This is a genomic window from Ruminococcus sp. RTP21204st1_B2_RTP21204_210225 (genome assembly GCF_040914135.1).
Classification (GTDB): Bacteria; Bacillota; Clostridia; order Oscillospirales; family Ruminococcaceae; genus Hominimerdicola; species Hominimerdicola aceti.
Genome location: NZ_JBCPGA010000001.1, coordinates 1 through 115,343 on the forward strand (window position 1 = coordinate 1; position 115,343 = coordinate 115,343).

The 115,343-nt window shown below is 43.5% G+C and carries 100 protein-coding genes and 1 other RNA gene (1 of these 101 running past the window's edge); 24 read left to right on the forward strand and 77 right to left on the reverse strand.

All coding sequences use genetic code 11. From position 1 onward, the window contains the following. Positions 1-338: 338 nt before the first annotated feature. Complete coding sequence (locus tag AB5123_RS00005; protein WP_117923365.1) at positions 339-1,412, forward strand: GGDEF domain-containing protein; 1,074 nt, start codon at positions 339-341, stop codon at positions 1,410-1,412. Positions 1,413-1,461: 49 nt separating this feature from the next. On the opposite strand, the gene AB5123_RS00010 is transcribed toward AB5123_RS00005, so the two are convergent. Beyond that, on the reverse strand, positions 1,462-1,905 hold the full coding sequence (locus tag AB5123_RS00010) for a hypothetical protein (RefSeq protein ID WP_278945989.1): 444 nt from the start codon (positions 1,903-1,905) through the stop codon (positions 1,462-1,464). A gap of 151 nt (positions 1,906-2,056) precedes the next feature. Here AB5123_RS00010 and AB5123_RS00015 point away from each other — a divergent pair, with 151 nt between their 5' ends. Together AB5123_RS00015 and AB5123_RS00020 are read left to right on the forward strand one after the other, a co-directional pair. Then, positions 2,057-3,274, forward strand: a complete 1,218-nt coding sequence (locus AB5123_RS00015) for a hypothetical protein (RefSeq protein WP_337812323.1) — start codon at positions 2,057-2,059, stop codon at positions 3,272-3,274. Positions 3,275-3,343: 69 nt separating this feature from the next. Further along, the gene (locus AB5123_RS00020; RefSeq protein ID WP_325207005.1) at positions 3,344-3,745 is read left to right on the forward strand and encodes a hypothetical protein; all 402 of its coding nucleotides are present in this window, start codon (positions 3,344-3,346) and stop codon (positions 3,743-3,745) included. Between the two features lie 391 nt (positions 3,746-4,136). On the opposite strand, the gene AB5123_RS00025 is transcribed toward AB5123_RS00020, so the two are convergent. Together AB5123_RS00025 and AB5123_RS00030 are read right to left on the reverse strand one after the other, a co-directional pair. Beyond that, positions 4,137-6,710, reverse strand: coding sequence for a right-handed parallel beta-helix repeat-containing protein (locus AB5123_RS00025; RefSeq protein ID WP_368364430.1), 2,574 nt, complete (start codon positions 6,708-6,710; stop codon positions 4,137-4,139). 243 nt (positions 6,711-6,953) lie between these two features. After that, the gene (locus tag AB5123_RS00030; RefSeq protein WP_337812326.1) at positions 6,954-7,742 is read right to left on the reverse strand and encodes a ZIP family metal transporter; all 789 of its coding nucleotides are present in this window, start codon (positions 7,740-7,742) and stop codon (positions 6,954-6,956) included. Positions 7,743-7,968: 226 nt separating this feature from the next. Here AB5123_RS00030 and AB5123_RS00035 point away from each other — a divergent pair, with 226 nt between their 5' ends. Both AB5123_RS00035 and spoIVA read left to right on the forward strand, forming a co-directional pair. Then, positions 7,969-9,528: an SPOCS domain-containing protein gene (locus AB5123_RS00035; protein WP_337812327.1), complete on the forward strand. Its 1,560-nt coding sequence runs from the start codon at positions 7,969-7,971 to the stop codon at positions 9,526-9,528. 12 nt (positions 9,529-9,540) lie between these two features. Further along, a complete protein-coding gene (spoIVA, locus tag AB5123_RS00040) occupies positions 9,541-11,016 on the forward strand; it encodes a stage IV sporulation protein A (protein ID WP_022288481.1) in 1,476 nt (491 codons plus the stop codon). An 84-nt stretch (positions 11,017-11,100) separates the two neighbouring features. Here the strand turns inward: spoIVA and AB5123_RS00045 are convergent, their stop codons facing one another. The 8 genes from AB5123_RS00045 to AB5123_RS00080 all read right to left on the reverse strand — a co-directional run bounded on the left by AB5123_RS00045 (position 11,101) and on the right by AB5123_RS00080 (position 17,753). After that, complete coding sequence (locus AB5123_RS00045; RefSeq protein WP_022288482.1) at positions 11,101-11,439, reverse strand: hypothetical protein; 339 nt, start codon at positions 11,437-11,439, stop codon at positions 11,101-11,103. Positions 11,440-11,460: 21 nt separating this feature from the next. Further along, positions 11,461-12,426, reverse strand: a complete 966-nt coding sequence (gene prmA / locus AB5123_RS00050; RefSeq protein ID WP_022288483.1) for a 50S ribosomal protein L11 methyltransferase — start codon at positions 12,424-12,426, stop codon at positions 11,461-11,463. Between the two features lie 177 nt (positions 12,427-12,603). Then, positions 12,604-13,338: an ABC transporter ATP-binding protein gene (locus tag AB5123_RS00055; protein WP_038670818.1), complete on the reverse strand. Its 735-nt coding sequence runs from the start codon at positions 13,336-13,338 to the stop codon at positions 12,604-12,606. Positions 13,339-13,365: 27 nt separating this feature from the next. After that, positions 13,366-14,220, reverse strand: coding sequence for an ABC transporter permease (locus AB5123_RS00060; RefSeq protein ID WP_147338411.1), 855 nt, complete (start codon positions 14,218-14,220; stop codon positions 13,366-13,368). Between the two features lie 5 nt (positions 14,221-14,225). Further along, entirely contained in the window at positions 14,226-15,350 is a 1,125-nt protein-coding gene (locus AB5123_RS00065; RefSeq protein ID WP_117923369.1) for a CDP-glycerol glycerophosphotransferase family protein, read from the reverse strand. Continuing rightward, positions 15,350-16,186, reverse strand: coding sequence for a glycosyltransferase (locus tag AB5123_RS00070; protein WP_022288487.1), 837 nt, complete (start codon positions 16,184-16,186; stop codon positions 15,350-15,352). Before AB5123_RS00070 ends, AB5123_RS00065 begins: the two co-directional genes overlap by 1 nt. 463 nt (positions 16,187-16,649) lie before the next feature. Beyond that, positions 16,650-17,015 carry a MerR family transcriptional regulator gene (locus AB5123_RS00075; RefSeq protein WP_117891291.1) on the reverse strand — a complete coding sequence of 122 codons (366 nt, stop codon included), beginning with the start codon at positions 17,013-17,015 and terminating at the stop codon, positions 16,650-16,652. A 15-nt stretch (positions 17,016-17,030) separates the two neighbouring features. Next, a complete protein-coding gene (locus tag AB5123_RS00080) occupies positions 17,031-17,753 on the reverse strand; it encodes a carboxymuconolactone decarboxylase family protein (protein WP_117957675.1) in 723 nt (240 codons plus the stop codon). A 247-nt stretch (positions 17,754-18,000) separates the two neighbouring features. Here AB5123_RS00080 and AB5123_RS00085 point away from each other — a divergent pair, with 247 nt between their 5' ends. Then, positions 18,001-18,735, forward strand: a complete 735-nt coding sequence (locus AB5123_RS00085) for a D-alanyl-D-alanine carboxypeptidase family protein (RefSeq protein WP_256320349.1) — start codon at positions 18,001-18,003, stop codon at positions 18,733-18,735. 166 nt (positions 18,736-18,901) lie between these two features. Here the strand turns inward: AB5123_RS00085 and AB5123_RS00090 are convergent, their stop codons facing one another. After that, on the reverse strand, positions 18,902-19,774 hold the full coding sequence (locus AB5123_RS00090) for a LysR family transcriptional regulator (RefSeq protein ID WP_329963335.1): 873 nt from the start codon (positions 19,772-19,774) through the stop codon (positions 18,902-18,904). Positions 19,775-19,973: 199 nt separating this feature from the next. Here AB5123_RS00090 and AB5123_RS00095 point away from each other — a divergent pair, with 199 nt between their 5' ends. The 3 genes from AB5123_RS00095 to AB5123_RS00105 are packed head-to-tail and all read left to right on the forward strand — an operon-like array spanning position 19,974 to position 24,102. Continuing rightward, complete coding sequence (locus AB5123_RS00095; protein WP_022288492.1) at positions 19,974-20,405, forward strand: MarR family winged helix-turn-helix transcriptional regulator; 432 nt, start codon at positions 19,974-19,976, stop codon at positions 20,403-20,405. A 25-nt stretch (positions 20,406-20,430) separates the two neighbouring features. Beyond that, positions 20,431-22,188 carry an ABC transporter ATP-binding protein gene (locus AB5123_RS00100; RefSeq protein ID WP_195249237.1) on the forward strand — a complete coding sequence of 586 codons (1,758 nt, stop codon included), beginning with the start codon at positions 20,431-20,433 and terminating at the stop codon, positions 22,186-22,188. Positions 22,189-22,200: 12 nt separating this feature from the next. Next, complete coding sequence (locus tag AB5123_RS00105) at positions 22,201-24,102, forward strand: ABC transporter ATP-binding protein (RefSeq protein WP_278945997.1); 1,902 nt, start codon at positions 22,201-22,203, stop codon at positions 24,100-24,102. A gap of 101 nt (positions 24,103-24,203) precedes the next feature. Here AB5123_RS00105 and AB5123_RS00110 read toward each other — a convergent pair whose 3' ends face one another. From AB5123_RS00110 to AB5123_RS00160, 11 genes are all read right to left on the reverse strand, one after another. Continuing rightward, positions 24,204-24,452, reverse strand: a complete 249-nt coding sequence (locus AB5123_RS00110) for a hypothetical protein (protein ID WP_022288495.1) — start codon at positions 24,450-24,452, stop codon at positions 24,204-24,206. A 79-nt stretch (positions 24,453-24,531) separates the two neighbouring features. Further along, on the reverse strand, positions 24,532-27,315 hold the full coding sequence (locus tag AB5123_RS00115; RefSeq protein WP_337812328.1) for a right-handed parallel beta-helix repeat-containing protein: 2,784 nt from the start codon (positions 27,313-27,315) through the stop codon (positions 24,532-24,534). A gap of 206 nt (positions 27,316-27,521) precedes the next feature. Further along, a complete protein-coding gene (locus AB5123_RS00120; RefSeq protein WP_117957683.1) occupies positions 27,522-28,331 on the reverse strand; it encodes an RnfABCDGE type electron transport complex subunit B in 810 nt (269 codons plus the stop codon). A gap of 22 nt (positions 28,332-28,353) precedes the next feature. Beyond that, the gene (locus AB5123_RS00125; RefSeq protein WP_368364431.1) at positions 28,354-29,625 is read right to left on the reverse strand and encodes a 2-hydroxyglutaryl-CoA dehydratase; all 1,272 of its coding nucleotides are present in this window, start codon (positions 29,623-29,625) and stop codon (positions 28,354-28,356) included. A 15-nt stretch (positions 29,626-29,640) separates the two neighbouring features. Continuing rightward, the gene (locus AB5123_RS00130; RefSeq protein ID WP_022288499.1) at positions 29,641-30,210 is read right to left on the reverse strand and encodes an electron transport complex protein RnfA; all 570 of its coding nucleotides are present in this window, start codon (positions 30,208-30,210) and stop codon (positions 29,641-29,643) included. 2 nt (positions 30,211-30,212) lie between these two features. After that, on the reverse strand, positions 30,213-30,896 hold the full coding sequence (gene rsxE / locus AB5123_RS00135; protein ID WP_368364432.1) for an electron transport complex subunit RsxE: 684 nt from the start codon (positions 30,894-30,896) through the stop codon (positions 30,213-30,215). After that, complete coding sequence (locus AB5123_RS00140) at positions 30,889-31,449, reverse strand: FMN-binding protein (RefSeq protein WP_022288501.1); 561 nt, start codon at positions 31,447-31,449, stop codon at positions 30,889-30,891. Before AB5123_RS00140 ends, rsxE begins: the two co-directional genes overlap by 8 nt. Continuing rightward, positions 31,446-32,387, reverse strand: coding sequence for an RnfABCDGE type electron transport complex subunit D (locus tag AB5123_RS00145; RefSeq protein WP_038670794.1), 942 nt, complete (start codon positions 32,385-32,387; stop codon positions 31,446-31,448). Before AB5123_RS00145 ends, AB5123_RS00140 begins: the two co-directional genes overlap by 4 nt. A 13-nt stretch (positions 32,388-32,400) precedes the next feature. Then, a complete protein-coding gene (rsxC, locus tag AB5123_RS00150; RefSeq protein ID WP_038670792.1) occupies positions 32,401-33,705 on the reverse strand; it encodes an electron transport complex subunit RsxC in 1,305 nt (434 codons plus the stop codon). A 27-nt stretch (positions 33,706-33,732) separates the two neighbouring features. Further along, on the reverse strand, positions 33,733-34,731 hold the full coding sequence (locus tag AB5123_RS00155) for an FAD:protein FMN transferase (RefSeq protein WP_368364433.1): 999 nt from the start codon (positions 34,729-34,731) through the stop codon (positions 33,733-33,735). Between the two features lie 75 nt (positions 34,732-34,806). Continuing rightward, on the reverse strand, positions 34,807-35,400 hold the full coding sequence (locus tag AB5123_RS00160; protein WP_117927711.1) for a helix-turn-helix transcriptional regulator: 594 nt from the start codon (positions 35,398-35,400) through the stop codon (positions 34,807-34,809). A gap of 173 nt (positions 35,401-35,573) precedes the next feature. On the opposite strand from AB5123_RS00160, the gene AB5123_RS00165 reads away from it, so the two are divergent. From AB5123_RS00165 to AB5123_RS00175, 3 genes are read left to right on the forward strand one after another with little or no spacing between them, the layout of a single operon-like run. Next, on the forward strand, positions 35,574-36,233 hold the full coding sequence (locus AB5123_RS00165) for a histidine phosphatase family protein (RefSeq protein WP_337812332.1): 660 nt from the start codon (positions 35,574-35,576) through the stop codon (positions 36,231-36,233). Between the two features lie 44 nt (positions 36,234-36,277). Further along, positions 36,278-37,111, forward strand: coding sequence for a hypothetical protein (locus AB5123_RS00170; RefSeq protein ID WP_117905619.1), 834 nt, complete (start codon positions 36,278-36,280; stop codon positions 37,109-37,111). Next, positions 37,108-37,953 carry an RluA family pseudouridine synthase gene (locus AB5123_RS00175; protein WP_022288509.1) on the forward strand — a complete coding sequence of 282 codons (846 nt, stop codon included), beginning with the start codon at positions 37,108-37,110 and terminating at the stop codon, positions 37,951-37,953. The genes AB5123_RS00170 and AB5123_RS00175 overlap by 4 nt, the downstream gene beginning before the upstream one ends. On the opposite strand, the gene AB5123_RS00180 is transcribed toward AB5123_RS00175, so the two are convergent. From AB5123_RS00180 to AB5123_RS00190, 3 genes are read right to left on the reverse strand one after another with little or no spacing between them, the layout of a single operon-like run. Further along, on the reverse strand, positions 37,934-39,079 hold the full coding sequence (locus tag AB5123_RS00180; protein WP_278634327.1) for a Ger(x)C family spore germination C-terminal domain-containing protein: 1,146 nt from the start codon (positions 39,077-39,079) through the stop codon (positions 37,934-37,936). The genes AB5123_RS00175 and AB5123_RS00180 overlap by 20 nt on opposite strands. Continuing rightward, positions 39,066-40,133: a GerAB/ArcD/ProY family transporter gene (locus AB5123_RS00185; RefSeq protein ID WP_337812333.1), complete on the reverse strand. Its 1,068-nt coding sequence runs from the start codon at positions 40,131-40,133 to the stop codon at positions 39,066-39,068. The genes AB5123_RS00180 and AB5123_RS00185 overlap by 14 nt, the downstream gene beginning before the upstream one ends. Then, entirely contained in the window at positions 40,130-41,629 is a 1,500-nt protein-coding gene (locus AB5123_RS00190; protein ID WP_038670772.1) for a spore germination protein, read from the reverse strand. Before AB5123_RS00190 ends, AB5123_RS00185 begins: the two co-directional genes overlap by 4 nt. Positions 41,630-41,739: 110 nt before the next feature. Between AB5123_RS00190 and AB5123_RS00195 the strand changes: the two genes are divergently transcribed. The 3 genes from AB5123_RS00195 (at position 41,740) to AB5123_RS00205 (ending at position 45,057) form a co-directional block, all read left to right on the forward strand. Then, positions 41,740-42,426, forward strand: a complete 687-nt coding sequence (locus AB5123_RS00195; RefSeq protein WP_287214364.1) for a DUF421 domain-containing protein — start codon at positions 41,740-41,742, stop codon at positions 42,424-42,426. A 13-nt stretch (positions 42,427-42,439) separates the two neighbouring features. Further along, the gene (locus tag AB5123_RS00200) at positions 42,440-42,814 is read left to right on the forward strand and encodes a DUF4363 family protein (RefSeq protein ID WP_118162147.1); all 375 of its coding nucleotides are present in this window, start codon (positions 42,440-42,442) and stop codon (positions 42,812-42,814) included. A 203-nt stretch (positions 42,815-43,017) separates the two neighbouring features. After that, positions 43,018-45,057, forward strand: coding sequence for a zinc ribbon domain-containing protein (locus AB5123_RS00205; protein WP_287214362.1), 2,040 nt, complete (start codon positions 43,018-43,020; stop codon positions 45,055-45,057). Positions 45,058-45,211: 154 nt separating this feature from the next. On the opposite strand, the gene AB5123_RS00210 is transcribed toward AB5123_RS00205, so the two are convergent. Then, positions 45,212-45,631, reverse strand: a complete 420-nt coding sequence (locus tag AB5123_RS00210; protein WP_022288517.1) for a hypothetical protein — start codon at positions 45,629-45,631, stop codon at positions 45,212-45,214. Between the two features lie 60 nt (positions 45,632-45,691). Here AB5123_RS00210 and AB5123_RS00215 point away from each other — a divergent pair, with 60 nt between their 5' ends. The 3 genes from AB5123_RS00215 to AB5123_RS00225 all read left to right on the forward strand — a co-directional run bounded on the left by AB5123_RS00215 (position 45,692) and on the right by AB5123_RS00225 (position 48,507). Next, positions 45,692-46,453, forward strand: a complete 762-nt coding sequence (locus AB5123_RS00215) for a serine/threonine-protein kinase (protein WP_267300569.1) — start codon at positions 45,692-45,694, stop codon at positions 46,451-46,453. Continuing rightward, a complete protein-coding gene (locus AB5123_RS00220) occupies positions 46,437-47,432 on the forward strand; it encodes a zinc ribbon domain-containing protein (RefSeq protein ID WP_337812335.1) in 996 nt (331 codons plus the stop codon). Before AB5123_RS00215 ends, AB5123_RS00220 begins: the two co-directional genes overlap by 17 nt. A 94-nt stretch (positions 47,433-47,526) precedes the next feature. Next, a complete protein-coding gene (locus tag AB5123_RS00225) occupies positions 47,527-48,507 on the forward strand; it encodes a M15 family metallopeptidase (RefSeq protein WP_347503285.1) in 981 nt (326 codons plus the stop codon). A 101-nt stretch (positions 48,508-48,608) separates the two neighbouring features. Here AB5123_RS00225 and AB5123_RS00230 read toward each other — a convergent pair whose 3' ends face one another. Then, the gene (locus AB5123_RS00230; RefSeq protein ID WP_038670764.1) at positions 48,609-49,643 is read right to left on the reverse strand and encodes a hypothetical protein; all 1,035 of its coding nucleotides are present in this window, start codon (positions 49,641-49,643) and stop codon (positions 48,609-48,611) included. A gap of 197 nt (positions 49,644-49,840) precedes the next feature. Here AB5123_RS00230 and pap point away from each other — a divergent pair, with 197 nt between their 5' ends. Then, positions 49,841-51,352 carry a polyphosphate:AMP phosphotransferase gene (pap, locus tag AB5123_RS00235; RefSeq protein ID WP_368364434.1) on the forward strand — a complete coding sequence of 504 codons (1,512 nt, stop codon included), beginning with the start codon at positions 49,841-49,843 and terminating at the stop codon, positions 51,350-51,352. Between the two features lie 48 nt (positions 51,353-51,400). Here pap and AB5123_RS00240 read toward each other — a convergent pair whose 3' ends face one another. Further along, positions 51,401-51,556 (reverse strand): hypothetical protein, encoded by a 156-nt coding sequence (locus tag AB5123_RS00240; RefSeq protein ID WP_022288524.1) that lies wholly within the window; start codon positions 51,554-51,556, stop codon positions 51,401-51,403. 231 nt (positions 51,557-51,787) lie between these two features. Here AB5123_RS00240 and AB5123_RS00245 point away from each other — a divergent pair, with 231 nt between their 5' ends. Both AB5123_RS00245 and AB5123_RS00250 read left to right on the forward strand, forming a co-directional pair. Beyond that, positions 51,788-54,142: an ATP-dependent Clp protease ATP-binding subunit gene (locus tag AB5123_RS00245; protein ID WP_337812407.1), complete on the forward strand. Its 2,355-nt coding sequence runs from the start codon at positions 51,788-51,790 to the stop codon at positions 54,140-54,142. Positions 54,143-54,240: 98 nt separating this feature from the next. Beyond that, the gene (locus AB5123_RS00250) at positions 54,241-55,110 is read left to right on the forward strand and encodes a DegV family protein (protein ID WP_278946478.1); all 870 of its coding nucleotides are present in this window, start codon (positions 54,241-54,243) and stop codon (positions 55,108-55,110) included. A 60-nt stretch (positions 55,111-55,170) separates the two neighbouring features. On the opposite strand, the gene AB5123_RS00255 is transcribed toward AB5123_RS00250, so the two are convergent. From AB5123_RS00255 to AB5123_RS00270, 4 genes are all read right to left on the reverse strand, one after another. Continuing rightward, complete coding sequence (locus AB5123_RS00255) at positions 55,171-57,129, reverse strand: cellulase family glycosylhydrolase (RefSeq protein WP_337812408.1); 1,959 nt, start codon at positions 57,127-57,129, stop codon at positions 55,171-55,173. A gap of 87 nt (positions 57,130-57,216) precedes the next feature. Further along, on the reverse strand, positions 57,217-59,379 hold the full coding sequence (locus tag AB5123_RS00260; RefSeq protein ID WP_337777459.1) for a bifunctional diguanylate cyclase/phosphodiesterase: 2,163 nt from the start codon (positions 59,377-59,379) through the stop codon (positions 57,217-57,219). 180 nt (positions 59,380-59,559) lie between these two features. Beyond that, an RNA gene (gene rnpB / locus AB5123_RS00265) (RNase P RNA component class A) lies at positions 59,560-59,906 on the reverse strand. Positions 59,907-60,029: 123 nt separating this feature from the next. Next, complete coding sequence (locus AB5123_RS00270; protein ID WP_368364436.1) at positions 60,030-65,840, reverse strand: S8 family serine peptidase; 5,811 nt, start codon at positions 65,838-65,840, stop codon at positions 60,030-60,032. 236 nt (positions 65,841-66,076) lie between these two features. Between AB5123_RS00270 and AB5123_RS00275 the strand changes: the two genes are divergently transcribed. Together AB5123_RS00275 and AB5123_RS00280 are read left to right on the forward strand one after the other, a co-directional pair. Continuing rightward, positions 66,077-67,081, forward strand: a complete 1,005-nt coding sequence (locus tag AB5123_RS00275) for a zinc ribbon domain-containing protein (protein WP_278460298.1) — start codon at positions 66,077-66,079, stop codon at positions 67,079-67,081. Between the two features lie 434 nt (positions 67,082-67,515). Beyond that, positions 67,516-70,245, forward strand: coding sequence for a glycosyl hydrolase (locus AB5123_RS00280; RefSeq protein ID WP_368364437.1), 2,730 nt, complete (start codon positions 67,516-67,518; stop codon positions 70,243-70,245). Between the two features lie 318 nt (positions 70,246-70,563). On the opposite strand, the gene AB5123_RS00285 is transcribed toward AB5123_RS00280, so the two are convergent. From AB5123_RS00285 to AB5123_RS00395, 23 genes are all read right to left on the reverse strand, one after another. Beyond that, positions 70,564-71,400: a MerR family transcriptional regulator gene (locus tag AB5123_RS00285; protein WP_117923394.1), complete on the reverse strand. Its 837-nt coding sequence runs from the start codon at positions 71,398-71,400 to the stop codon at positions 70,564-70,566. Positions 71,401-71,429: 29 nt separating this feature from the next. Further along, positions 71,430-73,091: an ammonium transporter gene (locus tag AB5123_RS00290; RefSeq protein ID WP_117923395.1), complete on the reverse strand. Its 1,662-nt coding sequence runs from the start codon at positions 73,089-73,091 to the stop codon at positions 71,430-71,432. 78 nt (positions 73,092-73,169) lie between these two features. Next, positions 73,170-74,792, reverse strand: a complete 1,623-nt coding sequence (locus tag AB5123_RS00295) for an ABC transporter substrate-binding protein (RefSeq protein ID WP_117923396.1) — start codon at positions 74,790-74,792, stop codon at positions 73,170-73,172. 32 nt (positions 74,793-74,824) lie between these two features. Then, positions 74,825-75,820 carry an ABC transporter ATP-binding protein gene (locus tag AB5123_RS00300; protein ID WP_117859517.1) on the reverse strand — a complete coding sequence of 332 codons (996 nt, stop codon included), beginning with the start codon at positions 75,818-75,820 and terminating at the stop codon, positions 74,825-74,827. Next, complete coding sequence (locus AB5123_RS00305) at positions 75,813-76,814, reverse strand: ABC transporter ATP-binding protein (protein ID WP_117891262.1); 1,002 nt, start codon at positions 76,812-76,814, stop codon at positions 75,813-75,815. The genes AB5123_RS00300 and AB5123_RS00305 overlap by 8 nt, the downstream gene beginning before the upstream one ends. 19 nt (positions 76,815-76,833) lie before the next feature. After that, positions 76,834-77,736 (reverse strand): ABC transporter permease, encoded by a 903-nt coding sequence (locus tag AB5123_RS00310; protein WP_117891261.1) that lies wholly within the window; start codon positions 77,734-77,736, stop codon positions 76,834-76,836. A gap of 13 nt (positions 77,737-77,749) precedes the next feature. Beyond that, on the reverse strand, positions 77,750-78,694 hold the full coding sequence (locus tag AB5123_RS00315) for an ABC transporter permease (RefSeq protein WP_117864256.1): 945 nt from the start codon (positions 78,692-78,694) through the stop codon (positions 77,750-77,752). Positions 78,695-79,073: 379 nt separating this feature from the next. Next, complete coding sequence (locus AB5123_RS00320; RefSeq protein ID WP_347503290.1) at positions 79,074-80,471, reverse strand: MATE family efflux transporter; 1,398 nt, start codon at positions 80,469-80,471, stop codon at positions 79,074-79,076. A gap of 32 nt (positions 80,472-80,503) precedes the next feature. After that, positions 80,504-81,418 carry an arginase family protein gene (locus AB5123_RS00325; RefSeq protein WP_117923401.1) on the reverse strand — a complete coding sequence of 305 codons (915 nt, stop codon included), beginning with the start codon at positions 81,416-81,418 and terminating at the stop codon, positions 80,504-80,506. Positions 81,419-81,439: 21 nt separating this feature from the next. Beyond that, the gene (gene speB / locus AB5123_RS00330) at positions 81,440-82,402 is read right to left on the reverse strand and encodes an agmatinase (RefSeq protein ID WP_368364438.1); all 963 of its coding nucleotides are present in this window, start codon (positions 82,400-82,402) and stop codon (positions 81,440-81,442) included. Beyond that, entirely contained in the window at positions 82,395-83,357 is a 963-nt protein-coding gene (speB, locus tag AB5123_RS00335) for an agmatinase (protein WP_278946261.1), read from the reverse strand. Before speB (AB5123_RS00335) ends, speB (AB5123_RS00330) begins: the two co-directional genes overlap by 8 nt. Before the next feature lie 230 nt (positions 83,358-83,587). Continuing rightward, positions 83,588-85,414: a recombinase family protein gene (locus AB5123_RS00340; protein ID WP_368364439.1), complete on the reverse strand. Its 1,827-nt coding sequence runs from the start codon at positions 85,412-85,414 to the stop codon at positions 83,588-83,590. A gap of 43 nt (positions 85,415-85,457) precedes the next feature. Next, positions 85,458-85,595, reverse strand: a complete 138-nt coding sequence (locus AB5123_RS00345; RefSeq protein WP_008703410.1) for a hypothetical protein — start codon at positions 85,593-85,595, stop codon at positions 85,458-85,460. Further along, a complete protein-coding gene (locus AB5123_RS00350) occupies positions 85,582-85,953 on the reverse strand; it encodes a type II toxin-antitoxin system PemK/MazF family toxin (protein ID WP_008703411.1) in 372 nt (123 codons plus the stop codon). Before AB5123_RS00350 ends, AB5123_RS00345 begins: the two co-directional genes overlap by 14 nt. A 107-nt stretch (positions 85,954-86,060) precedes the next feature. Next, a complete protein-coding gene (locus AB5123_RS00355) occupies positions 86,061-86,342 on the reverse strand; it encodes a hypothetical protein (RefSeq protein WP_081856034.1) in 282 nt (93 codons plus the stop codon). 196 nt (positions 86,343-86,538) lie between these two features. Continuing rightward, positions 86,539-86,967 carry an RNA polymerase sigma factor gene (locus tag AB5123_RS00360; protein WP_020993956.1) on the reverse strand — a complete coding sequence of 143 codons (429 nt, stop codon included), beginning with the start codon at positions 86,965-86,967 and terminating at the stop codon, positions 86,539-86,541. A gap of 488 nt (positions 86,968-87,455) precedes the next feature. Continuing rightward, a complete protein-coding gene (locus AB5123_RS00365; RefSeq protein ID WP_008703416.1) occupies positions 87,456-87,629 on the reverse strand; it encodes a cysteine-rich KTR domain-containing protein in 174 nt (57 codons plus the stop codon). A 41-nt stretch (positions 87,630-87,670) separates the two neighbouring features. Continuing rightward, positions 87,671-88,528 (reverse strand): metallophosphoesterase, encoded by an 858-nt coding sequence (locus AB5123_RS00370; protein WP_020993957.1) that lies wholly within the window; start codon positions 88,526-88,528, stop codon positions 87,671-87,673. 148 nt (positions 88,529-88,676) lie between these two features. Then, positions 88,677-91,031 (reverse strand): FtsX-like permease family protein, encoded by a 2,355-nt coding sequence (locus tag AB5123_RS00375; protein WP_006857260.1) that lies wholly within the window; start codon positions 91,029-91,031, stop codon positions 88,677-88,679. After that, positions 91,015-91,710, reverse strand: coding sequence for an ABC transporter ATP-binding protein (locus AB5123_RS00380; protein ID WP_008703421.1), 696 nt, complete (start codon positions 91,708-91,710; stop codon positions 91,015-91,017). Before AB5123_RS00380 ends, AB5123_RS00375 begins: the two co-directional genes overlap by 17 nt. Before the next feature lie 62 nt (positions 91,711-91,772). Further along, positions 91,773-93,002 (reverse strand): sensor histidine kinase KdpD, encoded by a 1,230-nt coding sequence (locus AB5123_RS00385; protein ID WP_006857258.1) that lies wholly within the window; start codon positions 93,000-93,002, stop codon positions 91,773-91,775. Beyond that, positions 92,999-93,700 carry a response regulator transcription factor gene (locus tag AB5123_RS00390; RefSeq protein WP_006857257.1) on the reverse strand — a complete coding sequence of 234 codons (702 nt, stop codon included), beginning with the start codon at positions 93,698-93,700 and terminating at the stop codon, positions 92,999-93,001. The genes AB5123_RS00385 and AB5123_RS00390 overlap by 4 nt, the downstream gene beginning before the upstream one ends. Continuing rightward, entirely contained in the window at positions 93,690-93,875 is a 186-nt protein-coding gene (locus tag AB5123_RS00395) for a helix-turn-helix domain-containing protein (RefSeq protein WP_006857256.1), read from the reverse strand. Before AB5123_RS00395 ends, AB5123_RS00390 begins: the two co-directional genes overlap by 11 nt. Before the next feature lie 195 nt (positions 93,876-94,070). Here AB5123_RS00395 and AB5123_RS00400 point away from each other — a divergent pair, with 195 nt between their 5' ends. After that, positions 94,071-94,430: a helix-turn-helix transcriptional regulator gene (locus tag AB5123_RS00400; protein ID WP_006857255.1), complete on the forward strand. Its 360-nt coding sequence runs from the start codon at positions 94,071-94,073 to the stop codon at positions 94,428-94,430. A gap of 26 nt (positions 94,431-94,456) precedes the next feature. Here AB5123_RS00400 and AB5123_RS00405 read toward each other — a convergent pair whose 3' ends face one another. The 21 genes from AB5123_RS00405 to AB5123_RS00505 all read right to left on the reverse strand — a co-directional run. Further along, positions 94,457-96,232, reverse strand: coding sequence for a lysozyme family protein (locus AB5123_RS00405; RefSeq protein ID WP_006857254.1), 1,776 nt, complete (start codon positions 96,230-96,232; stop codon positions 94,457-94,459). A gap of 35 nt (positions 96,233-96,267) precedes the next feature. Then, a complete protein-coding gene (srtB, locus tag AB5123_RS00410) occupies positions 96,268-97,041 on the reverse strand; it encodes a class B sortase (protein WP_006857253.1) in 774 nt (257 codons plus the stop codon). 14 nt (positions 97,042-97,055) lie between these two features. Further along, the gene (locus AB5123_RS00415; RefSeq protein WP_006857252.1) at positions 97,056-97,460 is read right to left on the reverse strand and encodes a DUF6075 family protein; all 405 of its coding nucleotides are present in this window, start codon (positions 97,458-97,460) and stop codon (positions 97,056-97,058) included. A 15-nt stretch (positions 97,461-97,475) separates the two neighbouring features. Then, on the reverse strand, positions 97,476-99,809 hold the full coding sequence (locus AB5123_RS00420; RefSeq protein WP_215650508.1) for a VirB4-like conjugal transfer ATPase, CD1110 family: 2,334 nt from the start codon (positions 99,807-99,809) through the stop codon (positions 97,476-97,478). Next, positions 99,793-100,245 (reverse strand): PrgI family protein, encoded by a 453-nt coding sequence (locus AB5123_RS00425; RefSeq protein ID WP_215650510.1) that lies wholly within the window; start codon positions 100,243-100,245, stop codon positions 99,793-99,795. Before AB5123_RS00425 ends, AB5123_RS00420 begins: the two co-directional genes overlap by 17 nt. 14 nt (positions 100,246-100,259) lie before the next feature. Next, the gene (locus AB5123_RS00430) at positions 100,260-101,096 is read right to left on the reverse strand and encodes a hypothetical protein (RefSeq protein WP_006857249.1); all 837 of its coding nucleotides are present in this window, start codon (positions 101,094-101,096) and stop codon (positions 100,260-100,262) included. Positions 101,097-101,187: 91 nt separating this feature from the next. Beyond that, complete coding sequence (locus AB5123_RS00435) at positions 101,188-101,544, reverse strand: glutamyl-tRNA amidotransferase subunit A (protein ID WP_008703428.1); 357 nt, start codon at positions 101,542-101,544, stop codon at positions 101,188-101,190. A gap of 14 nt (positions 101,545-101,558) precedes the next feature. Further along, positions 101,559-103,349 carry a VirD4-like conjugal transfer protein, CD1115 family gene (locus AB5123_RS00440; protein ID WP_215650512.1) on the reverse strand — a complete coding sequence of 597 codons (1,791 nt, stop codon included), beginning with the start codon at positions 103,347-103,349 and terminating at the stop codon, positions 101,559-101,561. Then, positions 103,336-103,533 carry a hypothetical protein gene (locus AB5123_RS00445; RefSeq protein ID WP_006857246.1) on the reverse strand — a complete coding sequence of 66 codons (198 nt, stop codon included), beginning with the start codon at positions 103,531-103,533 and terminating at the stop codon, positions 103,336-103,338. The genes AB5123_RS00440 and AB5123_RS00445 overlap by 14 nt, the downstream gene beginning before the upstream one ends. Before the next feature lie 15 nt (positions 103,534-103,548). Further along, positions 103,549-104,412 carry a hypothetical protein gene (locus AB5123_RS00450; RefSeq protein ID WP_008703431.1) on the reverse strand — a complete coding sequence of 288 codons (864 nt, stop codon included), beginning with the start codon at positions 104,410-104,412 and terminating at the stop codon, positions 103,549-103,551. Between the two features lie 6 nt (positions 104,413-104,418). Then, positions 104,419-105,231 carry a PcfB family protein gene (locus AB5123_RS00455; RefSeq protein ID WP_173721721.1) on the reverse strand — a complete coding sequence of 271 codons (813 nt, stop codon included), beginning with the start codon at positions 105,229-105,231 and terminating at the stop codon, positions 104,419-104,421. Further along, a complete protein-coding gene (locus AB5123_RS00460; protein ID WP_008703435.1) occupies positions 105,173-106,585 on the reverse strand; it encodes a relaxase/mobilization nuclease domain-containing protein in 1,413 nt (470 codons plus the stop codon). The genes AB5123_RS00455 and AB5123_RS00460 overlap by 59 nt, the downstream gene beginning before the upstream one ends. Beyond that, on the reverse strand, positions 106,585-106,914 hold the full coding sequence (locus AB5123_RS00465; RefSeq protein WP_008703437.1) for a ribbon-helix-helix protein, CopG family: 330 nt from the start codon (positions 106,912-106,914) through the stop codon (positions 106,585-106,587). The genes AB5123_RS00460 and AB5123_RS00465 overlap by 1 nt, the downstream gene beginning before the upstream one ends. After that, positions 106,874-107,026, reverse strand: a complete 153-nt coding sequence (locus AB5123_RS00470) for a DUF3789 domain-containing protein (RefSeq protein ID WP_008703439.1) — start codon at positions 107,024-107,026, stop codon at positions 106,874-106,876. The genes AB5123_RS00465 and AB5123_RS00470 overlap by 41 nt, the downstream gene beginning before the upstream one ends. A 91-nt stretch (positions 107,027-107,117) precedes the next feature. Beyond that, positions 107,118-107,411 (reverse strand): hypothetical protein, encoded by a 294-nt coding sequence (locus AB5123_RS00475; protein ID WP_020993959.1) that lies wholly within the window; start codon positions 107,409-107,411, stop codon positions 107,118-107,120. A gap of 74 nt (positions 107,412-107,485) precedes the next feature. Beyond that, a complete protein-coding gene (locus tag AB5123_RS00480) occupies positions 107,486-108,475 on the reverse strand; it encodes a DUF3991 and TOPRIM domain-containing protein (RefSeq protein ID WP_008703442.1) in 990 nt (329 codons plus the stop codon). Between the two features lie 268 nt (positions 108,476-108,743). Further along, positions 108,744-109,622 carry an IS3 family transposase gene (locus AB5123_RS00485; protein ID WP_173813043.1) on the reverse strand — a complete coding sequence of 293 codons (879 nt, stop codon included), beginning with the start codon at positions 109,620-109,622 and terminating at the stop codon, positions 108,744-108,746. A gap of 41 nt (positions 109,623-109,663) precedes the next feature. Further along, a complete protein-coding gene (locus tag AB5123_RS00490; protein ID WP_055218533.1) occupies positions 109,664-109,957 on the reverse strand; it encodes a transposase in 294 nt (97 codons plus the stop codon). Between the two features lie 67 nt (positions 109,958-110,024). Further along, positions 110,025-111,074, reverse strand: a complete 1,050-nt coding sequence (locus AB5123_RS00495; RefSeq protein ID WP_368364440.1) for an SEC-C metal-binding domain-containing protein — start codon at positions 111,072-111,074, stop codon at positions 110,025-110,027. A 118-nt stretch (positions 111,075-111,192) separates the two neighbouring features. Continuing rightward, positions 111,193-111,522, reverse strand: a complete 330-nt coding sequence (locus AB5123_RS00500) for a DUF6664 family protein (RefSeq protein ID WP_020993960.1) — start codon at positions 111,520-111,522, stop codon at positions 111,193-111,195. Between the two features lie 77 nt (positions 111,523-111,599). Further along, positions 111,600-115,343, reverse strand: the 3' portion of a protein-coding gene (locus AB5123_RS00505) for an LPD25 domain-containing protein (RefSeq protein WP_306769517.1). Its footprint extends 2,769 nt past the window's final position; only the last 3,744 of its 6,513 coding nucleotides appear in the window; its start codon lies beyond the right edge, outside the window; the stop codon is at positions 111,600-111,602.

Consider the following 115,343-nt stretch of genomic DNA (forward strand, 5'->3'; position numbering starts at 1 on the left):
TCCTATGCGTCCCCTCAAATGGTTTTCGCCTATCGAATTTCTTAATAATAGTGTCCAATATGATTGACAAACCTACACCATGGCTTGCCGGCAATATTTTTTTCACTATATTTTTTCATATTGTTCATATCAATATAATATGATTTACGCGCTTTATGAAAAGCAACAAAAAAGTGCCATTTTTCGCACTTTTTAGACTAGCACCTACAAAATTCATCATGATAATTTGTACAAATTTAGTCTTGCAAAAACGTTTAAAATAGTATATAATATATCTGTTAAAGTAAAGTGATTTTGTTTATAATATCAAACCAAATATCAAAGAAAGAAACAAATGTATGAAAATAAAAAAAGAAATAAACCTCTTTGCGGGAATGTTCACCGCCGAGGAAATATATCGCTATGGTGATATCATACTGCTGTTAGGTCATATAATATATCTTGTGCTGTTTTATCGGTTCGGAGTATACCAAATGGTATATTACAACTATTTCAGCGTAGCATTCTATGCAGCGATGTATTTCCTGCTTCATTTTAAGAAGATAGGCAAAATGTCATTTACTTACCTTGTGCTTGGCGAGATAATAGTACACGCCTGCATGGGTGCTTATTACATAGGCTGGTCAGCAGGATTTACGCAGATAATGCTGTGTATAATACCTATTCCATTTTTCATTTCACAAAACAGGAAAGCGATACCATATATACTTTCGTCCTTTGATGTTGTAGTGTTCATAGTCATGCGTATCATAGTCACAAACAGGGTCGCACCTTACAGCTTTGATACCAACAGAGAGAATATCTTATACATTTACAATACTTTATGCAGCTTTATTATAATTATCTATGTATCTTCCATATACATTTTCACAAATGAGCATAACAAGCGTGAAGCAAAAGCACAGAACGAAAAGCTTCAAAAGCTCGCTACTATCGACCCACTCACCCAGCTTTTCAACCGCCGTGCCATGATGGATTTTATCAAAAAGATAGAAAGCAACAGCCGCAGGACAAACAGCGTATATTCTATGTGTTTGGGCGATATTGATGATTTCAAGCACGTTAATGATACATATGGTCACGAAGTCGGTGACAAGGTACTTAGAGCGGTATCAGATGTTATAGCTGGAAACGTGCCTAGCGAGGGCTATGTGTGCCGTTGGGGCGGTGAGGAAATACTATTCGTTGTTCCAAATACAGACACAGAAAGCTGCGAGAAGATAGCAAAGAGCATTTGCCAGAAAATACATGAGTGTACATTTAAGGAAAATTCTCGAAGTTTCAATATATCCATGACTTTTGGAGTTTACTCAGTGACTCCAAACGAAAACTATGACGAGGGTATCTCAAAAGTGGATAAGCTGCTATACAAGGGCAAAAATCAGGGCAAAAACTGCGTTGTATCTAAATAAAATCAAGGCAGCCGTGTAGAAAAAAACTCCACGGCTGCCATTTTCATGCCTATTTTGCAGAGAGATATCCTCTCATGTCTACAGAAAGGCGTTCCTCAAGACATATAAGCTCCTTGGCAATGTTCTTGGACTTCTCGTCTGCCGCCTTATAATTGTTGAGATATCCAGACAGGGACTTCACGCCCATATTACAGCCGTCTGTTATAAAATCTGCCACAGCGTCGTCACTGCTCTCTGCCGCAAGCTTGAAGTTGGTTTTAAGCCATGCCATGCCCTTTGCCACAGCAGGCGGTTCTTTTCCGCTGTCATGATATGAATTTAAAAGTCCCTGAAGCTTCTCTTGTATCTCCACGTGCCCTGCAAGATTTTTCTCTAACGTTCGCTTTAGCTCTCCGTTTGAAGTGTATTTCAGCGAATCCTCAATAGACTGCACGCCCATTTTTATTCCTGCATCGCACTCCCTGAGAAGCTTTATTGTATCCTTTTCTATCATCTAAGTTCGCTCCTTTCATAATTGCAAATAGTTTTCCACAAAAATTTCTCTTTATGCCTGCATAAATTCAGCAAAACTATTGAAAAATCTTTAAATTTGTGATATAATTTCTTCATGGCTTATGCCTGAAGTATATAAGGGGGTATTTTAAATGGGAGAACACAAACATTACAAAGAGTCGGGCAAATTCAGCCCAGTTGGAGCAGTGCTCATGGTGCTTGCAACGGCAGTATGCGGCGGACTGCTTTTCTGGCTCTATCTGCTTTTTAAGGGCTGGTGCACTATCATCTATCTCAATGTTATCGCTGCGATAGCGGTGTCATGCGCACTTGGCTTTGTGGGAGGAAAGATAGTCAGAGCATTCAAAATGCGAAACACAGTTGTGGCAGTTGCCTGTGCAGTGGTGGGCTTTTTATTAGCCTCATATTTTAAATGGGCGCTGTATGATTACAACGATCTGAAAAAATATGGCTATGAGCTTATGGAAGAATACACAGCCTATGATTATTATGACGAGCTGAATATGCTTTTTGATGAAAACACAGACGGTTTCGGTGATTATTATGACTTTTATCACCAGACCAAGGCATATGATCTTTTCAGCAACGATTCAACAGGCGATTTCACAGACAAGGACATTGCCACCATGCAGAAAAAGTCTGTATGGCAGTTTTTCGAGCTTGACAAGCTTCTCGGCAAGGATAAAAAATCCGCACAGAAAAGCCTTGAAAAGTCATACACCATGAACGCTTACGACTACACTTATGATTACAGAGATTATGATAAAACAGGACTTTTTGACATAATCGCACACCCTTCCGACCTTTGGAATGATATAAAGTCTATCAACAAGGAGGGTCGCTGGTCTTACAAGTCATCACATTCATCAAGAGATAACGGCTCGCTTGTAAACGGCACGATCTTGTGGATAGTATGGGGCAGTGAATTTATCCTTCTGCTGGCTTTCCTTGTGGGCGGTGTGAGAATCAAGTCAAAAGAGCCTTTCATAGAGTCTGAGGACGATTGGGCAGAATACAAAAACCTCAAGGGTGCATACAAATTCATGGTGCCTGAGGACATAAAGTCATTTAAGGTTTCAATGGAGCAAAGCCCTTACACGCTTTTTGATTATCAGACGGCTGTTACTCAATTCCTGCCTACATATATGGTGATAGATTGCTATGTGAGCAAGTCAGGCAATGAGAATTATCTCACAGTTTATCAGCAGACGATCAACCCTAAGAACAAAAATCCTGACACAAAGGTGCTTGTGAAAAACCTCTTTGTTGACGGCGATTTCATGAACAGGCTTTATTCCCTTGCAAATTTTGCTCCGCAAATGCAGGACGTTCAGCAGACTCCGCAGTAAAGATAACAAAATAAAAACATACAAAACAGGATGACTTAGATTTCATCAAAAGGGGATATGATTATTATAATGAAATATGTTAAATATGTATTGATGAGTTTCATATATGCTCTTTTGTTTAATTTAACTGCATATTTAGGAGCAGGGATAGCTTCTGTTATTTCTATATTTATTTTTTTTATTATTTATACAGCGGTACAGTTGGCTTTTTTTGTTAAGTTAAGCAGCCATAATATAAAAATATATTGTTTGGGTGTTATATTGACCATTTGTTTTTCTGTTATAATCGGTTATATATTTTACGATACTGATTTTTTTATTCATATATTTATGGCTTTCAATGGTGATTATGGAACACCTAATGCAGGAAGCGGCTTCGGTATGATTCTAAGTTATAGTCTTAATGGGATAGCATTACTTTGTTCAATTCTAATTGGTATATATAATATACTGACTAATCGACAGCAATAAGTCTAAATAGTTCAATCTAAGTTAGGTGGTATAGAGCATCCTCAATATTTACAGAGTTATTATATTTTTTCTGCTCATTTTTTGCGAATAATTTTAATTAATGTAGGTGTCTGGGTTCAGCAATATTTTATACATATCATAACTAGGAGGAATTGTAGTGAAAAAAATAGCATAGTAGCTGTTATATTTACATTGATTGTTTCTATGTTTTTATCTTCACGAAACATTGTATATGCGGCAGAAGATAAAGCAAGGGCGATAACAATTCATATGCAAGGACTATCTGATGAGGCGTATTATGTTGATCTTCTAAAGATAACAAAATAAAAACATATAAAAAACACGGCTGAAAAAAGTATCAGCCGTGTTTTATTATGCCAATTTTTATATTTTACAGCCAAGCGCCGTAAATAGTTTCCCCTGTAAGTTCACGATATGAGCGCACTCTAAGATCCAGCATATCGGCTCTCGCCTTTGCAATGACCTGTGAAGGTGAATTGTAGTTCACCACTGTGGCAGGCTCGCTGTAAGAGGTGTGGTCAAGCTTATCCTTGACCGCTTCTGCTACCTCATAGCCCTGGGATTTCATTGTAGGCTTGCCCGTAACGATAGACTTGCGGTTAAGCTCCTGTGGCTTTATGACCATCACATTGTCAGACTTTAGTGTTATGTCAAACTGAAAATCAGCCGAGTCGCAATACTGACCAATGCCTATAACCGTCACCTTTGCAGTTCCAATGTTCACGTTGTCAGAGTAAACTGTTCTGTAATCAACGTCAGGAATAAGCGTTTCTCCGTCTACAAAAACGTCAAATATCTGTGTTCTCTCCTTGCCAGTGTATGACATAGAGCCACGCATATTTGTAGTACAGCCCACAATAGTGAGCTTTGTTTTTATGCTCATATCCGCACTGTCGCTTCCCTCTTGGACACTGTCAACAGTGTCAAGAAAAGCTTTCACTTTATAAACATATCTTGTTTTTGGAACAAGTCCATAGTCTGTAAATGAAGTGCCGTCTGTTACAGTTGCTATCTGCTCAAACTCTGCGTCCTCAGCGTCGGTCTTTCTGTAAACATAATAGCCGTCAGCCTGCGACACCTCGTCCCATGTTAAAGTGAGCTTATCAGAGCAGATATCCTGCGACTTTACGTTATCAGGTGCGTTCAGAAGCACTGCCGCACTGCCTGTGACGTAAACATCGCCCTTGCTGTTGTCAGCAAAGCTGTTTCCGCTTATTTTAACCTGAGATTTCTTATTAGCTTTTATTCCGTAGCCTTTATTTTTATTACAGGTGTTGTTGAAAAATTCCACAGAAGCGCTGTTGTCAGCCATAAGACCGCTAAGACCGTTTTCTTCAAGGATATTGTCAGAAGCCTTACCGCTTCCGGCGGTGAATATAAGTCCGTGATTTTTAGACTTCTTAACAGTGTTTTTTCTCACATCTGCCTTAGCTTCTTTGGTTATCTTTATGCCGTTGGAGCCTGCGGAGGTTATAGTATTGCCTGATATGGTATTTTTATCAGAACCGCCTGAAACATAAACTCCCGACACGCCTGGCTTTTTAATGGTATTTGAGCTTACCTCATTGCCTGAACCACCGCTTATATAAACGCTGTTCTGCTTTGTGCCTGTAAGCTTATTTTTGGTCACAGTCACCTGTGACGATTCGCTGAGCCATATAAGATCCATGGAATAATTATATCTGTCATAGTCATAGCTTATATCGTTAGAACCTATGAAAATTCCCGAAACGTCCGTGAGCCTTACTGCCGAACCAGCTGTTTTTATAGTGTTGTCTACTATCTTCACGCCCTTTACAGTGTAATTGTAATCAGGGTGTGAGTATGACTTTTCAAGCTTCTTGCCGAATATCTGGATAGCATACGGCTGGGGATAATAATATGTACCCACAACGGTTATGTCGTTGTTTCTTATTATGGTATTGGCATTATCGTCAAGACGATCCTTTATACCTGCATATCCTGAATTAGGCACATGGAAATTTGCATTTTCATAATCGGTCATGTACTTGAAATCTATGGCACAGCCAACGTTTTTCATAGTATTGTTTTCGATTATACATTTTTTATGATTAATAAGTACGATAGCTGTTCCGCTCATATTATAAAATGAGTTGCCTGATATAAGTGTATTAGTATAATATACACCAAGACAAGCTGAATGTGAGCCAAGACCTCTTATAAGGTCATGGAATTTGTTGTTCTTTATTACAGCATTGTCGCAAGGGGTATCATCAAAAGGCTCATACGCCGGGAAAACATCACTGTTACTTATGGTATCCAGCTGTATAGCCTCTTTCTGAAATGTTCCCGTATAACCATGAAAATCGCAATCCTCGATAGTGATGCCCTTTACACCGCCTATCTCAACATGATGACCATTGTAATTGTTTTTTATCTCAACGTTCTTTATCCAAAGGTTTTTCATGTGACCAAATCTCATATTAGAAAATGGTCTTGAAGTAGGCGAAGGGTTGCCGTCCCAACAGCCTCCCTCGATAACGATATTTCTCTCGCTGCCATATCCGCCTGCACCGTTTGCCTGAGCGTTCTTTATCATACAGCCCTTGTCAAAATTTCTGACGATAGTCGCTCCGTCCTCAAGATACAGCCAAGTGTTTGAATATATCTCCAAAAGCTTGTCTATCCTGTATTTTCCTTTCGGCACAACGACCTTTATCTGCACAGAGTTGGAGCCGTTGTCAATGGCATAGTCAAGGGCTTTCTGTATCGCCTTTGAGGAGTCTTTCTTTCCCTTTTTGTCTGCGCCGAAGTCAACAACATTCACTTCAAGCGCTCCCGAATATCCGCTTATTTCCGCTCCACTGGCTTTTGTGCCGGTGATAGTGGAATAATCATAAGCAAAGCACCTTACTGTCATAAGCATAATGGCGAGTAAACACGCCGCTGCAGAGGCAATAAAGGTGCGAGTTATCTTTGTCAATTCTCATCTGTCCTTTCGTTGTCTTAGGGTTATCGCTGCTCTCTTTTTGTTCTTTTTATCTTTTTAGCAGAACATATTTTACACATATTCAATTATACCAAATCAAGCCCCGTTTGTCAACCGAAAAACGTCAAAAAGACGAAAGCAATAACTCACAAAGTCAACACATGATACTTGTGCGTTATCACAACAAAAAAACTGCGGTGAAAAATTCCACTGCAGTTTTTTAACACATATGCCTTTTTATCCTAGCGCCACATCAAGTATCATCATAAGCAAGAAGCCTAGCATTACGCCAACTGTTCCCATGTGACCTTCCCCCAGATGTGCTTCGGGGATAAGCTCCTCCACCACCACATAGAGCATTGCTCCTGCGGCAAAGGCAAGAAGCCACGGAAGAAGCGGTTGGATAGCACCTGCGGCAAGAACGGTGAGAAGTCCGAAAACAGGCTCAACAATTCCTGAGAGAGTGCCAAGACCGAATGCTTTCGCCCTGCTCATGCCCGATTGCCTCAGCGGCAGTGCGATAGCCGCACCCTCCGGAAAGTTCTGTATTCCCATGCCTATAGCAAGTGCGATAGCAGAAGCCAGCAGTACCGAGCTGTCATTATGTGCCGCCAGTGCAAAGGCAAGACCTACTGCCATGCCCTCCGGGATATTGTGCAGTGTGATAGCGAAAATAAGCATTCCCGAACGCTTTAGTCCCCTGCGGACGCCCTCTTCCCTTTCAGGCTCAGGTAGAAAATAAGGCATTGCCTTGTCAAGCCCCATAAGAAACAGCACGCCTAGCGCAAAGCCGCCTGCGGCAGGTATCCAGCCTATCCTGCCGAGGGCTTCCGCCTCGTTTATGGCAGGGATAAGCAAGCTCCACACGCTTGCGGCTATCATAACGCCTGCGGCAAAGCCTAAAAAGGCTTTCTGCACCTTTTCGCTTTGCCCCTCTTTTCTCATGAAAAAGACCACAGCCGCACCTAACGTCGTCATAAAGAATGTAAAGCCCGTGCCTGCCGCAGCCCAAAGTAGACCATTCATACTATTATGTTTCCTTTCAGACAGTATTATGTCAGATACAATGACATATCTTAGTCTATGAAAAGCCTTTACGCTGTGTGAAAAAGCCTCTGACGACAAAATACATTAAATTTGTCTGAGATTTTCAGAATATGACCCGTCCCAAGTGAATATAATGTTCTCAGCAGGGCATTACAAGCCCTTTACGATCGTATGATCAGTTTATTTTTAGGAGGAAACAGACAAGATGAACACTATGGATCTTAAGCTTAACAGAGAGATGCTGTCAATGACACGGACTATCCTTGACGCCTCCTGCGAGCAGGCTGTGGAAAAGGATTTTCTGCTGCCCGACTATTATCCCGATATTTTCAGGGTACTAAAATGCGTTATCATGCCAACTGTACAGAGCCATTCCATAAACGGCGGAAAGCTCAGCTTTGACATGGCAGTGCTCATAAGAGTGCTTTACATCAGCCAGAACGACAAGCGGATAAACTGCATCGAGCAGAAAATGAACTACACAAAGTCTTTCGACCTGCAAGGGGATTGCGGCGACCCTATGATATGGCTCACGCCAAAATGCGATTACGTCAACTGCCGTGTGGTAAATCAGCGCAGACTTGATATCAGGGGTGCTGTGACTATCCACGCAAATGTGACGGGCGAAGTAACTGTGCCTATAGTCACAGACGCATTCGGCTGCGGCATTCAGCTTAAAAAAGTTGCTGTTACATACCCTGCAAAACGTCTTACCGCTGCAAAGCGTATCACACTAATAGAGGAATTGCAGCTTTCTGCGGCAAAAGCCCCTGTTGGCACTATCCTGCGGACAGATTGCCGCATTATCCCACAGGAACACAAAATGATAGCAGGCAAGCTTGTGACAAAGGGCGACGCTGAGATAATGATGCTTTACTCCTGCGTAACTACCGACGGAGAAGAAACCGCTGAAACAATGCGGTTTACTCTGCCGTTTTCACAGATAATCGACATAGACGGCATTGACGATACTTTCACCGCAGATGTGAGGATAACCCCTGCGGGGTGTGATATCATACCAAAGTCTGACGATTCCGGCACACTTGAATGTGAGCTTGTGCTTCTTGTGAACTGCGTTGCCAAAAAGCTTTCCACCTGTGAGATCGTCACAGACGCATATTCCACCTGCTTTGAGTGCGAGGCTGAAAGGTGTGAAAGCAAGCTTGACAGCGAAAACATAAAGTTATCTGACAGCCACAGTGTTACTGCAAAGCTTTCCTGCCAGGAGGGCGAGATACGCTGTGTTCACGACAGTTGGGCGACCCTTTCCAATGTGACATCAAGGCTTGACGAGGAAAAGAAAGCCTTTATCATTTCAGGAAGCGTGACGTTCTGTATTATCGGCAGGAACGAGGACGGCACTCCCCTTTATCTTGAAAACGATTCGCCTTTTGAGCATGAGATACCCCTTCCGGAGAATGTCAATGGTGAGATATCCATATCCCCTGACCTGTGCATAGAAAACTGCACATACTATCTTGCAGACGAAACAACAGCGGAGCTTAAAGCCGATATCAAGATAGGCGGCGAAATGACTATTCAACAGACAGGGACTATGATATCAGAGCTTAGGGTACTCACAGATAAGCCGAAAGAGAAAAATGACAAATACGCTCTGAAAATATGCTACTGCAATGAGAGCGACGATATCTGGGAGATAGCGAAAAAGTATTCAACTTCCATAACAGCCATACTTGAAGAAAACGAGCTTACCGACGATAAAATATCAAAACAGGGAATGTTGCTTATCCCATTAATGAACTAGGAGGACAGACACATGAAAAACGATATTTACACCGACATTGCCACACGGACTGGAGGCGATATCTATATAGGCGTGGTAGGTCCTGTCCGCACAGGAAAATCCACCTTTATAAAGCAGTTCATGGAGCAGTTCGTTATACCGAACATTGAAAGCGACTACCGCAAGGAGCGTGCCATTGACGAACTGCCCCAGTCCTCCGCAGGCAAGACTATCATGACCACTGAGCCTAAGTTCATTCCTGAGGAAGCTGTGAACATCACCCTAGAGGGCGGAGCAAGCTTCAACGTGCGAATGATAGACTGTGTGGGCTACATAATCCCAAGCGCCATAGGCTACATAGAGAATGAAGCCCCGAGAATGGTGGTCACACCGTGGTTTGACACGGAAGTACCATTCAACATGGCGGCTGAGGTGGGAACGCAAAAGGTCATAACAGAACATTCCACCATAGGTCTTGTGGTGACAACAGACGGCAGTATCACCGACCTTCCACGTGAAGAATACGAGGAATGTGAGGAGCGTATAATCGACGAGCTGAAGCAGATAGGCAAGCCGTTTGTGGTGCTTATGAACACCACTGAGCCTTACTCTCAGCAGACAAAAGACCTTTGCGAACAGCTTTCCGACAAATATGGCACTACAGTTATGCCTATAAACTGTTTGGAGCTTTCGGAAAAAGAGATAAAAGAGATACTTACGCTTCTGCTATACTCTTTCCCTGTGAAAGAGATAAACATTTCAATGCCCTCATGGATAAACTCTCTTGACAAGGGTCACTGGCTGAAAGAAGCGGTTTTCGGACATATCAAGGAAGCGGCTTCGGCTGTGACAAATCTTCGTGACATTTCAGACTGTGCCGAAAAGATATGCTGCTGTGAGCAGGTATCATCTGGTTCGGTGGCTGAGATAGACCTTGGAAAAGGCTCGGCAGTCATAAAGGTGGAGCTTGACCCTGCGCTGTTTTTCAGGATAATAGGCGAAGCCACAGGGCTTGAGATAAAGGACGAAAACGACCTTATGCCGAGAATTTTGGAGCTTGTGAAGATAAAAGAACGTTTCTCGAAATTCAGCTCTGCCCTTGATGAAATGGAGAAAACAGGCTACGGCATCGTTATGCCTGAAATGAACGAGCTGACCCTTGATGAGCCTGAGATAATAAAGCAGGGTGGAAAATACGGCGTAAGGCTCAAAGCCGCCGCACCAGCTATCCATCTTCTGAAAACCACTATCAACACCGAGGTCGCACCTATCGTCGGTTCAGAAAAGCAATCTGAGGAGCTTGTGCTTTATATGCTCAACGATTTTGAGGAATCACCTGAAAAGATATGGGAGTCAAACATTTTCGGCAAGTCACTCCACGAGCTTGTGAGCGAGGGTCTGCACACAAAGCTTTCAAAGCTTCCTGAGGACGCACGCATGAAGATAAAGGAAACTATCGAGCGCATGATAAACGAGGGCTGTTCGGGACTTATCTGTTTTATTCTCTAAGAGTTTCATAAATGAAAATAAACTGATCCACAAAAAAAGCGTTACACTGAAAAAAGTGCAACGCTTTTTATCTTGTATAAAGTGTTAGTTTACGCCCTCTGCAAAGCTGATCGGCACACCGAAAAGCACACCTGCGTTAGGCTGTGAAAGGTCGCCGGTAACATCAGTTATCGCCTTTCTTGCAACATCTACCTGATCGTCTGCAACGGCAACGAAAATTGTCTTGCCCTTTTGTGCAGCGTCCTCGCCGCTGAGAATAGATCTCAGAACGCCGATCATAGGCAGATTATCCATTGTAGAAATAGATTTCGCCATTCCCACGCTGTCAATGACCGTTCCTCCTCTTATGCCTGCCTGTGCCAGCGAACGCATGATTTCGTCTACTAACTCGATTCTCTTGATAACCAAAAACAATAACTGCATTTTGATCCGTCCTTTCATCTCTTATTTCCTGAATGACGCAGCCACCCAGTCTTCTTTTTCTCTTATCTCAATAAGCTCAAAGCCCTCTGCTTTAAGCCTGTCAAGCACCTCATCTTTTCTCTGGTCGATTATACCTGAAACTATGAGCGTTCCGCCGTCTTTGATAAATCCGCCGAAAATCCCGCTCATGCCTATAAGAACATCTGCCACGATATTTGCACAAAGCAGGTCATAGCCTGTACCTATCTGCTCCACCAGAGCCTTATCGTCTATGATATTTCCGCAGTAAGCTGTATACTTTTCTGCGCTTATATGGTTTTTCTCTGCATTTTCCTTTGCTATCTTAACAGAATTTTCGTCAACGTCCACCGCTGTTGCACTTTCAGCACCAAGGAGCAATGCGCCGATAGAAAGTATTCCGCTTCCGCACCCAAGGTCAAGTATCCTGTCGCCCTCATGGAGATTTTTCTCCACAAGCTCCAGACAAAGCTGGGTTGTGTTATGCTGACCTGTGCCGAAAGATGAGGCAGGGTCTATTTCCAGTATCTTTCTCTTTTCACCCTCAGCGACCTTTTCCCAAGACGGCTTTATAAGAAGCTTTTCGCCAACGCAAAGGGGCTTGAAATACTGTTTCCAGTTATTCGCCCAGTCCTCTTCCTTAACGTTTTTAAGCTCATATTCAAGTCTGCCGAACTCATTGTTCACGTCACGCTTTTTGAGCGCTTTAAGCTCCAGCTTCATAGCTTCAAGATTTTCAAGACCCTGAGCGTTCTCAGGGAGATAAACTGTCACTGTAGTTTCACAGTTTTTTAGACCCATAAGGTCATCATCTATATAATCCCAGTTGCCGTCCTTATCATCAAGAAAGTCCTGAAAATCCTTTGCGTCCTTGATAACAAAGCCGTTTATACCCATTCCAAGCAGACTTCCCGTTACGGCTTCGATGCCTTCTGTTGTGGTATATATATCCATTTCAACCCAGTTCATAATATCAATTCCTTTCGATAATATCTTATTATAACACATTTTTGCGATTTTGTAAAGCTTTTTGACTATGATTTATTATACAAAATTAAATATTGATAATTGTATATACTTATCAAACATCAACTATAACAAGTGTAAACAAAAAGCTTCCCGTCAAAAAACGAAAAGCTTTCATGATCATTTTTTCTTATCGTAAGCGTCAAAGGCTTCCTCAACAGTGCCGTCCACCTGCACCTTGCCGTCTTTTAGGAATATCGCCCTTGTACAAGTTTCCTCGATAGCCTTGCGTGAGTGGGAAACGAACAGTACCGTTACACCAGTGGCGATAACATCATTTATCTTGTCACGGCACTTCTTCTGAAAGTCTGCATCGCCAACGCTCAGTGCCTCGTCAACAACGAGGATATCAGGCTTGATATTTATATTGATAGCAAAGCCAAGACGCATTTTCATTCCGCTTGAATATGTTCTTACAGGTTGGTCGATATACTCTCCAAGATCTGCAAAATCAATTATATCCTGCTCTATCTCCTTTATCTGATCGTCATTAAGACCGAGTAGATAGCCCTTTAGATAGATATTTTCCATACCCGTCATATCCAGTGAAAAGCCTGCTGTAAGCTCAAGCAATGCGGCAACCTTTCCTCTTACAGTGATAGTGCCGCTGTTTGGAAAGCTTACGCCTGTTATCATTTTCAGAATGGTCGATTTTCCTGCACCGTTCTTTCCGATAATTCCCACAGACTCGCCTGGGTATATCTTGAAGCTCACGCCTTTAAGGGCAGGGTGTTTCTTTACTCCCCTGTTTTTTGTGAAAATAGCCTTAAAGCGTGCCTTTTCGTTTTTATATAAAAAGTATTCTTTTTTTACGTCCAAAAATTCGATAATTGGCTCAGTCGCTTGATTTTCCATTTAAAAGTCAGTTCCTTTCAGCCTTTGTTACAGAACGTCAGGAAGTATCTTCCTGAACTTCTTATAGGTGTGTGCTCCGAGGAATATCATAAAGATAAACTCCGCATAGAACACTATAGTTTCGGTGGTATAGTTAGAATCAAAAATAAACGTGTCTGTAAGAAAGCTCTTTCTATAGCCGTTTACAAAATAGTTTATAGGGTTGAAATACATGAGCTTTCTCAGCCACAAAGGTGAGATATCATATGTGTTCCAGAATATACCTGAAAGCCAGAAAAGTCCTGTTATAACAGAATTTATAAGATTTTCAAAATCCTTGCTGAATGCACTGAGAGGAGCAGTCATCCACGAAAGCACAAGGAAGAAAAAATACATCATCAGCGCATAATAGATAAACTGAAGATTGTAAATACTCGGTCCAAAGCCCAGACACAGCAACACCACATACATTATAGCACACAGCAAAATGTGGATATAAAGTCCCGAAAGTGAGGTAAAGGTCATGATATTTGAAACAGGGAAGGACAGCTTTGTTACAAACTGCTTGTTGCTTCTTATTGACCTCGATCCTCCAACGATACATTCTGAAATATAAAACCACGGCACATAGCCGGTGAGCATGAAAACGAACTGAGTATACTTTCCGTTAATGAAATGCACTCCACCGTTTCTTTTTAGACCTATTTCAAAGGCAAACCACAGTATAAACAGGGTAAAGGTCGGCTTGATAAGTGCCCAAATCGGACCTAACGCTGCGCCCTTATACTTCTTTTTCAGTTCGTTCACCGACAACATTCTTATCTGTCTGAGCTTTCCCTTATGCTCTTTCAATATCTGGGTAAGCCCGAACCAATCAAACTTTTTTCCTTCTATTTTTATCATCTCCGTCAAAAACGCTCTTTGTCCAAAGCGCTGTCGATTATTCTTTCCGTTGACCTGCCGTCGCAGGCAGACATATATTTTTCCGTGAAACGCTCAACTCCCTCACGGTCAAAGCTCTTTTCACTGTCAAGCACAGCCTGTGCAAGCTTCTCTCCCTCCGTCACCAAAGGCGCAGGCATATCTATTTTATAATCAAGATAAAAGCTCCTGCCCTTGCTGTAGCTCTCAATATCAGGGGCAAATATCACCCACGGCTTTTTATACAGTGCATACTCGAACACAAGCGACGAATAGTCCGTCACAAGCACGTCTGCCACAGGCATGAGCCTGTTTGTAGCAATATCGCAGTTAGTCAGTCCGCTGTGAAGTCTGGGGTGCATTTTTATAATGACTTTCCAAGCCTCGCCAAGCTTTTTTTCAAGCTCTGCGGCATACTCCTCGCCCACGCAATGACAATCCAAAGCATTCCCCCTGAACGTCGGCGCATAAAGCACTATCTTCTTGCCCTTATAGTCGGGATATCTCTCAAAGAACTCACGTCTGCACTGCTCGTTGTAGCTTTCATCAAAGAACACGTCCGTACGGCTGACGCCAAGGGGCTTTACGATATCTTCTTTCAGCCTGAACGCAGACACAAAAGCCTTTACGCACTCTTTACTGCTCACAGTGATAAGGTCAAAATTTCTTGTAACAGAGCCTTTGAAATGGGAAGATATATCCTCCTCGCTGTCATAGCCGAACTTTTTCAATGCTCCGCAGGAATGCCAAAGCTGAACCACTGTCGTTTCCTCACGCTTTTTGCAGGAAGTCACAGGCACAAAATAGTTGCATATGAACACAGCCCTTGCATTTGCATAAGCTTTCATAAAGCTCATCATATATTTAAGCCCCGAGACCATTCCACAGCTTGAAAGGTCGCAGTACATCTCCCTGACCTTATAGCCACGGCTTTGAAGCTCCGCTTTTATAAGCTCCATGCTCTCTGGAGTAGAAACGCTGTTAAGGTCTGCAAGGATAACGAGCTTTTTGTCTATATCCTTTTTCTTTGACAGCTTATAGCACAGCGGCAAAAGCGTTTTTTGCAGTGCTGATTTTATGTGCTGTCTTATTATACGTTTGCGGCTCTCCATTATCCCCTAAGAAACCTCTTATATATCTTGCCTGTCAGCGATTTCGGCATTATGAAAATGAAAAACTGAAAAGTGCATGGAACAATAAAGTCCCACAGATTTGAATATCCCATACGGAATATCTTCCACCTGACATTCACAAAGGACTTTGTGTTCGCCCAGTTTCTTCTTCTCTCATAATTGTTCGCCGTAACTCTGTACATCACAAGCGTTTTGTCAAGATTTATTCCCCTTGCGCCGTCCGCAAGCATTTTCACCACGAACTCATAGTCCTCACAGCGTTTTATATTGCTGTAACCTCCCACGCTCAAAGCACGGGATTTCTTATAAACAAGGGTCTGATTATTGAACGGATTTCTCCGCCTTGCATATTTGTGTATTTCTTTATTGGTCAATGGCGTTTTCTTTGTGGCTATCACTTCGCCCGTCTGACTGTCGAACTCGTCTATATAAGCCCCAAGCATATCTATCTCAGGGTGCTTCGCCAAAGCATAAAGCGACCTTTCACAGCGGTCAGGCTTAGCGATATCGTCAGAGTCCATTTTGACTATATACTCATTTTTGCAGGCGTCTATACCTCTGTTAGCGCATCTTCCTGTGCCAACATTCTCCTTGAGCCTTATGGGGTGAAAGCACTCGTAATTCTCCTCATAGTAGTCTACTACCTCGTCAAGCTCTTTTGTGAGCTTTCCATCGCACACAAGCACAAAATCGTTCGTCACATAGGTCTGTGACAGCATACTCTCGATACTTGCCCTGAGATGTTCAGGCTTCTCTCCTGCATAAACAGACATAAGCACGCTGTATTCAGGCAACTCCACATTTTTCACTACCATAGCGCACCGTCCTTTTTTCATTCTGTCAAAATTATCCCCACAAATCTGTAAGCTATTCCATTATACCATTAAAACCGCTGTTTGTCAACGCAGGCGGGGCTTAACTTTTCCCAAAATCAACAATAAAATGTTGAAAAAAATAGCGCATTTAAGCAACAAAAGGCAAATAAAAAAATGAAAGAAGGAGCGTATTGCACTATGATCGATTATAGCACACTTAATAGTAATTTGAAAAGAGGCATTTTATCAAAAATAAGTTATAGCCTTAACGATCGCAATAAATACTATGGATATTTCATAGGTCATAACGAGAAATGCTATTGTCAATATAGCTTTATACATTTCTCTCAAATATTCCCAACTTTTACACCCAAAATGAGCAAACAACGCAAATGCGCAGTCCCAACTTTTACACAAAAAAGGCGGCATTTTACTGCCGTCCTTTGTATCAAGACTTTATCCGTCACTTTATGACCTTAGCGCATATCTTTTCGTAATTGTCTATCTTATAGTTGAGTCTGTCGATAGTCGCAGCTATCTCCTGCTGTTTTTCAAGAAGGTCTTTTCTCTGCTCGATAAGCAGATTTTTTCTTGCCTCGATAGTGCTGTCGCCCTGCTGATACAAAGCAACATACTCGATAAGGGCTTCTATTTGCAGACCTGCACCTCTCATGCACTTTATGAACTCTATCCAATTGCATGAGCTTTCATCATAGTCCCTAAGACCACTTTTCGTTCTCGGCACAGGAGGGATAAGTCCTATACGCTCATAGTATCTCAGTGTATCGGGTGTAAGCCCGTATTTCTCACTAACTTCAGAAATAGTCATAGCTTTACCTCTCTATTAAAGTGCATTATACTGCTCGTCTGAAACAGGCTCGCACCACTCGTTCGATGCGCCCTCGGCAGGTATCTCAAGAGCAACGTGCGTGAACCACTCGTCCTTTGTTGCACCGTGCCAATGCTTTATCTCCGGAGCAATGTAAACAACATCACCAGGGTGCAGCTTTCTTGCAGGCTGACCCCATTCCTGATACCAGCCCTCGCCATCTGTACAAAGAAGTATCTGTCCGCCCTTGTGGTGGATATGCCAGTTATTTCTGCACTTTGGCTCAAAGGTAACGTTGAAAACGCCTACGCCCTTGACATTCAGCTGTTTAAGATAGCTGTTACCGATAAAATACTGAGCAAAGTTCACATTTGGCTCGCCAAGACCAAAAAGCGAATCTGAGCAGCCGTTCTTTTCCTCAGCATACACTTCCCTTACCATTGGAAAGACAGCCCAAGCGTTAGGCCAGCCAACATAAAATGCAGCGTGAGTGATGATCTCCACCATTTCTGTCTTTGTTACTCCGTGATTTTTAGCGTTCTCGATATGATATTTGATAGAATTGTCTGTAATGCCCTTTGCCATAAGAGCTGTTACCGTAACGATACAACGGTCTCTCAGTGAGAGCTTGTCCTCTCTTGACCATACCTCTCCGAAAAGAACGTCATCATTAAGCTCTGCGAATTTAGGAGCAAGGTCGCCAAGACTATTTCTGCCTGCTGTCTGTTTTACTGCCATGGTAATTACCTCCTGGAGTTTTATTTATTGATTACATTTTACCACCTGGAGTTAGCTCCAAGTCAAGACCTTTTCTATAAAATCGTCGATATGCACAAATCGTCATGCAAAATTTGTTATCACCGACAATAGCTTAACGATAGTCCGACACCTTAAGAAAATCTTATGAAACAGTTAAGCTAATACTCGTGCGAAAGCTTCTTTAATATGGTATCATTGATACATCAAAAGCAAAGGAGCGGTCATTATGACAAAGAAAAACAAAAAGCATATCGTAATCGCCACTGCAATCATTATTTTGGTTGTGGCATTGCTTATATACAGATATTACATTCCTGATATGAAGCCCAAGAAGCAGTTCACCCCTGCCGCAGTGGAATACACCTATGACGACAGCGTGACATCATCTCAGCTTGCGGAGTATAATGCCCGGCAGGACTGGCAGCTCACATTGGTGAACAATGACACGCCTATATGCGAGAATTGCTCAGTGATACTCACCGCCCTTGACAATGGTCAGGCAGTGGACTGCCGCATTTACCCACAGCTTCAGAAAATGTTTGATGACGCACGCTCGCAGGGGATATATCCAACTATCACATCATCGTTCCGCACCGCAGAGGATCAGCAGGACATACTTAAGAGCAAATATGAACACTATCAGAAAATAGGCTACAGCGACAAAAAGGCGAAAGCCTATGCGGAAGAATGGGTGGCGATGCCCGGCACAAGCGAACACGAGCTTGGTCTGTGCGTCGATATCGCAAGCGGTGACAGCAGAGTTACAAATCAGAAAGTATGGGATTGGCTCGCCAAAAACAGCTATAAATATGGCTTTATAGAGCGTTACACAGCCGAAAAGCAGGATATTACCGGCATTATCCCAGAAGAATGGCACTACAGATATGTTGGCGAAAAGGCGGCAAAGGAAATGTATGAAAATGACCTCTGCCTTGAAGAATATTTACAGAATGTGTCATAAAAATGAAATTATGTACCCATTGTTTGATATGTAATACTGCGGGCGAACGCTGTTCGCCCCTACCACTTATTGATATGCGATTTTATGTATGGGCGACCTGAGGTCGCCCACTAATTATTTTCTTTGCAACATTCACAGCACTGTATCACCCACCGATACAGTGCTTTTATTTTGCAAACTGATTTTTGAGTATCCTAAGCATATCCTTTGCCTGCTGTTCAAGCTGCGACCTGAGATAATAGACACCGAAAGATATCTCTTTCACGCCTTCTATCGGTATCGCTTTTAGCGGACCTTTGTAAGCGTCCCCTATGGCGGGGAAAATCATAAACCCCAGCCCCGCTTCCGCCATTGCAACTGCGCTTTCATAATCTCCACAGAATATTATCTTATCCACCTTGCCGTTCGCAAGTATCCTGTGCTGCAAGGCAAATATCTCGTCAGGACAGGTGTGGCGCTCTATAAAAATAGGTCTGCCTGAGATATCGTCCACATCAAGGCTATCCGCCTTTGCAAGAGGGTGATCTTTCTGGCAAAGGCACATAAACTGACAGCGGCAAAGCTCCACATAGTCAAAAGGCTGTTTATGAGGACTTTTAAATGACAGAAGAAGCTGTATCTTCTGATCTTTGAGCTGATTGTCTATAGACTTGAACGGAGTAAGATCTATATACGGCAAAAGATCATCATAAAGCCTGGACATTTCTCTTAGGGCAGGAGTCAAAACGTTCAGCTCCGCCTGATTGTGACAGCCTATGCTTATCCTTACAGGTTCGTCCTCAAGCTTTTCTGACAGCCTGAATTTTGCTGAGCCTGCTATTTTAAGTATCTGCTCTGCGTCTGAAATAAACATTATACCCTCTCTTGTGAGCGAAACGCTCTTGCTCGTTCGCACGAAAAGCTTCACCCCTAGCTCGTCCTCCAAAGAACCTATCTGGTGGCTCACCGCAGGCTGAGTGATGCTCACAGATTCCGCCGCCTTGGAAAAGTTAAGATACTGCGCCACAGCCAAAAAGCACTCCAATTGTACAGTATTCACAAAAACCGCCCCTTTATGTTTGTTTATTTCCGCAAATTGTTTCGTTTGGTAAACAATTCTTAATAAAAATTAAATTTGATAGCAATCTATAAAATTCTTTTATTCATTATAACATATTTGTATTTCACTTTCAAGTAAAAGTGTGATATTATTAATTAAAGCAAAATGTTAGGTGCAAAAATGTAAGGAGGCGAACAATTTGGCAGATAACAGAAAAAAGAACATTCTGCGGTATTCCAAATACATTCATCTGAAAATAGAATGTGAGATAAACACCATGCTCGCAGGCAAGGGTATAACCGCCGCTCAGAGCCATGTGCTTATGTACATAATGGAACACAACGGCGAGCCTGTTTTCTCAACGGCGATACACCACGATCTGAATATTTCCCGTGCGACGGTATCAGGGCTTATAAAAAAGCTCCGTGCAGGAGGATATCTCTCCTATGAGGGCAGTGACGATGACGAACGTCACAAGAAGATAATAGCAACCGAGAAAGCCTATACCCTCCAGCAGGACATTTGCGACTGTCTTAAAAAGATAGAAACAATGGCTTTCCGTAATTTCACAGATCAGGAGCTTGACGAAATGGAACGGCTCCAGAAAAAAATGATAGACAATACAATATAAAAATAAGCGAGAGGAGGGATCTGGCTTGAAAGAAATACTAGCACAGATCAAACAGTACAAGAAGGACTCCATTCTGACCCCTGTCTTTACCGCACTTGAGGTCTTTATGGAAATGCTTCTGCCTTTTATAATGGCGAAAATAATCGACGACGGCATTGAAAAGGGCAACATGACAAACGTTTATATTTTCGGCGGCGTAATGGTAGCGGCGGCAATGGTCAGCCTGCTTTCGGGCTTTCTTGCAGGAAAATATGCGGCTTCGGCTTCATCAGGCTTTGCCTGCAATCTTCGTGAAGCTATCTACCGCAAGGTGCAGACTTATTCGTTCTCAAACATCGACAAGTTCAGCACCGCAGGTCTTGTAACAAGAATGACAACTGACGTTACAAACGTTCAGAACGCATACCAAATGATAATCCGTATCGCAGTGAGAGCACCGCTGATGCTCATCTGCTCAATGGCAATGTGCTTTGCAGTAAGCGGCTCAATGAGCACTATATTCCTTGCAGCTATCGTTCTTCTTGGCATAGTTCTTGGAATCATCGTTAAAAAGACGATGAAAGTTTTCACAGAAGCTTTCAAAAAGTATGACGACCTCAACGCAAGCATACAGGAAAACGTATCAGCTATCAGAGTTGTAAAGGCATATGTAAGAGAGGACTTCGAGCAGAAGAAGTTCAAGAAAGCCTCAGGCAACCTCTACAAGATGTTCGTAAAGGCTGAAAGCCTTATCGCACTGAACAACCCTGTTATGATGTTCGTTATCTACTCCTGCATAATGCTCATAAGCTGGCTTGGCGCAAAGAATGTTGTTGCAGGCACTATGACAACAGGCGAGCTTTCATCTGTTTTCACATATGTTATCTCCGCCATGATGTCACTTATGATGCTATCTATGATATTCGTTATGATATCAATGAGTACAGCAAGTATCAGACGTATCTCAGAGATACTCAAGGAAACACCTGATCTTCACAACGGTGAGAACCCAGCAAAGGATATGAAAGACGGCTCTGTTGACTTCAACAATGTAAGCTTTTCATACAAGCACGGAAGCGGCAAAATGGTGCTTAACAATATCGACCTGCACATAAAGTCAGGCGAAACTATCGGCATCATAGGCTCAACAGGCTGTGGAAAAACAAGCCTTGTAAATCTTATCAGCCGTCTTTATGACGTTGACGAAGGCTCTGTATGCGTTGGCGGCAAGGACGTAAGAGATTACGATATGGAATATCTGAGAGATCAGGTCTCTGTAGTATTGCAGAAGAACGTGCTTTTCTCAGGCACTATCCTTGACAACCTACGCTGGGGCAACGAAAACGCCACAGACGCCGCGTGTATCGAAGCCTGTGAAGCTGCCTGCGCTGACGAGTTCATTGAACGCTTCCCTGAAAAGTATGAAACTTATATCGAGCAGGGCGGCACAAACGTATCAGGCGGACAGAAGCAGCGACTTTGTATCGCAAGAGCGCTTCTGAAAAAGCCAAAGGTTCTTATCCTTGACGACTCCACAAGCGCAGTAGACACTGCAACAGACGCAAAGATAAGAGCGGCATTCGCAAAGTCTATCCCAGGCACAACAAAATTCATTATCGCACAGAGAATTTCAAGCGTCCAGGACGCCGACAGGATAATAGTTCTTGACGGTGGCAGAGTAAACGGCTTTGACACACACGAAAAGCTTGTTGAAACAAACGAGATATACCGTGAGATATATGAATCTCAGGTAAAGGGCGGCGGAGATTTCGACGTTCAGTCAGCAGGAAAGGAGGAAGCTTAAATGCCTAAGCCAATGAATAAAGAAATGGGCGGCAAGCCTAAAATGTCAGGCGACCAGATGAAAGTCCTCGGCAGAGTAATGAAATATATGCTCAAAAACTATAAGTTCTCATTTATAATAGTAGTGGCGTGCATACTTATTCAGGCTGTCACCACACTTGCGGGAATGATGTTCATGCAGTCACTTGTTGATGACTACATCACACCGATGCTAAAGACCTCCAGCCATGATTTTTCACCCCTTGCAAAGGCTCTCGGCGGTCTTGCAGTAGTATACGTTGTGGGCATTGCGGCTTCATACGCATACAACAGGATAATGGTAAACATCGGTCAGGGTACGCTGAGAAACATAAGAGATGATCTGTTTCTCAACATGGAAACACTTCCTATCAAATATTTTGACACACACCCGCATGGCGACATCATGTCAGTATACACAAACGACGTTGATACTCTCAGACAGTTTATCAGCCAGAGCATACCTCAGCTTATAAACTCTCTTGCAACACTTATATCCACCCTCGTTTCCATGATAATCCTCAACATTCCTCTTACCATACTCTCTATTGCAATGGCATTTGTAATGGTAAAGGTGACTAACGATCTCGCTTCAAAGTCAGGAGCGCACTTTGCGGCTCAGCAGCATGACCTTGGCGCAGTTGACGGCTTTATAGAAGAAATGCTTGACGGACAGAAAGTAGTAAAAGTGTTCTGTCACGAGGATAAGGCAATAGAAGACTTTGTAAAGATAAATGACAAGCTGAGAGTCAGTGCAAACGAAGCTAACAAGTACGCTAACATCATGATGCCGATAAACGCAAATATCGGAAACCTCAGCTATGTGCTTTGTGCCATTGTGGGAGCTATCCTTGCCATAAACGGCTATGCAGGTCTTACCCTCGGCACTATCGTAACATTTGTATCCCTTAACAAGAACTTCACACAGCCTATCACACAGATAAGCCAGCAAATGACATTCGTTGTTCAGGCTACCGCAGGCGCAGGCAGAGTGTTTGACCTCCTCGACCAGAAGCCTGAAACAGACGAGGGCTATGTTGAATTCGTAAATGCAAAATATAACCTGAACGGTGAGCTTGAAGAGTGCAAAGAGCGTACAGGCATATGGGCTTGGAAGCATCGTCATCAGGCTGACGGCACTGTTGACTACAAGAAAATGGAGGGCGAGGTCGTATTTGACGGTGTTGACTTCGGATATGATGACAGCAAGATCGTTCTTCATGACGTAAAGCTTTTTGCAAAGCCTGGTCAGAAGATAGCTTTTGTTGGCTCAACAGGCGCAGGAAAGACAACTATCACAAATCTTATCAACCGCTTTTATGACATTCAGGACGGCAAGATACGCTATGACGGAATAAACATTACAAAGATAAAGAAGCCTGCTCTGAGAAAAACTCTCGGCATAGTTTTGCAGGACACACACCTTTTCACAGGCACAGTAATGGAAAATATCCGCTACGGAAACCTTGACGCCACCGACGAGGAATGTATGGCAGCCGCAAGACTTGCAAACGCAAACGGCTTTATAGAAAGACTTCCTGACGGCTACAACACTGTTCTCACAGGCGACGGCTCGAACCTTTCACAGGGTCAGCGTCAGCTCATTGCCATTGCAAGAGCGGCAGTCGGCGATCCTCCTGTTCTTATCCTTGACGAGGCTACCTCCTCTATCGACACAAGAACAGAGAGTCTTGTTCAGGCTGGTATGGACGCTCTCATGCAGGGCAGAACAACATTTGTTATCGCCCACAGACTTTCAACTGTCAGAAACTCAGACTGCATAATGGTACTTGAGCAGGGCAGGATAATCGAGCGTGGCACACATGACGAGCTTATTGCCAAAAAGGGCAAGTATTATCAGCTCTACACAGGAAACTTCGCAGAAGAAACAGCATAAAATGGGCTATTCCGCCCAAGGAAAAACGCCACGGAGAGAATATCTCCGTGGCGTTTTTGTGCAATAAAAATGCGGCTGACAAAAGCCAACCGCAATAAATCTTATTCTTCTTCCTCTTCGTCCTCATCGAAATCTTCTTCATCGATGCCCATTGGACGAGGCATATCATCTGTCATAGGCTCATCTGCTCTTCTGAAATATGAGTCGAAATCAAAACGTCCCATGCAGATACGCTCCCAGTATGGTTTACCCGGCTCAAGCACCATAACATTATGCTCATGAACTTCGATAACATCATAGATCTTGCCGTATGAATCCTTTACCTGATCGCCCTTTACAACATTGGTCATTATATTCACCTTCCTTGTCATATCTTGAATTATACCACATTATAAGAGCCTTGTCAATCGGCTTGGAAAATTTTTTGCCCTAAATACTTACCTTCTTCACAGCCGACCACTTGCCGTACACTTTGGTCTTGCCAATTGTCTTATAATCCCTTGCCTTGACGTAATATGTCTTTTTGCTTTTAAGACCTTTTATTGTGCCTTTGTTCTTTGAGTTTCCGCTGAGCCACAAGGACTTGCTGTTCTTAAAGCCGCTGTTGTCGGCATATGACACTTGATAGCCTGAATTTGAGCTGTGCTTTGCAAGAGTGACCGCTATCTTCTTTCCGCTCTTGTCGCCCTTGGCAGAAATGCTCTGTCCCTGTGGGTTTATCTTGAAAGTCTTTGTTATCTTACCTGTGTAGCTTCCCTTCCCTGTGACAGTCACCTTAGCAGTGCCTATGCCCTTGTTTGCGGAGTAGCTTACAGTATAGTCCCTGTCCTTTTTGAGGGTGACATTTCCGTCCTTTACAGTGACAGCAGGCTTCAGCGCCTTACCTGTCCACACCTGATTTGACACCTTGACAGACGCCTTCCCGACAGATCTTTTCGTTGCTGATCTTACCTTTATCTCAGCGGAATATCCACCGTATACCTTCTTACCTGACACCGTTTCATAACAGCGTACTTTGTAATAATAATCTGTGTTTGCCTTGAAAGATCCATCTGTAAACTTTCCTTTTGCAGTCGTCCCCACGGCAGAATATTTTCCCTTTGCGCCTGTTTTCCTGTATATCTCATAACCGCATTTGTTAGTTGATCTGCCGGAAAAGCTGATCTGTATATCCGTGTTATTAACAGAATTAACAGACAATCCTGATACTCTCGGCAGGCTGATAGAAGAATCAGCGCTCTTTGACACTGCCGCAGACTTTGAACCGTTCACAGCGTTGTCTTTCAGCGAAGCCTTGCTGTGAGAGCTTACGCTTATGCCGCTTTTTCCTGAGCCACTTATGCTGTTTGAATTTACACTCACAGAATTGCTGTAATTTGACACGCAAATGCCGTTCTGCTTGCTGTTTGATATCTTATTATTGCTTAGAGCCACACTGCCGCAGTGGTCTGTAACAAGCACGCCATGCTTGCCTGCGCCAGAAACAGTGTTTGAGGTCGCCTTGCCCGAAGCGTTCTTGCTGAACACGATACCATGCCCTACGGCATTTTTAACTTTGTTGCCTGAGCACTCGCCCTTTGAGCCGTTATAAATAAGAATGCCCGTGTCCCCCGCCTTTGAAATGCTGTTGGACTTTATCACAGCGGAAGAATTAGCAGCCACTGCTATGCCATGCTTTTTCGCTGAATTTACGCTGTTTGAGCTTGCAATATTGTTCTCAGAGCCGTTGTAGATATTTATTCCGTTCATTCCAACGTTCTCTATGGTATTGTTCTCAAGGGTATTCCCTGAGCTGTCAGTAAGGGAAGCACCGTTTCTGGCTGAGCCTGAAATATAGTTATCTGTTATCTTTATATTATCACACTCGTTGAGAGCAAGACCATTTTTATCCTTGTAATTAACACCATCCTGCTTTGTAACGAGAATATTTGATTCGATACTGCAATTCTCAGCGTCATTAAGTGCGATAGTGGTTCCGTTGCTCTCGATTCGATTTTCGATGATCTTTACTCCTGCCACTCTGAAATTATAGTCAGGGATAACACCATTGTCCTTGACCTCATACCCTGTCAGGCGTATGCCGCTTGTAATGCCATATTCGTCATCACCGCTTACAGAGATAGTGTTAGATGAAATAACAGAGTTTGCGTCGTCCTCAAAGCCGTCAACTGCTTCCTCCATAGACTTCACCACAGGGGGATTGAAATTGTTGTTAGGCAGGCTGGACATTGCCTTGAAGTCTATACCGCTTGCGCAGTTTGTGATAGTGTTATTTGTTATGGTACAATTCTTATAATTGTACATTATCATTGCCACATCGTCGAGGTTCTCAAAAACGTTGCCCTCAATAAGGATATCTGTATAATATATACCCAGAGTGGCGGAATGAGAACCAAGACCTCTGCAAATGCCTGAGAAAAGATTATTCTTTATGACCACATTTTCGCATGATGTATCGTCAAAAGGCGCATAGCCTGCAAAAACTCTGCTGTTGTTCATGCAATCAAGCTGAATGGCTTCTTTTTTCCTGTAGCCTGTATATCCTGTAAAAGTACAGCCCTCTATGGTGACGTCGGCCGCACCGCCTATCTCCATATGATGACCGTTCTCGTTATTTTTGACGTGCATATCTTTCAGAAGAATATTTCTGCAATGTGCAAATCTGATATTTGAAAAATCTGCGGTATTTGGCCACTGATCTGTGTTCCCGTTCCAAAGCCCGCCCTCGACGATAACATTTTTAACGCCGTCATAGCCGCCGACACCATTATTATCACACCTGAGCATAGGTCCATAGGAAATGCACCTTTTTATCTCAACGCCCTCTTCACAGTATATCCAAGTATCGCTGTATACCACAAGTGCAGAAGAAATAAGATACGTTCCCTTTGGTATCACGACCTTTGTGAAAATGCCATGTCCTGAATTTTCCTGTGCAGCGTCAAGTGCCTGCTGTATCTGCTTTCCGGTCATGGCGTTTCCTGTGTTGTCTGCACCGAAGTCATTAACCACGTTATAAGTGACGATTTCCATGCCGTCTGTATCAAAATACGCACCTGTCACAGCCGTATCTGCCGCTTCTGCCACCGATATTATAGCCGTAGAGAAGCCCTCGGGAATCACTGTGATAACGAGCAAGAGCGTTGTCAAAAGTGCCGCTATCCGTCTGAAAACGTTTTTTTCACTGATAATTCTGTAGTCTTTAATGTTCATTCTGCTGTGTTCTCCTTAAAGTTCGGCTATATTTTTCTTGCCGCTGACAATTATTCGTACAAATAGTATTATAAATCATTTATAAGTATCTGTCAACAAACGCTAAACTTTTCGTGAACACTGCACAAATTTGGCTGTGTATTTTTGGCACAAAAAAAAGCTCCCCTGACGCATAAACGTCAAGAGAGCCTTTAAAGCAAAATATTTTACTGCACTTCCACTTTTTCGCCCATGATAGACCTGATAGCGTGGACACGGCACACCTCTGCACACTTTCCGCAGTTTGTACACTTTTCATAGTCGATAACAGCGTGGTTGTTCTGCACTGTAACAGCACCTGACGGACAGTTTTTCTCGCACAGCTTACAGCCTATACAGCCATTAGGACAAACAGACCTTGTCACTCTGCCCACATCTCTTGATGAACAGCAGATATCCACAGCCTGAGAGATCCTTCTCACTGCGATAAGACCATTTGGACAGGCTTTTGCGCAAAGCCCACAGCCCATGCACTTTGCTTTGTCGATAACGGCAATGCCGTCAACGATAGATATTGCCCCCTGAGAGCAGACCTTGATACAATCGCCGTAGCCTAAACAGCCGCTTGTGCAAAGCTTGCTTCCGTCATAAAACCTGTTGCACGCCGCACAGCTCTGAATGCCGTCAAAATCGTATTTATGCGGTGTATGAGAGCAATCTCCCGAACAGCGCACGAAAGCCACCTGTGGCTCTGCTGCAGTCACTTCAACGCCCATTATCTCGGCTATCTTCTTTGCAGCAGCCTCGCCTCCAGGACGGCAAAGGTTACATTCCGCACCTTTGTTCACGATAGCGTCGGCATAGTCTGCACAGCCTGAAAAGCCACAAGCACCACAGTTTGCCTGCGGAAGAGCTTCTGCGATAGCGTCAACACGCTCATCCACCTCAACGGCAAAAACTTTTGAAGCCACCGTCAACAGAACGCCTGCCAATATGCCCAAAGCGGCAAATATAGCCAAAGGGATCAAATATTCCATATCATTCTCCTCTTTCAGAATTTCAGTTTTTGTTGTGTTTCATTATATTATTATCCATAAAATCAAGGGTCATCTTAATGCGGTTTTTGATATTAACGTCCGCTGTTCCCGAATCGTGATCGACCGCCGTTATGATGCTGTCTGGGTAGAGCTTTTTTATACGCTTTATTATGCCTCTTGCACAGGTGTGGCTCACAAGGCAGCCAAACGGCAACAGCATCACAACACCTTTGCAGCCGTTCTTCAACGCTGAACACATTTCTGCACCGATAAGCCAGCCGTCCCCCATTGTTTCGCCAAGGCAGCCAAAGTTTTCACCGTAGCTTTTCAAGGATCTATAGTCTTCCATAGGCTCGAAACCGTTTTGTACAAGTGCAGAATTCATTTTGCACCAAAGCGTTTTCATATAGGCAATAAGGACTTTTGCTCCCACACCTGCCAAGGTTTTTCTTCCGTAAATGTTATCATCATTTGTACAGGAATCGGCAAGGTACATTATGTATGGAACAAAGCCGCTCACATATATCTGACAACCGAGATCACGGAGGTATTTCTCCGTTTCGCCGTTGCCGAGAGCACAGAATTTTATGTAAAGCTCCCCTGTTACGGCGACCTTTTTGACCGATCTGCTTTTATCACAATTTATTGTAGCAAAGCTTTCGCATATCTTGCGGAATATGACGAACATTGAGATCGGATCGGCTGCTTTGCCATGTTCAAAGAGCCGTGACAGCCTGCTGTTCCATAGGCGGACTTTATCAAGCGTTTCACCCTTTTTTAGTTCATAGGGTGCAAGCTCATTATAAAGATACAAAAGCAAGTCACTGTAATAGATCGCTGCACAAGCCGTCAGCACCATTTTAGGCGTTATGGAAAATCCCCTGTGTTTCTCAACGCCGCTGACATTAAGTGACACCACAGGAACATTTTGCAGACCGGCTTTCAAAAGAGCTTTTCGCAGCAGCATAATGTAATTGCACGCTCTGCACCCTCCTCCTGTTTGAGGCAGCAGCAGGGCTGTTTTTGCGGTGTCATATTTGCCGCTTTTCAATGCACATATGAACTGTCCTATTATGAGGTTGCAGGGAAAGCAGACATCATTATTTGAATATTCCCAGCCTGCGTTTATCATTTGTGACCGACTGTATTCGTTCACCCCGATAACGTCGCACTTATATCCGCCGCTAAGAAATGCATATTTAAGCAGCGGAAAGTGGAAGTCAAGCATTGATGGTATCAATATAGTGTGGGTCTTTTTCATCGGCTTTGTAAATTCAACCTTTGATCGTTTCATATCGATAAATTATTATCAGATTATTCCCGAAAAGCCCATAAAGCTTAGCGAAACGATAGACGCCGCAATGAGCGTTGCAGGCACGCCCTTGAAAGTTTCAGGAAAATCGCAGTTTTCTATCCTTGCTCTTACTCCGCTGAAAAGCAAGAGGGCAAGAGTAAACGCAAGTCCTGTTCCAAGTGCGTTTGTAAGGGACTGAAGAAAATTATAGCCGTTGTCTATGTTTCCGATAGTAACACCGAGAACTGCACAGTTGGTTGTGATAAGAGGCAGATAAACGCCCAGTGCCTTATAGAGAGGCGGCATCATCTTTTTCATGACTATCTCAACAAGCTGAACGAACATTGCTATAACAAGTATGAATGCCACTGTTTTTAGATACTCTATACCAAAATGCTCAAGCAGTCTGTATACAGGATATGTTATAGCTGTTGCGCATATCATAACGAATATTACTGCTGCGCCCATTCCCACAGATGATTTCATCTGCTTTGATACGCCAAGGAAAGGACATATTCCCATGAACTGAGAAAGCACAACGTTATTTACGAACACACAGCCGATAAGTATAAGTATGTAGCTCATTTTTATGCCTCCTCACTCTCTGTTCTGCACTGACCCTTGCACAAAGCCGCATTTGGGCAGCCTGAGCAGGATATCTCCTTTGGCGGCTTCTTGTTCGCTACCTTGTTCACAAGTGCGATAAGACAGCCAAGCACGAAAAATCCGCCTGCCGGCATGATGAACACTGTCATAGGATCGTCGCACAGGAAAGGTATCTTGAAGCCGAACCATGAGCCTGTTCCAAGTATCTCTCTTATAGATCCCATTGTGAAAAGTGAAAGTGTAAATCCAAGACCCATTCCAAGTCCGTCAAGTATGGACGGGAATATCTTGTTCTTGCTGGCAAAAGCCTCCGCTCTGCCAAGTATAATACAGTTTACCGTGATAAGGGACAGGAATACGCCTAATGCACTGTAAAGCTCAGGTATATAGCCTTTCATAAGAAACTCGATAAGAGTAACGAAGCCTGCGATTATTACGATAAAACAAGGCAGTCTTACAGCCTTTGGGATAACGTTTTTCAAAAGGGATATAACAAAGTTTGAGCAGACAAGCACGAACGTTGTGGCAAGTCCCATGCCGATACCGTTTTTCGCCATTGTTGTGACTGCAAGCGTCGGACACATACCAAGAAGCGTAACAAGTGTCGGGTTTTGCTTTATGATACCCTTTGTAAATTCATACAGATTAGAATTTTTCTCAGCCATTGAGTATCTCCTCCTTATGCTCGTCAAAAAGCTTCACAGCCTTTTTGCACGCAGATTTCATTCCCTTTGAAGAATAGGTGGCAGCGGTAACATTGTCGATAGAATTTTCATCAGTGTCAACACCAAAGCCCTTTAGCTTTGAAAGAAAACTATCGTCCTGCACCTTTGTACCAAGACCCGGAGTTTCGCCTATAGAGAGAAATTCTATCCCCTCGACAGTTCCCTCGCTGTTTATACCGATAAGCAGATGAAGTCCACCCTTTGAATAGCCGTCCTCAGTTATCTCGATAACGCATCTGCCGTTATCTTTATCTGTGATAATGGAGTTCACGCCCTCTGTATCAAATGTGACAGGGGTCTTGCTGTCACCCTCGCCGTCAAGCATTATCTCATAATCGCCCTTGCCGAATATCTCCTCACAGCCCTTTTTCATATCGTCTGTAAGAACACCTGTATTGTCAACATATGTGGCATTATAGGCAAGCACCAAAAGTCCGCTGACAACTATACATATTATAGTCAGCACCAATGGAGGCATTATTTTATCTTTCATTCAGACTTCGCCTCCTTCTTCTTTGTTATAGCCCCTAAAGGCTTTGTTTTTGTTATCATGTCGATATATGGTGTAAGTATATTCATAAGCAGTATTGAGAATGAAACACCCTCAGGATAAGAGCCGAAGAAGCGTATCACACAAGTGATGATACCACAGCCGATACCGAATATCACCTTGCCTGTTTTTGTAACAGGAGTTGTAACATAGTCAGTTGCCATGAAGAATGCACCGAGCATTACGCCGCCTGCAAGTATCTGATAGATACCGTCCTCGCCGCAAAGATATGAGAACACGAAAACTGTGCCGATAAATGCAAGGGGTGTATGTACTGAGATTATCTTCATCATTATAAGGTATATGCCGCCAATGAGCAATGCCGCCGCAGACACCTCGCCAAGACAGCCGCCTACTTTTCCGAGGAAAAGATCTAGATAATCGGCAGGGGCGGAATGTGCCGCCGCAAGAGGGGTCGCACCTGTTACGATATTGTCAGGGTCATAGAAAGGCACTACCCAATGGGTCATGTTGCCTGTGAAAGCAAGCATAAGAACTATTCTTCCCACGATAGCAGGGTTGGCAAAATTCTGTCCCAGACCGCCGAAAAGCTGCTTTACTATAACGATAGCAACGAATGTGCCGATAGCAGCCTGCCAATAAGGCATTGTCACAGGGAGATTGAACGCCAAAAGCATACCGGTCACAAGTGCCGAAACGTCCTTTGTGGAATCAGGCCTTTTCATTATAAGATTGCAAAGCCTTTCCCATATGAGTGCCGTTATCATGCAGAAGCCTGTGAGCATAAGTGCACGTCCGCCGAAAACATAGGCAGACATTGCAAGTGCAGGGCAAAGCGCCACAAGCACATGGGTCATCACCTTAGAGGTAGAAATATTATCCCTTATCTGAGGCGAAGGGCTGACAAGCATTTTTTCCATTTTTCTTACCTCCTTATGTTCTTATGAAAGCTTTTGCAAGCTGATTTTTCTCTGCAAGATCTCTCTTTGCAGGACAGACGTATGAACACGAACCGCAGTTCATGCAAAGACCCACCTTTAGCTTCATAAGAGCTTCCTTATCACGCCTGTCATAAGCCTTTTCAAGCTCTGTAGGCATAAGATTCAGCGGACAAGCAGAGATACATCTTCCGCACTTTATGCAGTTTGTCTGTGTGCACCTGTCCTCGATACCCTTTTTCTTATCAGCCTTTTCACCAAATGCAAGAATGGCGTTTGTGGTCTTTGTCACAGGGGTGTCAAGCTCATAAAGGCACATTCCCATCATAGGACCGCCAAAAAGGGCTTTTCTAACCTTTTCTTTATCACAGTCACCGAATTTCAGTATATCCTCCGCAGAAGTTCCTATAGGTACTTTCACATTGCATGGAGTAGATACCACGTCACCGTCAACAGTTATACGCTTTGATATGAGTGGCATACCTGTTTTGGAATACTCACCGATAAAGCCTGCTGTGGTAACGTTCATTACGATAACACCCTGATCTGACGGAAGCTGACCCTCGCCAACTACACGTCCCGTGGCGTTGAATATTATCACCTTTTCTGCACCCTGAGGATAGCATGACTTCAGCACCTTTACTTCGATACTTTCATCATCAGCCGACTTTTCACGCATAAGCTTTATAGCCTGTGGCTTGTTGTCCTCGATACCGATAACGACCTTTTTAAGCCCCAGCATATCACGCACGAGCTTTATTCCGCACATAACATCGTCAGCGTTCTCCATCATCTCACGATAGTCGCTTGTTATGTAAGGCTCACACTCAGCGGCGTTTATAACAAGAGTATCAACCTTGTATTTGCTCTCGTCAAAGTTGAGCTTTATGTGCGTCGGGAAGCCTGCGCCGCCCATTCCGCAGCAGCCTGACTGCCTTACGGCTTCACAAAGGCTCGCCTTGTCTGTTATAACAGGCGGCTTTACGTCGGGTGATACCTCCTGCTCTCCGTCGGTGTCGATCTCCACCATTTTGCACACCTTTCCGCCTGCTGTGAGCAGTTCGGATATCGCCGCCACTGTGCCTGACACAGACGAGTGAACAGGGCATGACATAAAAGCGTTGCTTTCGCCTATGACCTGTCCCACAAGCACTCTGTCACCCTTGGCAACTGTCGGCTCGCAAGGTGCTCCCATGTGCTGTGACATGGATATCTTCACTCTTGCAGGCAGCGGCATGGCGATAGTTTCGCTGTTTTCCGTCCCCTTTTTGTGGGAAAGAAAAATGCTGTTGAGTTTCATAATTTTCCCCCTTATCATACTTTATGACTATTCAAACCTGAATTTATCATCACTTATACTTATCCTGCTCTTTATACTGTCAGAGCAATAAACTATGCCATTTTCATCAATGGCAATAACTTCTATATTTTCATCACTGAGCCACCTGTCAAGCTCAACGCTTCCGCCAATAAAAATGCAGGTAGACAGAAAATCGGTTTCAATGCCGCTCTGCCCTATCACAGTGACTGAAACAAGGTCTGTTTCGCATGGATAGCCTGTTGTCAGGTCAAAAATATGGCTCCACTTTTTGCCCTGCGCTTCAAAATAACGCTCATAACCTCCTGATGTGGAAACAAATCCGCCGCCGCTTGTGAAGCTAAGGCAGATGTTATCATCATCAAAAGGGTCTGTGACCGCAACCTTGAAATCTGTTTTATCCGGCTTCTGCCCATAAAGAAGCGTTGACGAGCCAAAGCTCACCACCGCACAATCGGCTTTTTCACTATCCAAAAGCTTTTTCACTTCGTCAAGGGCAAAGCCCTTTCCGTCACAGCCCACGTCTATCTGTGTGCCGTTTTCAAGGACACATTCGCTCCCCGAAAGCTTTATATTCTCATATCCCACAGTGGAAAGAGCAGTCTGTATCTCACTTTGCTCAGGCACTCTCGGCTCTTCACCGGTGACGTTCCAAAGTTCCGTCACTGCCCCTGCGGAAATATCCGCTCCGCCGTATTTTTTTGTAAGCTCTATGCTCTTTTCTATAAGCTGTGCAGTTTCCTCAGAAAGCTCAAGCCTGCCGCTCTCATTGAGCCGTGATATCTCCGAGCCTTCCTCATAAGGCGAATAAAGCTTTTCCAAAGCCTTTATCCGCTCTTTCACCTGCTCTGCTTCACCTCCGTAAACAGCGGCTGTGCATGGGCAATCCATGGCGAAAAATGTCGCTTCATCTGGCTTTTTATCTAAGTGCATCATCACCGCTCCGCACACCATAATAGCCGCCGCACACGCTACCGATACAAACAGCCGCCTTTCAGGCTTTTTCATTTTTATACCTCACTTGAAATTAGTTGAAAAGTGTGTTATAATATCCGAAGTATGATAACATCGGTATCAAAATTCTTATGTGCAAGCGAGCAAAATGTGTTCGCACTCTTTGATAAACGCCCTCAGTTCGGGATTTTTCCCCACTGAAACCTCGAGCCTGTTCACCTTTTTTCCTGCCATACCAAGGATCCTGTCAAGGTCTTCAGGCTGAGCGGAAAGATATTTTACACAGCGTTCCATAGTTTCCTCAGTGTCAAGCTCAAAAAGCTTGTGGGAGTTGTGAGGATTTTCAGAGTAAAGCTTTCTCAAAAGCATATAGGTGCATATTTTCACCGCCATGTCCGTCTGAGTTTCAAGACCCTTTATGCCGCTGTCTTTTATAAGCTCCCTCAGCAGCTCGCTTCCCTCGTCCGGACAGCCTAACGCAGAGTTTTTTTCTCTGACCTTGACTAAACCGAACACATCTTCATAGGAAGCACCGTAAAGCTTTATAAGAGCAATGATGATATTGACGTTCTGCTTTTTGCCGTGTTCAACGGCTGATATGCAAGACTGGCTGGTGCCGACTGCTCTAGCCGCACGGCTTTGTGTATAGCCGCTTTCTATCCTTGCGGCGGTAAGCTTCTCACCTATCCTGAGAGTCAGCTCATCTTTGCTGTCATTGCTCATGTAATATCTCCCATATATAAAATCATATTGGCTTTTCAACCATTATTCTATTATACTATAAATTTATGTATTTGTAAATATAAAATCTATAAAATGACGTATTTAAGTGAAAAAAATTTGTGCAGGTTTTAAAGCACTTATCATAAAAGAAAAAGAAAGCAGGTATTTTAAATATGAAAGGCTACAGAATAGCATTTATCCGTCACGGAATGACGCAGGCAAATCTTGACGGACGTTATATCGGTACTACCGACTTGCCGCTGTGCAGAGAGGGTGCTGACCAGCTTTATGAAAAGATAGAAAAGTATGATTACCCGTCTGTGCAAAAGGTCTACACCTCGCCTTTAAAAAGGTGCAAACAGACTATGTCTATACTCCAGCCGAACCGACTTGTGGCTGAGATGCCTGAGCTTCGTGAAATGGACTTCGGCAAGTTTGAGAACAAGACCGCTGATGAGCTTATGAATGACCCTGATTATGAGCAGTTCATAAAAGGAGGACTTGACAATCCTCCGCCGAACGGCGAATCAACAAGAGAGGTCATAAACCGCTGTTATGAAGCTCTGAACATCATCATTTCCGATATGATGTACGAGGGTCTTACAAATGTTGCGGTATGCACCCACGGAGGTCTTATAATGAATATGCTGGCAGGCTTCGGTGTGCCGAAAAGGAAGCCTATGGACTACGCCTGCGATTTCGGCGAGGGCTTTGAAGTCATGGTGACAGCTTCCATGTGGCAGCGTTCAAACGCTTTCGAGGTAATAGGAACATATCCGCCAAAATATGAGGAAATGCCTGATTACACTGTTGAGGATTATTATACCGACTAAGAGGATAAGTAAACAGTAAAAACAGAAACGAGGGGGGAAAAGGCTTGACAAACAAAGAGATAAAACTATCGGCAAGAAAAAATATAAGCCAGAACATGGGAAACTGCGTATCGCTCACGGCATTTTTGTTTGCGGTATTTGTATTTCTTGGTCTGTGCGAGCTTGCCCTTTTTATGCTTTTCAAACGCATCGGCTGGGAGTACTTTTTCTCGTGGCAGGGAATAAAAGATCATGTTTCCGTAAGGCTATTCTGGTTTCTTGACCTCATTGTCATTATACCTTTTGCAGCTTTTGAAATGTGGACTGTCCGCAGATTTTTTGTTGATATTGCAAGAGCAGACAGCTATGTGGGATCGAGGCAGTATATAAACTCACATTCTTATGTATATTATTCTCACACCATGTTTTCTTCCATTATAATTAATTCGCTGAAATTATTTTCCGCAGTACCTTTCGCTATCTCAACCTACAGCGTGTATTATTGGGGCTGGGTATGCAAGCTCAGCGAGCTTACCTCCGCAGGTCTTCTTTGTTTCATGTTCTCACTCGGTCTGTCTGTTGTGTTTTTCGGACTTATGGTGCATTACTGGATATCCCTTGCCCTTGCGCCATATATAATGACTCTAAACCCACGCACCAACATTTTTGACGCCTGCGATCTTTCTGTAAGGCTCATGGACGGTCAGCATGGCAGATATATCTCGTTCCTGCTGAGCTTTGTTATGTATATCCCCGCACTTCTGTTAGTATATCCTGTTTTTATCATCTATCCATATTTCAGACTAAGCTATATAGTGTTTTTGCAGGATATAATGGGAAGCTACTGGCAGGACAAAATGCCGTCAATGATAAAGCGCTGGAGGAAATACAGCAAATGACTGTGACAATAACAAAAGAAGAAAATGAAAAAGCCCTTGAATGTGTACTGCGTTCAAGGGGCTTTTCAAAAAGGCTCATAACAAGGCTCAAACGCACTGAAAACGGCATGACAAGAAAGGGCGTCCTTATCCGCACTGTTGACCTTGTATATGAAAATGACATCATCATGATAAACGAGGGTGACGGTGAAGCTCTTGACCCTAATCCTGACCTGAAAGCTGATATCCTCTATGAGGACAGCGAGGTGGTGGTGTTCTCAAAGCCGCCTTTTATGCCCTGCCACCCGTCAATAAAACATCGTGACGATACGCTGGGAAATCTTTTTGCCGCACTTTATCCAAGCCTCGCTTTTAGACCTGTCAACCGCCTTGACCGCAACACGAGCGGCTGTGTGCTTGTGGCGAAAAGTCAGCGAAGCGCCGCAATGCTCCAAAAAAGCTTTGAAAAGACCTATGTTGGAATAATAAAAGACCTGCCCCACTGCGGCGGGCGTATCTGTGCGCCTATCGCAAGGGAGCAGGAAACTATAATAAAACGCTGTGTGAGGGCTGACGGACAATATTCCGCAACGGATTATCTTGTACGCAAAAGGCTGGGAGATCTTTCTCTTGTGGACTTCTTTCTTGAAACCGGCAGAACGCACCAAATAAGAGTACACTCGGCTTTTATGGGCTATCCTCTCCTGGGTGATGACCTTTATGGCGAGGCAAGCCCTCTTATAAGCCGTCAGGCTCTCCACTGCGAGAAAATGACTTTTCAAAGCCCCGAAAACGGCAGGATAGTGACTGTTACCGCACCGCTTCCCGAGGATATGCTCTGTCTTATGACACCCGACAGGTGATATCCGTTTCAAGCTCCACCGAGCCTAGCACTTCATCAAGGCGGTCGGCATACTTCAGATAGCTTTGCGGATATTTGTGACGGAAAAGCCGCCACACATCAAAAATATCCGTCCTGTTCTCATACAGGGCTTTGTTCCACACCCCTGTGATGTTTTCTTCAAGGCGCTGTTTCACAAGTGCAGCCACCTGGTCTGAGCTTTTCTCGTCACGGATATCAAGAGAAGTGTGTGCAAGAACAGTGAGCTTCAATCTGCATACGAGCCTGCCGTTCTCGTTATCAAGCTTCAGGCTGTGGCTGTCAGAGGTTATCCTAACGTCCATGGGGCTTCCATTATATTCGATCATATCATAATACTGCTCTGCCTTTCCCGTGAGCCACAGACAGCCTGATGCGTCAGCGTGGGAAAGATAGCTCTCAAGCACCGTACCTTTTCGTATAAGGGCGGTCTTTTTTATTTCCAAAAGCGGCTCCTGCTGTTCCGCTGACTTTTCCTCATGGCTCTCCGCAAAATCCCCCAGCGGTTGTTTGATAGAGATAACCGGCATAGCGATATACTGCGGTGATCTTATGCAGGAAAGCAGATCGATAAGGCGGCACTCCACCGTTATGCCGTTTTTCACACCCATTTTTATGACCTGTGTGAAGTTTTCTGAGGACATCGTTCCCCTTGTTAGCTGAACGTTCATAAGCTCCTCTGCGGTATTTTCCGCCAAGCAAAGCTCCACTCCAAGAAAAACATTTTTGTCCTTTATAGCAAAAGAGAACAGCTCCTCCGGAGAGGAAAGATCTATATTTTTATTAAAGCATATTATTTGAAGATGGCCAAAAAAGATCTCCCTGCCTATCTGATACTGACAGCCCTCAATGGCGTCTCGGATACTCCTGCCTTTGCAATTGACAGTCTGTATATTGGACTGGCTCACATCAAGAGGAGTGTCAGAACCCATACTCTGGGTCTTAAAGACCTGCAATGACACATTGTATTCCCCGTTTTCATAGTCAACGCCCATGGCGTGGCAAAGAACACGCTCCTCAATATCCACCTGCCTGCCGAAAGAAGAAAACAACAGCGTCACTGCTGCGATAAAAAGCACAACAACTACCTGTATCTTACGCTTTTTCATCAGATCTCGCCCCCTTTTTCACAAATATCAGGCATAGAAGCGGTATTACGCCTCCGAGAAATATGAGTGGGATAGGGCTGAGCCCTGCGTATGCGATGCTCTCCCACTTGTGAGGCAAAAGCCAAAAGAGCGTTGCCACCGCAGGAATCGCCGCTGTTATTATCACGCCCGATCCAGAACCGAGCTTAGGAAAAACATATCTCAGGCATCTGCCTGAACAATGGAAATATACTCCCAGCTTATATACCGAAAGCATTACCCACACGCCCATAACAGCGGCGTCATAGCGTTCTATTATGGCAGTGCGTGAAAATGCCGCAAGTGCGAAGAATGGCAGTTTTGCAAGAAGAGTGTAATCTCCAAGTATCATTGTGATAAAGCCTAAGACTATTTCAACAAGGGCAAGCCTTGTGAGCAGAAAATACACAGACGTTTTTGCTGCATTGCCCTTTGTTGAGGGTAAAAGAAAAACTATCACTGCAAGATAAGAGCTTCTTGCAAGCTCGCTGACAGCAGAATGAAAAATGCCTTTTCCAACGTTTCTTTCCGCAAGGTGAAAATCAACGAATGTGAAATCTTCAAGAGAGCTTATAACAAGGATGGATGTCACAAAGAGAAAAAGTACAAAAAGCACTGTCCCCGTTTTTCCTATGACCCCAAGGCCTGACATTGCAACATATATCCCGCAGGCGGCAACGCTGAGAACTATCATGAGCCGTGGAATATAATCAGAAAAATAATAATCCATATAATAGGTGAAGGTGCCGATAACATAAAATGACACTGTAAGAAAATATGCAAGATACAATGTACAAACTCCCCTGCCTGCCCACTTTGAACGGCTCACCACAAGGGTGCATGGGTCATCATTAGGAAAGCGCTTGTGGAAAGCCGCCATACCGCATATCATAACTATCTGAAAAACTGTAGACAGCACTGTTCCAAGCATAAGCTCCAAAGCGTTTGCGGTGCTTTCAGGGAGAAATGTCATCATTGAAAAGGCTCTTGTACAGATAAGCATTGCAAAAAACTGCATTGGCGTAAGCTTTTTCATTGGCTTCCCCCCTTTTCGTCAAGCTTGTATTCTTTAATGGTGCTGTGAGTTTTCTCATATGACCGAAAGCTCCGCCTTGAAATAACGTCCTTTATACCCTTTGAGAAAAATGGCGTAACAGGCGCGGTGTAAGATACTGCAAGGTCGTCCATGGAGTTTATATTTATCATCAAAAGCACAGTGCAAAGTGCAATGCCATAAAGCCCCGAGCCGCCGCCCACCAGAATATACACCAGCCTTAATATAGCCGTCTGCTGATAAAGGCTCGGTATAACGAACGATGATGTTGTGGTTATCCCCACCACTATAAGCAGAGGTGCGGACACAAGTCCGCTTTTTACGGCAGCGTCGCCTATGATAAGACCGCCCACTATAGAAACAGTGCTTCCCACAGGCTTTGGAAGCCGCAAGCCTGCTTCTTTCATTATCTCAAATAGAAGCATTAGCACAAGCACCTCCACTGTCAACGGATAAGGCGTTGACTCCTCTGAAACTGCAAGATTCAGAAGAAGCTTCAATGTGAAGACCTCAGGGTGAAAACTCGCCAGTGCAACATACAGACCCGGAAAAGCCACCGCTAGAAAGAACGCAATATATTTCAGCCACCGCATAAAGGTGACGTAAAAAGGCTTTTCCGCAAAATCGTCCATGGTCTGGAAATTTTCCGCAAAAAGCGATGGGCAGATAAGCACAAATGGAGTGCCGTCCACAAAAACACATATCCTGCCCTGATTTAGCCTTGTGCATATCATATCAGGTCTTTCGGAATAAGCCATTTGTGAAAACACTGACGAACCGAAGCCTTCGTCGATAAAAGGTTCGATATATCCGCTTGTGAGAACAGTGTCGAGCTTTATGCCTTTGAGCTGTTTTCTCAGCCTGTCCACAGCGTCTGAGCTTGCCCGGTCGCTCATGTAGACCATGCACACGTCGGTGGAAGAACGCTTTCCTATCTGCATCATCTCAAACCGCAGCGATGGTGTTTTCATTCGTCGGCGCACAAGAGAAATATTAGTTCTTATTGTTTCCGTAAAAGAATCCTGTGCGCACATTATAGTCTGCTCGCTTGCAGGCTCAGAAACCGACCGCTTGTCGTAACCTTGGATACCGTAAACAACAGCCTTTGAAAGCCCCTCCACAAATATGACCGCAAAGCCCGAAAACAAAAACTGTATGACGTCACCATAATTAAAGACCGTTTTTCTCTCGGCGGCAAGCAGGCTTTCTTTTGTCAGGAAGTCGAATACCTGCTCTGAATTGCCCTTTGACTTTTGTGCAGAAAGCTCCATTATAGGTCTGAAAATAAGCTCTGACATTGCGCTCGTTGAGATCATTCCCTCTATGGATACCAACGCACAGCTTACGGAGCATATCTTCACATTCATTATGTTAAGATCCATTGAATTGCCTGTTATGGTGCGAAGGGAAGTCATGGCGGCGTCAATGGTCTTATCTATCTCAGCGTTTTTGTAGTTTCTGAAATCGGGTGTATTCATTTTGTTTCTCCTACATGAAATTTTGTTGTATTTATTATCTGCGGCTGTTATCAGAATATTCTGCATTAAAGCTGCAAAAAATAGCTTTGACCATATTGGAGGAAAACAAAATGCTGATAGTTTTTTTCAGAGCCGTTATACTTTATATACTCATTGTCATAAGCATACGCCTTATGGGCAAAAGGCAGATAGGCGAATTACAGCCCTCGGAGCTTGTTATAACGCTTCTGCTTTCAAACATCGCCACCCTGCCTATCGAGGATATGACTATACCGATGTCAATGGGCATAGTGCCTATATTCACGCTGGTGTGCCTTGACGTTATACTCTCTCACTGCTCGCTTAAATTCAGAGGGCTTAGAAAGCTCATATGCGGCTCTCCGAAAATAGTCGTGACCCGTGGGATCATAGATCAAAAACAGCTCAAAGACCTGCGTTTTTCTGCAGACGATCTTTTGGAGTCCCTAAGAAGCATGGGTATATTCGATATAAACGAGGTACAGCTTGCGGTGGTGGAAACAACAGGCAAGATATCGGTCTATCAGAAAGCACAGTTTCGACCTGTGAACAATGGCGGAATGGGCTTAAAAGAATCTCAGACCGACCCTCCACAGCTCGTTGTCGACAACGGAAGGATAATATATTCCGCCCTTGGTCTTATCGGCAAGGACGAAAAGTGGCTCATGAAAAAGCTAGGAGAAAAGGGTATGCCCCTGAAAGATGTTTACATCTGCACCGCTGACCCCTCAGGGCAGATAGTTGCCATAAGAAAAGACAAGGGCAAGAAAAAAGTATAAAGGAGCAATCACAATGAAAAGATTGACCGCCTGCATTATTATCCTCACTGTCATAGCCGCCATGTCAGTGTTCTCCGTATTTGCGGTAAAAAAAGAAAACGATAAGTTCATAAGCCTTGTGAACGCCGCTGAAAACAGCTACAGAAATGAGGACAGCGACACAGCCCAACGGCTCGAAGAACTCGAAAATGCCTGGAATAAATATTATGTAAGAATATCATATATAGCACAATCCTGCACACTTGATGATATCTCCTATGCAGTGGCAAAGCTCCCCGCCCTATTGGAAAAGAGCTCTGAGGAATTTTTGTCAGAGTGCGAGAGCATACGCTCATGGACAGAGAAGATATACCACACTCAGTATCCTCATTTATATTCGGTTTTTTAATGTAGAAAAATTGTGTCTAAAACGTTATCAAAGTGTATGATTTTTTCTTGCGTTATTGTACAAATCTACAAAAATCATACAGAACAAGGCGGTTTCAAAGAGTTTTTCTTGACTTTTCTTTCTGCTAATATTATACTTAGAATGTATGAATAGGATAAAAAATTTTATCCTGTTTAGAAAAGAAGTATCAATGGAGGTATGAAATGAACACTATCAAGTTTTGTGCTAAGTGCGGAGCGCCAATAGGTCCAGAAGAAAAATTCTGTGGCGGCTGCGGTGCGTCTGTCGCCGAAATGGAAGCCGAAGCAGGCATTTCCACACAGCAGGCAGCACCTGCTCAGGCACCCGTTCAGCAGGCTCAGCCTGTACAGCAGCAGGCTCCTCAGTATGACCAGCAGTATGCACAACCAGCAAACAACTACGCTCAGGCAGCAGCTCCTGCGGCTGCAAAGCCAAATCCTTTTGCTAAGCTTGGCGAATGGGTAAAGGGTCACAAGAAGATAACACTTATCGCCGCTGCAGCTCTTATCGTTGTTATCGTTGCGATCATCATTCTGTGCAACATTCTTAAATATCAGGTGATCGACGCAAAGGATCTTTTCAAGTTTGAATTTAAGGGCATTGACGGCTGTGGCTATGTTGAGGCAGAGCTTAACTGCTATGACAAGAGCTACTATTCAATGGCAGACGCTACAAGCGCTCTCGGCGACCTTGCTGACGAGACAGATCTTGACCTTGGCGACCTTGATGATCTTTCCGACTATGCAAGCTCATCTGACAAGTCATCAAAGGTAAGCAAGTATTTTGCACTTGACAAGAAAACTCTTACAAAAGCATTTAACAAAGCTGATGATTTTACAGAAGCTAAGAAGATGAGAAATGCCCTTCTCAAAACAAATAGCGATGGCGAGTATAAGCTGAAGATCACTTTTGATAAGAAAGCAAACAAGAATCTTAAAAACGGTGACAAGGTAAAATGCACCGTAAAGTACAACGAGGATTCTCTCAAGGACAAGAACATAAAGCTAAAGAACACTGAGTTTGAGGTAACTGTAAAGGATCTTAAAAATGGTGAGGAGATCGACTTCTTCAAGGGCGTTGAGGTCAAGTTCTCAGGCTTTGACGGCAACGGCTCTGCTGACGTTTCATATGACTCAGCATATCCATTTATCTACTATGATTATGACTACAAGTCAGATCTGAAAAACGGCGACAAGTACACTGTTACAGCTAACATAGACGTTTATGGCGCAGAAGAAAGCGGTGACATGACTTGGTTTGAATATGACGACAAGTATTATACATACAAGACAGCCGACGTTAAGGACGGCAAGGTAACAAAGGATTTCACTGTTGAGGGTCTTGAAAAAACTCAGGAGATCGACCCATTCGAGGGACTTGAATTTGAATGCTCAGGCGGTGTTCCATTTGTTAAGCCTTACTCAGTAAAGGACGAGTCTATCCCTGCTGCTCTTAAGGACAATGTTTCTTACTCAGTATCATGCGATGATTATATTGGCATCGGCGGCACATTCAAGGTAACTTGCAGCCCTTATTCCTCACTTGCAAGAAATGGTATCACACTTTCCGGCAAAACTGAAACAAACGATTGGGGCGACACTGTTTATGTTAAGGAAATAACAGTTGACGAAACATTCCCTGCATATGTAACAGCTGACAACGGCAAGGCTGCTATGGACAGCTATCAGTCATATCTCGACGACAAGATCGAAGACATGAGAAAGGATATAAAGGGTCATTACGCTCCATATCCTGCTGACTTTGACGGCAAGGTAACATCTATCGAGTCTTTTGATTACGTTGACACTTATGTTGCATTCACAAACAAGAAGAATTATGATTCTTGGGAGAACACAAATGCACTCTACAATCTTTACAAGATAACTGTAAAGACAGATAAGGAGAAAAAGGCAGTTTCATTCTATGCTTCGATCTACTGCTCAAATATCGTTGCAACAGGTGAAACATTTACTGAAGAGCCTTACTTCTCAACATCTTACTACAACAAAGAAGCAGATTTCAAGAAGAAGGTAATTGAAGCCGAGGGTTACACAACAACTAAGGCTGGTGCGGCTTCAAAGCCTGCAACTGACGATTCTTCATCGGCTGCAGCAAACGAAGCAACAACTACGACCACAACAACAGCAAAGACCGATTCTTCTGTAGCAGAAACAACTACATCTGCAAAGGATAAGGCAACAACCACAACTCTCGTTCCATAAGAGTTAAATAGTGAGAAACACGCCGCGGAAATTTTCTGTGGCGTGTTTTTATGTCCTGACAACTCTTGAAAACCTTGTCAAAATGTGATATAATATTTGTTACGATAATAAAAAAACAGCTCCGAAGAACCGGAGCTGCTTTATGAAACGATCGTTATTTAAGGCACTGTGAACCATTTTCAAAAAGCACTTTGTTGAGCTTTGCCACATCATAGCCTTTGTTTATTGCGTCAATGAGTATGCAATCACGGGTGTTTTTAGGATAAAGCTGAGCTTCACCCGCAAGGGTCAGAAGTCGCTGAACGGTATCAACATCAAGCTTCATTGCAAGTGCGATAGCGATTATCTTATCCTTGCTTGGAAGTCTTGCTCCTGCAAATATCTGATATCCATATATTTGATTTAGCTGGGATATTCTTATGACCTCTATCTTTGTCATCTTTTTCTTTTTCACAAGCTCACAAAGATAACGTGCAAAATCCTGTCTGTCAAGAGAATCCTTATTGTTGCTTAGAAAACTGTTGATATCATCGCTTCCATTTAGCTCCTCCATAAGCTGTGTTGTTTTTTTCATGTCACCAGTTCCTTCCTATAATAATTTATTTTTTACATTTTTACATTGGAGATGAGAAATATGTCACAAAAAAGCTTATATGATTTTGAAACAGAACAGATCGACAAAATGTTCGACTGCAAAAACTATCTATTTAAAAACAGCAAGCACGAAAAAGTCATTTTAGAGAGTGACACAGGTGTAAAAATGGTGCGGCACATTATCTATAAGCCTGCTGACGTTTCTGTATATCAAAGGCTCGCATCGATAAATAATCCATATCTTTGCCGTATCTACGAGATCTCCGAAAGCACTGAAGCGTATACTATCTATGAAGAATTCTGCGACGGCATGACTCTTACGGATTATGCAAACGGCGAAACACTGGCAGAACACGACGCCCTGAACATTACCTGCTCCATATGCCAGGGATTGTATGCTCTTCACAACAGCGGCATCGTTCACCGTGATATAAAGCCTGATAATATTATAATATGTGACGACAATAATGTCAAGATTATAGATTTTGATATTTCTAAAATTTATAAATCTAATCAACGCTCTGACACCCAGACTTTAGGAACTGTAGGCTTTGCCGCACCTGAACAATTCGGTATGCAGCAATCTGACGCAAGAACAGATCTCTATTCTCTGGCAGTGCTTCTGAACGTTCTTTTGACAGGCGAACACCCATCGGTCAAAATGTGCGAAAACAAGAAAATTTTGAAAGTCATAAAGAAATGCCTTTCTATCAATCCAGACGACAGATATAGCACTGCGGAAGAGCTGTACAATGTGCTTAATAAGATCAGGAGAAAACTAAAATATGAAAAAATGTCCTAATTGCGGAAGAATTCTTCATGACGATTCCATTTTTTGCTTTGGCTGCATGAGCGAAATAAACAAGAGGCAAGAAATAGTTCTCGCTACCCCCAAAAAAGTGTTTTTAAAAGCAAAAATAACCACACCAATAATCGCTGTGGCATTAGTATCCGCAACTGTTTTCGGGGTGTATACTTATAATAACAATAGTGATAAGACCACGGCTGTGAAAAAAAGCACACCTCGATCTGCTGCCACTGTCACCACAAATACACCTGTGACAACTACTCTGCCTCCCGTCACCACTGTAATGACTACTACCACAAAAAAGCGTGAGCCTGACAAGGCTGCCCTTGCGTCAGATATTGCAGAAGGGGCGGCATTAGCAGAGTCAAAAGCCGCCGCAGTCACCACCACTACCACTACAGAAAAAGTGACTGAGCCTGTGACAGAGCCTGAGATACAGCAGGATATACCCCAGGAAAACACAGAAGATACTCAGCAGGACGAGCCTGAATATTACTCCCCTGATGGTGCAAGTCAGATGACCCTTGACCTGCTCGATTATGTAAATCCTCTCCGTGAGAAATATGGTCTGAAACCACTCCGTGCAAGCGGACAGCTTGATGAATGTCTGCAAAAGAGCCTGTATCAAATGGACGACTACTGCCAAGGCATTGGCAACGTATACGAACATCTCTCTGAGGTCGGTCTGCCTAACAACAGCAAAATACGACAATTCACAGTAAACAACAGCTGTGTTTCAGACTATGACGAGGCATACACAGAGCTTTTTACTTGGTTAAAAAATAATGCAAGCTTCGGTTTCTCTTACGGTGACAATCTGATCAACGGCTTGGAAGATTACACATATCTTGGTGTTTGCTTTTTCCATGATGATATAGTTCAGGAAAGAAAAGACCATATGTGGAATGACCCAGATAATGATGAATACGAATCTATGCCGCTATATCAATGCTATGTTTATGTTATGAAATAAGCCGACAATATCCGACTTAAATATTTTATGCGATTGTGATATAATAAAGGCAACACAAAACGTAAAAAACAAATTACAAAAAAAGAGGATATTTATGAATAATCAGACTAATAACGAGAATTTATCCCAAGGCACTAATGGCCAGCCTGACGAATACAGCGCTTATCGTGATGAAGAATACGAAAGAATGCGCATTGAAATGGAAAAACGCCGTGCCGAAAGGCGCGCAAGAGAACACAGGCGTGTTATGAAAAACCGTATCATTGCCATAGCAATTCTTTTGGTGATAATTTTTGTGATAGTGAAAGCCTGTGGTGGAAAGTCAGACAACAAGCCTGCTGCTGATTCATCATCACAGACCGAAAGCACAAAGCAGGCGGAAGCAAAGACCACCACCAAAAAGAAAACCTCCGACAACAGCAAAGCAGAAGAAACAAAGCATAAGATAGAGCAGTCAAACGGCATGACCTTTGTTGACGGCATTCTTATCGTAAACAAGACCTACTCCCTGCCATCAGATTATGCACCGGGCGTAAGCACAATTGCACAGAACGCCTTTGACGAAATGGCAGCTGCAGCGGCTCAGGACGGCATAACGCTCTTTGTAAATTCAAGCTATCGTTCATATCAGGATCAGGAATCTCTTTATAACTCCTATGCCGCAGAGCGTGGCACAGAAGCCGCAGACGAGGTATCTTCCCGTCCGGGACATTCAGAACATCAGACGGGTCTGACCTTTGATGTTAACACCACCGAGGACAGCTTTGCAGGCACTCCTGAGGCAAACTGGCTGGCTGAACACTGTGCAGAGTACGGCTTTATTATCCGCTACCCTGACGGAAAAGAGGATAAAACAGGATATGTGTACGAGCCGTGGCATATTCGCTATCTCGGCAAGGAAAAAGCCCAGGCGGTAACAAAGAGTGGACTTTGCCTTGAAGAATATCTTGGTGTCACCTCTGATTACAAATATGCCGAAGATCAGAACTGCTCAAGCCTGAACACTTCCGACACACAATCAAGTCAGGCGGACGGCTATTATCAGGACAACACAAATTATGATTATCAATACTGATACAAACACAAAGCGGACAGCCACAGGAAAGTGGTTGTCCGCTATTCTTTACTTTGTCATACGGGACGTCGAAAACGCAGTCCCCTACAGCCAAATATCCGTTACTTATTTTCTGAGCTTTCTGTGCTATCGGAGCTTTCCAAACTGCTGTCATCATAGTGGACAGGCTCAGTTGTAAGACCCTTATCTCCTGCCTCTACGGCTTTCTCAGTCATATCGTCAACTATGCGTTTGAAAACTTTGAACGCCTTATCATAATTCTCCTGCATAGTTTCCTTAGAGTCGCCCAAAGTCTTAACTGGCACTCTCATTGAAAGATGGATATCATTCGGCATATTCTCGAAGTTAAGCTCCTTTGCCATGATCTCCATGTTCCAGCTCATGCCCATATCATCAACATACTTGTTGTTCGGAAATTCCTTTGGCAACTCAGGAGTCATTATTGACTTGAACTCCTCGTCAGTGTTTGAGTCTGTTATAACAAGTATAGACTCGCCCCCCTGAAGCTGTGCCAAGAACTTAGTGCTGTTCACGTTCTGTTGCTGATAATCGTCGCTGTGAGAATTTAGCGGAATCATAATGACCTCAACATGGACATAACCATTGCCGTCAAGATCGTCCGTGTATTTTTCAAAGAACTCCTCCAGTTCCTCCTGACGTGTTTCCAAGCCATTGTTTGCGATCATAAGCACTGTCAAGTCTGCCTTTTCACGCCTTGCAGCGTCAATAAAAATAAATGCCGCCACCGCTATGATAAATATTGTAAAGATTATCCACACCTTGTTGTGATAAAAGAAATTCTGCACCTTTTCAAAGCCATGAAGCTCTCTTATCTGGTCATGCTCTTCCTTTATGGAAGACTCGCTTTCATCAATAACTCCGCTTTTGAGCTTCATAAGCTCGATACGCTCCTGAGCAAGCCTGCGTTCACGTTCCTTTTCTTCCTGACGTTCACGCTCACGTCTTTCAGCTTCCGCCTGCTCTAAAACCTGCCTTTCACGCTCCTCAGCCTCACGCCTTTGCTGAGCCAGCGTGCGCTCATACTCTGCGTCATCAGCGTCCTCCAACAGACCCTGACCCTCCAGACTTTTGTCGAGCTTTGATATATTAATGTCCTTTTCGTCTTTTTTTGACATATCACTGCCGTCCTTTGCGAGATATTTTATATCATATTAGTATAAACCAATAATATTAACTCCGTATTAACAAAAAAGAGATAGCATTTTCATGAAAAATGTCTATATACAATTAAAGATAAAATGTGTATAATATACATAAATCAAATAAATTAAGTTGTGATAATAACATTTTAGTGGAAAGAGGAGAGATAGCAATGCTTGAAAAGATCATACAGAAAAACACAGAAAAATCAAAGATATCCGAACAGCTAAAAGGGCTGAGAGAACAGCTCACCCTGCTTGAAAACAAAATAAAGACCGCAGGAGTGCCTGTTATAATCACATTTGACGGCTGGTCTGCCGCAGGCAAAGGCTCGATGATAGCAAAGCTCATACGCTCTCTTGACCCACGTTTTTACAAGGTGGTGTCATTTCGTGCGCCAAACGAGCAGGAAAAGCGTATGCCATGGCTGTGGCGTTATTGGCAAAGCCTGCCGAAAAAAGGTGAATTTCTTATCCTTGACCGAAGCTGGTATCGTGACACTGTGAACGCCTTTATGTACGGTGAGATAGACAAGGAAACAAGGGATAAAAGGCTTGATGATATCAGAACCTTTGAAAGACAGCTTACTGACGATGGCTATGTTCTCGTGAAAATTTTCCTGCACATTACCGAAGACGAGCAGAAAAAGCGTATCGAAAAGCTGGAGAACTCCTCTGTTACAAGCTGGCGTGTGGAAAGCCACGATATAAAGAACATGGAAAAATACGATAAGTTTTTCCGCAGATATGACAAAATGCTTGAAAGCACAAACACGGCATTTGCTCCGTGGACTTGCGTTTGGGCAAATGAACGTGCCTCTGCTGAGCTTGAAGTGCTGACAGCGGTCACAAAGGCAGTAAGCACTGCAGTTTCCGCCAAGGAGAAGGGCGAGCATTATATTCCCGAACCACAGTTCGACACCTGCGGATACAATTATCCTGAATATAAAACTATTGAAATGCCTGCTCTTGCAGAAGTGGATATGAACAAGTCCCTTGACGAAGCGGAATATGAGAAAAAGCTGAAAAAATATCAGGACAAGCTTTTCAAGCTGCAAAATCTCTGCTATCAGAAGAAGATACCTGTTATAATATGCTATGAAGGCTGGGATGCAGCAGGAAAAGGCGGAAATATCAAGCGCATTGCGGCTGCCCTTGATCCAAGGGGCTATGAAGTTCACCCTATCGCTGCACCCGAACCGTCAGAGCTTGCAAGGCACTATCTATGGCGTTTCTGGACACGTCTTGAAAAGAATGGTCACTTTACTATCTTTGACCGCACATGGTATGGCAGAGTAATGGTAGAGCCTATAGAAAAGCTCACCCCCGAAGAACGTGTGAACATGGCTTATCGTGAGATAAACGAGTTTGAAAGCCAGCTTCATGATTGGGGCGCAGAGATAATAAAATTCTGGGTGAATGTTGATAAAGACGAACAGCTCCGCCGTTTTAACGAGCGTGAGAACACGCCTGAAAAGCGTTGGAAGATAACCGATGAGGATTGGCGCAACCGTGAAAAGTGGGACACCTATGAGAAATATGTTGACCGCATGATAACACTTACCTCCACAGATATAGCACCATGGACGATACTTGAGGGCAACGATAAAAAATACGCCCGCATAAAAGCACTGAAAACTATTGTGAAACGCCTTGAAAAGCGTTTGGAAAAAGAAGATAAATAAAAAAAGCGGCGAAGCGTAATGCTCCGCCGTCTTTTATTTGCCGTCAGATCAGCATCCGCAGCCGCCGCAACCATTGTCGCAGCCACAACCACCGCAGCCGTTTCCGCAACCGCCACAGCCATTTCCGCAACCGCCGCAGCCACAGCAGAATATGAGAATAAGGATAATGATCCACCAACAACCGCCAAATCCACAACCGTTCATAAATGAAATCTCCTTTTTTATTAAGATTTATAAAGCTGAAGCTTTGCTCCGTTGCTTTATATTACAGTTTATGACGCAGAGAAAAATGTGTTACAAAAAAATCTGCAAGGAGAATTTGTCCTGTGCATAAGAATATAAAAGCGATAAAAATGCGAGAATAACAAGACGCAAAACTGTCAAGAATGTAGCTAAGACAAAGCTTTGTCTTAAACATTTTAAGGGGTGAATTTTATGAACGAACAGTTTTTTGATAGCAACAGCTTTACACCAAGGGCAAGAGAGCTTGTGAAAAATGCCGTCACTCTGGCAGGAAGCTGGGGGCATACTTATATCGGCACTGAGCATATCCTGCTCTCTGCCGCCTATGAGGAGGACTCCACAGCCTGTGCAGTGCTTCTGCGCCACGAGGTCACGGCTCAAAGGATAGAGGAGCAGATAGAATACATCATAGGCAGAGGCACGCCATGCCGTCTTACGAAAAATGACATCACTCCTAACGCTGCCGCTGTTTTAAAAGGCGCAAAAAGGCTGTGCGAGAGCATGGGTGGCGGTATCGCAGGAACGGAATACATTCTTGCTATGATACTCCGCCGCAGTGATTGCTGTGCCTTTGAGATATTGCAGCAGTTAGGGGTGAACTGCAACAAGATGTACAACGATTGCTCATTGTCAGGCAACGAGCCTAATATTTTTTCAGACAGAAATTATCCCAAGCTAAAGACCCTTGAACGCTACGGCAGAGAGCTTACACGCAAAAGCGAGTGCGAAAAATTCGACCCCTGCATAGGCAGAGAAGCTGAAACAGAACGTATCATGGAGATACTCTGCCGCCGCACAAAGAACAATCCCTGCCTTGTAGGTGAGGCAGGTGTGGGAAAGACCGCTGTTGTGGAGGGGCTTGCGAGAAAGATCATGCTTGGAGAAGTGCCGTCTGCGTTGTCCTCAAAGCGGATCTTCTCCCTTGATATAACCGCCCTCCTTGCAGGAGCAAAATATCGTGGGGACTTTGAGGAGCGATTGAAAAGCTGTATGGACGAAGCCGCAAAGGCTGGAAATGTGATACTTTTCATTGATGAGCTTCACAACATAATGGGTGCAGGAGCGGCAGAGGGTGCAATAGACGCTGCAAATATCCTGAAACCACAGCTTGCAAGGGGCGGTCTACAGCTCATAGGCGCAACGACTTTTGAGGAATATCGCAAAAATATTGAAAAAGACTCAGCTATGGAGCGACGCTTTCAGAAAGTGAAGATAGATGAGCCTGATCAAAGCCAGACCTGCCGTATCCTCAGCGGTCTTATAGACAAATATGAACAGCACCACAGCGTTGACATCTCCCCTGACCTTATCCCATATGCAGTTAAGCTTGCCGCAAGGTATGTCACCGACAGATTTTTTCCTGACAAAGCAATTGATATCCTTGACGAAGCCTGTGCCTGTGCGGTCATAGAACAAAGCGAAAATAATTCTGGTGAGAAAATATCAGACGCTTTCAACGATTATGTGAAAGGCAAGCTCACCCGTGACGAATATCTCACCGCCATAACAGAGTGCCGACCAAAGCGCATACCACTTGAAAAAAGGCACATTGACAGCGTTATTTCATCGCTCACAGGCATAAACTGCGCTGATATCGGACAGGACGAAGCCGCAAGGCTCACAGGGCTTGAAGATAAGCTAAGCGAAAGCATTGTGGGACAGCAGACGGCTATAAAGTCACTCTGCTCTGCCGTCCGCCGCTGTCGTGCAGGACTAAAGGGCAGCGACCGACCCATGGGAAGCTTTATTTTCTTAGGGTCAACAGGAGTGGGCAAGAGCCAGCTTGCAAAAGATCTTGCCAAAACGCTTTTTGGCAGAGATAATGCCATTGTAAAGCTTGATATGTCAGAATACATGGAACGCCACAGCGTTTCAAAGCTCATAGGCTCGCCCCCTGGATATGTAGGCTTTGACGAAGGTGGCAGGCTTACCGAACAAATTCGCCGCAAGCCCTACTGTGTGCTTCTTCTTGACGAAATAGAAAAGGCTCACCCTGACATCTACAATCTGCTTTTGCAGATACTAGAGGACGGCTGTCTTACCGACTCCGCTGGCAGGACAGTTTCTTTCTCCAATGTCCTTATAATAATGACCTCGAATATCGGCGTGAAAAAACTTGCCGAAACCAAGACCGTGGGCTTTTCAAACAGCAAGTCAAATGGCGAAGCAAAGAAAAAAGCCATGCTCTCAGAGCTTAAAAGCTTTATGTCTCCCGAGCTTTTAGGCAGGATAGACGAGGTGATAGTTTTCAACGACCTTACCCTTTCCGATATGGAAAACATTACACGCCTTGAAATATCCGCTCTTGAAAAAAGGCTCTCCGAACTTGGCTGTACACTCGCCTGTCAGCCAGAGGTCTACCCTTTTATCGCAAAGCAGGCACTTTCAAAAAGCGGCTCTGCACGAGAGATACGCCACATAATTACCGCCCTCATAGAAAATCGCATAAGCGATATGCTTATCTCCTCCGCCTGCCGTGACTTTTCTGTTTGCGTATCTGAGAACACCTTAACTGTCGCACAGCACCGCAGGCAACTGTGTTCATAGAAATTTTACAAAGTATAGTTGAGGGATATTTTACAAAAGCCCGCCCATATGTTATAATATTTTTATATTGTTGCCCAAGCGGCAAAAGGAGGATAAAAATGTCTGACAGAAAATACAAGCTATATTCCGACTCCACCTGCGATCTGTCGGAGGATATATTAAAAAATATGGACGTGACGCTTCTGGACTTATCTTTTGAAGTAAACGGTGTTGTAAAGAGCAAGAATGACATGACGCTGCCTGAATTTTATTCCCAAATGCGAAACGGAGCAGTAACGAAAACATCGCAAATAGGTATCTCCGACTATGAACAGGCTTTTGAAAAGGAACTTGCCGCAGGCTATGACGTGCTTTATCTTGGATTTTCGTCAGGTCTTAGCGGCAGCTTCAACACTTCCTGCATTGCAAGAGATAGCGTAATGGAAAAATACCCAGAAGGCAAGATAATCTGCATAGACTCCCTCTGTGCTTCAACAGGCGAAGGCCTTTTGCTCATAAAGGCTGACGAAAAGAAAAAGCAGGGTTTTTCCATTGACGAGCTTGCCCAGTGGATCATTGACAACAGGCTTCACCTATGCCATGTTTTCACCGTTGATGACCTGAAATATCTCCACCGAGGTGGCAGAGTATCAAAGACTGCCGCCATAGCAGGCTCTATTCTTGGCATTAAACCGCTTCTCCACGTTGACAACGAGGGACATCTTATCCCAGTTGGAAAGATACGAGGCAGAAAGCAATCCATTGAAAAGCTTGTGGATATGATGTGCGAACGCATGGGAAATTGGGATAATTCCACAGTAGCCGTCTGCCATGGCGACTGCCTTTCAGACGCAGAATATGCAGCCGACCTTATGCGAAGAAAGCTTGGCAAGAAGACCACTGTGCATATCTGCTACACAGGTGCTGTTATAGGCTCACACTCAGGGCCTGGAACTCTCGCTCTGTTCTTTATGGGCGACCAGCGATAAAAATACAATACAAAAGCGGACGAAGCCCGAAAACTTCGTCCGCTATTTTTATATGTGATATCAAAGGCCCTTTGCCTTTTTCAAAGTTATACCATTATCTCCAAGCGGCATAGCGTGGTCAAGTCCAACGAACTTGCCTCCCTCCTGCCAAAGAACTTCCTTGACAAAATCATACTTTTCCTCGTCCCATGTAACAAAATCGTCCTTTACAAGTCCGCCCGTGTCACCTGAGTTTGCATTGAAGCACCAGAAAGTGTGATTTACATGATTGTCCTTTATGAGCTTTCTCATGTAGGTCATCCAAGTTAGGTTAGGCTCTGTCATAAAGCCGCCCCACTCGCCTATAAGAAGCGGTGCGATATCCTGCTTCTGAATGTAGAACCAGTTGTCTTTCCAGCAATCTTTCATAAGGCTCTTGTATGTGTAGTCCCCCTCGAACCAAGGCTGCTGATAAACTGTCGGACCATAGTCGTGCGGCGAGTAAACAAGCTTATCCTGATATTTGCCAAGGTCGATAGGATAGTCCTTTACTCCCCTGAGGTTTCCGCCCCACCAGTTGAAATAGTAATCATCACTGTTGGTGGAGGAATAATCCCCGTTTTTCTTGATGTTCTTAGGGTATATCTCGATACCCTCGACCATTATAAGCACATTAGGATTTTTCGCAAGCACCTTGCTCGCTGCCGTTTCAGCCACATACTTCCAGTTGTTTGCGTCCTTTGAATCATTCCATATTGCCGCAGCGTCACCCTCGTTAGGCTTGCCGTGAGGCTCGTTTTTCAGGTCAAATGCAACGATAGTGTCATTGTCCTTATATCTGTCGGCAAGCCACTCCAAAGCATGGTAATAGTTCTTTACAGTGACCTTGTCAGTATACCACAGATTTACAGTATGACCGCTGGCATTGGTTTCCGCTGAATGGATATCAGGCATTACTTTAAGACCGTTTTCCTCCGCAAGCTTGAGAAAATAATCAAATATCTCAAGGCTGTTCATCGAGTTCAGCTCTTCATTGTATGCGTTATTGTAGTTCGCCTTTGGATATTCGCCCTCCGACCACTGGTTGATAAGCTCCGCTGACATAGGCACTCTTATAAGATTGAAACCGTGGTCTGCAATAGCCTCCACCGATGTCACAAGCTCGCTGTTCCAAAGTCCGTCAAATGTGTTAGTGCCTGTGTTGTAGCCAAACCAGTTCACGCCCGTGAGCCAAACCTCTTTGCCGTCCTTGTCAAGTATCTTGCTTCCGTCTGTGTGAAGCCAATCATCACCCTGTTTAGCCTTTGAGGTACGCTTTAGAAGCTTTTTAACGTCCTTTTCCGTGACCTTTTTGTCATTATTCTGATTATTGTTGTTATTGTTATTATTCTGTGATACCTTGCCCTTTTTAACAGTACACTCCACACCGTTTAGCTTTGCAGACTTAACATTGAGCTTTGTTCCAGTTCCGATATTACAGCCGATAGAGGTCGAACCGCCCTTTGCGATCTCTCCATTGTAGTCAACATTCGTGACCGTGAGTTTGTTGCCCTTGACCTTAAAGTTGCCGTTCCAGCCGTCACAGCTTTTGAGCTGGTCTATTTCAAGCTCCAGCGTCCACTCCTTGAGGGCTTCATCGGAGTTGTTCTCAATGCCTATCTCCATGCCCGTCATGACCTTGTCGCCGTCCTGCCAACTGTTGTCCCCTGAATAGGAGATGATAAAGCCCTTTTCCTTTTTGTCGTCCTTGCTTTCCTGAGAGCCTTCCTCCTCATCATCAGGCTCGTCCTCGCTTTCATCAGCCACAGAGTCCTCCTCACTGGTGTCATCGGTTTCTGAAGCCACCGCAGAACTGCTCTCCGCCTTTGAAGCCGAGCTGTCCACGTCTTTTTTACCTGATGTTGCCACCAGTATCAGTGCAATAACAAGCCCCACTATAACAGCGCCCATGCCTGCAAAAGCGATAATAAGCTTTTTGTTTATGCCCTTTTTGCCCACATTCTCCTGCTGGCTGTTTACGTCTTTTTTCTCATCACTCATAAGCTTTCCCCTTTATTTTTGATTTTTACATATTTATAAGACCGCCGAGTATTACGCCCGACGGTCGAACTTTCTTTTTTTGGCGACTTATTTTACTGACTGGAGTTTCTCGCTAAGGAACTTCTCCTCAAACTTGTCTGACGGCATAGGTCTGCCGAAATAATAGCCTTGTATAACGTCAGTTTCCAGATCTCTCAGGATATCGAACTGCACCTGTTCCTCAACGCCCTCTGCGCAAACTGCTATATGCAGGTCGTGAGAAAGATTAACTATCATTTTAACAAACACCGCAGTGTCAGGATTTTTTGCAATATCATCAATAAACGACTTGTCTATTTTAATGGTATTCAGCGGCATTTCCTTTATGCAGTTAAGCGAAGAATATCCCGTTCCGAAATCGTCCAGTGCTATCTTCACGCCCTTGTCTGTTATATGCTTCAAAAGCTCCTTCATCTTTTCCATATCATGGATAGCAAGACTTTCTGTGACCTCAAAACATATCTTCTCAGGGGGTGCGCCTGTTTCGTCAAAAAGTGTGTCTATCTTGTCAAGGAAATCAGGCTCAATTATCTGACCTACAGACAGATTGATGTTCATTCTCAAATCAAGCCCTGCGTCAGCCCACTTTTTGCACTGTCTGCCTGCGATCCTTATCATGTTCTCGCCCAAGAGATTGATATAGCCAAGTCTTTCCGCCATAGGGATAAATTCGGCAGGGGAAACCTGACCAAACTCAGGTGGATTCCACCTCATAAGCGCTTCACAGCCCACAAGCTTCTTTTCAGAGCTGCTGAATATAGGCTGATAGTACGCCGTGAAATGTGCAAAGCCGTTTGTGATATCCTTGTGCATGAGCCTTTCAAGTTCGATCTGCCTTGAAAGTATCCTGCCGATAGTTTCGTTATAATTTATAGTGCAATTCTTGCCCTGCTTTTTCGCATATGAAATGGCAAGGTCGATCCTTTTAAGAACTGTGTTTACAGTATCGTCAAGCTTTGGGAACTTCGCAACGCCCATTGAACAAGTGCAATAGCAAGTGCTGTTAGCAATCTGCCACTCTGTGTTGAACTTATCATGTATGATCTTGCATATTTCGTCGATCTCGGCCTGATCCTGATCTCTCAGAAGAACAACGAATTCATCGCTGCCAAATCTAAAAACGCTCAGCTTTTTATTCTTCTGGGCAAAATCCACAAAGAATTTACCTATCTCTTTAAGAAGTCGGTCACCATTATTGTGACCATAGCTGTCATTTATGTTTTTGAAATTATCAAGGTCAATGAGCATAACAGTGCTGTTCTCATCGCTTTCAATAATGCCCTGTATACTCTTATCAAGACTTAATCTGTTAGGAAGACCTGTGAGATTATCGTAAAAGACCTGCTTTTCGATGACCCTCTCATAATTTATCTTTTCTGAGATATCATTAAGTGTGCAAAGTCTGATAGTTCTGCCGTCATGCCATTTTATGAGTTTTTCCGACACGTTGAACCATTTGTTCATGATCTCGGAATAATAATCTCCTCCAAAAAGCAGTCCTTCCTTATGAGCAGGAAGCTCACACCAAGTCTTGCTGAAAACGTCATTTTCCTTTTTGCCGACCAGTTTCCCCAAATACTGTTCAAAGCTCTTGCTGGCAAAAACTATCTCACCACTGTCCTGTGCCACTGCAAGCACATAGGAATTCATATTATCCATAACGTCAGTAAGCGTGCGAGTAGTGCTTTCAGCATGTTCAGCCGCTCTCCTAGTATGGAGCATGCCAGAAAGTATATATGTCAGACGTGAAGCTAGCTGTATCTCCTCAAGGGACCATACTCTCTCAGGATCAGAGGACAAAAGATTGAAATATGCAACATACTTATTGGTGTCCTTGACAGCACAAGTGAGTGAACAAGGATACACCACCCCACGCAGGGATATTTTCTCCACATCTCCATTCGGATGAGCCTTATCCGCAACGTGGATACCAGTTTGCATAAGTGCTTTTTTCATTGCATTGTATCTATTTCTATTAAATTCTTTATCAAAAGCATATACAGTATATTTATGTGTATCAGCGATCAATTCATAACTCAAAGGTTCTGAGTTTTCATAGCCTGAAACTGTTACCGTAGCCGCATTGACATAAAGTGCAGAGCAAATACTTTCGAGAAAATTCTTGCACACATTATCAAATCTGTCATCGCTTTCAAGTATTTTCAAAAAGCTCTCGAACTTTTCGTTATAGGTCTTAGCTGGTATTTCCATACAAACAGCCCTCCTCTGCTTATATAAATACGTCTAGCATTATTATAACATATTTTCTGTAAAATCACAAGGGGAATTATAGAAATTTATTTATAATGCACAAAACAAATGACCAAATTTATATATTATTAAAAAACAAGCCCCGTAGTTAAGCTTAAAAAAAGTTTAACTGACGGAGCAAATGTGACCGAACCGATAAGCCGAGTTTTGTCGAGTGCGATAATCTATCTGGACTGTACGTCGCCGCACAGCTCTAGCCACCTATAGCCCCAAGTCTGACGAGCAGCCATTGACTTGCAAGCTACCATTGGTGTTGCATCGGATAAGGTTTACATAGCAATGACGTCTCCGCCATTCTGGTGGGCTTTTACCCCACCTTTCCACCCTTACCAACAAAAGTTGGCGGTATATTTCTGTTGCACTGGCTCTAAGGTCACCCTCGGCTGACGTTATCAGCTATCCTGCTCTATGATGCTCGGACTTTCCTCATAAACCTAGAACGTTTACGCTATCGCATAGCTCGCTCACACTATGATTATATCACATGAATGACGAAATGTCAAATATGCCTTTAACACAAGCAGCCCACAGAGCTGTTGTCTGTGGGCTGCAAAACGCCAGAGCCGACATCGGCAGTCTGATACTCTGCACTATTTCTTTGTTGTAACTGTCTTTACAGCAGACCATGCACCGTAATACTTTATGCCATTCACTGTGGTATAGGTTCTTACTCTTACATAGTATTTTTTATTTCCGCTAAGCTTTGAAACTGTTACTTTATCTGTCTTATTGCTTGTTATTACCGTTTTCTTTGCTCCGCTGAATGAAGAATTTGTAGCATACTGTATCTCATATCCTGTCGCATGACCCTTTGCGGCATAGTCGATATAGAAGCCCTTGCTCTTAGCTGTAAGCTTCTGTATCTCCTGCTTTGCAGGGTTTATCACGAAAGTCCTTGTTATAGTTCCTGCATATAAGCCCTTTCCAGTTATGACAACAGTTGCTTTTCCCACGTTCTTATTATTTCTGTATGAAACAACATAATCAATGCCCTTTCTAAGTGCTGTACTGCCAAGCTTGACAGTCACGGACGGCGTTTTAAACTTGGCGTCAAAAGAATAGGTCGCAATCGAAAGTGATACAGAGGCAGAAGAAATGCTCTTTGGAGAAAGTGCAGGGATATCAGCTGACTCGACAACTGCCCCACATACCATGCAGCTTCTGTGCTTTCTTCCTTTTACGCCCACAGCCGCAGCCTTGTCTGTTATCCAGTCGCCTGCAACGTGACCCTTGGCCTTTATTTCTGTCTGTGCCTTTATGACCTTTCCGCATACTGAACAGTGTGAACCCTCTGTTTTGCCAGCGGTGGTGCAAGTTGCCGCAACAGCTTTGTCTGTAACGATAGTATGACCCTTTGCCCCAACGTAACCTTCCTTGAAGCTGTCATGGCACTCCATACACTCAACAAGCGTGTAGCCGTCTGTTTCACAGTCTGCCGCTACAACTGTTCTCTTGTAAACATGTCCCTTGGTCTTTATGACCTCTGTATATGTATCCCCACAGCGTGTGCAGGTAAACGTTTTTTCTCCGTCTGTTTCGCAGGCTGGCTTTACTGTCTGTGACGTATAGTCATGACCAAGTGGTGAAGTGAAATTATCCTTGTATATATCACCACAGTTTTCGCAAGTATGGAGCGTATAGCCACCCTTATCGCAAGAAGCCGAAACTATCTTATCGTTGTACTTATGACCTGTTGCATTGATCACCTTGCTGTAGCTGTCACCGCATACAGAACAAGTAAACTTTGTATAGCCGTCATTATCGCAGGTCGGCTTTACTACCTCTGAAATGCCATATGTATGACCCAAAGCTTCCAGCTTTTCAGTATACACATCTCCGCAATCTGCACAAGTGAACGTCTTTACTCCGTCTGTATCGCAAGTTGCTTTCTTTGTTACTTCTGCTGAATAGTTGTGACCTTTTGCCTTTATCACTTCTGTGTACTTATCACCGCAATTTGCACAGGTATATGTGATAACCTCATCGTCTGTACAATTTGCTTTCTTTGTTACCTCTGCGGAATAATTGTGTCCCTTTGCCTTTATCACTTCTGTGTATTTATCTCCGCAGATCGCACAAGTATATGTGATAACTCCGTCGTCTGTACAGTTTGCTTTCTTTGTTACCTCAGAAGCATAGATATGACCTTTAGCTTTTATTACTTCGCTATAGCTGTCACCGCAAGTATCGCAAGTGTAAACACTAACTCCGTCTGTATCGCATGAAGGCTGCTTAACTGTCGTCTTTGTATACTTATGTCCTGTAGGAGCGGTGAAATCATCCTTGTATGTATCTCCGCAGTTTGCACAAGTATGGAGCGTATAGCCTCCCTTATCGCAAGAAGCCTCTGTTACTACGTCATTATACTTATGACCCGTTGCAGGTATCTTCTCTGTATAGCTTTCATTACATTCTGTGCAAGTGTATGTAATAACTCCGTCCTCTGTGCAAGTTGCTTTTTTTGTTATCTTTCTTGTGAGATAGTGCGGTACTATAACATTAGGCTCATCAGCCGTGCCACAGTAAACAACATTTGCGCCGTCTGTAGCAGTGATATAGTAGAGTATCTCCTCGTCTGTGACCTCATAAGCCGCAATAGTTGCCTTGTAAACCGAGCCTGTGGTATTTCTCATATCAACAGACTTCCAACTGTCGGCAGACTTATTTTTATAGTAAAGCGTTGCTCCCGCAACCTTAACATTATCCGTAATATCAGCCGTTATAGCTATAGCCTTGTCTGGCGTCAAAGTTTTCACAGGGGTGTGTACAATAACAGGCGGCTCACCCTCTAATGGACAACAGCTTATAACGTTTGAAGCCTTTGACTCGTTAAGGTCAGTATCCACCACTGTGAAATAATAGTAATAATCTGTGCCTGCCCGAACATTTTCGTCAATGAACGAAAGCTCGTCCGCATTAAGAACAGACTTGTTCACTCTTGTGAAATTCTGCTTCTCAGGCTTTTTGTCAGCATCATATTTTGTTGCTCTGTAAATATTGTAGCCTGCAAGGGTATCATAATCGTCCTGCATCCAGCTAAGAAAGTTCTTGCCAAGCTGACCCTCGCCTGTGAGTGACATAGACTGTGCCGAGCTGTTTGTTATCTCAAACTTAAATCTGCCCCAATCTGTACCTGTGACGAGCCACTTATCGTCAGCCGCCGCAGCTCCCTTTACACGGATATACATTGTGCCAAGGTCGATATAAGGGTCTATCTTGAACTCGCTTACCCATTCACGGGCGTTCGCCCAATCGCCCGATACTGCGAAATCAGTATAAGGCTCGCTTCCTCCGTATGTCACCATAGGCTGAACATCAGAAGCCATATCACGATTGAACTTAACGTGCATTTTAACTGTCTGTGCACCGCTGACCTTGTCTATCCTGTTGCCGTCCTTATCAGTGAGATAAGCCTCGGTGACGAATGGGTAGATTTCCGACATATCGTCATCAAGTGTGAGATAAGGCTCTTGGATAAGGTCATTCTTTGTTACGTCCCAGTCAGCGTCAAGGCACTGTACCTTTACAAGGTCGGGATTCGTAGTACCCCAGTAGTTGCTGGATATGTCATAGGTGGTACGTCCGTTATAGTCTTTTGAAGCATCAAATGAACCGATTGCTCTTATATTATCATAATTATTAAGATAAAACGAATTAAGAATGGCATTATTTGCGAACAGTGGATTATACTTATCTGATGCCCCAACTATTATTGACGGTTCATCATCTTTCTTACCGTGATAATTAAGTGCTACATTTTTTTCAAAACGATCATAAGGATATACTCTTTGGTTGTCATAATTGTCAAAAAGAGTAGTTGTAATGTCATAAGCACATATACCGTAACTGTTTCGAGATTTCATACTCATATTAGAGAAATGAGAGTTCGCAATACTTTTGGCAAAAAGCACTCCATATCTAAATGAATAGCTATATGTAAAATTACAATGATCTATTATAGTAACATTAAAAGGCTTACCTGCACTCAAAGAATACGGATCACTAGCATAATAAGTCGCATTATATATATTAACATATTTTAATGACGCATATTTCTTATCATAATCATCATCAACCAGCCCACTATCTTTGAAATCAATATAAGAACCCGTTCCGGTAATTGTCACTGCCTTATCTTCAAAACCTTTGCCTGGATACATCTCAATAGGCTGTTCTTCTGTACCCTCGGCAATAAATCTGCCCTCTACCTGCAAATAAACGTTGGCATTTGCACCATACTTATTATTAGGGTCAGCAGACCAGAACTGTATCCTTGTGCCAGGCTCAACTGTTACTGTTACGCCCTCAGGGATAAGCACATTGTTTTCAACTATCCAAAGCTTATCGTTTGTAAGGGTCATATCCTCATTGATTATTCCGCTGAGTGCAACGCCATTTTGAACAGTCAAGGTATAGCTTGCAGATGAGCTATACAAATTGCCGTCACGTTCATCAAGACCGTTCTTTGCAGTTATAGAAATATTAAAAGTTATCTGAATATCATTAGGCGTACCCTCTTTTATCTTAAAACGGATAGGGTTTGATATGCCTGTGAGTTTTTCATCTGTATATGTAAAGCCATTATTTACAGAAGCAAACGTACCCACATCTGACAGTTTGACTTCATCATTTATGAACTCAACGTATTTGTTTGCCACGCCGCCGTCTGAGATTGCGTCAACTTTTACAGTAACATCAGTTGCCGCACCCCACCTGTTCCATACCGCTACACCCATGTCAATAGTTTCACCGGGCTGTGCAATGCCGTCGCCATTATTTGCAGATGAAACATCTTGATAATCAAGAGTGTAGACTTCATCAAGTGTCAGATTAGGATGTGCTTGTCTTGTTAAGCTATCACGGATATTAAGTTCAGGATAACTACGAAATCCATATGCCCTGCTTGTAGTGGCACTGCAAAGCTGACCCATTATATATCTTGAGCTATACTTTGATTTATCTGTATACTTGCTTCTGAGTATCGCCGCTGCCGCCGCAACATTTGGTGTTGCCATTGACGTACCGCTCCAACAAGCATATCTGTTGCCAGGAAGTGTGCTATAAATATTAACACCAGGGGCTGCCATTTCATATTCGCAATTTTGTCCCTCTAAGTAGTCCCAGTTTGAAAAAGAAGCAAGGCTCTTATTATTGTCAGTTGCCATTACGCCAAGTACATATTTATATCCTGCTGGATAGATATCTTCTGTATTAAAATAGCCTGCATTAATTGCGTCAGTTGTCGGCAAGCCGTCATTACCTGCCGCCGCAACGAGAACACAGCTTGGGAAAGCGTCCTGCAATGCGCTTTCAACGAGATATGACCTGCCTGTTCCACCGAAGGACATATTGATAACGTCTGCGCCATTGTCAGCGGCATACTTTATCGCCTTGGCGATATCCGAGCTTGCAAAGCTTCCGTTCGCCTGACCTGCCCTTACGCACATTATCTTTGCACCATATGCAACACCGACTCCGCCGCCATTGCCAGGTGTCATTGCGATTATGCCTGCAACGTGTGTGCCGTGACCATGCTCGTCCATAGGGTCGCAATCGCCGTCAACAAAGTCTACGCCATGAACATCGTCAACATAACCATTGCTGTCATCATCAATGCCGTTGCCGGGTATTTCGCCCTCATTCACCCAAATGTTGTCTGCAAGGTCTTTATGGGTATAGTCAACGCCCGTGTCGATAACAGCCACAACAGTACCTTTGCCGGGAGCTTCCTTTTTAGCAGGATCAAAACAATCTTTCCATACGCCTGTTACGTCCATGCAAGGGAAATGAGTTTCAGCGTTTATTTCCTCGTCGGTTGCCGCAACAGTTGTTGTGTCTGTCTTTTCCCACACAAAGTCAGGCTCAGCCGACAGAATGTTTTCATTGTCCGACAGCTTGTCCACAGTTGCCCAAACGTCCTCCGAGGTGGTCGCTTCATAGAACGTCTTATAAGGGGTCATGCCGTCCTTTTCGTCAGTGTTTTCTGCCTTTGTTTCAAGAATAAACTCAACGTCTTTCAGATCATACTCGGCGCAGATATCGCTGTCATCATCAAGATAAGCCGATTCTTCACCCTCTGCATGATAAGAAAGCACCGAGAACAGCACTTTGCCAGGAGTTATCTCCGTGCTGTCACGATATTCCTGTTCAGCCTCCATATCCGAGATAGGGTCATAAGCGTGCTGAGTTTTGTCAGCCTTGTCTGCACTGCTTTCTGGCTGCTGTGCCTTGTTTTCTGACTGCTCAGTACCGCTATAGCTCTCTGCATCAGCCGTTTTGCCGCTTTCTTCAGCCGAAGCTTTCACCACAGCATTTTCGTCATACAACACACCACTCAATGCAGTGGATTGAAAACTCAATCCCAAACACAGAAGCAATGCTACTATCTTCTTACTGTTCATAATTTTTCCCTCCCTAACCTTATTTTATTTTGTATTTTAACTATAACTAATTATCGTTGTATTCATTATAGCACATTAAAAATCAAATTTGTTAAGCTGTCAGCTTAGTTAAACGTTTTCGGAAAATATTTTTTTATTTTAACAATTATTTTGTTCATAATATTTCTCTATGCACTGTTTACAATTTACAAAAAATCTGATAGAATTAAAATAACCAAATCAAGGGAGCGTAAAAAATGAGAACTTGTCCTCACTGTGGCAGCGAGCTTCACGATGATTCTACTTTCTGCTTTGCCTGTATGTCCATCGTCAACGAGCGTAAAGAATTACTTATAAAGGTAAACACGTCACGCAAAAGAACCATACCAATGGTTTGTGTTGCAGTCGCTATCATAGCCGCATCGTCAGTGTTTGCCGTTGTCAGCAAGAAAAACAATGCCGTAGAAACTAAAACACCTGAGCCTGCAAAAGCTGTGACAACTTCTGCCACTGTAACGACCATACCGCAGACAACGACTGCCGCCACAACAACTGTACCTACAACTACCACCGCACCTGCACCAACGGCAGATGAGATAGACATAATTTCAGGCGGTATTAGGCAGGCTTCCACAGGCACAGCAGGAACTACTACCACTACAACAACCTTGCCTGAAGAAACTCAGCCTGAAGAAAATAATGGTGAAAATCAGCCTGATGAAAATAACGTTCAGCAGGAGGATAACACAGCTCCAGCCGAGCCCGAGCCGTCATATTATTCCGAGGACGGAGCAGAAGAAATGACTATCTACTATCTTAAATATATAAACAATATCCGTGAAAGCTATGGTCTTAAACCATTCAGGGCTTGCGGTCAGCTAGACAAAGCAGTGCTTGACAGTTTGCATGCAGAAAAAGATACAGCTACTACAACTCATATCGAATTAACATCTGACCCATATTCTGAACTTGCAAATGTTGGTTTGCCGTTGAACAGTGAGATAACATTTGTTTATGGCTGGGGCTTTCACTATGATGAAGGGCAAGACCCATTAAAAAAATGTCTTGAAGCCTTACATCAAGACTTTCCAAATGACAATTTCAATGATAATGACCTTGCGCATGGCATGAATGATTATACCTATCTTTCAGTAGTCTACTATCCCGACCCACTTATGGATAAGAATGCCAAAGAAACTGCAAACGAATGGTGTCCATATGACGGACAAAGATATGGGATAAGGATATATGCAATGAAATAATGCACGGCAAAATTCGCTATATAGAAAGGAGCGTAAAAAATGAGAACTTGTCCTCTATGTGGGAAGTGAGGGCGAGATCGATACTTGGAATGAAATAACATTGGATAAGCTAAAAAGCAACATCAGCGACGTTGGACTTCCCTCAGACAGTGAATTTATAAGGGTAAGCTATGTAAAGACTGGATTACAAATATTTCGGTTGCGCAATATATGATATGTGTCGTAGCCAGCTAAAACCTAACGGTGATTATTCATCCTCTTCCGAATACGTCTGCGAAATTTGGCTGATGAAATAAGCAAAATTAAAGTTTACAAATCATCTTATAATTAGCCTTGATATATTGTTTACAATTCACAAAAATTATGCTAAAATAAACGTATGCTTTTAAGCTCTTAGCTTTATCAGTAAATAATATAACAAGGAAAAAACATCTATGAAGTTCAATATCAAAAAGGTCGCAGCCGCATTTTTAAGTGTGGCAATGCTCACCACAGGCTCGGCTCAGCTTTCTGTTTTTGCACAGCAGACGCTTAAATATGAAGCCGAAAACGGCACTTTGGGCGGTTCTGCCTATATCCAAACAGACAGCTCCGCATCAGGCTCTAGGTCAGTTAGTTTTTCAGACTCAAGCTGCACATGGTCACAAACTGTTACAGTCAGCGAAAGCGGATACTACAAAATAAAGCTTTACAGCCGCGGAGAAGGCTCGAATAAGATAAACAACCTTTCTGTAAACGGCTCAAATGCAGGCACTTTCAGCAGTGCAAACGGCTCTGCCTATAAAGCGTCCACAGTAAATGGTATTTATCTCAAAAAGGGTCAGAACACTGTCAAAATAACAATGTCGTGGGGATATTTTACTCTCGACTACATAACCATTGAAAAAATGAGCTCTTCAAATGCCTACACCGCCGCTGAAAATCTCGTTGACCCATACGCTTCACAAAGCACACAGCGCCTTTACAGCTATATGAAGGACGTTTACGGCAAAAAGGTCATAACAGGACAGTATTGTGACGGTGGTCTTAACGGCACTGAGTTCAAAGCTATAAAGTCCGCCACAGGTCAGACCCCTGCTATGTTGGGTCTTGACTTTATGCGCTATACTCCATGCCGTGTCCAGAACGGTGACACCTCCGACGCTGTCGAAAAGGCTATCGAGTTTTCACGGGCAGGAGGAATAGTAACATTCTGCTGGCATTGGAACGTCCCTGACAAATATCTTCTCTCAGGTACAGACGGCGGAAATCCACGTTGGTGGGGTGGTTTTTACACCAAAAACGTTGACCGCTCAAAGTTCTCGCTTACCAAAATAATGAACGGCTCAGACCCTAAGGGCTACAACACTCTTATGAGCGACGTTGACGAGATTGCCAAACAACTCAAACGTCTTTCTGACGCAGACGTTCCGGTACTGTTCAGACCGCTCCACGAGGCAAGCGGTGGTTGGTTCTGGTGGGGTGCAGATGGCTCGGAAGCCTACAAAAAGCTTTGGCAGGCAATATATGACAAGCTCACGAATGAATACAAGCTTGACAATATCATATGGGTATGGAATGGTCAGGCGGCAAATTGGTATCCTGGCGACGAATATGTTGACATAATCGGAGAGGATATCTACCCAGGCACAAGAGATTATTCAGCCCAAAGCTCAAAATATCTTGAAGCCACAGACTATTCACCAAACGGAAAAATAGTTGCCCTTACAGAAAACGGCTGTCTTTTCGACCTTGACAAAGCCTTTGATGCAAACACCGCATGGTCATATTTCGGCACATGGAGCGGTGAGTTTTGCATATCAAGCTCTGAGAAATATACCGAGAAAAGTATGTGGCAAAAGGTCTATAACAGCGACTATGCTGTGACACTTTCAAGTCTGCCCGACCTGAAAAGCTATCCTATCAGCAGTGACAATACACAGATAACTCTTGACTCCACGTCAAAAGAAGTCACATACGGCGACAGCATTACCCTAAAAGCCAGCGTGACCTCAGGCACTCCTCAGACAGTAACATGGAAAAGCTCCAACACAGCCGTTGCCACAGTAAAAAACGGTGTTGTGACTGCCACGGGCAAAGGCACAGCAAAGATAACAGCCTCCCTGCCTAACGGAAGGTCTGCCGTCTGCACTGTAAAGGTCACCACAAAAAAGCTTCCAACATCAGGCTATTCCTACGCAAGCACTGCACAGTACACAGGCAGTGCAATTATTCCGACAGTCACTGTTAAGGACGGAAGCAAAGTTCTACGTCAGAACATCGACTATCGTGTGATAGTCACGAACAATGTTAAAATTGGTCACGCTAACATCACTATCTCAGGCATGGGCAACTACTACGGCAGTTATTCCGCAGGCTTTGACATTATCCCTGCCAAGCAGACCATACAAAAGCTTGAAACAAGATACAAAGGCTTCTTTGTGGATTGGGCGCAGAAAGGCTCTGCCACAGGCTATGACATTCAGTATTCCACCAGTGCAAACATGAACGGTGCGGCTTCCAAACACCTCACTGCCAACAAGCCAGATAACCTGACAATAAGCGGTCTGACAGCCGATAAGACATACTACGTCCGTGTGCGTTCCTACACAAACGTTGGAAGCAAGACTTATTATGGTCCATGGTCTGACATAAAAAGCATAAAGACCGCAAAATATGATATTACAAAAGCTTCCGTTTCTGGCATTTCCACCAAGGCATACACAGGCAAGGCTATAACGCAGAACATTACTGTGAAATACAACGGCACTGCCCTGAAAAACGGAACTGATTACACAACTTCCTACTCAAACAACAAAAAAATCGGCAAGGCAATTGTCAAGATAACAGGCAAAGGCAAATATGGTGGCATTATCACAAAGACCTTTACCATAAACCCTGCCAAGCAGGAGATACAAAAGCTTACGTCTAAATCCAAAGCATTTTTCGTGGATTGGGCGCAGAAAGGCTCTGCAACGGGCTATGAGATACAGTATGCAACTAACTCCAAGTTTACAAACGCAAAGAAAGTCACCATAACAAACAACAAGACCGACAAGACCACAATTTCCAAACTTAGCGGCAAAAAGAAATATTACGTTCGTGTCCGTTCCTACACGACAGTGAACGGCACAAAATATTACGGTGCATGGTCGGTTTCAAAGAGCGTGACTACAAAAAAATAAAGAAAAAGTGATTATCCATAGCAAAATAGAGGTCTGGCTCAAACGTCAGACCTCTATTATTTTTTATTTGCACACAAAAACACCCCGTATCATAAGTGAAATTCTCCCCTTTTGTTAGACAATGTGGTATAATAGAAATATACCAATAAAAAATCTAACGAAATGGTGCATTTTTATGCCAAAAGGACAGCCGAACAAAAGATACACGCCGGAATTCAAAATCAAAGTAGTGGAAACAATGCCCCCTGAGCCACAATGCTCAGAAGGCTTTGTTTTATATTTGGCCGAAACAGCTATCAAGAACATTTTCAGACAAATTCAAACAAGTGCCTGAAATTCAATGATTGTCTCTTTCGGATCGTCAGTAACAGTTACATCTATTTTAAATTGCTGTATCATTATTCCTTTCAATTTTATGTTGTTAAACTTGACGTATTCCAAAAACATTTTTATGAATAAATCCCTGTCAGCGGTATAATCCTTAAAATATGCACATAGATATTTTCCCGCAGGGAGCACACAGAAATGTCTTGAATTCTTCATTTCTTCACCGCACATTATCATGGTGTGCCAATTATCCATATTTTCCATCTCGGAAATATCATCAAAATCCATATAAAAGCCTATTCGGTCTGAAGCCAAGATCGGCGCAGTTTCGTGAAGATGACTTTCTAGGTGCATAAATTCAAGTGCAACGGATTCACCACTTTTATCAGATTTATTGAGCTGTGATATGATAAATCGCTCTGGAAAATCCTCAAAAGAAAACTTCTCCAACTCGATATTATTGTCGATAACCTTATCAATGAAATCTATTTTTTCTTTGATAGTCTCCGCCAGCCTTTGTTTGCTACGTATCTCCTCTTCAAGAAGCTTATAGTGTTCTTTCAGCATATCCACAGATTTTTTCATATTTCTCTCCGTGAAATATCCTTTTATCTCATTCAGCGAAAAATTTAGGCTGCGCAGTTCAAGTATCGTGCCAAGCTTCTCATATTGCTGTGGATCATAGTATCTGTACCCCGTATCAGGGTCAACATAATCAGCCTTGAAGATCCCGATACTATCGTAATACCGCAGTGTTTTTGAAGAAATACCTCGTCTTTGACCCATTTCTTTTATGGAAAGATATTTCTTTTTTTGTTCCTGGTTCATAATGAATACCCCTTTTCGTCAGCAAACTTCTATTCAAGCGCCATTTTGCCCTCTTCATCAGTTCTGATCTTAATTACATTTTCTACCTCATATACAAAGATCTTTCCGTCACCGATATTTCCGCTGTACAGCACACGCTTTACCGTGTCTACCAAAAGTCCAAGTGGAACTGTGCTGATAACGATCTCGACCTTTATCTTCGGGAGCAGATGTGACTTTGCTTCCGAGCCACGATAATAATCGGTGCTGCCCTTTTGTATTCCGCAGCCATTGACATTTGTTACGGTCATACCGGTTATATCTATCTCGTCAAGTGCGTCTTTCAGCGACTCAAATTTCGAGCTGTTCATAAGTATAACTACCTTGCGTATCTTTCCGTCAGCTTTATACGCTGAACGATCTATAGGCTTTGAGAGGTCTATCTGTGTAACACTCTTGGCATTTCCGTCTGACAGATCTGAAATAAGATCATCAGTCACAATGCCCTGCCAACCATGCTCTGAGCGGTCAAGACCCATTATCTCAGCCTTTTCAGAAACTCTGATACCTACTGTATGCTTAAGTATAACGAAAAGTAGCGTCATTGCAGCTAATCCGTATACCGCAACAGACAAAACTCCAAGTAGCTGCACGCCAAGAAAGTTAAATCTACCTGTATAGATAACGCCCTTTTCTACAGAAAATACACCTGTCATTATTGTGCCAAAAGCTCCGCAAAGGCCATGAACTGATATTGCGCCAACAGGGTCGTCCACCTTGCAGATATGGTCGATAAACTCAATGCCATAGATCATAACAAAAGCTGCACCTACGCCCACGAGAAGCGCTGCATAGTGTGGAAGCTGATCCGCACCGGCTGTGACGGCAACAAGACCTGCCACAATGCCGTTTAAGGTCATCGTTATGTCTGATTTTCCGTATCTTACCCATGTAATTATCATTGCAGATACGGCACATGCTGATGAAGAAAGTATAGTGTTCATAAACACACTGCCGATAGCTGCAAGGTCAAATCCGCTTTCGGAAGTCACTACCGAGCCGCCGTTAAAGCCAAACCAGCTTACCCACAGTATAAACGCTCCAAGAGCCGCCAAAGGTATATTCTGACCCAGTATAGCCCTTGACTTTTTCTTTTTGTCATATTTGCCTATTCGTGCGCCTAGCACAGCGGCGCCTGCAAAAGCAGCAGAACCTCCCAAGAGATGTACGGCAGTTCCGCCCGCAAAATCGTGGAAGCCAAGCTGAGCAAGCCAGCCATCGGCGTTCCATATCCAACAGCCGCTTATAGGATAAACAACTGCACTCATAACTGCGGAATAAATAAGATATGACTTGAAAGCAGTTCTTTCTGCCATAGCACCTGAAACTATAGTAGCAGACGTTGCGCAGAAAACTAACTGCCACGCCATAAATACAGGCTGTGGAATAGTTTGTGAAGCAGCCGAATAATCACCGTTAGAGAAAAGATCTATCACGCCCACAACGCCTGTTGTTGCACCAAACATTATGCCAAATCCCAAGATCCAATAAAAGATCGAGCCGACCGCAAAATCCATAATGTTTTTCATGATAACATTACAGGAATTTTTCTTTCTTGTAAAGCCTGTTTCAAGCATTGCAAATCCCGTCTGCATAAAAAACACAAGCACGGTGCATATGGCAATCCAGATCGTATCCGCTGACATAATCATAAGATCAATCCTTTCAGATAACATCACTGCGGCATAGTATTATAAATGCCGCAGCGTGTATTATTTTAATTGTTCAGATCATTTGTTTACCTGAAAATCAGTATAAGAGAAGTTCCAGAATGACTGAGGACTTGGAGTAAATGTAAACTTATCGCTGACAGCGTAAACCGACTCGGGCACATAAAGTGGGATATAAGCACAATCATCAGCAGCTATCTTTGAAGCTTCAATAAAGTATTCTACTCTCTTACTATCGTCAGTTGTTTCGTAAGATTTATCAATAAGTGCGTCAAAGTCTGCATTCTTCCACATTGCCTGATTTGCACATCCCGGTACTGTATTTGAGCTGTGGAACATTGTTTTCAGATTGCCCACAGGGTCGAGATAGTCAGATACCCAGCTAGAGCCAAACGCCTGATATGGTCTGTTGCCGTTTTCATCTTCATTAAAGCCGTACAAATAGCTGAACATATCTGCTGAAAGTATCTCCTTGATATTCATTTTGATACCGATCTCACCAACCATAGATTGAATAAGCTCAGCTTCCGGAACATTGGCAGATAAAGTGTAAAAATCGAACTCAAATCCGTCAGGATACTTTGACTTAGCAAGATACTCCTTTGCCTTATCATAATCCTGAACTGTGTAATCCTCCATTTCTCCCACTGCAGTGTGCCACTTGTCAGGATCCATATAATACATATTATCGGATAAACAAGTAACATCAAGCTTTGCCGAATACTCTCCGCCAATGGATTGCTGAACAAGGGAAGAGTCTATACAGTAAGCAAGCGCCTTTCTTGCGTTAACATCATCAAACGGCGCAACCTGTGTGTTTAAGGCGACAAAAACCGTAGAAGTCTCAAAATCGTGAATGATATTATAATTGCTCAGCGACTCATAAGTCGGAAGAACATCATTTGTAATTCCAGGTGCAAAATCGATAGTTCCTGACTTTACTGCCAATGCGATAGTGCTGGCGTCTTTCATAACATAGAAGTTGATCTTGTCGATAGCAAGATTATCTGCACCGCCCCACCAATATTCATTCTTTTCAAGAACTATCTGTGAGTCAGCAGCCCATGATACAAACTTATATGGACCTGTACCCACTACTGAGCCTTCATTTGTTCCATAAGCGTCACCTTCAGCTTCCACAACAGACTTCTTCAAGATCTGACATGGCGTTGTTGCAGGAACATACTTCCATGTGCTGTCAGGCTGAGTAAGGTGAACAGTGAGCGTTCTTGTTTTCTCATCTACCTCAAAGCTGTCGACGTGCTCAAAAAGATAGCTCATTCCATAAGCGTCCTCACGCACACGATTTAGAGAATACAACACATCGTCCATTGTAAGATCGGAGCCATCGGAGAACTTTACACCCTCACGGATCTTATAAGTATATGTAAGATCGTCCACCTGTTCCCAGCTTTCTGCAAGTGCAGGTACAACATCTGTGCCGTCCTGATTAAAATCAAGGAGCGTATCGTAGCAATCATACTCTGTGTATTCATTTACAACAAGGTTTGCGTCAGCAGGATCAAAGGATACAGGCTGATTTGTTGACGCAACATTCAAAACAACAAGTCCGTCTTCATTTGCAACACCTGTTCCGCCTCCTGAAGTATTGCTACAGCCTGTGATACCTACAGCGAGAAACAACGCCAACGAACCTGCTAAAAGTTTCCTGTAGTTTTTCATGATAAATTCTCCTTTTCATATAAACTTCTATATCAATCCTCTTCATCAGAGTTATGACCTTTTGGATAATGGCAGGCAACAAAGTGTCCGTTGCCCATATCCTTGAGTTTTGGTGTTCTGTGGTCGCACAAACCATGCTTGTAACGGCTGCACCTTGAAGCAAACCGACAACCCTCAGGCACGTCTATGGCAGTAGGGATGTCACCTTTAAGGATTATCTGCTCCTTTTGCTGAAGCGGATGTTCCTTTGGCTTTGCCGAAATAAGCGCCTGCGTATATGGGTGCATAACGTTTGAATACACCTCATCTATAGGACCCATTTCAACGATAACGCCAAGATACACAACAGCCACTCTGTCGCAAAGATGACGGACAACATTCAAGTCATGTGAAATAAAAAGCATAGTCTGACCAAGATTTTCTTTAAGGTCTATCATCAGATTAAGTATCTGAGCTTGAACAGAAACATCAAGTGCCGAAACAGGCTCGTCAGCCAACACAAACTTTGGCTCTGACATCAGCGCCCTTGCAATGGCAAGACGCTGAAGCTGACCTCCAGAGAGTTCCTTTGGCAGTCTTGAAAGCACATCATCAGAAAGCTTGATATACTTTAAAAGCCCCTTTATCCTATTCTGATACTGTTCATCGGTCATGCCCAGAAACTTTCCATATTCCGCAAACGTCTTTCCAAGCCGCTTCTTTGGGTTGAAAGATGCAAGCGGATTTTGAAAGACCATTTGCATATCCTTTCTCAGGGGCTTCATTTTCTTCTGCGAATATCCGAAAATATCCTGTCCGTCGAAAACTATCTCACCAGAATCGCTGCTCTGCAGATTAAGAACGCATTTGCCTATCGTTGATTTTCCTGATCCGCTCTCTCCGATAATGCCAAATATCTCGCCTTTTCTTATTTCAAAGCTGACATCATCGCAGGCATGGAGGTAGCTTACACCGACCTTTTTGATCGCAGGATTTCCGATCTTGAACCATTTCTTCAAGTGTCTTACCTCAAGAATATTTTCAGCCATTCTTTTCACCTCCGTCCGACAGGAAGCACGATGCTCCGTGACCTGCCCTGATAGTTTTCAGCGTTGGAAATTCTTTGCGGCATTTATCCATACATTTATCACATCTCTCCGCAAACGGACAATGAGTGAACTTGTTATACAAAAGCGGCGGCGCTCCAGGGATAGTTGCCATATACTTTCCTGTATCAGCCTCTTTAGGATTGCTGTTCAGAAGCGCCCTTGTGTATGGGTGAGTCGCATTATCAAAAATATCAAGCACAGAACCCGTTTCGCATATCCTTCCAGCATACATTACTGAAACGCTGTCACATATTTCAGCCACAACTCCAAGGTTATGAGTGATAAATATTACCGAGGTGTTATTTTCTGCCGCAAGTTCCTTGATAAGTTTGAGTATCTGTGCCTGTATCGTAACATCAAGAGCTGTTGTCGGCTCATCCGCTATAAGAAGTCTAGGTTTACAGGAGAGCGCCATTGCTATCATTACTCTTTGGAGCATTCCTCCACTCATTTCAAATGGATACTGTTCATACCGCTGTTCAGCAGGAAGTATTCCTACTTTTTCAAACAAAGTAAGCACATATTCCTTTGCCTCTGCCTTTTTCATTTTCAACTTTTTGCGCACAAGCTCAGCGATCTGCTCGCCTGCTTTCATTATTGGGTCAAGAGATGTCATAGGGTCCTGAAATATCATTGCAATATCTTTTCCCTGAATAGTCTGCATCTGCTTCTCCGACAGCGAAAGCACATCTACTTCTTTTCCCTTGCCGTTCTTGAAAAGGATCTGGCCCGAATATCTCGTATGCTTTTCATCATGGAGCCGCATAATAGATTTAGTGGAAACGCTCTTTCCGCAGCCGCTTTCACCCACAACGCCATGGATCTCGCCCTCCTTTACGCTAAGGTCTACTCCCTGAACAGCGTAAACTATACCTCTGACCGTCATAAAATCTACAGACAGATCTTTTATTTCAATTACATTATGCTCGTTCATAAGAACACCTACTTACTTTTTATATTGCTGCCTTTTGACGGCGCTGAATATGGATAAGTCTCTTTTCATACTGTTTGAATGTCGGAAGCTTTCTCTGTGACGGATCGATATATTCTTGAATACAGTCGCTGAAAATATTAACCGCTACGGTCACAAGCATTATAATTATTGCAGGGGCAGCAAGAAGCACATAATTGTTATAGAAATTCTGCATACCATTTTCAAGAAGAGTTCCCCAATCTGCGTCAGGTGGCTGAATACCAAGACCTAAATAGCTGAGCGTTGCCATCGCTACTATAGCCGCACCGATATCCATTGTGAACTGAGCGATCATTGTGGTGATAACATTTGGAAGAATGTGAAAAAAGATTATCTTCATATCCAAATATCCCATTGACTTGCAGGCTTCAACATAAACCGCTTTCTTTTCCGTTATGATAAGCGAACGCGCCATTTTTGCTGTCAGCGGTATAAATGCGATACCAATGGACATAACGCCTGTGAAATTTCCTCTGCCGAAAATTGCGATAAGTATGAATGAAAGAAGCAGAGACGGTATTGAACAGACAACGTCCCAGATTCTCATTATAACTGCGTCGATCTTTCCTCCGTAATATCCGCATATAAGACCGATAGGTACGCCGATGACCACCTCAAAGGCAACTATGAGGAAAGCATTGAGCATAGAGCTTTTTGCACCCATTATAAGCCTTGATAAAAGGTCACGTCCAAGCTTGTCCGTTCCTAAAATATGTCCTTTTGAGAAAGCAGGAAGAAAACAGGATCGTGGATCAACTTCATTTGGATCATAAGGAACAATGACATTTGCACCAATAGCAACAGCTATTGCTATAAGTATCACTATGTCTGAAATAACCGTTTTTGGAGTAAAAAACTTTCCCACCTTTGAACGTTTAGCCATTATCCATTCCTCCCTACTTCATCTCAACACGAGGGTCAACCACTGCATAGAGAATATCTACAACAAAACTCATTATAAGATATGAAACAAGCATTACAAGCACAAGCACCTGTACTATCGGATAGTTGTTTTGCTGGATACCTGTTACCAGCATACCACCGATACCAGGAAGCGAGAATATCTGTTCAATAAGAACAGTTGAACCTATAGCTCCCGCAAACATATATCCTGCTACTGTAAGGACAGGTATCACAGCGTTATGAAAAGCATGTTTGAATGTTTTATTGAACTTGCCGAGACCCTTTGCCTTTGCGGTTATCATATATGGTGCTTGAAGTTGGGATATCATGCTGCTTCGTGTAACTCTTCCCAGTGTTGCAACAAGTCCAACCGCCATTATGATACCCGGAACAGATATTCTTGATATAAACTCTGCTGTATTAGAATATGTTCCTATGAAACTGTATCCAGGTACATATTTTGAAAGAAACAGAATAGCAAGAATGCTTAGCACAAACGTCGGTATACTTGAGATCACCAGCATAAGAGTCGACAACGCTGAATCTATCCATGTTCCTCGCTTCATCGCCGCCAGAACACCTATCAGAATAGCTATCACTGTTCCTAATATCGTTGAGAAAAGAACAAGACCTATTGTTATCGGTATCCTGTCTATTATCTGGTTGAGTATCGGCTGCTTTTGAACGTAATCAATTCCAAGATCACCATGTGCAATGCCTTTGAGCCAAATAATATACTGCTTCAGCAGCGGCTCATCAAGGTCGAACTGCTCTGTATACTGTTGCTGAAGTTCAGGTGTTGACTGCTTGTTACCTATGATAACAGTCAGCGGAGATGTTGGATTAAGTCTTAACGAAAAAAACACCAACAACGAAACCAGAAAAGTTATAACAACTATCTGTATCAATTTTTTCAGAATGTATTTTACATAAGCCATAATAACACCCTTTTCTATAAAATGAATTTTTGGATTTTAAATCCTTCAAATTTATCTTGATTATATTATATACTTTACAGCTACTGTAATGTCAATATGCTAGCTGCAATTTTGTTTAAAATAGCAAAATTCGCTGTGATACAAGCATATTATCGTTGATTTTGTATATTATTTCATCTTAAAAATATGGTATTCGTGGCAAGCAATACATACGCAAAAGAATGCGACCATTTCTAAAATGCAATTTTGTTAATATGATATTGCAAATAGCAATAATAAGAAAGGACGTCTGATTTATCAAACGTCCTTGTATGACCCTATTTTCATCATCGATATTCTTTCAGGCATCTTTGCCCAAAAGAATATATGACAGCTTTTATCAGTTGTTTTCAACGCTGCTTACAGCTTCCGTAACATTGTGATACCATTTGCGTGATCTCAGTCGTCTTTGACCGAGAGGAAGCTTAAACAGCTCTATAGCTATGTGAGCAGCATAAACATACCAAATATCGACCTTAAAGATAAGCCCGAGAATTAGCGTAAGCGGCATTCCTATCATCCATATGCTGCCTGCGTCCATGAGCGTAAGATACCTTACATCTCCGCCGCTTCTAAAAATGCCCTCTACCTTAATACAGTTCACCGCATTAGGTATGCAGTATATAGCAAGTACGCACATACAGTTTCTCACACATTCGCCCTCAAGGGTACCCTTTATTCCATAAATATGCTGAACAGGCAACATAAGAGCAACAATGATACTGCATGATACAAGACCAGCTATGATAGAAATCCTATTGAATCGATCAGCATAGCGATAAACTTTTGGCATATCGGCAGAACCCATCTCAATGCCCAGCATAATAGTACATGCCCCCGCAAAGCCCATTATTGCAAGCTTCGCAAACATCTCCATGGTGTTCAGTATACTCATTTCTGCATATACTTCCGTGCCTCTTGTTCCATATACCATATAGTAAAACGAAAGACCCAGAGACCAAAGCATATCATTCGCACACAACGGAAGCGAAGTTTTAAGATACTCCTTGTATAATCCAACATTTAATGTTTTCAATGCCTTAAAAAGGTTTTTCCTTATCGGATTATCTGAAAGAAAGAAATATAGCAAAAGTCCTATCAACTCAACAATTCTTGCAGCAAGCGTTCCAAGCGCAGCTCCTGTCACTCCAAGCTTCGGCGAACCAAGCTTTCCAAAGATAAACATATAGTTAAAAAACATATTGAACATCATACTTCCTATGCCCTGTATCATCGGTATCTTGACATTGCCTATATTTCTAAAACAAAAGCTCACAGCATAGCATATGGCGTCAAGCAAATATGATACCGCCACGATACGCATATATGGCTTTGCCTTCTCTATAACAAGAGGATCTCTGTTAAAAAGCCTTATTATGATATCAGGAAATATCATTGCCGCCAAACACATCACAAGACCAACAGTAAACGTGACCGTTACGGCTGTCCAAATTATGCGCTGAAAATCTTTGATATTTTTTTGACCCCAATAACGTGTCAGATATATTCCTGCGCCAGTATTACAGCCATATAGGAAAGTAAAATAAACGCTGAAAAAATTTGTAGATACTCCTACCGCCGCAATAGCTGTGCTACCTAAGGTGCTGACCATCCACTGATCTATGAAAGTGAGACATTGGCTGAATATTGAAGAAACAAGCAGCGGCATTATGATACTGAGAAATTTCCTGTTAAACTCCTTCTTCTCAGCTTTAAGGTCAACGCTTTCCGACAGCATATGAATCACCCCTCTCATCATTTACAAAGCCGTTACAGTTCCCTTTCAGATGCTATGTTGTATGCCGCAACTGCATATAGCTTGCCCGCACATTCCGCAAGATTATTGAGCGAAGTCTCTCCAGGGTCATTATAATCAAGCATACCGCATACTGAAATGCCCTTTATGTCAAGACCAACAAGCCCCGTTTCCATTATCTCAACGACCTCATGAGAAGCAAATCCTCCAGCATAAGGTCTTGCCGCAGATGTCACAAAAGCAGGATCATAAAAGTTCATATCAAAGATCACAAAAACAGGTTTTCCTGATACATTCTTTTTTATTGCAGAACCCACGTCTGAAAACTTCATATAATCCATGTCAGAAGCTGTCAGCACATCTATACCCAGCTTTTCTAGCCTGCCACCGTATTGTGACATTCCGTTTCTTATTCCAACTTCAAGAGAAGAAGCATTGTCGCACATATCCTCTTCTGCCACTCTAACAAGCGCAGAACTTACCGAACCGCCGAAGTGGATAACAGCCATTTTGCCATACTTTTCATAGCAAGCTTTTATCTGCCCATAAGATGTCTTATCATCTCCGCCGATCATAAAGCTGCAAGCTCCCGTGGAAGCTATCGCTTTTTCAGCCGTATATATACATTCCTCAGCGGCTGCCTTTGAAGAATCGTCGATGATAAGGTCACCGCAATCTCCGCTCTTTACGCTATGCGCCATATCAATGTCAAGTCCCTGATCGCAAAAACCGAAGCCAAAAATATCACGTCTGAAATATGCAGAACCATTTCTTGAACCAGGCTTTGCAGTTTCATCACACTCATATGGTAATGCTGCAAAAAGAATATCATAACCATTTATATCATAGACCATAGGCGTTTCCAAAAAACCTGTTGGCCCCAGATCTTTCAGATCATCAAAGTTTAGTTTAAATGGACATTTTACCATATCTAACACCGACCTTTCCTATTATTCCTGCTCCGCTTTTTTCTTTGAAAGCAAAATAACAAACTGCTTTAGTATCGCCACTGCATTTATCGCAGTTATGCCTGCGGGATCGTAATTTTCCATTACCTCCACCAGATCAAAACCTACGATATCCAGCCCCGCAAGACCATTTCTGATTATCTCACAGGCTTCATATGTAGAAAAACCTCCTGGCATTGGAGTTCCTGTACCAGGTGCATAAACAGGGTCAAGAAAGTCAATATCGAAAGTGATGAAAACCTTAGCGTCTCCCACCTGTTCCTTTATTCTGCGGCAAGTTTCCTTTATTCCGATCTTATGAAGCTCTCTCGCCGTGATGACCTTCATTCCGTGATCTTGAGCATACTTGATGCGATAAGTATCTCCGCCGCTTCTTATACCGACCTGAATAGAATGTTCAGTATCAAGAATATCGTCCTCAATAGCATTTCTAAAAGGCGTTCCATGATTATATTTTATCCTGTCGCCATAATCCCAAGTATCTTCGTGGGTATCGAAATGCACCATTGCGACCTTGCCATACTTTTCGCTGTAAGCTTTAAGTTCAGCATATGCAATAAGGTGATCGCCGCCCAGAACGATAGGCACTGCACCTGCGTCGAGTACCTTTCTGACCGATTTCCTGATAAGCTCCATTGTCTCCTCAACATAACCAAGCACAACGCCGATATCGCCCATATCCATGCCTTTTAAGTTAGCGACCTTATATGAGTTATCCTGTTCATATGACAATCTGCCTGCACCATAAGCATTTCTTATCGCTCTAGGGCCAAAACGACAGCCTGTCCTGTTTGTCACGCTGGTATCATAGGGCACGCCCAAAACAACAAAATCTTCGCCATCGATATCCTGCTTATATGGAAGCCCGAAAAGCGTCTTGATATTATTTTCTCTGCGCTTTGCAATGTTGCTTCGTGTCTCTTCTGAAATAATTTTATCAAACATTTTCGATCATTCCTTTCTTAGCATATTCTTTGATGCCCGCCTTTTTGCAAGCCACACAGGTAATAAATTCTTTTACGATACGGCTGGCAAGAATTGAAGTTATTCCCCCTGCGTCATAGTTCGGTGCGACTTCAACAAGGTCAAAGCCAACAATATCAAGACCGATAATCGCATGACGAATAAGTTCAAGAGCTTGTCTTGAAGTAAATCCACAGGAAACGGGAGTGCCTGTACCGGGAGCAAAAGCAGGATCAACAAAATCTATATCAAATGTGACCATGACCTTATTGTTTCCGACCTTTTCACGAATAAGCTCCGCCGTTTTCTCAATGCCCATATGATGTATATCAACAGCATAGATATGCTCAAGGCCTGCATTATTCGCAAAATCAAAATCACTCTCTTCAAAAAGTCCGCCTCTCATACCTACCTGTATAGATGTTTTCGGGTCAATGCAGCCATATTCGATCGCTCTTCTGAAAGGGGTAGAGTGGTCGTGATGTTCTTTATCAGTATCGCTGCCCCATGTATCTGTATGCGAATCAAAGTGTATTATCGAAACAGGCCCGTAAACATCCTTATAAGCCAGCAGTTCAGGAAAAGTAATAGAATGATCACCGCCCAGAACGATTGGAATTGTACCTGTTTCCAAAATAGCTTTCATTTCCTGTGGTATCGAACCAAGATAAGCTTTCTCAGCGTTCCATATATCAAGATCTCCATAATCAACGCCCTTTACATATTTACTCGTATCAATGCCGACAGCCTCGTTCATGCTGTCTGTGGAAAAGGCTCTGCGAATCCCATCAGGACCAAACCTCGTTCCCGGACGATATGTTGTTCGGATATCAAATGGAATACCTATAATAGTGTAATCCGCCCCAGATGTGTCAGTTGAACTTTTCAAACCGCCATATGTAAGCTGCACCTTTTTATCAGTATTTATTGCGTTCATAGAATCACTTTCCTTTCTTAATTTGTTGATTTCATTTTACGCTATACAGTTACAGTAAAGTCAATGCTCATTTGTAAAGAAAAAATTAATTCTATGACAACAGATTATCCTAAAGCGTTCTTTATTTTCTGCAAACTAAACGTCTAAAGCACATATCATATTATTAATGGCAAAAAAACACCCCGTATCATAAGACACGGGGTGAAATTTTTGTTATCTATTCAGATATCCTAAACTTTGCAAGAATTACTTCTTCTGTGCAATAGCAGCCTGTGCAGATAGGTAAAAATATGGGGGTTTTTAATGAAATGAGCATTGTCCTCATTCTCTCCCCTATGTACCGAGGAAATCTTTTCGATTTCCTCTAATTTGATAATGCAGTTTTTCTTTCTGCCTTCCGCTGTAAAGGTTGCTTTCACATCTGCTGTCCCATTCAGATTAACATACCAATCAAATGTAGTATCCGATGTTGGTGTTATCAAATATACAAACCGATTGACAACATCGTGGCTGATAGTGCTACCACTAAAATCAACAAGGCTGTTCAGAGTAGAACGGATACCCTCTATATCCAATCCTTTCGGATTGCTTTTTTCCTGTGGAATTTCATCAAGTGCTTTTTGAAGTTTCTTGATTTCTTCATCGACAGGACTTCTCATTGCTTGATACTCGTCTTTGGAAATCTCTCCATCAGCTCTCATAGCAATCAAGTTAGTCAGTCTGCTATTTGCCTTATCCAATTTCGCCTGTATCGTTACCGTATCGGATTGAGTTTCGTTAGATTTTTCTTCCTTATAATAACACTTAATAAGGTCTAACGCAATCAGTACAGACTCTTTTCTCTCTGTCCAGAGATGCTCTAACAGAGCTTTTGCCATAAAATCAAGTTTCCAATCGGTTATCATTCTGCTGTCACAATATCCCTCAGTGTCTAAACCGATTTCAGCTCTTTTCCGTTTAATTCCGTTGTTAAGCTGATTGTAGCATTGATAACCGTAAGAGGTTTTTCCGTCCAATTTCGTATGCCATTTGTTTTTACGATATGATGAGCCGCAGGAGCAACGCAGCTTGTTGACCCATATATCTCGTGAATCACGCTTACTATGTGTGTTTTTTCCTGCCGATACACATACAGGTTTTACTCTGCTTTCCCTTATTGCCTGTGCTTTATCCCATATCTCTTGAGAAATAATAGCAGGGAAATCTCCCTCAACATATTCATAAGTGGACATATCAAGATTGTTAATTCGCTTCTGCTCTAAAAAATTATTGCTTCTGGATTTGTTGTAACACTTTGTTCCTGTGTAGGTGGCATTTTTAATCGCTCTCATAATATTTGAAACGCTCCACTTTATAAGTCCAGAAGCTGTTTTCCTTTTTCGCTCCGTCAAAATCTTTGCGATTTTCATCGAGCCATAACCTTGCAGATACAAATCATATATCATTCTGACCGTTTCTGCCTGTTCCTCATTGATAACATAGGTATCTCCAACACGGTCATAACCTAAAATATTACCGTTTCCATAGAGAACACCATTATCACGGCTGATTTTCTGACCTGCTTTTACACGCTCGGAAGTCTTACGACTTTCTTCCTGTGCCAATGTTGCCATAAGAGATAGCCGCAGTTCTCCATCTCCGTCCATTGTCCAAATATTATCGTCGATAAAAAACACCTCAACGCCTATGCCTTTCAACTCTCTTGTAACAACAAGGGTATCCACAACATTTCGTGCAAAACGGCATACCTCTCTGGTAACAATTAAATCAAATTTACCTTGCTTGGCATCTTCAATCATTTTCAAAAAGGCAGGGCGTTTTTTTGCCTGTGTTCCCGTGATACCCTCATCAATATATCGTTCACAGACCGTCCAGTTCGGATGATATTTTACTTGGTCATCATACCATTGTAACTGATTTTCCAATGCAGATAACTGCGCTTCGTGTTCTGTTGATACACGACCATAAATAGCAACATTTCTGGCTCTATTTCTATCAAACTGAGCATAATCTGTGAGCTTAAATCGGTAATTATATTCATTTACTGCTGTATTCATAAAGCATACCTCCATTTCTGTGCTGATTACATTCTACCTATTATCAAGCCGCTTGTGAAATGTGCGAATTGGTGTGCTTCACGATATTTGTATATGTGGCTTGATTTATTTTCCCTTTTTCAAGAAGTATCTCAATGAGTTTCAGAGCTGCGGTATATTTATCTACTTTAATATTGTCCATTTTGACCTCCTTTCAGAGAAACACTAACGGCAAGAGCCTTATCAACTCTTGCCATTATGTTATTGGGCATCATTCCCATATACTGTTTTAACCTCTGCTTATCAATCGTCCGTATCTGCTCAAGCAGGATAACAGAGTCCTTGTCAAGCCCTTCATAATTACTTACTGCGGTATGTGTGGGCAACTTTGCTTTTGTGTGTACTCGGCTCGTAATTGCTGCAATGATTACCGTCGGGCTGTGCTTGTTTCCTATATCATTGGAAATGATAAGTACAGGTCTTGTGCCGCCTTGTTCTGAGCCGATAACGGGATTAAGCTCCGCATAGTAAATGTCGCCACGCTTAATAATTCTTTCCATTGTGTTTGACCTCCCAATATGATTTAGACAGGTGCTTCCTGCCTATGTAGGCAGCCAAACGCAAGGAAGTATTTAAGGTCGGAAGTATCTTAACAATATCTCTGTTCTTATGACCGCCTTTCGTTTGGCTGATATGATAGAAGCATTTCAACTTGTCCTCGACACCCCGAAATGCTATGGGAAGTCGCCAAACGGTCAGCAGCGAACTGACGCCACGGGAGTTCCACCCCAACTGTCGTTCTGACAGAGCCGCCCTCATTGCCTGCGACGGTTTTTTCACGCTCGGACTGTGACTGGACGGGAGTATCATTATCCTCTTTGTGGGTTATGGCGAAATCGGGAGCTGCCCGATATTTTGAGTCGGTAAAGATAGGCTCACCACCTTTCAATCGCTCGCTGCCGCTCGGCAGGTCGTGGCGTACCGCTGCACACGCTTATGCTCATCGCAATCACAAAGAGAAAGTATTTGGCGAATGGGTATTCGGTTGTCAAGGAGCTATCCCGTTTTCGCCACACAAAGGAAAACAGGGTAAGAGGTTTTTGTCCTCTCACCCTGTAGCCCGTGGGAAAGTGCTTTTTTGGACACTATCCTAAAAGTTTTTTTATTTTTTCTTTGAGCCTGCTCAACCGCTTATAAACGGTGTACTCTTTCATATCGAGCATCAGAGCAATTTCAGCGATAGAAAATCCCTGTAACTGCAACAGAACTGCCTGCAAAGTAAGCCTGTCCACTTTAATCAAAACTTGGTAGAGCTGCTGATTTTCGATGTTATCCAAAAAGTCCTCAACCGTTTTTATTTCGGGTGGTGTTGTATCCTCTGCGACTTCATCAAGGTATGTACCTGCTTCCTGCATACGCTGATAGTACCGTCTGTCAGAATTAAAAATCGCCCAATCATGAACACGGAGCTGTTCTATAGTGTCTTCGCTAACCCCCAAGCTCCGTAACTGCTTTTCCTCGGCTTCTTTCCAGAGCCGCCATTTCTTTTCTTCTCTGGCTTTGTTGTAAGCCATAATGTGTACCTCCAATCTGAATTTTTTTGAGAAATTCAGATTGAGGTGGGCTACGGCACCCAATGCCAGAAGCAGGTTTATCCTGTGTTGCGACAAAAAACGACAAACAAAAAGCCGCAAAGGTACTAAGACCTCTACGGCAACACGCATAATTATCTCTATGATATAGATATGTGACTTCTACTCGAAAAGTAGAAAAGTGCCACGAGCAAGCAAGGCTTTTTTTAATAAGTTATCCTCACTTCTACGTGACACTATGTAAATAACTGCTGCTTCTGATAAGCAGCGTGATGGTCGTGCTTGACCAACACATAAAAATCCCTCCAAACTCGAAAACGGGTTTAGAGGGCAGTAAAATTTAGTCTGGGCGTGACAAAGCCGCCCACCAAAGCACCGTTTTTTTTATTCGGCGGGCTTGTCCTACCTATGGTTATATAAAAACAGAGCCGACAAACTGCGATTACTCACTTGTTCATCGGCTCTGCATCTTATGCGTCTGGCTCTTTGATGACGGTTATTTGTAAATTCTTTACATCAATCAATGTTTCCTGTTTACATTTTGGGCAGTAAAGAGGATAGTTTTTCAAAACTGTGTCCTCTCTGCTTTTGTTTCGGGTTTTGTTTCCGCAAAGAGGACATAATAGCCATTCTGTCTGCTTCAAGTTACAACCTACCTTTCAAAATTAAATACATTTACTTACTATCATTCTGCGATAAGCTCCAATAACACGATTTCTGGACGGTTATTAAATCGAATAGGGATTATACTATTGCCAAGTCCTCTGCAAACAATCATATTTGTGTCACCTTTCGTATATAAGCCTGCATCATATTTTGGAAACAAGCCTTGATTTGGAGCAACCAAACCGCCAATAAACGGTAAACGAAACTGACCACCATGTGCGTGACCGCTTAAAACTAAATCGACACCACAATTTACATAGGCTTCAAACAATTCTGGGCGATGTGAAAGCAAAATAGTGTAATTGTCTTTATCTCCGATTAGTCCCCGTAATTTCGTATCAACCATAGCAGGAACTTCTCCAAACATATCCCCTTTAAGCGTAAAGCTTGGGTCGGAAAGTCCGATAAGCGTAATGTCATCTCCATTATATTCTAACTGCATTGCTTTATCTTCAAGGACAACTACACCAGTATTTTCAAGTTCTGCTTTAAGCTCATCATACTGTGACAAACTGGCTTCGTGATTGCCTGTTACATAATATGTATCTGCAATTTGAACAGCTTCTTTTGCAAAATCAAGGGCAACATCAATGTCCGTATGTTCAGCATCAACTAAATCACCCGTTATTACTATTATGTTTGGCTCACATTCTGACAGTATTTGTAACAGTTCTGCATTGTCTTCTCCGAACACTGCATTGTGCAGGTCGGATATTTGAGCTATCCGAAAACCATTAAATGCGGCAGGGATACGATTGCTTGAAACAGTCACCGTACTCAACATCAAAGCTGTATTGCTCCACATAGTCCAAATAATCAAAGCAGCAATCAACGTGCATACAGAAATCAAAGTTTTTTTAGATAATCGTTTTTTCATGGTGTTCTCCATCTTTCCTATATTATGATATAGAGCCAACCTTACAATTAGATGAATTTTGACTTACAAAATAGTAAGCTAAAAGAGGCAGACAATTCCGTTCAGGAATTACCTGCCTGCCCCTCTATGAATGCAATAATATTGAGAACTATTGCACACTAATTATATCTACGATAGATGTTTTCTCCAATTTTTTAATGGGGTTTCTTACTGCCAAAATTACTGCAATGGCAACAACAACAATAATGATACCAAGCTGAACCAGAGGAACACTCCATGCATCGCCCCATTTATAGGTTATAAGTTTGCTAAATAAAATCTTGTTACAGACTATTCCTAAAACGCTACCGCAAATAGTACCTGTGATTGCATAGGTAGATGCTTCGGCAATAATCATTTTAGCCAGTTGCCTGTTACTTAATCCAATCGCTCGAAAAACTCCGTATTGTTTCATTTTTGCCACCACACTCATAGCTATGCTATTTATGATATTGAATAGTGTAATCAATGCAATCAATACCAAAAAGCCATAAATGAAAAGCCCAAAACAATAGTAAGCCCCACGGGTGTTACTATTACCCATTCGCTCATCAGAAAATGTATATTGTGAGCCTACCAAGCGGTGTATTTCATTTACATCATTCTCTGTGGCATTTTGAGATAACTGTATATCAATAATACTATAATCCGTTTCGCCCGTCAGTTTTCTAAAGGTATCCTCAGAACAAATGAGCTTGCCAACATCTTGACGATTATTAAATGGGCAGTCAGATAACATACCGACAATCTCCATATCAGCTTGGCTGCCATTCAAATTTAAGGTAATGACATTGCCTACCTCAATGTCGTTTTGTGGCTCAAAAACGATAAGTCCTGTATTACTTTCACTTTGTGCTTTTTCCAAGCTGCCGGACAAAACATAGTCCTTTGCCCAGTCAAACTGCATGTCTTCATATGAAATAAGGTCAACAACTTTTTCCTCGCCATTTACGATTACGGGAACATTGTAAGCAAACATTCGCCCATAAACATTTTTTACGGCGAGATTTTGCTGTAATTCCTCAATAAATTCAGCCTTTACCGAGCAGGTATCTTCTGGACTGATAACAGATATATCGGCAGTCCACGGCTGTAAAGGCGTCAATGTGTGATTCATAAAATCAATAGTTACTGAAAATGCAAGAAAAAGAATAATACTGATTGAAAATGAGCTAATCATTAAAATAAAATTCTTTTTGCTTGCTTTAGCATGATGAATACCAAGAGAAGTGTCTATCTTGAAAAACTTGGTATTCGCCGCTTTTTTTACAGGTTGTAAATCATTTGCATTTCCAGATACCGCTGCCAAAGGAGAAACTTTGGATGCTTTCTTAGCAGGAGAACGGGCAGCAAGGAGAACTGTCAACAAACCAACAACAATACCCGCTATAATACTTGGATAGCTTATACTAAAAGCAGGCATTCCACCAAAATATTGTGGACTAAGCTGCCGCAAAATAAAACACAATACCCAAACCAATACCATACCGCCGATAACACCAAGTGGAATTGCAAAGCGACACCAATTCATAACCTCTTTACGTACTAACTGCATAACCTGTTTAGGTGTTGCCCCTATGCAACGAACCATTCCAAAAAACTCTGTTCGCTGTGCCACATTAGTGTTCATACTACTTGCAATCATTAAAACGCCAGCCATCAAAACGAGGAAAAATAGAATTATTGCAACAGTATACACCTGTGCCATGAATGAATCATCACTCTGCCCCATCAAACCAAGCAATGTTATATTTTCGGTTACTTGTTTATCGGACAATCCGTACTGTTCTTTAATCTCAGCTATCTCTTTTGGAATGTTTCCTTTATTATCAAATAGCACGAAAAACATTGTATACTCAGATGGGTTAACATCTGTTTCATTGGAGTAAATTGTTCGAAAGCCATCTGTTGTCAAAAACACACCATAAACATCTTCACGCATAAGGTTTGCGGAATTTTTCATAAAGCCAGAAATAATATATGAGAATTCCGTTCCATTTGGCGTTGTAATTACAATTTGCTCACCAATTTTTAACTTTAGCGTATCCTTCGCATTGATTGATATCATTGCTTCATTCTCAGTTTTAGGAAACGTCCCTTCATCCAACACATTAAAAATTTCTGTAACTATGCTTTCATTTCCACCGCATATACTCACATTTTTTCCATGCAAAGTATATTCTTGTTCTCCTCGAAAATTCAGCGTACCATAATCGGCAACAGTAGCTACCTCTGGTCTGGAAGATATAAGCATTGCATCTTCATCACTAATGTTTTGTATGCCAATATGCCAATTTCCGTTTTCCTGCTGTGCCTGCAAAATCTGCCCTCTGATAAACATATCAGCCATACCGAAAATAGCTGTTACCAGAAAGACAGCCAATACAATACAAATAATAGACATACGATTTTGCTTTCGATGTACTTTTGCAGAAATAGGAACAAGGTCAAGATAACTTTTCATTCGCATTACCTCCCAAGTCTGTCAGCACACCGTCTGTGACACGCAAGACACGGTCAACCATAGAAGTAAGACCGTTGTTGTGCGTAATCATAAGTATTGTTTGTTGGTAATGTCTGGATGCTTTTGTCAGCAAATCAATAACATCTTGGCTATTCTTGCTATCCAGATTGCCTGTCGGCTCGTCCGCAAGAATCAACTTCGGTTTTGTAATCAATGCCCTGCCAATAGCGACACGCTGCTGCTGACCGCCAGAAAGCTGGCTTGGCAAATGGTTTCTTCGTTCTGTTAAGCCGAGCAATTCTAATATTTCTTCTACATCAGAAGCTTTCGGTTTGCGATAATCCAAAAGAAGCGGAAATGCTATATTCTGTTCCACCGTCAATTCAGATACAAGCTGAAAAGACTGAAAAATAAAGCCGATATTCCTCCTTCTGAAAATCGTGCGTTCTTCTTCTTTCATAGAAAATAAGTTATTCCCATCCATCGTGACTGTGCCAGAAGTAGGAACATCCAATGCACCGATACAATTTAGCAGGGTACTCTTCCCAGAGCCAGACTCTCCAACGACAGCAACGAACTCACCTTTTTCCAGAGAGAACGATACATTTTTCAAAGCATCGACTTTTGCCTCACCAGTTCCGTATGTTTTACACAGATTTTGTACTTTTAAGATTTCCATTTATAAGTACCTCCTTTCTCACAAGGATAGAAGTAACAGCTTACAATCAGATGAATTTAACCTTACGATTCCGTAAGGAAAGACAATGTAAAGGTTGTTCCCTGTAATAGCTCGCTCTGAACAGAAAGAATACCGCCTTGTCCCTCAACAATCGCCTTTGCTAATGGCAATCCAAGTCCAATCCCTTGACTTTCTGAAGTATTTTTGCTTCGATAAAATCTCTTAAATATGTGGTGTATATCCTCTTGGGAAATGCCGTGTCCGTTATCCGTAATAAATATTCTAATCATAGCGGGCGTTTGTTCCCACGATATAGAGATTTTTCCCCCTGTATCTGTATGGTCAAGTGCGTTTTTGATAATGTTGCCAATGGCTTCGCCCGTCCACTCTATATCACAGTAAAGCATCTGTTCCAAATCACCATCTATCACAATTTCCTTTTTTTCATTGTCCGCCCGTGTTGTCAATTCACTAATTGCGTGATTAATAATATTCGGGATACTGTAATTGGATTTTTCAAAAGAGATGCTCCCTGCATCTATTCTTGTGATTTTCAACATAGATTGAATAAGCTGTTCCATTCTCTTTAATGCAGTTCCAATCTTTAAGGAAAATTCTTTGACCGTTTCGAAGTTTTCTGGCTCATTCTCAATAATTTCCTGATACATCATAAGTGCCGACAGAGGCGTTTTTAATTGATGTGATATATCAGAAATTGTATTTTTAAGAAACTCTTTTGTCTTTTGTTCTGTATCATTTTTTGCTTGAAGCATAGTAGCCAATTGGTCAACAGAAGATAAGAGCTGGTAAATAGTTCCCTCGTTAGATTGCGGAAGGTGAACAGTATAGTTCCCATCTATGTAGTCCTTAATGATGTTTTCTGATTCCCTATATAGTCTTTCCCTACGATACAAAAACAGCATTGTACCTAAAAACAGAAGCAGCGTCCATAGAAATAACATCACAAACAGAGATGTCAGTATTGTATTTTTAACAGCAGATACATAAGGTAAATTTTCTATATCCGTGCTGTTTGAAAGACCAATTTCGGCTAAAAACTTATTTCCTGTAGTGCCTGCTTCCGTATTCATTAAGGCTGTTGCAATTACTTCCTTTGAAATTCCTTCTTCCAGTAAAGAAGTAGCAATCGCATTATTGTGTGTTAAAAACATTTCTTTGGTAGCCGCCGTTTGCGTGTCAATGACAGCTATTCCCATCAAAAAAAGCAGCAAAACAAGAGTAACAATGAAAATGCAATAATAACGGCTATGTTTATCATGTAAGAAGTTCATTCGTCCACCTCTTTCCACTGATAACCAAATCCTCGGACTGTTAGTAAATGTTCTGGATGTGATGGGTCTGTTTCTATTTTTTCTCGCAGTCGTCGCACATAGACGGAAAGGGTATTATTGTCTACATAATCTCCTGTGCTGTCCCATAACTCGTCTAAAATAATATCTCTTGTAATAATACGGTTTGCATTCTTTACCAACAGGCATATTAAACGGTATTCTGCGGCGGTAAGTTCTAATATTTTTCCCTTTAATAAGACACGGCTTCCTAAAAGGTCTATCTTAATATCGCCACATTCCATAACTGCCCCTGTTCCTTGAGTGGACAACCCTGCCCGCCGCAGCAACGCTCGTATGCGTGAACATAACTCGCCTAACTTAAACGGTTTTGTTATGTAGTCATCACCGCCGCAGTCCAGACCACGAATAATGCTAACTTCTTCATCAGAAGCTGTCAGAAAAATAATCGGTATCTGACTTCCGTTTTTTCGTACTTTTTCACATATCTCAAAACCTGTTCCGTCTGGCAATGTGACATCAAGGATGAGCATATCGTATTTTTCTATCTCAGATAAATAAGTTAGAGTTTCCTGCACAGAACGGACAAAATCGACATCGAAGCCATTTTTCTTTAGCGAATATTGCAGTCCGTCTATTAAACTTACATCATCTTCTAGTAATAAAATTCTATTCTCCATAATCTGTAACCTTTCTCCGCTTATCAACGGGCTTTTTTGAACTTTTAGGAATAAGCCACACCCGATTTATATTTAGGACACCCTCAATACGGTTTTCTTTGCATAACCGTTGCACACGCCGCACCGATATCCCCCAAAGTTCTGCGGCTTCCTGTGCCGTCATATATTCAAACATTTCTGACCTCCTAAAATCGTACTGTATCTATTATATCCGTTTGAACGAACAATATCAACTATGCAAATGTGAATTTTTATATCTTACAAGTAGAGATTTTATATCCTAATACAAGGGATTTCAGACCGTTCTATAAGAACTATCATTTCTGTAAAATATAATAGAAGCATTATATTGATACAAGGTGGTGAGTTTATGGACGCAAGAAACAATGATTTTGACTTCGATTTTACACCGATAGGGCAGGCAATCAAAAAAGCAAGGACAGCAAAAGGTATGACCAGAGATGAGCTTTCTCGTATTGTGGATTATGACCCAAGACATCTTCAAGCGATTGAAAATGAGGGGCAAAAGCCAAGTCTGGAGTTGTTCATTCAGCTTGTGACGATGTTCGGTGTATCAGTTGATGAATACATATTCCCAGATAATGAGGTCAAGAAAAGTTCCGTCCGCAGACGCTTAGACGCAGAACTCGACAAACTAAATGATAAAGAGTTGCTCGTAATAGAAGCAACTGTCAGCGGTCTATGTAAGGCAAAAGAGCCAGAGGAATAAACCTCTGGTTTTTCTTTTGCCCATTCTTAATAGGCAGGAACACCGTAACCATAGATGGAGCTACTTCCAACCGTATATTGATTTTGCCTGCAAGTGTCGCCAGAGTTACCCTCCACGGTGTAAACGACACCGTTTTCGCATTTCTCCACAATGCCTACATGGTCGGTTTCTCCGTCGCCTTCCCAATCAAAAAAGATAATATCGCCTGCCGACGGCTCATAGCTTCGGTCTTTCCATTGTCCGTTACCCTTAAACCAATTTGCACCGTCCACGCAGCCTGCGAATTTTGGGATAATCCCGCTTTCGATATAGCCACATTGGTCGGCACACCAAGACACAAAGCAGGCACACCATTCCACACGCCCCTCAAAGCCGTACCAACTCCAATAAGGCTGACCGCCCTCATTGCCGAGCTGTGTCAAAGCGACCTCCACAATCGCCTGGTTACCGCCGCTTGTGAACGCTCTCCCGTATGGATAATACCGCAGCACATGGGCGGGATATTGCGTGTCGCCATAGCTGTCCCAACCTAACCGTGCCGCCTGCATGGTGGAGAACTCTACCGCATTGGCATAGGAATAGCCGCCATAGTTAGTCTTAGCCCACGAGATATAGCCGTTGCCGAAATTGTAACCCTGCAAGGCAAGTTTGATATGCTCCATATCAATCGGGTTTTCTACCTCGGCAGAGATAAGGGCAGCCTTTAATTCCTGTACACCGCACTCAATCGAATATTCTGGGTCTTGTATCCCGTTCGGCTCGTGGGGATACCTTGTGTTAAAGCTGCCCTCCGCCGCCTGCATCGGGTCAAGTCCACGCCCGCCACTTTCCTGCATCATTACCGCCTTGATAAGCTCCACATATTCGGGAATACCGTACTGTTTGGCATATTTCTGTATCAAAGGCTCATAGGCTTCCACCTCTGCACTGACAGGGGTATAGGCGTTGCTCCCGCTTCCACCACCAAACAGGGAAACAGCACAGCCGAGCAGGACAACAATGAGAATAATCACAACTGCAATCCAACCACCTGCAATTAAAGCGGAAATCAGAGCTTTTGTTCCTGCAATAATCGCCTTGACCGCAGCTATGGTGGCTCTGACCGTAGCTTTTGTTGCTTCAGCGGTTGCCTTTGCGGTGGCTTTTGCCGCCTGTGCTGCCTTTTGGGCAGTTTTCGCAGAAGCCTTTGCCGCTGCCTGTGCCGTTTTTACCGAGGTTTCCGTCGTTTTAATCGCCGCCTTAGAAGTTGCCTGTGCGGTTTTAATTCCCTTTTCGGTAGTCTTGACTGTTCCCTTAGCAGTTGTTTTCACCGCTTTTTCTGCATTTCGGGCTGTGGTCTTAATCATTTTTTGCCCCTGCTGTCGGGTCTTTATCAACTGCGATTTTGCTGTCTGGGAAACATCGGGGGCAGAGGAACGGCTTGCAGCCCCGTGACGGATCTGCAAACCGTGTTGTTCTGACATATTCTGTGCTGCTTTCTGCTCTGCGGCTTTGACAGCCCGACTTTGCTTGAAATCGGTTATTTTATCTTTTGCCTTACCGATATTCTCCTGCGTTGTCTTGACTGCCTTTTGCCCCTGCTTATTGAACTGGTGGATACCTTCGTCCTTTACACGGTCTGCCGCATAAGAAATCCTGTCCGCAGCATATTCTGTGGCAGAGTTTTCATCAGCGTAATATCCCTGTTCCGCTTTTTCCTTTATCCCCACATAGGCAGACTTCATACGCTCACTGGCTATGGCGGCTTTATCTATGGTCTTTATCGTACCTTTGACCGCATCTCTGGTTTTTATATCAGCCATAGAAAACCTCCTTTCCCAGAGGATTTGCGTTCAAATCAGCCGACCTTTTTTGCCACTACAACGAGTCTGCCGTTCTGTGCGGAGTATTCGCAGGTGGAAAGGGTAATGAGCCTGTCGCCGTATTCAGCGGTCACACCTGTATCATACAAAGCAAGCTCCTTGCACTTCCCGACATAGGAATTAAAATCTTCCTCATTCTCCGCATCAACAAAGTCGTAGTATCGGAAGCCCTCAGAGCTGTACGCCACAGTCTTAAATACGGCGACGATTTCATACTCTTCCTGCTCTGTGAGGGTATCAAACTGAATATTCTTGTGTTCCTCATAAAAGCTCTTGGACTTGTAATCCTCCAACGCTCCAAACATCTTGCCGCCCTTGATGTGATGACCGTAGATAACCAGATTGTCACTTTCGGCAATATCACAATTCTCCTGCACATAAGGCGTACCTAAGTCACTGTACTCTTTTTCAAAATTGTGCTTCAGATAGAAATTCGGATTGTTCCTACTCTGCATCACAGGATAATTGATTATCGTGCCGGCAATGGAAAGCCAACCGACCATATCCTCATTCTGTAAATACAATTCCTGATACTTGGCAAGCACATCTTCTCCCTCGCTGACAGGGGCATCGTCTGGCATGGTTTCCTCCGTGGGAGCCTGCTCTACCATTTCGGCAATCTCCTCAAAGGCTTCCGTCTGTTCGTCCACCTGTGCATAGTGATGGTAAATACGGAAGCCGCAAAAAGCCGCCGTACCTAACAGACACACGGCGGCGGCAACACAGATAATAGATTTATAATTCTTCATAGGCTTTTCCTTTCTTATCTTGAAATTTCCGTCTGTTTTCTGGGAGCAGGAAGCTCCCAGCAATATTCGGGGTATCTGACCTTGATGCCCTCCATAAAGTAGGGAGCAAACTCACAGCAGAACAACTCCTCTGGCGTGAAATACCGTTCCCGCCCTTCCTCTGCATACCCGTTCCAAAGGTTAAAAGCAAGATGGCAGACCTTGACTGTTCCGCTTGTCTGCCAGCCGCCGTGCATACCCTCTGGCTCGATGCAGTCCTCCTTGAAATTGAACATCTGGTTGATGTTCGCCCTCGTTTCTGAAGCGATACCCATTACATAGAAAAATGCCCTATGATAACAGTCGTTCACTCTGCATTTCATCATATTTTCCAGAAAGAAATCACGGTGAGCCGTATCACGGAATTTAATATCAGCCATAAAAGACCTCCTTTCTTAGACCTCACCGAACTTTGTTGTCATCAACTTGTAAAGCTCGGTATTGCGTGGGAACTTGTTTACAAATGGTACAAGGGAGCTGCCAACTTTGAGTAATCCCTGTCCTGCACCGACATTCGTGATATAGCTCATCTGAAGGTCGGAGATATTAAGGAGCTTGGCAAGCTCAAGTCTGTCCGTAGACGCTTGATTAAGCATAATGATAAATTCGCTGTTAGCAAGCATCGTCCTTGCGGTATGGCTCTGCAAAAGGTCGTCCACATTCTGCGTAATACCCGTACAGTACGCACCGTATTTACGCACACGCTTCCAGAGGGTAAAGAGAAAGTTTGCAGAGTATTCGTGCTGAAAGAGCAGATAGATTTCATCAATGAAAATAAAGGTATTTCTGCCTTTGGCTCTGTTCTGCGTGATACGGTTTAAGATACTGTCAAGCACCACAAGCATACCGATAGGCTGTAACTGCTTACCCAAATCCAGAATGTCATAGCAGATAAGGCGGCTGTGGGTATCCACATTGGTATGCTTGGCAAAGGTGTTGAGAGAGCCATCTGTAAATAATTCGATAGCAAGGGCGATTTCCTGTGCTTCTGGTTCGTTCTGTTTAAGAAGTTCCTCACGGAAGTCCTGCAAGGTGGGCGGCGTTCCCATATAGTTGCCCTGCTGATAGTAGCGGTACACGCTTGCCGTACATCGGTCAATAATGGATTTCTGCTTTGCTCCCAAGTTCGTGCCGCCGATGAGCTGTTCGCAAAGGGATAAAATAAACTCCGATTTCAGAATGACAGGGTTTGCACCGTCACCGTAATCGGAGTTCATATCCATAGCATTGATGTGATTTTCACTTGTCGCAGAGATATGAATAACCTCTCCCTGCATTGCTTTCACAAGCGGGGAATATTCACGCTCTGGGTCAATGATGATTATATCGGCATTAGGGTCGGTCAGAATGATATTCGTCATTTCTTCCTTTGCGGTAAAGGATTTTCCTGCACCCGACACACCGAGAATAAAGGAATTGCCGTTAAGGAGCTGCCTGCGGTTGGCGATAATCATATTTTTGCTGATAACATTCTGACCGTAATACACACCGTTTTCATGGTAGATTTCCTGCACACGGAACGGGATAAACACTGCAAGGCTCTCTGTTGTGAGGGTACGCAGGACATCTATCTTCCGTACACCAAATGGCAGGGCTGTATTCAATCCGTCCATCTGCTGATATTTCAGCACCGCAAACTGGCACAAATGCTTTCTTGAGGTAGTCAAGAGAGCTTCTGTATCATTGTCGAGCTGCTCTTTGGTATCTGCCGTATGCACCATCGTCAGCACAGCAAACATCATTCTCTGGTCACGGGTCGTCAAATCGTCCAGAAATTCCTTGCTTTCCTTTCGCTGCTGTTCCAAATCATAGGGGATAACGGCAGAAAAATTGTTGTTCTGGTTCTGCTTCCTCTGCCAATTCGTGATATTGGTTTCCACACCAAGCAGACGGTTTTCCACCTCCCGCACGGCTTCATCTGTGGGAACGGGGATAATATCAACGGACAGCATCATATTCCTGTTCAGCTCACAAAGCTCCGCAACCATACTGTCCTTGATATATGCCGCATACTCTCTGAGAAAAATCACACGCCCATATCTGTCACCCATTCTGAAGCAGTCGCTCTCAAATTCAAAGGTATCAGGGCAGATAAAATCCTTGAAATCGTGACCTTTCCGCATCGTCTGGGTAATATCGAAGTGGAACGCTGTTTCTTCTCCTGTACGGTAGAAGTCGTGGAAGATACGCAGCTTGTCGCCTGCGTCCAGTTCCACACACTTCGACCCCAGACGGTTAAAGTGGGCGATAAGGTCAGCACCCACACGGGCGAAGTAGTTTCGGGCTTCCTCGATATTCTTCTTGCAGACAGATACGGTTACATACTTATCCTGTACGATGGAATTAGCCCCTGTCGCCTTATCCAGAAGCATTTTGTTGTATTCCTTGCGGTACTTATCCAGACCGTCATCAGCCATTGGGATTAAAATAGTCTGTTCAAAATCAGCTTTGTTCAAGCGACGGTTGTTGATAGTGATTTTCGTGGTCGCACCGCTGTCAAGGGAATTAAGAAGCTCCGAGTATTCAAGGAACATTGCTTCCTTATCCTCACGGCTTGCCACGGCATAGTTTATATCCTCAAATTTAAAGGTCTTTGCGTACTTGTTCCTGCCAACAAGGAATATGCCGTCATCCCAGATTGTCTTAATCGGGATAACATTCTGTACCGACTTCGGCACAACAAACTTTTCCCTGTCCTGCTTGAACAGATTTTTAAGAGTTCTCAGCATTGTTTACCTCCTTGCTGCGTTTCGCTTTTTTCTTTTTCGTTTTCTTTGGTTTCGATGTCCTGCCTTTCTGCTTTTTCCGTACTGTCGGCAACCCTTTTTCATGGGCTTCAATGGTCGGCTTCATCGTTTCGTAATAGAGATTATCTGGCAGGAACATCAGCTTTTTCGGCATCAGAAATTCCGATTTAATCCACGCCCAGACAAACTGTTCTGCGGTCATACCGTTGTATTTGATAAATCCCATTGCCGCAAAGGGGAACGCACCTAAGATACAAACCCAACTGAGGGTTTCCGTACCAAACCGTGGACGGAGAAGAAAATACAAACCCACCGCCACGCCGCAGGCAAGGACAGAAAAAATGAACTGTCTGAGGGACAGTCCAAAAAACATACTCTCCGTATAATTACGGATTTCCTTATTTATCTTGACTTCCAATCATAGCACCTCCCTTACAAGCCCATCATTTCTCTTACAACACGGTCTGCCATTTTGACCGCACCGACAAGGACGAGCATATTGAACACAAGCTCCCCGATATAGCTCCATACCATTGTAACCGCCGCCGCATCGGGATTGACCACAGGCGGAGAAGAAGCAAATAGGGAAAAGATAATGCAGGCAAGCACGATAACCGCACCTTCAAGGCATACAGCGGCATAGCTCTTAATGAAGCTCTTGCCGACGCTTTGGCTCGGCTCTCCAGCAAAAGCGGAAAGGGGTACGGGTGCTATGGCAGTATAGATATACAGCTTGAAAAACCTGCCATATACCGACATAATCATTATGAATGACAGCACCGTAATAAACAGTCCGCCTATCAGCGTGACCGCCCATAGCGGGATACTCTCAAAAAATCCGCAGTCTTCAACGGCTGTCACGATTTCCTGCGGCAACACCGTCTGCTGTGCCGAGCCAAATCCTACGGCATTCATAATCGTGGAAATCATACCCTGCACAATCTTAAACAGTGCCATCATCAGTTCTAATCCGTAGGTCACTGCACCTTTGGCAATGGCAAAGCGGATAAACAGCTTCAAAGCCTGCTCTGGTCGCTTGACTTCTGCAAAATTTCCGCAGGTACGCATCACACCCACAACAAAGAACAGCACGAGCAGGGCAAGTCCAATAGCCTGCACCGCACCGTGAATATCCACGATGACATTCCATATCGTGCCTCCCTTAAAGTTCTCTGGGGATTGGGTAATGAGCTGCCATATCTCGGCTAATTTCTCATTCCAAGTGTTTAGGGCGTTCTCTAAATTCTGTACCACCCAGTTATCAGACATTTGACCACCTCCTTGATGATATTAGATAACGGGAGCGAGTTCCGCACTCGGCGGATCTGCTCCCGTTATCTTTTTGTGTCAGTCTGTTATCTTAGCCTGTGATAAGAGTCAAGATTTCTTTTGCGAAGGTAATGACAACGCCGCCTGCAAGGGTCAAAAATCCGTTAGCTCTCTGGGACGGGTCATGGGATTTGAGGGAAAGACCAATCTGCACGATACCAAAGCCGAGCATAATCATACCAACAGCCCTCACCAGACCGAAAATGAAATCGGACAGATTGTTGACTACCTGAATGGGGTCATTGGCAGCAAAGGCGGTTACGGAAGTACCAAGCACAAAGGTCATTGCCATAACAGCCATACAGTAATAGCGGAAGCCTTTCTTAACCTTTTTAGTCATCGGCAGCTTCGTGGTTTTCTTGTTCTCGTTCTTCTTAAAAAGTTTCATAGGGTAAATCCTCCTTATAAATTGAATATTTCTTCCAAGTCCTCATCGGACAGAAGCTCATAGGAAGTGCTGACAGCTTTCACGCTCACGGCGTTATCTGGAATATCACTGTCAAACACAAGGGTTGCGACAGCCTGCGTAGGCTCTCCGTGGATATACGGTGGTTGCCCTCCGTCAGCCGTCAGCTTCACATTCGGGTGCTTCAAGATGTCATACTTGAAGTCCATAACGGGGCGTTCTCCACGCACAAAAAGAAGTGCGTAACGGTTATCAAGCATACGCACTTCGTCTGGGGTCATCAGCTCACGCCCCGAAATCTGATAATTTGTTGAATAGTTACCACTCCGCCCAGAGCTTTTCCCGTAGGTGTTGGTATCAATGGTTTCCTTGCCCAAAAGCTCTGACACATATTTATGGGTGCTTTGCTCGTTGCCGCCCAGATACAGAAACTCATCGCAGTTGCCGACAATGCTTTCCCATTGCTTTTCAAAAAGGGCTTTGAGCTGTGCCAGATTTTGCAGGATAATGGATACCGATACCCCTCTGGAACGCATAACGGACAGGATTTTATCAAAGTCATCAGGCAATGAAACATTCGCAAATTCGTCCATTATGAAATGGCAATGCACAGGCAGGCTTCCGCCGTACTTGTGGTCTGCCAGATAAAAAAGCTGCTGAAAGAGCTGGGTATAAAGGATACTGACAAGGAAGTTAAAGCTCGTGTCGTTATCTGGTATCAGAGCGAACAGAGCGACCTTTTTTTCTCCCAGATTTGGCAGGTCAAGCTCATCGGTGGCGGTAAGCCCTGCAAGGCTCTCCAGATTGAATTTTTCAAGCCTTGCGGCAAGGGTTATCTGGATACTCTTTAGGGTCTTTGCACTACCAGAGTGGTAATCCCTGTAATACTTGAGGGCGATATGCTCTGGGTTTACCATTTCCAGACGGTCAAACAGCTCGTCCAGAGGGCTTACATAGCTGTCATCGTCCTCTCGGACTTCGCCTGCACGGAGCAGCTCCATAACCATCGGGAAATTCTGCTCGTCTGGCGGTGCTTCATATTTCAGATAAAATACCAGAGCCAGAAGCAACATACTTGCCGCCGTATCCCAGAACGGGTCTTGCGACTGTGAGCCTTTCGGCGTGGTCGCCTTAAACAAGTTTGTTACCAACCTCTGAACATCGTTATCGTTCCGCAGATAGACAAAGGGATTGTAACAATGACTGCGGTGCATATTGATAAGGTCAAGTACACGCACCTCATAGCCTTTATTTTCCAACAGACCGCCGATGTCACGGACGATTTCGCCCTTTGGGTCGAGTATTACAAAAGATGTGTTGCACTGCATAGCATTTGGCTTGCAGAAAAACCTCGTTTTTCCCGCACCAGAGCCGCCGCAGACTAAAATATTCAGATTCCTGCGGTGCTTTTTCCCGTCCAACCCGATACGGACATTCTGGGTCAAGAGCTTATTGGCTGACGGATCTTTATCTCGGTACTTCTTATTCAAAGCACCTGCGTTGCCCCATTTTGCAGAGCCGTGTTCCTCACGCCTGCGGTAATTCCTGCGTGTAGAGAAATAAACGCCGATGCCCATAGCGTAGGCAAGTAAAAAAATAAGGACAGTCTTTACGCTGTCCTCACATACCATTATTTCAAACGGATTGCCCATCGCCACAGGCAGACCTCGGATAATCTCTACAAGACCACCGCTGACATAGGGTGCTGTCAGCAGGGCAAGCCATACGACAGGAAGTATTCCGCAGACAGAAAGGATTAGGCTCGTTTTCTGGTCATCGTTCCTCATTGCACCTGCAATGCACGACCTTAACCTTTTTTGTCGGAGCGTGTGCCACCTTGCTTATCAGCTCGTCAACAGGCTCGGTGGGGCGTTCCTCCTGTAACTGCCTTGTACGCAGGGTGTTTAAGGCGTTGATGACGATATTCTTATCGTACTTGTCAAGTGCGATATGGTATCGTTCCTCTCTCATAGTCTGCACCTCCGATTAGCGTTCCTGCTCTTTGTTCTTTGCAGGCTTGTTCTTTTCCATACTCTTATACATATCGCTCTGGATTTCGCCCAGAACATCACGCATCGTGCCAAGCTCTCCCTTGAATGCCTGCGTATCCATTTCCGCATACTCTCTGGGAAGTCTGGAAAAGTCAAACCCTCTGGTATCCACGCCGTAACGGGAGCTTACCATATAGGCAACGCAGAAGGATTTGAAATCGGAAGCATCACGGCTCTCGTTGTGCTTAAAGTTATAGACTGCTGCCGATACCTCTTTTGCCATACTCACGAACAGCACTTCCTCGGAAAGCCCCTTCTTAACAAAAATGGTCTGCTGAGAGCTGTCATAATAGGCAGGCAGTTCAAGCTCCCCGACGGGTACACAGGGTACAGGGCTTGCATCAATCAGAGCAGACACAAGCTCACGCATGGATTTCGGCTCCTGTTCCTGCTGCCTGTCCTTTGCCGAGGTTTCGGAAATATCATAAACCACTTTGGCATTGTAGGAGATGCCCTTTGTCCCGTCCTCACGGGTGTATTCCTTGCTCGGCTCAAGGATAATAATTTTCTGTGCGTCCTTGTTCACATAGACACGGTTCGCTTTCCATTTGCTGTACTCTTTAAGCTGCGTTGCTTCGGGCATCTGTGCTGACACCAGAATAGCGTTAGCCACGGAGTAGCGGTCAAAGCGACCCTGCACATTAAGATACTGACGGAAGCTGTCGCCGCTTGCCATCATTTCAGAGCAGGTATTGTCAATCAGCTCATAGGCTTCTTTCCGCTGTGCCTGCTTTGCGGCAGCCCATTCCTCTTTATCAAAAGGTCTGTTGCCACCGCCGAATACATCGTAAATACTCATAGCTGTTTACCTCGTTTCTTTGGATTTTGGTTTCTTTTTCTTTCTCTGGGGCTGTTTATGCTCCGTTTTCCCGTTAGCACTTTTCGCCCTGTCGGAAGCTCCGCTTTTGTCCAAGGCGGAAGTGCCAATCTCTGCTTCCTGCTCCTTGCGGTTCTCCTTGATTTTCCGCAGTTCCTCTCTGACAGAAGGTTTCTCCTTAGTCATAGTAGCCCCCTCTGCGAACTTCTTTGGCTGCTCTGAGGTAGGCTCGGACTGAGGGGATTTTTCTGTCTTTGCCACCGAGGGGTTTGGGGCGTTTTCCTCCTTCTGGATGGGCTTGCCCATAAGCTCGTCAAGCAGCTTGTCTTTCTCCGCCTTTTCCTGCACACCAATATCTGGCTCTGACTGACCGTCCTTTGCATCTTTGGATTTCTCGGCTTCCGTCACAATAGAAGCGGTATCCACCGAAGCAAGATTAAAGCGTTCCACGATACGACTGATTTTCGATGCGTCTTCGGCACGGGCGATGACATCGACCTCTGCATTGGGGTCTTTGTTTTTCCTGTCCGTGAGGACGCAGTAAAGCACACCGTATTTTTTCGCTTCCTGAGTGAACTTTTTCAAGTCGCCGCTTTTGACAGTAAAGACTTTCAGTTCCTTACCAGAACGGAGCATACTTGTCAGCCTTGCTTTGCCTTTGGTTTTCTTTTCTTCTTTAAGAATGGAATACAACAGGATAGCGATGTTCTTCGCACCTGCACCTGTAATTTTGGCAGCGACCTCAAAGCCCTCCAAGCTCATTCGGACGATTTGTTCTGCCGCTTCGCCGCCTGTGTTCATTCTTCACCAGCTCCTTTCTTTGCTGTTCGTGTTCGTCTGCCCGTATCGTCTGCAATTTTTCCTTGAGGGTATCACTACGGGCGGAAATGCCCTCGCACAGTCTGACCTCCTTTCGGATAATTTTCAGCCGCCCCGAAATATCGGAAAGCTCTGCCTTGACTGCTTCCTTTTCTTCGCCGCTTGTTCTGCGGGATTTAGAGTAAAGCTCCTTTCTCTTCTGAAGCAGGGCAGACATCTCCGTTTTCAGAGAGCCTTTATATGAACAAAGCTGCTCCGCCGTATCAATGTGATTGCGGCAAAGTAGCCTTGTTTCCTGTGTGATGGCTTCCATCTTCATAAGGTCGTCCTTTAAAAGATAATGAAGCCGTGCATAATTTTGTTTTCTGCCTTTTGGCAGGATACCGAGCTTGTAGCAGTAATGGAGATACAGCCCACGCAAGCCGCCGATTTTCTTGGCGTTCTTCAATGAACCTTTGACTCGATAGACCTTAACCTGCAGCTGTGGCTCTGAGAAGCTCTGGAATTTGACCGCATAAGAATTTTTGCTGATACGCTCCATAATCCTGTCATTGGTGTATTTCTCTCCGAGCTTATAAAGCCGCTTGGGTCTTTGCCAGCCCTTGCCGATAATCGTCCAATACTTGCGGTTGGGGTCAAAGTTTATGCGGTAGCCCATTTCTGCCAACTGGCGGTCAAAGTCTTTCAGCGTAAATGATTTGCTGATAGCTTCATCCACCGCTTGTCTGGCAACATTATCCCTCGTGGGTCGCCCCTGCTTTTCGGCTTGGTAAAGGGCGTAGGGCTTTTTCTTGCCGCTTGGGTGTTCGATGACGGACAGGGCATACTCACGGCAAAGCTCATCGGAACGCTGACGGAGCAGCCGCAGATTTGCTTTGTTGTCGTGATAGTGCATACCATCGGCAAAAGAAACAGAGTTCACAACAAAGTGATTATGCAGGCAGTCGGTATTTAGGTGAGTGGCAACGATGACTTGAAATCTGTCGCCCCACATTCGCTCGGCAAGTTTAACGCCCACTTCGTGAGCCTGCTCTGGCGTAACCTCACCGTGCTTGAAGCTCTGAAAACCGTGGTAGCAGACAATCTCGCTCATATCGTTCCACCCCGCTTTGGTAATCATCATTTCATCTCTGGCGGTGGTCGGGTCACAGTTTACGCCTGTGACAAAGAAACGCTGCTCGGTCTTATTCTTATTGGTAGCGTACTCCATTACATCGACCATCGCCTGCAGGTCGGCTTCGGTGTATTTAGGGTTGGCGGTCTTTTCGGGATTTTCGGCATAGTCGATTGGGTGGTCGAGCCTGCCACGCACATCCCATATCTCGCAGACCGCCATTACGATGACCTGCGTGGAAGCAGATACCTTTTGCGAATGTCAATCTGAAACTCGTGCCACTTCCTTGCTTCCTCACGGAGCATCGGGGTATCCACAAAGCCGAGGGCGTTTGCCTTGACCGCAAGCTGATTGATACGGTTTCCAATGGCGGATAGTTCACGCATCATTTTATAGAACTCTGGGTCGGGCTTTTCGCAGAGCTGATAGCCCCTTACCATTTCTCTTAAAAAGGCTTCTTTTGAGCGACCCGATTTCCGCACAAGCTCATTAAGGTGTTCGGCTTCCTCCTCAGTCAGACGGAAAAGTATCTGCACATTTCTTTTTCGCATTGTCCACTTCCTTTCTCTCGGAAAGTCTGTTTATCTGCACGCAACACATACACACAACGCCGAACAGACCGCCGAGCATTGTGCCGATAATGAAAAATAAGAACTCACTCATTCTTGAACTCCTTTCTGTTCTCACGGGGTATTAGGGGCTGACCCCTAACAAGCGAATTTGGCTAACCAAATTCAGTGCTTGGTAAGACATCTCATTCTTCGCAGTCGTCCTCATACATACACTCACCGCACACGGGGCAGAAGTACGGACAGTCCGAACAATCCTCATTTTCCTGTAGTGTATTCTCGCCCGCACAGTCAAGACCGTCCTCGCTCTGCTCGGTAATATCGGCTTCGCCGCAGACAAAATCATCATCTGTAAAGTTGATAAGGTCGGTATCGAACAGGATAATTTTTGTCTTTTTCTTTGCCTGTTCGGGGCTTTCCGCATAGACGGAAACGGTCTTTCGGTAATGGGCAGTAAGGGTTACATCATACTTTTTCAATGGTTCATTCCTCGCTTTCAGCATTATATTTTGATTTGGTTTCGGTGTCTTTCTGGTGAGAATCTACTACACAATCAACGGGTATCACTCCTTTCACGGGCAGGCTTTGGTCTTGCAATTCCCAGATAGGACAACAAAAAATCGTTGAAGTCCTTGCCGACAGGCGGTGGATCATCAACGATTTTGTAGTCTTTCTGCAACAGTTCCTTCAAAGTAGCGGTACAAAGCCTGCCTACCTTGTCATTATCCAGATGCAGAACGATGGTCTTAATTTGTGGATTGGCACTCAAAAAAGTTGTGAGGGCTATGGGAATTTTGCTGTCCTTCATCTCTTTCTTTGGCTGATACACGCCCGAAAGAGAAAGCAGACTTTCCGATTTGTAGTCCTTGCCCTCGCATTTCAGATAAGTGGCATAGGACAATAAATCAATGGCGGCTTCAAATAAATGCACGGTATCCGTCGGCTCTCTTGCCAGAAGTCGAAACGAATACCGCTTGTCGCTGCCCGATGCGTCCTGCTTGAAAGTGCTGCCGAGAGTGCTTCGCAGGGCGGCATATTTCGGTGTTCCGCTTTCATCTTTGCCGATAAAAACAGCATTGTGGTAATCGGCACTCTCATAGAGCGTGCCGTCTGCAATACACTCCTGTATAAGATGATAGTCAATACCACGCCCAAAAAGATACTGTATCACTCGGTTACAATCCTTATTCTTTGGCGGCAGTAGCAGGACTTTCGGTTCATCTTTCTTGGGAGCAGGGGGTGGCTTCCAGTCCGCCATCGTCTGCCCTGTGAGAATTTCCACGGCTTCCACAAAGTCATATTCCTTGACCTTGATGAGATAATCAAGAGCAGAATAGCCGCCGAAACCTCTCGACCACCAATACCATTTACCGTTGGAAATCTTCAAGCTGTCGTGTTCTGCGGTACAGTACACATTGCTTGTGCCTTTGACCTTAACAAGATTGCTCGGCTCAAACTCACGCAGATAGGATAACAGGTCAATCTGGCGTATCCGTTCAAGCACATCTGGGTCAATCTGCACATAGGGTTGCTTAGTTCTCAATGGATAAAATCACCTCCAGAAATAGAAAAAGCCGAGGGGCTTTCGTTAAATGAAAACCTCTCGGCTATGTAAAAGTTTTATTCAAATAAATCTAATTTTCCCCTATTGCCTGTCCCAAACCCACTTTCTTTTTTCCTTAAATTATACATTCCAAACTTTAGTATTTGCTTATAAAGCAAAAACTGCTTTCCTTTTCTATTTGCAAAATGATCCTATGTCAAGAAAAAGTACAAATTAAGAATGACTTTTTTCCATCTTGCCAGCATACTTAGCCGGCAAGTTTTTGCTCCAGCTCTAATAGTTTATTCCTGTATTGTTTTTCATACTCATCAGGCGAAAGATATCCACAATGACTATGAATCCTTACTGTATTATAAAATGTCTCTATGTACTCAAAAACAAGGCGGTATGCATGTTTATAATCAAATATTTTAAAGCGGTTCAGCCATTCTCGTTTTAATAGTGAATGAAAGGATTCTATGCATGCATTATCCCATGGGTATGCTTTCTTTGAGTAACTGTTTATCATTCCTTCTGTTACTTTCTGGAATGCCTGGGATACGAATTGTATACCTCTGTCACTATGAAACACAAGCGGCGAGGTGACATTTCGCATCTGCTTCGCTTTGTTTACACATTCTACTACATGGATTGCTTCAAGACTCTGACTGAGTACCCATGCTATGATTTTCCTTGAGTAAAGATCCATTATGCTTGTCAGATACACAAATCCATTGTATGTCCATATATACGTGATATCAGATACCCATACAGCGTCCGGCCTTGAAGGATTAAACTGCTCATCAAGGATATTTTGCAGTTCACTGTTGAAATCAGAATCGATTGTTGTTACTGTATATGGTTTTACCCATTGCGCTTTGATCCCCATTTGGCGCATATAATTACCTACCGTTTTTTCAGCAATAGATTCCCCCTGCCTGTGCAGCATTTCTGTGATCTTGGGTGCACCATAGTTCTGATGCGATCCATCATAGATCTGTTTGATAGCATCCTTGATATGATCACGATGCTTTTCAGAAACCGATGGGACACGTTGCTTCCATGCACGGTATCCAGAGCGTGAAACACCTAATATTTTCAGTACCCCGCTAACAGAAACCCGGTGTTTCTGTGGCAGTTCTGCCACCTCTGTGGTGTATTCTGAAGTGGCAGTATAAATAGCTTCTGTTATTTTCCCAGGATACCGATTGCTTTTTTTAATATTTCAAGGGCATCCTTAGTATCTCGCAGTTCTCTTTTAAGACGGGCAATTTCTTTGGCTTCATCACTGGAATAATTACCTGTTCCGCGTGTGGGGACAGAACCTTCATTTTCTCTGGCTGCCTTCATCCAGTTTTTTAATGCAGACTCGCTGATCCCAAGGTTCTCAGCAGCTTTTTGAACGGTCAGTTCAGGATGATCTTTTCTGTAACGGACAGCATCCTCTTTGAATTGTTTTGAATATTGTGTACCTTTTGCCATAATGTTCTTCCTCCATATATTAATTTTATATCATCTATTGGAAGAAGTCATCTTTACTTTGTACTATTTATATACTACCACCAAAAAAAGTATATCCTATCTGTTGTTCTTCGCCCCACTTTTCCCATAAACGAGGACTTAAAACATTATTTTCAGTATATAATGGAAGTATCAAATCAAAATAGTACTTTACCTTGTCTAAATTAGTTGTCTGGAGTTGCTGAAAAAATTTTTTATAAATCTTAATATCTTCACTCAAACAACTCAAAATAATATAAGATTTTGTTTCCTCTGGAAAAATAGTAATGAAAAGCCTACTAATAAAACCTCTTTTCGTATGTCGTATTTTCTTGCCTTTCAAGTCAAAGTCAACAGCAATACAAGCATAGGTCGCAAATTTTATGCTTTCTGGAATCTCAATTACACAAGTTTCTAAACCAGTATAATCCTTACTCACAATACCTTTATCGAAAAAACTCTTAACCTCATTCATTTCTTCCAGAGTCATTGATATAGCTCTATAGTACTGTATATACTGTGGTGTTTTTAGCAAAGACGGCGTATTTGTAATGTTTTCTCTTAAGACTTTCTGTTCCACAAGTTTCTTATAATACTCAAATATAAAAGCTTTATATGCGTATATATACTTATGTTCATCACTATCTTTATCGAAAGCAGGTGCTCCTTTTTCTATAGGAGCAAATACTTCATCATCGTGAATATCGCAAAAGCAGGTCGCAGTTGTCGCATGATTGACCCCAACTCGGTCAATCATTGTTAATACTTCTGGTTCTTCATTTTCAATGGGAATAACTTGTGGTGGCTTGTTAGGGTTCAAAATATACACATGCCCATCTTCCGATAATTGAGATATTATTTTATTGTTCTGTAATGCGTGAGCCTCTTTGATATGCTTAACACATCTGGTACTATCAGGATATAAGCAGCACTTTATCTGATTTTTTCTGAACTGTTCCATGATTTGTATATTAAGAGGCTTCTTACTTTTCTTTACAGGTCTATCTTTACGATTTTTACAACACTCAAGATAAGTTTTTCCACTACCGCATGGGCATAATTCATCATCATATATCTTAAAATATTTCATCAACATCATATCAATTACCTCATTTAGATAAGCTATTGTTTTTATTATAATACTTTATTGTGAATTTTTCCACCTCTGCGGCTATGTAAAAGCGGCATCAGCTCCACGCCAATGCCGCCGTTCTTGGTTACAAAATTCCTGCCTTTTTGAGATACCCAACGCTGTCATAGCACCCTCTGAAATAGATTGCTTCCTGCTGCATATCGCTGAGCCTGTTCCGAAGCTCCAAAACTTCTATCAAAGCCTTACACTCCTGCTCGGATAAATCACTCGGCTTTTCCGTATCCAAAACTGCCATCACTTTGGGATACTCCTTGTAGAGTTCCTCTATCCTTTCCTCTATGAAATGGTATTCTGGATTTTCTTTGGGCAGCTTTGCGATAACGGAGCTTAGATATTCAGCAAAGATGTTGCTATGCACATCAACAAAGGTTTCAAATCTGAAATTATCAAGCACACCTTTCACCTCCGACATTTACTAATCTACACCTATTATACTTCCCAGAAATCAGCAATACAAATATGCAAACCGCATTATCTCTCCCGACTTGCACATTTTCTTTCGGGCTGTTCTTCTGTCTGCTCTGGCTCGGTATCCATAACGGAAGTATCTTTTTCATTCAGATTCAGCTCAATGTTAAGAGCGTTCAGCCGTTCTGTTTTTTCTTTCAGCTCATCTTCAAAGGCAAAAGGCTTCTTGATTTCCTCCTTTGCGGTTTCAAGCTGTGCGATAGTTTCCGCCTTTTTGGTCTTGGCAGCTTCCAGTCTGGCGGGGAGCTTTGACAGCTCGTTTTCAATTCGGGTCAGATTTCCGAGGGCATCAGCACCTAAATCTACCTTATGCTTTGCCTTTCCGCAGAGGTTCATACAGTAATGGGCATTGACAGTATCATAATAAATCTCCATTCGGAAACCTCGGTAGCTGCCGATTTCGGTAGGTGCGGACATCGGATAATCCTTGCAGATTGCAAGGAGCATCTCGCCTGCGTCTGCCTTTTCGGTGTAGGTCACTCCTTTTAATGTCATCGAGCAGAACTTATCCTCACCCTGCGGCTTGTGCTGCTCAGCAAGAGCTGCATCATTTTCATATCCTGCAATGCGTTCCTCATACTCTTTAATGGTCTGGGGATAGTATTTCAGCACCCTGTCCTCAAGGTCGTAATGTTCGGAAAGATAACTCTGCTTTAACACTCGGAGCTTGGAAACCTGTATATCCAAATCCATCTTTTCCTTAAAACGGGCATCGCCTGTGGCAAGCATTTTAACCTCCGCAAAGGACAGGGCAACCTCGTCCACATCTTCGGCAGAGCGTACAGGGCTTTTGCTCGTCATTATCTGGCTGATAAATTTCTGCTTGCTCTCCACCAACTGATAGAGGTAGGCATCAAAAGTTTGCTCGGTCACATAGCGGTAAACCTCCACCTCTGGGAACATATTTCCCTGCCGTTCAATACGCCCCTGCCTTTGTTCAAGGTCGGAAGGACGCCACGGACAGTCAAGGTTATGGATTGCTATGAGCCTGTCCTGCACATTCGTACCTGCTCCCATCTTAGGAGTAGAGCCGAACAGCACACGGACTTCGCCGCTTCTGACCTTGCCGAACAACTCTTTTTTCTGTGCATCGGTGGTCGCTTCGTGGATAAATCGTATCTGCTCCGCAGGAATACCACGGGCTATCAGTTTCTCCCTCATATCGTCGTAGACATTGAAAGTACCGTCATTTTTCGGGGTGGACAGGTCGCAGAACACAAGCTGTGTCGCTTTGGTATCGGCGTGTTCCTCCCAGATACGGTACACATTATCCACGCAGGCATTGACTTTACTGTCTGGGTCATCTGGTAGCATCGGGTCAATCATTCTCTGGTCAAGAGCCAGTTTCCGTCCGTCATTGGTTATCTTGAGCATATTGTCGATATTAGGCTCGACAAGCCTTGCCCTGACTTTCTCAGCCCGCTTCGCAAGGGAAGCTACCATTTCGGTCTGTATCTCACTCGGCTTGGTCTTAATATTGTGGTAATTGACCTTTGGCACAGGGAGCTTTAGCATATCGGCGGTCTGAATATCCGCCACCTCACGGAACATATGCATCAGTTCTGGCAGGTTATAGAATTTGGCAAACCTCGTCTTGGCTCGGTAATTCGTGCCTTCGGGTGCTAATTCCAGAGCTGTAACCGTTTCTCCAAAGGTGGAAGCCCAACTGTCAAAATGCTGCAAACCGTTCTGTGCAAGGGTGTCATACTGCAAGTACCTCTGAACGGAGTACAGCTCAACCATTGAATTGCTGACAGGCGTACCCGTTGCGAAAACCGTGCCACGGTTGCCCGTGATTTCGTCCAGATAGCGGCATTTCATAAAGAGGTCGCTTGATTTCTGGGCTTCGGTCTGGGCGATACCACCTACATTTCGCATCTTGGTGTAGAGGTACAAATTCTTGTAAAAATGGCTCTCATCAATGAAAAGCCTGTCAACGCCGAGCTGTTCAAAGTCGATGACCGTATCCTTACGCTTGGTGTCATTGAGTTTTTCGAGCTTCGTCTTGATTGCTTTTCGGGTTTTCATTAGCTGTTTGACCGTGAACTGCTCGCCTTTGGAAGCCTGCACATCGTCAATGCCACGCTCAATATCATCAAGCTGCTTTTCCAACTGCTCCCTCTGGCGTTCTATGCTCATCGGGATTTTTTCAAACTGCGAATGCCCGATAATGACTGCATCATAGTCGCCTGTGGCAATCCTGCCGCAGAACTTCTTGCGGTTTCCTGTTTCAAAATCCTGCTTTGTTGTCACAAGTATATTTGCACTCGGATAGAGCCGTAGATATTCGGAAGCCCACTGACCGACAAGATGATTCGGCACAACAAACATAGATTTCTGGCATAAACCGAGCCGTTTGCTTTCCTGTGCGGCAGCTACCATTTCAAAGGTTTTTCCTGCTCCCACCTTATGGGCAAGGAGCGTACTGCCGCCATAAAGGATATGGGCGATAGCGTTGACTTGATGGGGTCTAAGTGTGATTTCTGGGCTGATACCTCCGAAAGTGATATGGCTTCCGTCATACTCACGGGGTCGCACAGAGTTAAAAGTGTCGTTGTAATAACGGACAAGGCGGTTTCGCCGTTCTGGGGCTTTCCATATCCAATCCTGAAACGCCTGCTTGATGACTTCTTGCTTCGCCTGTGCCGCCGTGGTTTCCTTTGCATTGAACACCGCTTTTTTATTGCTGTGTTCGTCATACACATAATCAAAGATACGGGTGTCACGCAGATTTAAGGTGTCCTCAATAATACGATAGGCGGAAGCCCTTTTCGTACCATAGGTGCTGTCCGCCTTTACATTCCCCATATCGGAGCTTTTATTCTCTATGAACCAGTCTCCGTTTATCGGGGTGTATCGTACCTTTAATCTTCCTGCGGCATAGCTTGACGGAGTTAAAAGCTCCATCACAAACCGCTGTATATCTTCCTGCGGTATCCAAGTCGCACCCAGACGGACAGAGATTTCCGCCGCCGAGAGGTCTTTGGGAATGACCTTTTTCAAGGCATCCACATTGACTGCAAGCTCTGGGTCATTCTTCGCAGCAAGCTCCGCAACCGTCAGCTTGTTGCGGACATTTCCCGACAGATACTCGTCTGCGGCTACATAGGAAACAGGCTCACAGTTCGGTACTTTGAAGATAACACCTTGTAAATCCTGCACAAGCTCAGCCTGCGTTTTGCCTGTGAGCTGCTCCATATAAGGCAAATCAACACGGGCTTTCTCCCCGATAGAGAGGGCAAGGGCTTCACTTGCTGTTTCAACCGAAGTTACTTCTCGATGGGGCTTAATAGTCCGCTTCGTGAACATATCCGCTTTCCGTTTGAAGTTGCCCTCATCATCAAGCACCTCCAGAGAACATAAAAGGAAGTAGCTCTCGTCTGAAGCAAAAGCAAGATAATTTCCTCGGCTGTTGATTAGACCGTATTTTGCGGTATAGGCATCATACAGACGGTTGAGGTTTTCCTGCTCGGTGCATATCATTTCCTCTGGGTAATCCTCGGTCTGATACTCAATGAGCTTACGCACACAGTCACGGATTTGGATAAGCCCTTTGATACGGTTTTCTGCGGTCATCGACACAGAAGCAGGTTGCATACGGTCGTTCTCTCGGAAATAAACCTTGCCGTCCACCAGAGTAAAAGAGAAATTACGCACATTCGGGTCAGCAGGAACGGAAAGCTCCTGCTCATCGGAGATTTCATCAACCCTATTATCAAGCTCTGGGATTTCGCCGTTTATCCTCTG

What these genes read in the sequence shown, in the direction of transcription:
- AB5123_RS00205 (WP_287214362.1), top strand. Translation starts at nt 43,018, where the DNA reads ATGAACACTATCAAGTTTTGTGCTAAGTGCGGAGCGCCAATAGGTCCA.
- AB5123_RS00160 (WP_117927711.1), bottom strand. Translation starts at nt 35,400, where the DNA reads ATGAGCAATGACAGCAAAGATGAGCTGACTCTCAGGATAGGTGAGAAG.
- AB5123_RS00180 (WP_278634327.1), bottom strand. Translation starts at nt 39,079, where the DNA reads ATGAAAAAGCGTAAGATACAGGTAGTTGTTGTGCTTTTTATCGCAGCA.
- AB5123_RS00430 (WP_006857249.1), bottom strand. Translation starts at nt 101,096, where the DNA reads ATGTCTGATAACTGGGTGGTACAGAATTTAGAGAACGCCCTAAACACT.
- AB5123_RS00295 (WP_117923396.1), bottom strand. Translation starts at nt 74,792, where the DNA reads ATGAAAAACTACAGGAAACTTTTAGCAGGTTCGTTGGCGTTGTTTCTC.
- AB5123_RS00020 (WP_325207005.1), top strand. Translation starts at nt 3,344, where the DNA reads ATGAAATATGTTAAATATGTATTGATGAGTTTCATATATGCTCTTTTG.
- AB5123_RS00220 (WP_337812335.1), top strand. Translation starts at nt 46,437, where the DNA reads ATGAAAAAATGTCCTAATTGCGGAAGAATTCTTCATGACGATTCCATT.
- AB5123_RS00055 (WP_038670818.1), bottom strand. Translation starts at nt 13,338, where the DNA reads ATGGAAAATCAAGCGACTGAGCCAATTATCGAATTTTTGGACGTAAAA.
- AB5123_RS00030 (WP_337812326.1), bottom strand. Translation starts at nt 7,742, where the DNA reads ATGAATGGTCTACTTTGGGCTGCGGCAGGCACGGGCTTTACATTCTTT.
- AB5123_RS00250 (WP_278946478.1), top strand. Translation starts at nt 54,241, where the DNA reads ATGTCTGACAGAAAATACAAGCTATATTCCGACTCCACCTGCGATCTG.
- AB5123_RS00210 (WP_022288517.1), bottom strand. Translation starts at nt 45,631, where the DNA reads ATGAAAAAAACAACACAGCTTATGGAGGAGCTAAATGGAAGCGATGAT.
- AB5123_RS00385 (WP_006857258.1), bottom strand. Translation starts at nt 93,002, where the DNA reads ATGAACTTCTTACATGATAAACATAGCCGTTATTATTGCATTTTCATT.
- AB5123_RS00305 (WP_117891262.1), bottom strand. Translation starts at nt 76,814, where the DNA reads ATGAACGAGCATAATGTAATTGAAATAAAAGATCTGTCTGTAGATTTT.
- AB5123_RS00370 (WP_020993957.1), bottom strand. Translation starts at nt 88,528, where the DNA reads ATGAAAAAACGATTATCTAAAAAAACTTTGATTTCTGTATGCACGTTG.
- AB5123_RS00405 (WP_006857254.1), bottom strand. Translation starts at nt 96,232, where the DNA reads ATGGCTGATATAAAAACCAGAGATGCGGTCAAAGGTACGATAAAGACC.
- AB5123_RS00285 (WP_117923394.1), bottom strand. Translation starts at nt 71,400, where the DNA reads ATGAACCAGGAACAAAAAAAGAAATATCTTTCCATAAAAGAAATGGGT.
- spoIVA (WP_022288481.1), top strand. Translation starts at nt 9,541, where the DNA reads ATGAAAAACGATATTTACACCGACATTGCCACACGGACTGGAGGCGAT.
- AB5123_RS00440 (WP_215650512.1), bottom strand. Translation starts at nt 103,349, where the DNA reads ATGAGGAACGATGACCAGAAAACGAGCCTAATCCTTTCTGTCTGCGGA.
- AB5123_RS00240 (WP_022288524.1), bottom strand. Translation starts at nt 51,556, where the DNA reads ATGAACGGTTGTGGATTTGGCGGTTGTTGGTGGATCATTATCCTTATT.
- AB5123_RS00125 (WP_368364431.1), bottom strand. Translation starts at nt 29,625, where the DNA reads ATGAAACGATCAAAGGTTGAATTTACAAAGCCGATGAAAAAGACCCAC.
- AB5123_RS00270 (WP_368364436.1), bottom strand. Translation starts at nt 65,840, where the DNA reads ATGAACAGTAAGAAGATAGTAGCATTGCTTCTGTGTTTGGGATTGAGT.
- AB5123_RS00015 (WP_337812323.1), top strand. Translation starts at nt 2,057, where the DNA reads ATGGGAGAACACAAACATTACAAAGAGTCGGGCAAATTCAGCCCAGTT.
- AB5123_RS00225 (WP_347503285.1), top strand. Translation starts at nt 47,527, where the DNA reads ATGAATAATCAGACTAATAACGAGAATTTATCCCAAGGCACTAATGGC.
- AB5123_RS00415 (WP_006857252.1), bottom strand. Translation starts at nt 97,460, where the DNA reads ATGGCTGATATTAAATTCCGTGATACGGCTCACCGTGATTTCTTTCTG.
- AB5123_RS00375 (WP_006857260.1), bottom strand. Translation starts at nt 91,031, where the DNA reads ATGAAAAGTTATCTTGACCTTGTTCCTATTTCTGCAAAAGTACATCGA.
- AB5123_RS00400 (WP_006857255.1), top strand. Translation starts at nt 94,071, where the DNA reads ATGGACGCAAGAAACAATGATTTTGACTTCGATTTTACACCGATAGGG.
- AB5123_RS00255 (WP_337812408.1), bottom strand. Translation starts at nt 57,129, where the DNA reads ATGAGTGATGAGAAAAAAGACGTAAACAGCCAGCAGGAGAATGTGGGC.
- prmA (WP_022288483.1), bottom strand. Translation starts at nt 12,426, where the DNA reads ATGAACTGGGTTGAAATGGATATATATACCACAACAGAAGGCATCGAA.
- AB5123_RS00190 (WP_038670772.1), bottom strand. Translation starts at nt 41,629, where the DNA reads ATGAATACACCCGATTTCAGAAACTACAAAAACGCTGAGATAGATAAG.
- AB5123_RS00070 (WP_022288487.1), bottom strand. Translation starts at nt 16,186, where the DNA reads ATGGTAGTGAAAAATGTGGAGTTGCCTGAATACAGCGTGCTTATGTCT.
- AB5123_RS00340 (WP_368364439.1), bottom strand. Translation starts at nt 85,414, where the DNA reads ATGAATACAGCAGTAAATGAATATAATTACCGATTTAAGCTCACAGAT.
- AB5123_RS00275 (WP_278460298.1), top strand. Translation starts at nt 66,077, where the DNA reads ATGAGAACTTGTCCTCACTGTGGCAGCGAGCTTCACGATGATTCTACT.
- speB (WP_368364438.1), bottom strand. Translation starts at nt 82,402, where the DNA reads ATGTTTGATAAAATTATTTCAGAAGAGACACGAAGCAACATTGCAAAG.
- AB5123_RS00460 (WP_008703435.1), bottom strand. Translation starts at nt 106,585, where the DNA reads ATGGCGGTCTGCGAGATATGGGATGTGCGTGGCAGGCTCGACCACCCA.
- AB5123_RS00280 (WP_368364437.1), top strand. Translation starts at nt 67,516, where the DNA reads ATGAAGTTCAATATCAAAAAGGTCGCAGCCGCATTTTTAAGTGTGGCA.
- AB5123_RS00185 (WP_337812333.1), bottom strand. Translation starts at nt 40,133, where the DNA reads ATGAAAAAGCTTACGCCAATGCAGTTTTTTGCAATGCTTATCTGTACA.
- AB5123_RS00380 (WP_008703421.1), bottom strand. Translation starts at nt 91,710, where the DNA reads ATGGAAATCTTAAAAGTACAAAATCTGTGTAAAACATACGGAACTGGT.
- AB5123_RS00145 (WP_038670794.1), bottom strand. Translation starts at nt 32,387, where the DNA reads ATGGAAAAAATGCTTGTCAGCCCTTCGCCTCAGATAAGGGATAATATT.
- AB5123_RS00140 (WP_022288501.1), bottom strand. Translation starts at nt 31,449, where the DNA reads ATGAAAGATAAAATAATGCCTCCATTGGTGCTGACTATAATATGTATA.
- rsxE (WP_368364432.1), bottom strand. Translation starts at nt 30,896, where the DNA reads ATGGCTGAGAAAAATTCTAATCTGTATGAATTTACAAAGGGTATCATA.
- AB5123_RS00290 (WP_117923395.1), bottom strand. Translation starts at nt 73,091, where the DNA reads ATGATTATGTCAGCGGATACGATCTGGATTGCCATATGCACCGTGCTT.
- AB5123_RS00215 (WP_267300569.1), top strand. Translation starts at nt 45,692, where the DNA reads ATGTCACAAAAAAGCTTATATGATTTTGAAACAGAACAGATCGACAAA.
- pap (WP_368364434.1), top strand. Translation starts at nt 49,841, where the DNA reads ATGCTTGAAAAGATCATACAGAAAAACACAGAAAAATCAAAGATATCC.
- AB5123_RS00325 (WP_117923401.1), bottom strand. Translation starts at nt 81,418, where the DNA reads ATGGTAAAATGTCCATTTAAACTAAACTTTGATGATCTGAAAGATCTG.
- AB5123_RS00350 (WP_008703411.1), bottom strand. Translation starts at nt 85,953, where the DNA reads ATGGAAAGAATTATTAAGCGTGGCGACATTTACTATGCGGAGCTTAAT.
- AB5123_RS00120 (WP_117957683.1), bottom strand. Translation starts at nt 28,331, where the DNA reads ATGGAATATTTGATCCCTTTGGCTATATTTGCCGCTTTGGGCATATTG.
- AB5123_RS00115 (WP_337812328.1), bottom strand. Translation starts at nt 27,315, where the DNA reads ATGAACATTAAAGACTACAGAATTATCAGTGAAAAAAACGTTTTCAGA.
- AB5123_RS00360 (WP_020993956.1), bottom strand. Translation starts at nt 86,967, where the DNA reads ATGGCTTACAACAAAGCCAGAGAAGAAAAGAAATGGCGGCTCTGGAAA.
- AB5123_RS00155 (WP_368364433.1), bottom strand. Translation starts at nt 34,731, where the DNA reads ATGAAAAAGCCTGAAAGGCGGCTGTTTGTATCGGTAGCGTGTGCGGCG.
- AB5123_RS00075 (WP_117891291.1), bottom strand. Translation starts at nt 17,015, where the DNA reads ATGACTATTTCTGAAGTTAGTGAGAAATACGGGCTTACACCCGATACA.
- AB5123_RS00345 (WP_008703410.1), bottom strand. Translation starts at nt 85,595, where the DNA reads ATGGACAATATTAAAGTAGATAAATATACCGCAGCTCTGAAACTCATT.
- AB5123_RS00445 (WP_006857246.1), bottom strand. Translation starts at nt 103,533, where the DNA reads ATGAGAGAGGAACGATACCATATCGCACTTGACAAGTACGATAAGAAT.
- AB5123_RS00300 (WP_117859517.1), bottom strand. Translation starts at nt 75,820, where the DNA reads ATGGCTGAAAATATTCTTGAGGTAAGACACTTGAAGAAATGGTTCAAG.
- AB5123_RS00395 (WP_006857256.1), bottom strand. Translation starts at nt 93,875, where the DNA reads ATGTTTGAATATATGACGGCACAGGAAGCCGCAGAACTTTGGGGGATA.
- AB5123_RS00245 (WP_337812407.1), top strand. Translation starts at nt 51,788, where the DNA reads ATGAACGAACAGTTTTTTGATAGCAACAGCTTTACACCAAGGGCAAGA.
- AB5123_RS00450 (WP_008703431.1), bottom strand. Translation starts at nt 104,412, where the DNA reads ATGAGTATTTACGATGTATTCGGCGGTGGCAACAGACCTTTTGATAAA.
- AB5123_RS00490 (WP_055218533.1), bottom strand. Translation starts at nt 109,957, where the DNA reads ATGGCAAAAGGTACACAATATTCAAAACAATTCAAAGAGGATGCTGTC.
- AB5123_RS00085 (WP_256320349.1), top strand. Translation starts at nt 18,001, where the DNA reads ATGACAAAGAAAAACAAAAAGCATATCGTAATCGCCACTGCAATCATT.
- AB5123_RS00065 (WP_117923369.1), bottom strand. Translation starts at nt 15,350, where the DNA reads ATGGAGAGCCGCAAACGTATAATAAGACAGCACATAAAATCAGCACTG.
- AB5123_RS00260 (WP_337777459.1), bottom strand. Translation starts at nt 59,379, where the DNA reads ATGGAAATACCAGCTAAGACCTATAACGAAAAGTTCGAGAGCTTTTTG.
- AB5123_RS00435 (WP_008703428.1), bottom strand. Translation starts at nt 101,544, where the DNA reads ATGAAACTTTTTAAGAAGAACGAGAACAAGAAAACCACGAAGCTGCCG.
- AB5123_RS00470 (WP_008703439.1), bottom strand. Translation starts at nt 107,026, where the DNA reads ATGAGTGAGTTCTTATTTTTCATTATCGGCACAATGCTCGGCGGTCTG.
- AB5123_RS00495 (WP_368364440.1), bottom strand. Translation starts at nt 111,074, where the DNA reads ATGATGTTGATGAAATATTTTAAGATATATGATGATGAATTATGCCCA.
- AB5123_RS00315 (WP_117864256.1), bottom strand. Translation starts at nt 78,694, where the DNA reads ATGGCTTATGTAAAATACATTCTGAAAAAATTGATACAGATAGTTGTT.
- AB5123_RS00165 (WP_337812332.1), top strand. Translation starts at nt 35,574, where the DNA reads ATGAAAGGCTACAGAATAGCATTTATCCGTCACGGAATGACGCAGGCA.
- AB5123_RS00230 (WP_038670764.1), bottom strand. Translation starts at nt 49,643, where the DNA reads ATGTCAAAAAAAGACGAAAAGGACATTAATATATCAAAGCTCGACAAA.
- AB5123_RS00010 (WP_278945989.1), bottom strand. Translation starts at nt 1,905, where the DNA reads ATGATAGAAAAGGATACAATAAAGCTTCTCAGGGAGTGCGATGCAGGA.
- AB5123_RS00035 (WP_337812327.1), top strand. Translation starts at nt 7,969, where the DNA reads ATGAACACTATGGATCTTAAGCTTAACAGAGAGATGCTGTCAATGACA.
- AB5123_RS00110 (WP_022288495.1), bottom strand. Translation starts at nt 24,452, where the DNA reads ATGACCAATGTTGTAAAGGGCGATCAGGTAAAGGATTCATACGGCAAG.
- AB5123_RS00130 (WP_022288499.1), bottom strand. Translation starts at nt 30,210, where the DNA reads ATGAGCTACATACTTATACTTATCGGCTGTGTGTTCGTAAATAACGTT.
- AB5123_RS00320 (WP_347503290.1), bottom strand. Translation starts at nt 80,471, where the DNA reads ATGCTGTCGGAAAGCGTTGACCTTAAAGCTGAGAAGAAGGAGTTTAAC.
- AB5123_RS00080 (WP_117957675.1), bottom strand. Translation starts at nt 17,753, where the DNA reads ATGGCAGTAAAACAGACAGCAGGCAGAAATAGTCTTGGCGACCTTGCT.
- rsxC (WP_038670792.1), bottom strand. Translation starts at nt 33,705, where the DNA reads ATGAAACTCAACAGCATTTTTCTTTCCCACAAAAAGGGGACGGAAAAC.
- AB5123_RS00465 (WP_008703437.1), bottom strand. Translation starts at nt 106,914, where the DNA reads ATGCGAAAAAGAAATGTGCAGATACTTTTCCGTCTGACTGAGGAGGAA.
- AB5123_RS00310 (WP_117891261.1), bottom strand. Translation starts at nt 77,736, where the DNA reads ATGGCTAAACGTTCAAAGGTGGGAAAGTTTTTTACTCCAAAAACGGTT.
- AB5123_RS00175 (WP_022288509.1), top strand. Translation starts at nt 37,108, where the DNA reads ATGACTGTGACAATAACAAAAGAAGAAAATGAAAAAGCCCTTGAATGT.
- AB5123_RS00420 (WP_215650508.1), bottom strand. Translation starts at nt 99,809, where the DNA reads ATGCTGAGAACTCTTAAAAATCTGTTCAAGCAGGACAGGGAAAAGTTT.
- srtB (WP_006857253.1), bottom strand. Translation starts at nt 97,041, where the DNA reads ATGAAGAATTATAAATCTATTATCTGTGTTGCCGCCGCCGTGTGTCTG.
- AB5123_RS00045 (WP_022288482.1), bottom strand. Translation starts at nt 11,439, where the DNA reads ATGCAGTTATTGTTTTTGGTTATCAAGAGAATCGAGTTAGTAGACGAA.
- AB5123_RS00455 (WP_173721721.1), bottom strand. Translation starts at nt 105,231, where the DNA reads ATGAACACAGGCGGCGAAGCGGCAGAACAAATCGTCCGAATGAGCTTG.
- AB5123_RS00195 (WP_287214364.1), top strand. Translation starts at nt 41,740, where the DNA reads ATGCTGATAGTTTTTTTCAGAGCCGTTATACTTTATATACTCATTGTC.
- AB5123_RS00060 (WP_147338411.1), bottom strand. Translation starts at nt 14,220, where the DNA reads ATGATAAAAATAGAAGGAAAAAAGTTTGATTGGTTCGGGCTTACCCAG.
- AB5123_RS00005 (WP_117923365.1), top strand. Translation starts at nt 339, where the DNA reads ATGAAAATAAAAAAAGAAATAAACCTCTTTGCGGGAATGTTCACCGCC.
- AB5123_RS00105 (WP_278945997.1), top strand. Translation starts at nt 22,201, where the DNA reads ATGAATAAAGAAATGGGCGGCAAGCCTAAAATGTCAGGCGACCAGATG.
- speB (WP_278946261.1), bottom strand. Translation starts at nt 83,357, where the DNA reads ATGAACGCAATAAATACTGATAAAAAGGTGCAGCTTACATATGGCGGT.
- AB5123_RS00200 (WP_118162147.1), top strand. Translation starts at nt 42,440, where the DNA reads ATGAAAAGATTGACCGCCTGCATTATTATCCTCACTGTCATAGCCGCC.
- AB5123_RS00390 (WP_006857257.1), bottom strand. Translation starts at nt 93,700, where the DNA reads ATGGAGAATAGAATTTTATTACTAGAAGATGATGTAAGTTTAATAGAC.